General features: G+C 66.1%; 94 protein-coding genes and 3 tRNA genes (2 of these 97 cut by a window edge). 47 read left to right on the top strand and 50 right to left on the bottom strand.

The window, feature by feature from the left end:
- The 3 genes in view from AC3QLZ_RS00750 to AC3QLZ_RS00740 are tightly spaced (each overlapping or abutting the next) and all read right to left on the bottom strand, a layout consistent with a single transcriptional unit that may run on beyond the window.
- Positions 1-1,073 carry the 5' portion of a T6SS immunity protein Tli4 family protein gene (locus AC3QLZ_RS00750; protein WP_014237336.1) on the bottom strand. It extends 28 nt beyond the left edge of the window, so only the first 1,073 of its 1,101 coding nucleotides appear in the window; the start codon lies at positions 1,071-1,073; its stop codon lies beyond the left edge, outside the window.
- A complete protein-coding gene (locus AC3QLZ_RS00745; RefSeq protein WP_014237335.1) occupies positions 1,074-2,702 on the bottom strand; it encodes an esterase/lipase family protein in 1,629 nt (542 codons plus the stop codon). It abuts the gene before it with no gap.
- The gene (locus tag AC3QLZ_RS00740) at positions 2,699-5,524 is read right to left on the bottom strand and encodes a type VI secretion system Vgr family protein (RefSeq protein WP_014237334.1); all 2,826 of its coding nucleotides are present in this window, start codon (positions 5,522-5,524) and stop codon (positions 2,699-2,701) included. The genes AC3QLZ_RS00745 and AC3QLZ_RS00740 overlap by 4 nt, the downstream gene beginning before the upstream one ends.
- 210 nt (positions 5,525-5,734) lie before the next feature.
- Between AC3QLZ_RS00740 and AC3QLZ_RS00735 the strand changes: the two genes are divergently transcribed.
- The 6 genes from AC3QLZ_RS00735 to AC3QLZ_RS00710 all read left to right on the top strand — a co-directional run bounded on the left by AC3QLZ_RS00735 (position 5,735) and on the right by AC3QLZ_RS00710 (position 11,979).
- On the top strand, positions 5,735-6,286 hold the full coding sequence (locus AC3QLZ_RS00735) for a DUF2975 domain-containing protein (RefSeq protein ID WP_014237333.1): 552 nt from the start codon (positions 5,735-5,737) through the stop codon (positions 6,284-6,286).
- A gap of 6 nt (positions 6,287-6,292) precedes the next feature.
- Positions 6,293-6,520, top strand: a complete 228-nt coding sequence (locus AC3QLZ_RS00730) for a helix-turn-helix domain-containing protein (RefSeq protein WP_014237332.1) — start codon at positions 6,293-6,295, stop codon at positions 6,518-6,520.
- Positions 6,504-6,833 carry a hypothetical protein gene (locus tag AC3QLZ_RS00725; protein ID WP_014237331.1) on the top strand — a complete coding sequence of 110 codons (330 nt, stop codon included), beginning with the start codon at positions 6,504-6,506 and terminating at the stop codon, positions 6,831-6,833. The genes AC3QLZ_RS00730 and AC3QLZ_RS00725 overlap by 17 nt, the downstream gene beginning before the upstream one ends.
- Positions 6,834-7,034: 201 nt before the next feature.
- Positions 7,035-9,239 (top strand): TonB-dependent receptor, encoded by a 2,205-nt coding sequence (locus tag AC3QLZ_RS00720; RefSeq protein WP_014237330.1) that lies wholly within the window; start codon positions 7,035-7,037, stop codon positions 9,237-9,239.
- Positions 9,240-9,294: 55 nt separating this feature from the next.
- On the top strand, positions 9,295-10,779 hold the full coding sequence (locus tag AC3QLZ_RS00715) for a PepSY domain-containing protein (protein ID WP_492783293.1): 1,485 nt from the start codon (positions 9,295-9,297) through the stop codon (positions 10,777-10,779).
- A gap of 216 nt (positions 10,780-10,995) precedes the next feature.
- Positions 10,996-11,979, top strand: a complete 984-nt coding sequence (locus AC3QLZ_RS00710; RefSeq protein ID WP_130458369.1) for a hypothetical protein — start codon at positions 10,996-10,998, stop codon at positions 11,977-11,979.
- Between the two features lie 64 nt (positions 11,980-12,043).
- Here the strand turns inward: AC3QLZ_RS00710 and AC3QLZ_RS00705 are convergent, their stop codons facing one another.
- Positions 12,044-12,247: a hypothetical protein gene (locus AC3QLZ_RS00705; protein ID WP_014237327.1), complete on the bottom strand. Its 204-nt coding sequence runs from the start codon at positions 12,245-12,247 to the stop codon at positions 12,044-12,046.
- Positions 12,248-12,527: 280 nt separating this feature from the next.
- Between AC3QLZ_RS00705 and lexA the strand changes: the two genes are divergently transcribed.
- The 7 genes from lexA to AC3QLZ_RS00670 all read left to right on the top strand — a co-directional run bounded on the left by lexA (position 12,528) and on the right by AC3QLZ_RS00670 (position 22,125).
- Positions 12,528-13,139, top strand: coding sequence for a transcriptional repressor LexA (lexA, locus tag AC3QLZ_RS00700; protein WP_014237326.1), 612 nt, complete (start codon positions 12,528-12,530; stop codon positions 13,137-13,139).
- Positions 13,140-13,184: 45 nt separating this feature from the next.
- The gene (locus tag AC3QLZ_RS00695) at positions 13,185-13,622 is read left to right on the top strand and encodes a VOC family protein (protein WP_492783292.1); all 438 of its coding nucleotides are present in this window, start codon (positions 13,185-13,187) and stop codon (positions 13,620-13,622) included.
- Between the two features lie 473 nt (positions 13,623-14,095).
- A complete protein-coding gene (gene imuA, locus AC3QLZ_RS00690) occupies positions 14,096-14,830 on the top strand; it encodes a translesion DNA synthesis-associated protein ImuA (protein WP_014237324.1) in 735 nt (244 codons plus the stop codon).
- Complete coding sequence (locus AC3QLZ_RS00685; RefSeq protein ID WP_492783291.1) at positions 14,751-16,349, top strand: Y-family DNA polymerase; 1,599 nt, start codon at positions 14,751-14,753, stop codon at positions 16,347-16,349. Before imuA ends, AC3QLZ_RS00685 begins: the two co-directional genes overlap by 80 nt.
- A gap of 236 nt (positions 16,350-16,585) precedes the next feature.
- The gene (locus AC3QLZ_RS00680) at positions 16,586-19,924 is read left to right on the top strand and encodes an error-prone DNA polymerase (RefSeq protein WP_492783290.1); all 3,339 of its coding nucleotides are present in this window, start codon (positions 16,586-16,588) and stop codon (positions 19,922-19,924) included.
- Between the two features lie 134 nt (positions 19,925-20,058).
- Positions 20,059-21,363, top strand: coding sequence for an SIR2 family protein (locus AC3QLZ_RS00675; protein ID WP_492783289.1), 1,305 nt, complete (start codon positions 20,059-20,061; stop codon positions 21,361-21,363).
- A gap of 156 nt (positions 21,364-21,519) precedes the next feature.
- Positions 21,520-22,125, top strand: a complete 606-nt coding sequence (locus AC3QLZ_RS00670) for an HD domain-containing protein (RefSeq protein WP_492783288.1) — start codon at positions 21,520-21,522, stop codon at positions 22,123-22,125.
- Positions 22,126-22,194: 69 nt separating this feature from the next.
- Here AC3QLZ_RS00670 and AC3QLZ_RS00665 read toward each other — a convergent pair whose 3' ends face one another.
- On the bottom strand, positions 22,195-22,908 hold the full coding sequence (locus AC3QLZ_RS00665) for a pyridoxamine 5'-phosphate oxidase family protein (RefSeq protein ID WP_492783287.1): 714 nt from the start codon (positions 22,906-22,908) through the stop codon (positions 22,195-22,197).
- A gap of 93 nt (positions 22,909-23,001) precedes the next feature.
- Between AC3QLZ_RS00665 and pdxR (AC3QLZ_RS00660) the strand changes: the two genes are divergently transcribed.
- The 3 genes from pdxR (AC3QLZ_RS00660) to AC3QLZ_RS00650 all read left to right on the top strand — a co-directional run bounded on the left by pdxR (AC3QLZ_RS00660) (position 23,002) and on the right by AC3QLZ_RS00650 (position 25,428).
- On the top strand, positions 23,002-24,468 hold the full coding sequence (gene pdxR / locus AC3QLZ_RS00660) for a MocR-like pyridoxine biosynthesis transcription factor PdxR (RefSeq protein WP_492783286.1): 1,467 nt from the start codon (positions 23,002-23,004) through the stop codon (positions 24,466-24,468).
- Between the two features lie 336 nt (positions 24,469-24,804).
- The gene (locus AC3QLZ_RS00655; protein ID WP_014237316.1) at positions 24,805-24,996 is read left to right on the top strand and encodes a hypothetical protein; all 192 of its coding nucleotides are present in this window, start codon (positions 24,805-24,807) and stop codon (positions 24,994-24,996) included.
- A 96-nt stretch (positions 24,997-25,092) separates the two neighbouring features.
- Positions 25,093-25,428, top strand: coding sequence for a cupin domain-containing protein (locus AC3QLZ_RS00650; RefSeq protein WP_014237315.1), 336 nt, complete (start codon positions 25,093-25,095; stop codon positions 25,426-25,428).
- A gap of 135 nt (positions 25,429-25,563) precedes the next feature.
- Here AC3QLZ_RS00650 and AC3QLZ_RS00645 read toward each other — a convergent pair whose 3' ends face one another.
- A complete protein-coding gene (locus AC3QLZ_RS00645) occupies positions 25,564-26,520 on the bottom strand; it encodes a LysR family transcriptional regulator (protein ID WP_014237314.1) in 957 nt (318 codons plus the stop codon).
- 134 nt (positions 26,521-26,654) lie between these two features.
- Between AC3QLZ_RS00645 and AC3QLZ_RS00640 the strand changes: the two genes are divergently transcribed.
- A complete protein-coding gene (locus tag AC3QLZ_RS00640) occupies positions 26,655-27,431 on the top strand; it encodes a ferredoxin--NADP reductase (protein WP_014237313.1) in 777 nt (258 codons plus the stop codon).
- 281 nt (positions 27,432-27,712) lie between these two features.
- Positions 27,713-28,429 (top strand): Crp/Fnr family transcriptional regulator, encoded by a 717-nt coding sequence (locus AC3QLZ_RS00635; RefSeq protein WP_492783285.1) that lies wholly within the window; start codon positions 27,713-27,715, stop codon positions 28,427-28,429.
- Between the two features lie 53 nt (positions 28,430-28,482).
- Here the strand turns inward: AC3QLZ_RS00635 and glyA are convergent, their stop codons facing one another.
- Both glyA and AC3QLZ_RS00625 read right to left on the bottom strand, forming a co-directional pair.
- Complete coding sequence (glyA, locus tag AC3QLZ_RS00630) at positions 28,483-29,784, bottom strand: serine hydroxymethyltransferase (RefSeq protein ID WP_492783284.1); 1,302 nt, start codon at positions 29,782-29,784, stop codon at positions 28,483-28,485.
- Between the two features lie 75 nt (positions 29,785-29,859).
- The gene (locus tag AC3QLZ_RS00625) at positions 29,860-31,086 is read right to left on the bottom strand and encodes a benzoate/H(+) symporter BenE family transporter (RefSeq protein WP_492783283.1); all 1,227 of its coding nucleotides are present in this window, start codon (positions 31,084-31,086) and stop codon (positions 29,860-29,862) included.
- A gap of 220 nt (positions 31,087-31,306) precedes the next feature.
- Between AC3QLZ_RS00625 and pdxR (AC3QLZ_RS00620) the strand changes: the two genes are divergently transcribed.
- The gene (pdxR, locus tag AC3QLZ_RS00620) at positions 31,307-32,848 is read left to right on the top strand and encodes a MocR-like pyridoxine biosynthesis transcription factor PdxR (protein ID WP_014237309.1); all 1,542 of its coding nucleotides are present in this window, start codon (positions 31,307-31,309) and stop codon (positions 32,846-32,848) included.
- Between the two features lie 18 nt (positions 32,849-32,866).
- On the opposite strand, the gene AC3QLZ_RS00615 is transcribed toward pdxR (AC3QLZ_RS00620), so the two are convergent.
- From AC3QLZ_RS00615 to AC3QLZ_RS00585, 7 genes are all read right to left on the bottom strand, one after another.
- Positions 32,867-34,345, bottom strand: coding sequence for a hybrid sensor histidine kinase/response regulator (locus AC3QLZ_RS00615; RefSeq protein WP_157870618.1), 1,479 nt, complete (start codon positions 34,343-34,345; stop codon positions 32,867-32,869).
- 86 nt (positions 34,346-34,431) lie between these two features.
- Complete coding sequence (locus AC3QLZ_RS00610; RefSeq protein ID WP_014237307.1) at positions 34,432-35,694, bottom strand: HD-GYP domain-containing protein; 1,263 nt, start codon at positions 35,692-35,694, stop codon at positions 34,432-34,434.
- 60 nt (positions 35,695-35,754) lie between these two features.
- The gene (locus AC3QLZ_RS00605; protein ID WP_014237306.1) at positions 35,755-37,122 is read right to left on the bottom strand and encodes an ATP-binding protein; all 1,368 of its coding nucleotides are present in this window, start codon (positions 37,120-37,122) and stop codon (positions 35,755-35,757) included.
- Positions 37,119-37,796 carry a response regulator transcription factor gene (locus tag AC3QLZ_RS00600; RefSeq protein WP_014237305.1) on the bottom strand — a complete coding sequence of 226 codons (678 nt, stop codon included), beginning with the start codon at positions 37,794-37,796 and terminating at the stop codon, positions 37,119-37,121. The genes AC3QLZ_RS00605 and AC3QLZ_RS00600 overlap by 4 nt, the downstream gene beginning before the upstream one ends.
- Before the next feature lie 40 nt (positions 37,797-37,836).
- Positions 37,837-38,496, bottom strand: coding sequence for a cytochrome b/b6 domain-containing protein (locus AC3QLZ_RS00595; protein WP_014237304.1), 660 nt, complete (start codon positions 38,494-38,496; stop codon positions 37,837-37,839).
- A gap of 9 nt (positions 38,497-38,505) precedes the next feature.
- Entirely contained in the window at positions 38,506-38,985 is a 480-nt protein-coding gene (locus AC3QLZ_RS00590) for a Diheme cytochrome c (protein ID WP_014237303.1), read from the bottom strand.
- Positions 38,986-38,996: 11 nt separating this feature from the next.
- A complete protein-coding gene (locus tag AC3QLZ_RS00585) occupies positions 38,997-39,419 on the bottom strand; it encodes a DUF1924 domain-containing protein (protein ID WP_014237302.1) in 423 nt (140 codons plus the stop codon).
- A gap of 187 nt (positions 39,420-39,606) precedes the next feature.
- On the opposite strand from AC3QLZ_RS00585, the gene mutS reads away from it, so the two are divergent.
- Both mutS and AC3QLZ_RS00575 read left to right on the top strand, forming a co-directional pair.
- The gene (mutS, locus tag AC3QLZ_RS00580; RefSeq protein WP_014237301.1) at positions 39,607-42,210 is read left to right on the top strand and encodes a DNA mismatch repair protein MutS; all 2,604 of its coding nucleotides are present in this window, start codon (positions 39,607-39,609) and stop codon (positions 42,208-42,210) included.
- Positions 42,211-42,219: 9 nt separating this feature from the next.
- The gene (locus AC3QLZ_RS00575; RefSeq protein ID WP_043798088.1) at positions 42,220-42,498 is read left to right on the top strand and encodes a hypothetical protein; all 279 of its coding nucleotides are present in this window, start codon (positions 42,220-42,222) and stop codon (positions 42,496-42,498) included.
- Here AC3QLZ_RS00575 and AC3QLZ_RS00570 read toward each other — a convergent pair.
- Positions 42,468-42,962, bottom strand: coding sequence for a CZB domain-containing protein (locus AC3QLZ_RS00570; protein ID WP_014237299.1), 495 nt, complete (start codon positions 42,960-42,962; stop codon positions 42,468-42,470). The two genes, AC3QLZ_RS00575 and AC3QLZ_RS00570, sit on opposite strands and share 31 nt — an antisense overlap.
- Before the next feature lie 250 nt (positions 42,963-43,212).
- Between AC3QLZ_RS00570 and AC3QLZ_RS00565 the strand changes: the two genes are divergently transcribed.
- The 11 genes from AC3QLZ_RS00565 to AC3QLZ_RS00515 all read left to right on the top strand — a co-directional run bounded on the left by AC3QLZ_RS00565 (position 43,213) and on the right by AC3QLZ_RS00515 (position 61,178).
- The gene (locus AC3QLZ_RS00565) at positions 43,213-44,487 is read left to right on the top strand and encodes an O-acetylhomoserine aminocarboxypropyltransferase/cysteine synthase family protein (protein WP_014237298.1); all 1,275 of its coding nucleotides are present in this window, start codon (positions 43,213-43,215) and stop codon (positions 44,485-44,487) included.
- Positions 44,488-44,746: 259 nt separating this feature from the next.
- Positions 44,747-48,565, top strand: a complete 3,819-nt coding sequence (locus AC3QLZ_RS00560) for a response regulator (RefSeq protein ID WP_050804299.1) — start codon at positions 44,747-44,749, stop codon at positions 48,563-48,565.
- 161 nt (positions 48,566-48,726) lie between these two features.
- A complete protein-coding gene (gene trmA, locus AC3QLZ_RS00555) occupies positions 48,727-49,815 on the top strand; it encodes a tRNA (uridine(54)-C5)-methyltransferase TrmA (RefSeq protein WP_014237296.1) in 1,089 nt (362 codons plus the stop codon).
- 459 nt (positions 49,816-50,274) lie between these two features.
- On the top strand, positions 50,275-51,837 hold the full coding sequence (locus AC3QLZ_RS00550; protein ID WP_014237295.1) for an ABC transporter substrate-binding protein: 1,563 nt from the start codon (positions 50,275-50,277) through the stop codon (positions 51,835-51,837).
- Between the two features lie 47 nt (positions 51,838-51,884).
- Positions 51,885-52,853, top strand: a complete 969-nt coding sequence (locus AC3QLZ_RS00545; protein WP_014237294.1) for an ABC transporter permease — start codon at positions 51,885-51,887, stop codon at positions 52,851-52,853.
- The gene (locus tag AC3QLZ_RS00540) at positions 52,850-53,830 is read left to right on the top strand and encodes an ABC transporter permease (protein ID WP_492783282.1); all 981 of its coding nucleotides are present in this window, start codon (positions 52,850-52,852) and stop codon (positions 53,828-53,830) included. Before AC3QLZ_RS00545 ends, AC3QLZ_RS00540 begins: the two co-directional genes overlap by 4 nt.
- Positions 53,831-53,887: 57 nt before the next feature.
- Positions 53,888-54,772, top strand: a complete 885-nt coding sequence (locus AC3QLZ_RS00535; RefSeq protein ID WP_014237292.1) for a hypothetical protein — start codon at positions 53,888-53,890, stop codon at positions 54,770-54,772.
- 73 nt (positions 54,773-54,845) lie between these two features.
- Positions 54,846-55,229, top strand: coding sequence for a cupin domain-containing protein (locus AC3QLZ_RS00530; protein ID WP_014237291.1), 384 nt, complete (start codon positions 54,846-54,848; stop codon positions 55,227-55,229).
- A 260-nt stretch (positions 55,230-55,489) separates the two neighbouring features.
- A complete protein-coding gene (gene katG, locus AC3QLZ_RS00525) occupies positions 55,490-57,670 on the top strand; it encodes a catalase/peroxidase HPI (protein WP_014237290.1) in 2,181 nt (726 codons plus the stop codon).
- An 897-nt stretch (positions 57,671-58,567) separates the two neighbouring features.
- Positions 58,568-59,707 carry a hypothetical protein gene (locus AC3QLZ_RS00520; protein ID WP_157870617.1) on the top strand — a complete coding sequence of 380 codons (1,140 nt, stop codon included), beginning with the start codon at positions 58,568-58,570 and terminating at the stop codon, positions 59,705-59,707.
- 196 nt (positions 59,708-59,903) lie between these two features.
- Positions 59,904-61,178: an MFS transporter gene (locus tag AC3QLZ_RS00515; RefSeq protein ID WP_014237288.1), complete on the top strand. Its 1,275-nt coding sequence runs from the start codon at positions 59,904-59,906 to the stop codon at positions 61,176-61,178.
- Here the strand turns inward: AC3QLZ_RS00515 and AC3QLZ_RS00510 are convergent.
- Positions 61,098-62,132: a YeiH family protein gene (locus AC3QLZ_RS00510; RefSeq protein ID WP_014237287.1), complete on the bottom strand. Its 1,035-nt coding sequence runs from the start codon at positions 62,130-62,132 to the stop codon at positions 61,098-61,100. The genes AC3QLZ_RS00515 and AC3QLZ_RS00510 overlap by 81 nt on opposite strands.
- Positions 62,133-62,227: 95 nt before the next feature.
- On the opposite strand from AC3QLZ_RS00510, the gene AC3QLZ_RS00505 reads away from it, so the two are divergent.
- Both AC3QLZ_RS00505 and adhP read left to right on the top strand, forming a co-directional pair.
- On the top strand, positions 62,228-63,103 hold the full coding sequence (locus AC3QLZ_RS00505; RefSeq protein WP_014237286.1) for a LysR substrate-binding domain-containing protein: 876 nt from the start codon (positions 62,228-62,230) through the stop codon (positions 63,101-63,103).
- Positions 63,104-63,173: 70 nt separating this feature from the next.
- Positions 63,174-64,196 carry an alcohol dehydrogenase AdhP gene (gene adhP, locus AC3QLZ_RS00500; protein WP_014237285.1) on the top strand — a complete coding sequence of 341 codons (1,023 nt, stop codon included), beginning with the start codon at positions 63,174-63,176 and terminating at the stop codon, positions 64,194-64,196.
- Between the two features lie 75 nt (positions 64,197-64,271).
- Here the strand turns inward: adhP and AC3QLZ_RS00495 are convergent, their stop codons facing one another.
- The 7 genes from AC3QLZ_RS00495 to zapE all read right to left on the bottom strand — a co-directional run bounded on the left by AC3QLZ_RS00495 (position 64,272) and on the right by zapE (position 71,415).
- Positions 64,272-64,775 (bottom strand): NuoB/complex I 20 kDa subunit family protein, encoded by a 504-nt coding sequence (locus AC3QLZ_RS00495; RefSeq protein ID WP_235832431.1) that lies wholly within the window; start codon positions 64,773-64,775, stop codon positions 64,272-64,274.
- A gap of 51 nt (positions 64,776-64,826) precedes the next feature.
- Entirely contained in the window at positions 64,827-65,711 is an 885-nt protein-coding gene (locus tag AC3QLZ_RS00490; RefSeq protein WP_014237283.1) for an AraC family transcriptional regulator, read from the bottom strand.
- A 229-nt stretch (positions 65,712-65,940) separates the two neighbouring features.
- A complete protein-coding gene (locus tag AC3QLZ_RS00485) occupies positions 65,941-66,090 on the bottom strand; it encodes a hypothetical protein (RefSeq protein ID WP_014237282.1) in 150 nt (49 codons plus the stop codon).
- Positions 66,091-66,260: 170 nt separating this feature from the next.
- Complete coding sequence (locus AC3QLZ_RS00480; RefSeq protein WP_014237281.1) at positions 66,261-66,737, bottom strand: YbaN family protein; 477 nt, start codon at positions 66,735-66,737, stop codon at positions 66,261-66,263.
- 4 nt (positions 66,738-66,741) lie between these two features.
- On the bottom strand, positions 66,742-69,267 hold the full coding sequence (locus AC3QLZ_RS00475) for a Lon protease family protein (RefSeq protein WP_014237280.1): 2,526 nt from the start codon (positions 69,265-69,267) through the stop codon (positions 66,742-66,744).
- 58 nt (positions 69,268-69,325) lie between these two features.
- The gene (locus AC3QLZ_RS00470; protein ID WP_014237279.1) at positions 69,326-70,231 is read right to left on the bottom strand and encodes a secretin N-terminal domain-containing protein; all 906 of its coding nucleotides are present in this window, start codon (positions 70,229-70,231) and stop codon (positions 69,326-69,328) included.
- Between the two features lie 68 nt (positions 70,232-70,299).
- On the bottom strand, positions 70,300-71,415 hold the full coding sequence (zapE, locus tag AC3QLZ_RS00465; RefSeq protein ID WP_014237278.1) for a cell division protein ZapE: 1,116 nt from the start codon (positions 71,413-71,415) through the stop codon (positions 70,300-70,302).
- A 271-nt stretch (positions 71,416-71,686) separates the two neighbouring features.
- On the opposite strand from zapE, the gene AC3QLZ_RS00460 reads away from it, so the two are divergent.
- Positions 71,687-72,007 carry a hypothetical protein gene (locus AC3QLZ_RS00460; RefSeq protein ID WP_014237277.1) on the top strand — a complete coding sequence of 107 codons (321 nt, stop codon included), beginning with the start codon at positions 71,687-71,689 and terminating at the stop codon, positions 72,005-72,007.
- Positions 72,008-72,206: 199 nt separating this feature from the next.
- Here AC3QLZ_RS00460 and lpdA read toward each other — a convergent pair whose 3' ends face one another.
- The 10 genes from lpdA to AC3QLZ_RS00410 all read right to left on the bottom strand — a co-directional run bounded on the left by lpdA (position 72,207) and on the right by AC3QLZ_RS00410 (position 83,656).
- A complete protein-coding gene (gene lpdA / locus AC3QLZ_RS00455; RefSeq protein WP_014237276.1) occupies positions 72,207-73,631 on the bottom strand; it encodes a dihydrolipoyl dehydrogenase in 1,425 nt (474 codons plus the stop codon).
- Between the two features lie 92 nt (positions 73,632-73,723).
- The gene (gene odhB, locus AC3QLZ_RS00450) at positions 73,724-74,932 is read right to left on the bottom strand and encodes a 2-oxoglutarate dehydrogenase complex dihydrolipoyllysine-residue succinyltransferase (RefSeq protein ID WP_014237275.1); all 1,209 of its coding nucleotides are present in this window, start codon (positions 74,930-74,932) and stop codon (positions 73,724-73,726) included.
- A 27-nt stretch (positions 74,933-74,959) separates the two neighbouring features.
- Positions 74,960-77,782, bottom strand: coding sequence for a 2-oxoglutarate dehydrogenase E1 component (locus AC3QLZ_RS00445; protein WP_014237274.1), 2,823 nt, complete (start codon positions 77,780-77,782; stop codon positions 74,960-74,962).
- Positions 77,783-77,895: 113 nt separating this feature from the next.
- A complete protein-coding gene (gene gltA, locus AC3QLZ_RS00440) occupies positions 77,896-79,191 on the bottom strand; it encodes a citrate synthase (protein ID WP_014237273.1) in 1,296 nt (431 codons plus the stop codon).
- Between the two features lie 80 nt (positions 79,192-79,271).
- The gene (locus AC3QLZ_RS00435) at positions 79,272-79,514 is read right to left on the bottom strand and encodes an FAD assembly factor SdhE (RefSeq protein WP_014237272.1); all 243 of its coding nucleotides are present in this window, start codon (positions 79,512-79,514) and stop codon (positions 79,272-79,274) included.
- Positions 79,514-80,233 carry a succinate dehydrogenase iron-sulfur subunit gene (locus tag AC3QLZ_RS00430; protein WP_014237271.1) on the bottom strand — a complete coding sequence of 240 codons (720 nt, stop codon included), beginning with the start codon at positions 80,231-80,233 and terminating at the stop codon, positions 79,514-79,516. The genes AC3QLZ_RS00435 and AC3QLZ_RS00430 overlap by 1 nt, the downstream gene beginning before the upstream one ends.
- A 21-nt stretch (positions 80,234-80,254) precedes the next feature.
- The gene (gene sdhA, locus AC3QLZ_RS00425; RefSeq protein ID WP_014237270.1) at positions 80,255-82,048 is read right to left on the bottom strand and encodes a succinate dehydrogenase flavoprotein subunit; all 1,794 of its coding nucleotides are present in this window, start codon (positions 82,046-82,048) and stop codon (positions 80,255-80,257) included.
- 3 nt (positions 82,049-82,051) lie between these two features.
- The gene (gene sdhD / locus AC3QLZ_RS00420; protein WP_014237269.1) at positions 82,052-82,399 is read right to left on the bottom strand and encodes a succinate dehydrogenase, hydrophobic membrane anchor protein; all 348 of its coding nucleotides are present in this window, start codon (positions 82,397-82,399) and stop codon (positions 82,052-82,054) included.
- Positions 82,393-82,785, bottom strand: a complete 393-nt coding sequence (sdhC, locus tag AC3QLZ_RS00415; protein WP_014237268.1) for a succinate dehydrogenase, cytochrome b556 subunit — start codon at positions 82,783-82,785, stop codon at positions 82,393-82,395. The genes sdhD and sdhC overlap by 7 nt, the downstream gene beginning before the upstream one ends.
- 130 nt (positions 82,786-82,915) lie before the next feature.
- Entirely contained in the window at positions 82,916-83,656 is a 741-nt protein-coding gene (locus AC3QLZ_RS00410; RefSeq protein ID WP_014237267.1) for a GntR family transcriptional regulator, read from the bottom strand.
- Between the two features lie 188 nt (positions 83,657-83,844).
- On the opposite strand from AC3QLZ_RS00410, the gene AC3QLZ_RS00405 reads away from it, so the two are divergent.
- The 3 genes from AC3QLZ_RS00405 (at position 83,845) to AC3QLZ_RS00395 (ending at position 87,170) form a co-directional block, all read left to right on the top strand.
- Positions 83,845-84,831, top strand: coding sequence for a malate dehydrogenase (locus AC3QLZ_RS00405; protein ID WP_014237266.1), 987 nt, complete (start codon positions 83,845-83,847; stop codon positions 84,829-84,831).
- 69 nt (positions 84,832-84,900) lie between these two features.
- Complete coding sequence (locus tag AC3QLZ_RS00400; protein ID WP_014237265.1) at positions 84,901-85,908, top strand: HpcH/HpaI aldolase/citrate lyase family protein; 1,008 nt, start codon at positions 84,901-84,903, stop codon at positions 85,906-85,908.
- Positions 85,909-86,009: 101 nt separating this feature from the next.
- Positions 86,010-87,170, top strand: coding sequence for an NnrS family protein (locus AC3QLZ_RS00395; RefSeq protein ID WP_014237264.1), 1,161 nt, complete (start codon positions 86,010-86,012; stop codon positions 87,168-87,170).
- A gap of 37 nt (positions 87,171-87,207) precedes the next feature.
- On the opposite strand, the gene AC3QLZ_RS00390 is transcribed toward AC3QLZ_RS00395, so the two are convergent.
- From AC3QLZ_RS00390 to AC3QLZ_RS00380, 3 genes are all read right to left on the bottom strand, one after another.
- Positions 87,208-87,693: an RNA methyltransferase gene (locus AC3QLZ_RS00390; RefSeq protein ID WP_050804298.1), complete on the bottom strand. Its 486-nt coding sequence runs from the start codon at positions 87,691-87,693 to the stop codon at positions 87,208-87,210.
- 240 nt (positions 87,694-87,933) lie between these two features.
- Positions 87,934-90,531, bottom strand: a complete 2,598-nt coding sequence (gene acnB / locus AC3QLZ_RS00385; protein ID WP_014237262.1) for a bifunctional aconitate hydratase 2/2-methylisocitrate dehydratase — start codon at positions 90,529-90,531, stop codon at positions 87,934-87,936.
- 190 nt (positions 90,532-90,721) lie between these two features.
- Positions 90,722-92,893 carry an ABC transporter substrate-binding protein gene (locus tag AC3QLZ_RS00380; protein WP_014237261.1) on the bottom strand — a complete coding sequence of 724 codons (2,172 nt, stop codon included), beginning with the start codon at positions 92,891-92,893 and terminating at the stop codon, positions 90,722-90,724.
- A gap of 132 nt (positions 92,894-93,025) precedes the next feature.
- Here AC3QLZ_RS00380 and fabI point away from each other — a divergent pair, with 132 nt between their 5' ends.
- Entirely contained in the window at positions 93,026-93,823 is a 798-nt protein-coding gene (gene fabI / locus AC3QLZ_RS00375; protein ID WP_014237260.1) for an enoyl-ACP reductase FabI, read from the top strand.
- Between the two features lie 94 nt (positions 93,824-93,917).
- On the opposite strand, the gene AC3QLZ_RS00370 is transcribed toward fabI, so the two are convergent.
- The 9 genes from AC3QLZ_RS00370 to AC3QLZ_RS00330 form a co-directional block, all read right to left on the bottom strand.
- Positions 93,918-95,810 (bottom strand): SurA N-terminal domain-containing protein, encoded by a 1,893-nt coding sequence (locus AC3QLZ_RS00370; RefSeq protein WP_014237259.1) that lies wholly within the window; start codon positions 95,808-95,810, stop codon positions 93,918-93,920.
- A 68-nt stretch (positions 95,811-95,878) separates the two neighbouring features.
- Positions 95,879-95,955 (bottom strand) — tRNA-Asp (locus AC3QLZ_RS00365).
- A 25-nt stretch (positions 95,956-95,980) separates the two neighbouring features.
- Positions 95,981-96,056, bottom strand: a tRNA-Val gene (locus AC3QLZ_RS00360).
- Positions 96,057-96,084: 28 nt separating this feature from the next.
- Complete coding sequence (locus AC3QLZ_RS00355; protein WP_014237258.1) at positions 96,085-96,357, bottom strand: HU family DNA-binding protein; 273 nt, start codon at positions 96,355-96,357, stop codon at positions 96,085-96,087.
- Positions 96,358-96,518: 161 nt separating this feature from the next.
- Positions 96,519-98,936 carry an endopeptidase La gene (gene lon, locus AC3QLZ_RS00350; RefSeq protein ID WP_014237257.1) on the bottom strand — a complete coding sequence of 806 codons (2,418 nt, stop codon included), beginning with the start codon at positions 98,934-98,936 and terminating at the stop codon, positions 96,519-96,521.
- Between the two features lie 114 nt (positions 98,937-99,050).
- Complete coding sequence (gene clpX, locus AC3QLZ_RS00345) at positions 99,051-100,325, bottom strand: ATP-dependent Clp protease ATP-binding subunit ClpX (protein ID WP_014237256.1); 1,275 nt, start codon at positions 100,323-100,325, stop codon at positions 99,051-99,053.
- Positions 100,326-100,340: 15 nt separating this feature from the next.
- Positions 100,341-100,982: an ATP-dependent Clp endopeptidase proteolytic subunit ClpP gene (gene clpP / locus AC3QLZ_RS00340; protein WP_014237255.1), complete on the bottom strand. Its 642-nt coding sequence runs from the start codon at positions 100,980-100,982 to the stop codon at positions 100,341-100,343.
- A 125-nt stretch (positions 100,983-101,107) separates the two neighbouring features.
- Positions 101,108-102,412 (bottom strand): trigger factor, encoded by a 1,305-nt coding sequence (gene tig, locus AC3QLZ_RS00335; protein ID WP_014237254.1) that lies wholly within the window; start codon positions 102,410-102,412, stop codon positions 101,108-101,110.
- A gap of 46 nt (positions 102,413-102,458) precedes the next feature.
- Positions 102,459-102,543 (bottom strand) — tRNA-Leu (locus tag AC3QLZ_RS00330).
- A gap of 131 nt (positions 102,544-102,674) precedes the next feature.
- On the opposite strand from AC3QLZ_RS00330, the gene hpnC reads away from it, so the two are divergent.
- The 3 genes from hpnC to hpnE are packed head-to-tail and all read left to right on the top strand — an operon-like array spanning position 102,675 to position 105,665.
- A complete protein-coding gene (gene hpnC, locus AC3QLZ_RS00325) occupies positions 102,675-103,499 on the top strand; it encodes a squalene synthase HpnC (RefSeq protein WP_014237253.1) in 825 nt (274 codons plus the stop codon).
- Between the two features lie 10 nt (positions 103,500-103,509).
- Positions 103,510-104,343, top strand: coding sequence for a presqualene diphosphate synthase HpnD (gene hpnD / locus AC3QLZ_RS00320; RefSeq protein WP_014237252.1), 834 nt, complete (start codon positions 103,510-103,512; stop codon positions 104,341-104,343).
- Positions 104,328-105,665, top strand: a complete 1,338-nt coding sequence (gene hpnE / locus AC3QLZ_RS00315; RefSeq protein WP_014237251.1) for a hydroxysqualene dehydroxylase HpnE — start codon at positions 104,328-104,330, stop codon at positions 105,663-105,665. Before hpnD ends, hpnE begins: the two co-directional genes overlap by 16 nt.
- A 10-nt stretch (positions 105,666-105,675) precedes the next feature.
- On the opposite strand, the gene AC3QLZ_RS00310 is transcribed toward hpnE, so the two are convergent.
- A complete protein-coding gene (locus tag AC3QLZ_RS00310) occupies positions 105,676-106,230 on the bottom strand; it encodes a class I SAM-dependent methyltransferase (RefSeq protein WP_014237250.1) in 555 nt (184 codons plus the stop codon).
- Between the two features lie 316 nt (positions 106,231-106,546).
- Here AC3QLZ_RS00310 and AC3QLZ_RS00305 point away from each other — a divergent pair, with 316 nt between their 5' ends.
- Positions 106,547-109,237 (top strand): bifunctional acetate--CoA ligase family protein/GNAT family N-acetyltransferase, encoded by a 2,691-nt coding sequence (locus tag AC3QLZ_RS00305; protein WP_014237249.1) that lies wholly within the window; start codon positions 106,547-106,549, stop codon positions 109,235-109,237.
- Positions 109,238-109,382: 145 nt separating this feature from the next.
- Here AC3QLZ_RS00305 and AC3QLZ_RS00300 read toward each other — a convergent pair whose 3' ends face one another.
- A complete protein-coding gene (locus AC3QLZ_RS00300) occupies positions 109,383-109,574 on the bottom strand; it encodes a DUF3460 family protein (RefSeq protein WP_014237248.1) in 192 nt (63 codons plus the stop codon).
- Positions 109,575-109,894: 320 nt separating this feature from the next.
- Between AC3QLZ_RS00300 and AC3QLZ_RS00295 the strand changes: the two genes are divergently transcribed.
- Positions 109,895-111,592: an AMP-binding protein gene (locus tag AC3QLZ_RS00295; protein WP_014237247.1), complete on the top strand. Its 1,698-nt coding sequence runs from the start codon at positions 109,895-109,897 to the stop codon at positions 111,590-111,592.
- 70 nt (positions 111,593-111,662) lie between these two features.
- Here AC3QLZ_RS00295 and AC3QLZ_RS00290 read toward each other — a convergent pair whose 3' ends face one another.
- Positions 111,663-111,896 carry a DUF3567 family protein gene (locus tag AC3QLZ_RS00290; protein WP_014237246.1) on the bottom strand — a complete coding sequence of 78 codons (234 nt, stop codon included), beginning with the start codon at positions 111,894-111,896 and terminating at the stop codon, positions 111,663-111,665.
- A gap of 185 nt (positions 111,897-112,081) precedes the next feature.
- Here AC3QLZ_RS00290 and AC3QLZ_RS00285 point away from each other — a divergent pair, with 185 nt between their 5' ends.
- The 3 genes from AC3QLZ_RS00285 to AC3QLZ_RS00275 all read left to right on the top strand — a co-directional run bounded on the left by AC3QLZ_RS00285 (position 112,082) and on the right by AC3QLZ_RS00275 (position 114,261).
- A complete protein-coding gene (locus AC3QLZ_RS00285; RefSeq protein ID WP_014237245.1) occupies positions 112,082-112,654 on the top strand; it encodes a DNA-3-methyladenine glycosylase I in 573 nt (190 codons plus the stop codon).
- 71 nt (positions 112,655-112,725) lie between these two features.
- A complete protein-coding gene (locus AC3QLZ_RS00280) occupies positions 112,726-113,274 on the top strand; it encodes a hypothetical protein (protein WP_014237244.1) in 549 nt (182 codons plus the stop codon).
- A 114-nt stretch (positions 113,275-113,388) separates the two neighbouring features.
- Positions 113,389-114,261: a D-hexose-6-phosphate mutarotase gene (locus AC3QLZ_RS00275; protein ID WP_014237243.1), complete on the top strand. Its 873-nt coding sequence runs from the start codon at positions 113,389-113,391 to the stop codon at positions 114,259-114,261.
- A gap of 240 nt (positions 114,262-114,501) precedes the next feature.
- Here AC3QLZ_RS00275 and AC3QLZ_RS00270 read toward each other — a convergent pair whose 3' ends face one another.
- On the bottom strand, positions 114,502-115,343 hold the 3' portion of the coding sequence (locus AC3QLZ_RS00270) for an MFS transporter (protein ID WP_014237242.1). It continues 463 nt past the right edge of the window; only the last 842 of its 1,305 coding nucleotides appear in the window; the start codon falls outside the window, past its right edge; the stop codon is at positions 114,502-114,504.

The raw sequence follows: 115,343 nt of genomic DNA, 5'->3' as shown, positions 1-115,343 counted from the left end.
GAGGCCAGCACCGAATCCCAGATCGCCATCACTTCTTCCTGGGTCAAGCGTTTGGGCGGCGGCGGAAGTTCTTTGCCGGCGCTCATTGCCGCTTCTCGGGCCAGGCGGGCTGCGCCGGTCCCAAAGTCATAATTGAAGTCAATTGTGACTTCTGGTTGGCCCAGTGATTTTGCTTGCCCCGGATATTCCCATTGACCTGTAATACCTGTCTCAGGAGAGAGCCCCTTTCGCTCGGCCACCATTTCCGTGACGAGTTCTTCCCCTTCCATTCCGACCAGCGTTCGTTTTGCCTTGCGCGTGGTGGAAAGCGTTGCACTAGGGTAGGCCGAACTGAACATCTGTAACGGCCCAGAAGTGCGCTCGAACAGCCCCCGTTCCGTTGGCGAGTTGGTGCTGTTGATATCTACGCTGAGTTCAAATCCCGGATAGTCCGACAGGATGAATTTGACCGAAGTGCTTTCTAGGCGGAATCCTGAAGAATCGCTGACCAGGCCGTTATCTATGCACAGACCTTTGCCAGAGGGGATGCTGTCATTGCTACGACTGTGGATACTCGAAATCGCTTCTTTGACATCGTTCTTCGCCGCTTCCAGGCGCGCATTGCTTGCCCCATACATGAGCTTGAACAAGCGCCCCTCTTTCAGGAGATAGGTTTCAAACTCAAAGCTTCGTGTACTAACACCATTCCCACGAAAGATAAGTAAGCGAACAGTATCCGCGAGGGAAATCGCCTCCCGGAAAACACTGCCTTCCTTAGTATGTGGGGTGGCGCGTAACTCTGTTTCTCGGCGGGTTACCTGTGTTCGCATGTTAGTGAGGGTTTGACCTTCAGAAGCGACTAAAGTGATCTCACCCATTCCTCCAATGCTTTGCCAATATTGCTGAGTTACCAACTGAGTAGGGACGTCGACAAGAAAACGGCCAATGCAGACTGAGCGGGTATGGCGGGTAAAGTCGTTCATGGCATGCTCGTAATTGGGAAATGCGGCACGAAGGGCTGGATAAATCCAGAACACGAAGACGGCGACAAGAAGGACGGCGACGGCCCTGGTGCGTTTAGGGAAACGGGGCATTCAGGCACTCCCCCCGGCAATCTTGGCGATACAGTAAAGGGTCAGCGCCTGCACCTGGGCATACTGATAGCTGCCCTGATGATCGAAGCCCCGCATCTTCGCGATGAATTTCACCTTACCCTGGGGAGCTCGGCCGGACTCTTCCGGCACTGTGCCGTCACCAGAGGAGTGAGGGGATTCCATTTCCTGGTTCCACCAGGGCGTCAGGGTGTTGTGCCGAATCTCCGACGACTCCAGCACCAGCCTTCCCAGACTGTTGTCGGCCTTGAGACGGGCGTTCTCAATTTCCCCATCCCTGACATAGCGAATTTCGCCGATCGGATACCAACGTACGTGCCCCCAGGCCCGGTGATCTTCATCGGCACCGTAATGAACCCAGGAACTGGGATGGTAATAATCACCTAGGGTGTCGTGGAATTGTTCTGCTTTATCAAGATTATCTAAGTATCGTTCCCATGGGTCTTTGCTTTCGTTCACAAGTTTCCCCGAAGGATCAATCCATTCAGGCTGAATCAACCGCCACCATTTGTCCTTTTCCCGATAAATCTCCTGATAGGGATCGGCTTTGGGTAAGGAAAGAATGTCCTGCGCCTTGGTGCCAGTACCGGTGCGGGAGACCTTCAGCCAACCAGCGGGGTAAAGCTTGTTGGGCAGCAATTGCAAGGCGCCGGGGGCGTTGGCAAAAACTGCAGTAACATCCGCCCCTGTCCAGCCCAGGACTTTGGCGACGAGGGTATCCTTACCCAGGCCGGCCTCGAAACCGGCATGGACCCGCTTATACGCCGTTGCGGCACCGGTGGCCGGTTGCACGCCATGGACGACGCCCAGCACCTTGCTAGCCGCATTGCCGATTTTGGGATGGCACGCCGCCCGGGCGACCAACCCTCCCATGGAGTGAGTCACCAGGATGGCCTTGTCGCAGGGGTAACCCTGCTTGCGGTAATGAGCGATGAACTGCTCGATCTTGCCCGCAAGATACTTGCCTGCCTGGTCATTGCTCTCCAGCCAGTTGTAGCCGACGGCATGCACCGGAAACCAGTGGTCGGAAGCGTCGAGCAGTTCCTTTTCAATCAATGCGGCAAAGCCTTTCAGTTCTCCCCAGCCTTTGCCCTGATCCTTCATCAATGCCTGCCAGGGTTCGGCAACCTTGCCGTTCTGGTACATGCGGTTCAGGTGGTATTCCAGGTGATAGAGCAATGGGCCGTAGCTGGAAAGCATAACCGTCCCCCAGCCCCGCCGCTTGAATTCGGCTTTCCAGTTGGCTTGCACGTCAGCACCCATATCACTGAACCAGGAAACCTCAGCGTTGGGAATTTCGCTGCTATCGTCGATACTGGCTAGTGAGGGATTAAGCAATATCTGTCGTTTCGCGGGCTTATAAAACATGAACTTACGGGCCCAGGTAAAACTATCTGGAGCCCAAGCTAGCCCTTCGATGTTCTCCTTAGCCGTACTTTTTAGGTTGGACCCCATGATGCCCGGCACGAAGATCACCGGAATGACATGATCGGGGGGAATAGTGCATTTGGCCCGAACCGTGTTCTCGGTGCGGCTCATGATGGATTTGCAGTACGGGCGCCCCTTGTCGTCATAGAGGGTTGGCACGATACGCGTCTTGACGGCGCTCATTGAGAATTCTCCGGCAGGATGCGAACAGTGACGTTTTCCAGGAAAAGGCTCTTCTGAAGACCGGTTTGTCCCTGCGCATCGGTCTGGCCCCGGAGCTTTGTTCCGTTTTCCCGAATGATTTCGAATCTGCGGTTCACCACGGGTTTTCCGTTTTCCTGCTGGAGGACAAAACCTTCGTCAAATTTGCCGTCCGGCCAGGAGTTCATCTCCTGCGCCAGGCTCGTCGGCCCCTCGATCTTGTAATCCCCCGCTTTGAAACTGGCCGTGGCCGGGCAGTGGATGTCGATGTTGCCGCCGGCGATCTTGATGTAGGCGCCGCCGCAGGCGAAGGTGATGTGTTCCTTGGCGTTGGCGAAGATGCGGTCGTCGCTGGAGATGACCGTCAGGCTGTCGTCGCCGGTGATCTCGATGCTGTCGCTCTGAGCCTGCACGTCCACCTTCCCCCTAGCGGCATAGAGCTTGATAGCGGTCTTGTCCTTGATGCCCTGGACGAAGAGGGAGATGGACTGGCCGACGTTGTGGATCCAGCGTCGGGCTGTGCTCTGGTTGGTGTCCCGGGCGGAGACCTGGTCGAAGTTCTGCCCCGTGGCAAAGGTGGCGGACTGGGGCGTGGTGATGCCGATCCCGGCCACGGCGCTGGCGACGAGGATGGGCTGCTGCCCGGCTTCGTCCGGCTGTTCCTTGGCGCCGCCCTTGTGTTCCGGATCGGTGTTGCTGCCCTTCTCCCAGGCCGCCAGGGCCTGCTTCAGATGCCATTGGGTGCCCTTGGCCTTGGCCTTGCCTTCGGCATCCTGGCGCCCTTTTCCGGTCTCGGTCTTGTCGGCGTTCTGCTGGGCGGCGCTGTCGGCCAGGCTCTGGGCCAGGGCGAAGGCGGCGTCGAGCTGGCCCTGGGCGCCTTCCCGGTCCAGCTGTTTGCCGCTGGCCCCGGCCTTGGCTTCGGTGGACAGGAGCAGCCCCTGGGCAGCCCGGATGGCCCCGGCCTTGTCGGTGCGCTGTTCGAAGCCTTCGCCCCGGGGCTGGCCTTTGCCTTCGCTCCGGGGGTGGATCAGGTAGCCCTGGTTGTGCTGGGTCTTGCCGTGTTCGCTGGAGAGCTTGGCTCGCAGTTCGCCGGTGCTGTCGTCAAAGAGCAGTTCGTTGTAGCCGTTGCCTTTGTATTCCTTGCTCTTGATCCCGGCGAGCGTCCGGTTGGCGGGCAGGCTGCCGGCCCCGGAGTAGGTGGGGGGGCGGTGGCTGCCGTTGTAGAGCCCAGCCATGACCACGGGCCGGTCGATGTCGCCTTCGAGGAATTCCACCAGGACTTCCTGGCCGATCCGGGGCAGGTACTGGTGGCCCCAGTTGGCGCCGCCCCAGGGCACGGCGACCCGGATCCAGCAGGAGGAGCGGTCGTCCAGGGCGGCACCGCCGTCGGGGTGGTCCTGTTCCCGGGCCCAGTGGAACTGGATCTTGATGCGCCCCAGGTCGTCGGTATGGATCTCTTCGCCCTGGGGGCCGACCACGGTGGCGGTCTGGGGACCTTTGGCGGTGGGCTTCTGGTAGGGGGCGTAGTCGGGGGCGATGGGGGTGTCCCGGCGGACGGCGGTGAAGGTGTTGCGGTAGGGCTGGTCACCGGTGGCGCCGGCAGCATCGCTGGCTGTGCCGTGCTGGCCGGCGGCGCTGGCCAGGAGGCCGGGCAGGCCATCCGTCAGGTCGCCGGGCAGGTTGTTCCTGGCGTGCCAGTTCAGGTGGCGGACGAGGAAGCGGCGGCTGTCGTCGTCTTCGCCTTCGTGGCGGGGGTGGTCTTCGAGCTGGAACCATTGGCCGGCGGTGAGGCCCCGGACGCTGCTCTGGCCCTGGTAGTCCTTGGCGGCCCGGTCCCGGCTGTCCTGCCGCAGCTGGGTGTAGCGGGAGAGGTCGTCGTTGTCGGCGCCGTAGTAGTGGGCCTGGGGATCGTAGGCTTCGAGCCGGCTTTCGACCTGGCCCCCTTGTTCGCCCTGGTCGGTGGTGCCGGGGGCGTCGGCCTGCAGGGGGGTGACGGGTTTGTAGTCCCAGGCGAGGAGCTGGCTCTTGCCTGAGCGCAGGCGCCGGGCGGTGTCCCAGGCGGTGAGGCTGTCGGCCTCTTCGCTCGCGTCGGCCCGGTGGAAGCGGATCTTCTCCTGCTGGGCCGGGGTGGGCTCGTAGGGGTCGTCGAAGAGGACCAGGGTGTGCAGGGGGGTGGCGTCGTCCTGGCGCTGGCCGCTGCTGTCCTCTTCCTGGAATTCGTAGCGGGTGGCGATGCCTTCTTCGGCCAGGAGGCGGCGGATGAAGTCGCGGTCGGATTCCCGGTATTGCAGGCAGTAGGAGCGCTGGGGGTAGTCCTTGGCCAGGCGGTTCTGCCAGCGGCAGGCGGCAGCCCAGGGGCCACCGGCGTCCCGGTGTTCGGACAGGAGGGTGTGCACGATCTCGGGGACGCTCTTGTCCTGGAAGACCCGGCTGTTGGTGCGGTGGGTGAGGAGGGAAAGGCCGGGGACGATGACCAGGGCGAAGCGGGAGAAGCCGCCGTCGGCGCCTTCATGGCGGGCTTCGGCGATGAGGCCGGAGATGGTCTTGTGGCCGCCGTCGGCCAGCAGCAGGTTGAGTTCGGCGATGCGGCCGATCAGTTGCTTGAGTTCCAGATGGGTATCGGGGGACAGGCACCCCACTTCCACCCGGTAGTCGCCGGAGACGGATTCTTCTCCCCTCGCTTCCACCGGCAGCAACTCCTCCGAACCAACTCCCAGTACCCGGAGCTCCAGCAGCCTCGACTCTTGTACAAAGGCGCTGGCGTAGCTGGAAAGAAGGTCGGAGAGATTGTCCCGGGCGCTCATGGCGCAGCCCTCACTTGGAAAAGTGGGGGATGTTACGCCGCCATCAATGACAAAGAAATATTACAAAGGGCTATAAAAAGCCGATCCACCCCCAAGGTCATAGGTACAAGGGAATATGCTCCACTCGTCTTGCACGTTCGCTGACTTTCTACTAAAGTCGAAATTACTTAATATAAAACATTAAATTTTTACTGCACAACAGGATAGCTCATGGACACACCACAACATCGCATTCGCCGCGCCTCCCGTCTGCTGCGGGTGGCTTCCCTGGCTGCCGCCCTGCTTCTGCCGGTGCTGGTGGCCTATCTCTGGGCCCATGTGGAACGCTGGGCCGACTGGGGCGTGACCTGGTCCGACGCCTTCCGCATCGCCGGGGTGGCGGCTGCCGATCTCAGCATGTCGCAGCGGCTGCTGGGCTATCTCACCGATCTGCCGGCCCTGGCGGCGGGCAGCTACGTCTTTTTCACCCTGGCCGGCATCTGCCGGCGCTACGGCAACGGCGAGCTGTTTTCCACCGCCGTGGCCCGCGCCTATCGCCGCTTCGCCCTGGGCATGCTGGCCTGGGCCGGCCTCAAGGTGCTGTCCCAGACCCTGCTGGTGCTGGCCCTGACCCTGGACCATCCGCCCGGCCAGCGCCTGCTTTCCATCGGCATCGGCAGCGACAGCCTGGCCATGGTCCTGGTGGGGCTGGCGGTGCATCTCCTGGGGCAGGTGATGGAGGAAGGTCGCCGCCTGCAGGAAGACAACGCCCTGATCCTGTGAGCGGCCATGGCGATCATTCTCAATCTGGACGTGATGCTGGCCCGGCGCAAGATGCGCTCCCGGGAGCTGGCCGAGGCCATCGGCATGACCGAGCAGAACCTGTCCCTGCTCAAGAGCGGCAAGGTCAAGGGGGTGCGCTTTTCCACCCTGGAGGCCATCTGCCGCCACCTGGCGTGCCAGCCGGGTGACCTGCTGGAATACCGGGCGGACGAGGGCGATGAGAGCCTCGGCTGAGTCCTGCCGCCGCCTCGGGGCCGGCCTCTGCCTGGGCCTGCTGCTGGGCGCCCTGTGGCCGGGCTCCAGCCGGGCCGGGGACGGGCCGCCGCGCCAGGTGCTGCTGGAGGATGGGGAGCCGGTGCGCATCGAGGCCCGTCCCCGCCAGACGGAAACCACCTACGGCCATCCCGGCGGCGAATCCCGGGTCGAGGTGCGCAGCGCCGGCGGCCGCTACTGCCTCACCAGCTACCGGGATAATCCCATCCTGGCCAATGTTTACGCCACTCCCGGGGGCGGCCAGCTGGCCGTGCCCACCAATTGCCCGCCTTGAGGCATGCCCTCTGGCAATGGCCGTCCCGCCTGCCTCGGCGGGAATGGGGAAAGCACCTGTGACACTGTGTCACATTCCTTTAGTGATAGTCCTCCCCTAGCATCCGCCTCCGCTGACTGACCCATCAACGCCGCTCCGCGCCCCGGGGAAACGGCGTCCGGCCATCCCGGCCCGATGGGCACTTTCCCGGATAGGTGTTCCATGCTCCCTGCCCCCGTCGCCTGCTGCGGCCGTCCCTTGCCCCACCGCCTCGCGCCCGTCTCCCTCGCCGTGCTGATGATCTTTTCACCCCTGGCCCGGGCCCAGAGCGCCGACACTCCCCGGGTGCTGGACGAGGTGGTGGTGCGGGACCAGGGCCTGCAGGACGACCTGGCCTTCGGCAAGAAGGTGGTCACCGGCAGCCGCCTCGGCCTCAGCGTCAAGGAGACGCCGGCCGCCGTCACCGTCATCGACCGGGAAGCCATCGAGCGCCGCGGCGCCGACAATACCCAGGAAATCCTCAAGGGCGTGGCCGGCATGACCGCCTCCTCGGCCCCCGGCTCCCCCGGCGCCGTGTTCTATCGGGGCTTTTCCGGCGGCAGCGTGACCCAGCTGTTCAACGGCATCACGGTGCAGTACGACACCATCGCCGCCCGCCCGGTGGATAGCTGGATCTATGACCGGGTGGAGGCCATCGGCGGCCCCTCCAGCTTCCTCTACGGTGCCGGCGCCATCGGCGGCTCCATCAACTACGTCACCAAGCTGGCCAACCGGGACGGCGACTTCACCGAGGCCAAGGCCCGCTACGGCAGCTACGACGCCACCCAGGTGGCCATCGGCACCAACCGCCGCCTCAACGACCGCAACGTCATCCGCCTGGACGTGAACCGGGATTCGGCCCGGGGCTGGAGCAAGGGCACCAAGCGGGAAGCCTGGCAGATGGCCGCCTCCCTGCTAACCGACCTGACCCCCGACCTGAGCCACACCCTGGCCGTGGAATACCAGAAGGAAACAGTGGACCGGCCCTACTGGGGCACGCCCCTGACGAAACCTTTTGACGGCAAGGTCCACATCGACGATGGCACCCGCTTCAAGAACTACAACGTCAGCGACGGCCTCTATGAGCAGACCGTCAAATGGTTCCGCTCCATCCTCGACTACAAGGTCAATGACCAGCTCAAGCTGCGCAACACTCTCTACCACTACGACGCCCTGCGGGACTACCGCAACGTGGAGACCTACGCCTTCAACGCCAGCAACACCCGGGTCAACCGCAGCGGCGGCCTGCTGCAGCGCCACGACCAGGATGTGAACGGCAACCGCTTCGAGTTCAACTGGGACAGCACCCTGGGCAGCCTGCCCACGGCCTGGGCCGGCGGCCTGGACTACAGCCTCAACAAGCAGACCCGCTACCCGGCCTCCACCGGCAACACCGCCCTGGGCAACGTCGATCCCCTCGCCTACGATCCGGGCACCTTCAACGGCGTCACCGGCCTGGCCAGCGACGTCTACCGGCCGGACCGCTCCAACCGGGTCACCACCCTGGCCCTGTTCCTGGAAAACCGCACCTTCCTGAGCAAGGACCTGTCCCTGCTGACCGGCCTGCGCCAGGACCACATCGACCTGGAAGTGACCAACTACCGCACCGTCACCGCCACCGACCCGGCCTACTTCAAGCGCACCTACACGCCCCTCACCGGCCGCGCCGCCCTCACCTACGACCTGACGCCCAACGCCAACGTCTATGTGCAGTACAGCACCGCCGCCGATCCCCCCGCCGGCATCCTGGCCACGGCCAGCTTCGCCCAGGTACGCAACTTCGACCTGACCACCGGCAAGCAGCACGAGATCGGCAGCAAGTTCGCCTTCGCCGAAGGCCGGGGCCACGGCAGCGTCGCCTACTACGAGATCACCCGCAGGAACATCGCCGTGGCCGACCCCAACAACCCGGGCACCACCATCCCCGTGGGCCAACAGTCCTCCCGGGGCATCGAGGTCAACGCCGCCTACCAGCTCACGCCCCGGCTCCAGGCCTCCGGCAATTTCTCGGTGGTGGATGCCCAGTACGACGACTTCACCGAAAAGGTGGGCAGCGTCGCCGTCTCCCGCCAGGGCAACCGGCCCAGCGGCATCCCGGCCCGGGTCACCAATCTCTGGCTGAGCTACAGCCCCAGCGCCGACTGGCGCGTCGGCGGCGACCTACGCTACGTCTCGGACCGCTACGCCGATGCCGCCAACACCCTGAAGGCCGAGAGCTACGGCCTGCTGGGGGCCTTCGTGCAGTACAAGCTGGACCGCAAGACTACCCTGACGGCCCGCATCAAGAACCTGACCGACAAGGTCTACGCCGAAAACGTCTCCGGCACCAACATGGTCTATCTGGGCGCCCCGCGCACCCTGGACCTGTCGGTCCAGACCAGCTTCTGAGGCCCCACCGGCCCCCGCCCGGGGGCCGGCCCTTCCACCCAGCCGCCTGCCCTCCATGAAACGTCTGCTCTTCCTCGGCCACCGCTGGCTCGGCATCGCCCTCTGCCTGTTCATGGCCCTGTGGTTCCTCTCCGGCGTGGTCATGATGTACGTCGGCTACCCCAAACTGGGCACCGCCGAACGCCTGCAGACCCTGCCGCCCCTGGCCTCCGCCGGCTGCTGCGTCAATCTGGAGCAGGCCCTGGCCGCCCTCCCCGCCGGCGCCCGGCCCCGCAGCCTGCGCCTGACCAGCATCGGCGGCCGCCCCGTGTTCATCGCCGGGCTGGAGAAAAACCGCTTTGCCGCCATATCCGGCCATGACGGCAAGGCGGTCGGCAACATCGGCGCCGAGGCCGCCCTGGCGGCGGCCCGGGCCTTTCTGCCCGGCCAGCCGGCCCGCTACCTGGAAGCCCTGCAGGAAGACGCCTGGACCCACTCCCGGGCCCTGGACGGCCACCGCCCCCTGCACGTGGTGGAAATGGACGGCAGCGACGACGGCCAAGGCCGCACCCTGCTCTATGTCTCCGCCAGCACCGGCGAGGTGGTGCGCGACGCCAGCGCCACCGAGCGCACCTGGAACTGGCTCGGCGCCTGGCTGCACTGGCTCTACCCCCTGCGCGGCGGCGCGCTGGACGGCTGGTGGACCGAGATCATCATCTACACCTCCCTCGCCGCCACCCTGCTGGCCCTGAGCGGCCTCGTGGTGGGCCTCCTGCGCTGGCGGAGGCGACCCTACGCCAACGGCAGCCGCAGCCCCTACCGCAAGGCCATGCTGCGCTGGCACCACTGGCTGGGCCTCATCTTCGGCCTGCTCACCTTCACCTGGATCCTCAGCGGCCTGCTCTCGGTCAATCCGTGGAAGGTCTTCGACGCCGGCACCCCCAAGCCGGCCCCGGCCCGCCTGGAACTGGCCGCCGGCACGGACGCTCCCGGCATCGGCGAGGTGCTGCAACGCTTCCGCGCCGACGGGCTGGATGCCCGGGAGCTGGAATGGCTGACCTTCGCCGGCACCACCTACGTCCAGGCCCGGGACGGCCAGGGCCACAGCCGGCTGCTGCCCTGGCAGCGGCAGGGCGTGGTGCAGGCCGCCCTGGAGCCGGGCGTCCTCGAGGCAGGCGGGCGCCAGCTGCTGCCCCAGGCCGGGCTGGCGGCGACCCACCTGCAGACGGAATACGACTGGCACTACTACCAGCGCACCTACCACTCCATGACCGGCCACATGGAAAAGGCCCTGCCGGTGCTGCGCCTGGAATTCGAAGACCCGGCCCATACCTGGCTCTACCTGGACCCGCGCAACGGCGCCCTGGTGCAGCGCCTGGACGACCGCCTGCGCCTCAAGCGCTGGCTCTTCGCCCTCTTCCACAGCTGGGACTGGCTGCCCCTGCTGCAGCACCGGCCCCTGTGGGACATCCTGCTCATCGTCGCCAGTCTGGGGGGCTTCCTGGTCAGCCTCAGCGGCCTGGTGATCGGCCTGCGCCGCCTGGCCCGGCCCCGGGGCTGAGCCGCCGACATCCCCTCCCCCGGGCCGGGAATGCCCCAGAAATGGGCATCTCCGGCCCGGTGTTGTATTCCTGCACCGGAAATGTGCCCGGCCCCGCCGGGGCGCCCCTCCTTTTCCGGGAAAAATTCCCATAAATCAGCGACAATCCGCTCCCCCGGATGGAAAGCACGGCTCTTGCTTCCATCCCCATCATCGCCCCCTAGGGAGTCTGGGACCATGACCACCGTCCGTCATCTGGAAATCGCCGCAGCCGCCGAGCCGCCGGCTGAAGGCACGCGCCGCCTCATCGACGGCCAGGAGCGGGTGTACTACGACGGCTACTGGATCAAGACCTACCCGGTCCCCGCCGACTCCCTGGACGCCAAGAAGCGCCTGATCGAGGCCCTCACCCGGCGCCTCTTCAACCACACCGAATACGGCCTCAACATTCCCGGCCACCGCCTGGCCGAAGCCCGGGCCGCCTACGCCGCCGAGCAGGACCCGGGCAAGAGCCGGGTCAAGGCCGCCATGCTGGCCGGCGCCCTCTTCAACCGGGCCACGGACATTTTCCGCAAGCTGGTGGAGCTGCAGGCCGAGGGCATCGAAGTGGGCTGCGACGACGCCCTGATGCGGGAATGCGGCCAGTACCTGATGGAAGCCATGGAGCTGGGCCGCTTCGTCCTGCACCGCAGCGGCGAGGAAGGCATCGACGAGCTGTGGGGCGAGCCCTTCCGCGCCTTCTCCATTCCCGTGGAAGATTTCTACGAAGGCCGCTACATCAAGATCGGCCAGACCCTGCGCGACATCGACCGCATCGCCGCGGCCATGATCGACACCATCGGCCAGGTGCCCCTCTTCGCCGGCGTCGCCGGCCCCATCCGGGACCTGGCCGCCGCCGCCAAGGTGAAGACCGAGACCCTGCGCACCGATCCGGAAATTTTCGACATCTGGTCCTCCCTGGTCACCGCCGGCGAGCGCCTGGCCAACTTCACCCCGGGGCCGCCCACCGGCACCCCCAGCCGCTGTCCGCCCCCTGCCGGCTCCCCGGTGCACAGCGTCTCCGACGGCCTGCACCTGCTGCGGGCCGGGCGGGACCTGGTGTTCTACATCACCCGGGCCCGCACCCCCATGCCCAAAAGCACCCGGGAATACATCGAGCGCTGCCAGACATACCTGGCCATCGGCAGCGTGCCCTTCGCCCCGGTGCCGCTACCCGCCTGATCCCGCCTGATCCGGGCAGGCGCCGCCGGCCTAGCGGCCCACCGCCCCGGGGCCGGGTCTGCCCTCAGGGCTCGCCGTCCCCGTCGGAACCGGGGCCCTCTTCGGCCTCGCGCATGATCTGCTCCCAGGCCACGGCCATCAGCAGCACCAGCAGCATCACCAGCTCGGTGACGGCAAAACTCACCATCGAATCCGTGCCCAGGCCCAGCAGGGGCGGCATGACCAGGGCCCCGGTCCCAAAGAAATTGCTCCAGCGTGAGGTGTCCATGGTGCTACTCCCGACAAAGATCACTCCCTGATTGCTGCAGAGCACAAAACAGGCCACAGTCCCGCCCTGCCACCCCGAGACGCCCTATCCGCAGTCATCCCCGGGCAGGCACCGCCACCTGGCCCGGTCCCTGGACCTTCCCGGCCACCCCGTTTTCCCCCTTCCTTCGCCCCACATCGGTGCCATCCCTCCCCGCCCCGGCGGGCCGTTGCAAATGAAACCTTGCCATTTGCCCGGTTACTGTATAAAAATACAGTCAACCGATTAGGAGACCGCCACCATGGTCAAGCTCACCCCGCGCCAGCAGGAAATCCTCGACTTCATCCGCAACCATGTGGAAACCCTGGGCGCCCCGCCGACCCGGGCCGAAATCGCCCGGGCCTTCGACTTCGCCTCCGCCAACGCCGCCGAAGACCACCTCAAGGCCCTGGCCAAGAAGGGCTCCATCGTCCTGGAACCGGGCTCGGCCCGGGGCATCCGCCTGGTGGAGCAGCTGGGCCTGCCCCTGGTAGGCAGCGTCGCCGCCGGCTCCCCCATCCTGGCCGTGGAAAACGTTCAGGGCCGCTACTCCGTGGCGCCGGACATGTTCAATCCCCGGGCCGACTTCCTGCTCAAGGTGCGGGGCCTCTCCATGCTCGGCGCCGGCATTCTCGACGGCGACCTGCTGGCGGTGCACCGGACCACCCAGGTGCGGGACGGCCAGATCGTGGTCGCCCGCATCGCCGACGAAGTCACGGTCAAGCGCTTCAAGCGCAACCTGGGGCGCATCGAACTGCTGGCGGAAAACCCGGATTACGGCCCCATCCTGGTGGACCCGAACCGGGACGATTTCGCCATCGAAGGCGTGGCCGTGGGCCTCATCCGCGGCGGTTTTTCCGGCAGCCTCAGTTGATCCCGACTGATCCCCGCTGACCAGCCACTTGCGAAGGAGCCGTCCATGACCATTCCCCGCCTCACCACCCTGACCCTGGGCGTGGACGACCTCTCCCGGGCCACCGCCTTCTACCGCCACGTCTTCGGCCTGCTGCCCCGGGACGACTACGAAGGCATCGCCTTCTTCCAGCTGCCCGGCACCTGGCTCATCGTCTATCCCAAGGACAAGCTGGCCGAAGACATCAGTCCCGACACGGCCCTGGCAGGCTCTGGCTTCAACGGCATCACCCTGGGCTACAACGCCCGCAGCCGGGACGAAGTGGATACCGTATTCGCCCAGGCCAAGGCCGCCGGCGCCCGCATCGCCAAAATGCCCCAGGAAACCTTCTGGGGCGGCTACAGCGGCTACTTCCAGGACCCGGACGGCTACTACTGGGAAGTGGTGTGGGGCCCCATGTTCGACCACGCCCCCGACGGCAGCCTGCTGTTCCGGGAGGGTTGAGCCGGGCAATCCGCCACTGCGGAAGCGCAGCCGAGTCTGCCGGCAGGCCCACGGCGTTCCCGCCCGGTCTTCCCCCGCCTGCCGCTGCGCCGCCCGCGATGCCATCCGCTCCACCCTGACGCCCTAACCCGCCTTCGTTTCAGGCATGCACAGGCCGCCCTGCCGGGCACGGCCCCGCCCCGGCTGTCGCCATTTTTTGCCGACAAGCCGACTGCCGCCAGAGACGAAGGCCCGTCACAAAGCGATTTGCCGCCCCAGACCCGCCGCACCGACAGAGCCGTTGCCCCCGATCCGGCAAACGCCCCAGCCACACGATCAAGCAACCCAACCAAGCCGCCCGACAACAGCAGACGCCAGCCAACGACAACCTCGCTGCACCCCAGCCGCCGATCGCTCAAGCCCGCCACCACGCCCGCGACTACATCCGCAACCAACCCCTACCAACCCCTACCAAACCACCTCCTGCGCCGACCATGTCCGCCCTGCCTTCTTCCCCCGCCCCCGTCACCCTGGCCGATCTCCTGGCCCGGCCCGACGTCTGGCGCGGCGACGCCCTGGCCCGGGTGAAGGCCCCCGGTCTGGCCACGGGCTACCCGGAGCTGGACCGGGAACTGCCCGGCGGCGGCTGGCCGCGCCAGGCCCTGAGCGAATTCCTGGCGCCGCCGGAGGCAGGCGTCGCCGGCCTGCTGGCCCCGGCCCTGGCCGCTCTGGCCGGCCCCCTGCTGCTGGTGGCGCCGCCCTGGCCCCTGCACGCCGCCGGCTGGGCCGCCGCCGGCCTGCCCGGCCAGCGCCTGCTGGTGGTGGAGGCCCGGGGCCAGGATGCCGCCTGGGCCTGCGAGACGGCCCTGGAAGAAGGCGGTTTTGCCGCCATCCTGGCCTGGCTGCCGGACATCGACGCCCGGGGCCTGCGCCGCCTGCAGCTGGCCGCCGAAAGCTTCAGCGGCCCCGCCTGTCTGGTACGCCCCCCGGCCCGGCTGCGGGAATCCTCCCCCGCCCCCCTGCGCCTGACCGTGGAATGCCGGCCCCAGGGCCTGCAGGTGCAGATCGTCAAACGCCGGGGCGGCGGCCTGCCCCCGCCCCTCACCCTGGTGCCGCGCCTGGCCGTGGCCCGCCTTCAGGAACGCGACCGTGCTCTGGCTCGCCCTGCGCTTTCCCCTGCTGCCCCTGGACGCCCTGGCGCCCCCGCCCGACGCCCCGTCCACGCCTAGGGCCGCCGCCAGCCAGGGACGGGTGGTGGCCGCCAACGGCGCCGCCCGGCAACTGGGGGTGGCGCCGGGCATGGGCCTGGCCTCGGCCTGGGGCCTGGCGCCCGAGCTCAAGGTGACGGAGCGGGACGGCGCCGCCGAAACCCGGGCCCTGGCCGGCCTGGCCTGCTGGGGCGGCAACTTCACCCCCCAGGTCAGCCTGGACCCGCCCGCCGGCCTGCTGCTGGAAATCGGCGGCTGCCTGCGCCTCTTCGGCGGTCTCCCGGCCCTGCTGCAACAGGCCGTGGACGGCGCCCTGGCCCAGGGCTACAGCCTCGCCGCCGCCTGCGCCCCGACGCCCCTGGCTGCCCGCTGGCTGGCCAACGGCGCCCCCTGGGTGGAGCCCGCTGCCGACGGCCCCCGGCCGGCGGCCGCGCCCCTCCTGGCCGAAAACGGCGGCCCTCTGCCGGTGTGCGCCGACCCGACCCGCCTGGGCGCCGCCCTGGCCCCCCTGCCCCTGGACTGCCTGGAACTGCCCCGGCAGCAGCGGCAGCGCCTGGAAAACTTCGGCGCCCACCGTCTCGGCGACCTGCTGGCCCTGCCCCGGGCCGGCCTCAACCGGCGCCTGGGCCTGCAACTGGCCGCCGACCTGGCCCGGGCCCTGGGCGAAGTGCCCGACCCCCGGCCCCGCTTCCCCTTTCCCGACACCTTCCGCCAAGGCCTGGAACTGCCGGCCCGTGTGGACGACGCCCCCGCCCTCAACTTCGCCGCCCGCCGCCTGCTGCAACAGTTGCAGGGCTGGCTCGCCAGCCGGGGCGCCGGCGTCGGCCGCTGCACCCTGGAACTGCAGCACGAAAAATACGCCGGCAGCACCCGCCGCGGCCTGCCGCCGACCCGGCTGGTGCTGGGCTTCGCCGGCCTCACCCGGGACGGGGAGCGGCTGCAGCGGGTCCTCAGCGAACGCCTGGGCCGCCTCGCCCTGGCGGCGCCGGTGGACGCCCTGACCCTGATCGCCGACCAGGTGGAGGAACTGCCGGGCAGCGACCGCCAGCTCCCCGGCCAGGCGCCGCCGGAAGAAGAAGGCACCGACCCGGCCCGCACCGCCGTGGCCCTGGAACGCATCAAGGCCCGCCTGGGGGAGGACAAGGTCTACAGCCTGGCCGCCGTGCCGGACCACCGCCCCGAGCAAGCCACCCGGCGCTGCGCCCCGAATCTCGATCTCCAGGGCATCATGGCCAGGGCCCAGGACCCGGGCCACTCCCAGGCCATGGCAGGCCAGGGTCCGCGCCCCCTCTGGCTCCTGGCCCACCCCCAGGCCCTGGGCGAGACCCAGGGCCGCCCCCGGCACGGCGGCCCCCTGCAACTCCTGGCCGGCCCCGAGCGCATTGAAAGCGGCTGGTGGGACGAAGGCGAAAGCCAAGACGGCCTTCCTGCCCCCGGCGACCTGCGCCGCGACTACTTCGTCGCCCGCAACCCGGCCGGCGAATGGCTGTGGGTGTTCCGGGACGAGAGCGGCTGGTTCCTCCACGGCAGGTTCGCATGAGCCGGCACCATCACGGGCGGCTCCCGGCCCAGGACGACGCAAGCCGTACCGCCGGCGGCCTTCCAGCCAGCCTGTCTCCGGCAACCGCCCGAGGGAACGACAGCCCCCGGCGCCCCAGCCGCCTGCCGCCTTCCAGCTGGCCTCTTTCCAACCGGGCACTTCCTCCCCCGGCCCGCCTTGCCGCACGCCGGCCAAGGCATCGCACCACCGCTCCCGCCAGCAGAAGCCGCTGAACCATGCCGCTCCCGGAAACCACCCTGCCGCCGACCCTGCCCGACTACGCCGAGCTGCACTGCCTCTCCAACTTCTCCTTCCTGCGGGGTGCCTCCCACCCGGAGGAACTGGTGCAGCGGGCCGTGGAGCTGGGCTACGGCGCCCTCGCCGTCACCGACGAATGCTCCTTCGCCGGTTCGGTGCGGGCCCACGTGGCGGCCAAAGCCGTGGGCCTCAAGCTCATCCACGGCACCGAGATCGTCCTCGCCGACGGCCTCAAGCTGGTGCTGCTGGCGCAAAACCGGGAGGGCTACGGCAACCTCTCGGCCCTGATCACCCTGGCCCGGCGCCGGGCCGAGAAAGGCGCCTACCGCCTGACCCGGGGCGACCTGGAAGGCTTCGGCCCCAGCGGCGCCCTGCCCGACTGCCTGGCCCTGTGGATTCCGGGGCCGCAGTTCGACTCGCCGCCCGACCCCGCCGATGGCCGCTGGCTGGCCCAGCGCTTTCCGGGCCGGGCCTGGCTGGCCGTGGAACTCCACGCCGGGCCGGACGACCGGGGCCGCCTGGAACAACTGCAGCAACTGGCCGCCGACTGCGGCCTGCCGCTGCTTGCGGCGGGCGACGTGCACATGCACAGCCGCGCCCGCCGGCCCCTGCAGGACGTGCTCACCGCCCTGCGCCTCAACACCACGGTCTTCGCCGCCGGCCACGCCCTCCACCCCAACGGCGAACGCCACCTGCGCCCCCGCCTGCGCCTGGCCCGGCTCTACCCGCCCGAGCTGCTGGCCGAAACCCTGGCCGTGGCCGCCCGCTGCACCTTCTCCCTGGACGAGCTGCGCTACGAATACCCGGAAGAAGTGGTGCCCCACGGCCTCACCCCCGCCGCCTACCTGCGCCAGGAGGTGGAAGCGGGCCTTATGGTGCGCTACCCGGATGGCGTGCCGGAAAAGGCCCGGGCCCAGGTGGAATACGAACTGGGCCTCATCGCCCGGCTGCAATACGAGGCCTACTTCCTCACCGTGTACGACATCGTGCGCTTTGCCCGCAGCCGGGAAATCCTCTGCCAGGGCCGGGGCTCCGCCGCCAACTCGGCGGTGTGCTACGCCCTGGGCATCACCGAGGTGGACCCGGCCAAATCCGAACTGCTTTTCGAGCGCTTCATCTCCGCCGAACGGGGCGAGCCGCCGGATATCGATGTGGATTTCGAGCACCAGCGGCGGGAGGAAGTGATCCAGTACCTCTACGCCAAATACGGCCGGGAGCGGGCCGCCCTCACCGGTGCCCTCATCACCTACCGCACCCGGGGCGCCCTGCGGGACGCAGGCCGGGCCCTGGGCTTCGGCCGGGAGCAGATCGACGCCCTGGCCAACACCCTGGCCTGGTGGGACAGGCAGGACGAACTGCCCGAGCACCTGCGCGCCGTGGGCCTGGACCCGGAAAGCCCCCGGGTGGCCAAGTGGCTGGCGGTGAGCCGTGCCCTGCGGGGCTTTCCCCAGCACCTGTCGCAGCACGTGGGCGGCTTCGTCATCTCCCGCGGGCCCCTGTCGCGCCTGGTGCCCATCGAGAACGCCGCCATGGCCGAGCGCAGCGTCATCCAGTGGGACAAGGACGACATCGACGCCCTGGGCCTGATGAAGGTGGATGTGCTGGCCTTAGGCATGCTCTCCGCCATCCGCCGCGCCCTCGACATGCTCGGCGCCCGGGACGGCAGGCCGGTGCGCCTGCAGGACATTCCCCGGGAATCGAAAGCGGTGTACGACATGCTCTGCCGGGGCGACAGCCTGGGCATCTTCCAGGTCGAATCCCGGGCCCAGATGGCCATGCTGCCGCGCCTCAAGCCGCGCCAGTTCTACGATCTGGTGGTGCAGGTGGCCATCGTGCGGCCCGGTCCCATCCAGGGCGACATGGTCCATCCCTACCTGAAGCGGCGCCACGGCGAAGAGAAGATCGAGAAAATCTCCCCGGCGGTGGACAAGGTGCTGGAGCGCACCTACGGCGTGCCCATCTTCCAGGAACAGGTGATGCAGCTGGCCGTGGTGGCCGCCGGCTTCACCCCCGGCGAGGCGGACCAGCTGCGCCGGGCCATGGCCGCCTGGAAGCGCAAGGGCGGCCTGGAACCCTTCGAGCAGAAACTCATCCACGGCATGCAGGAGCGGGGCCTGCCCGAATCCTTCGCCCGGCGCATCTTCGAGCAGATCAAGGGCTTCGGCGACTACGGCTTCCCCGAATCCCACGCCGCCAGCTTCGCCATCCTCGTCTATTTCTCCGCCTGGCTGAAACGCTTCGAGCCCGCCGCCTTCCTCTGCGGTCTGCTCAACGCCCACCCCATGGGCTTCTACGCCCCCGCCCAACTGGTACAGGACGCCCAGCGCCACGGCGTCACCGTGCTGCCGCCGGACGTCACCCACAGCGCCTGGGAATCCCTGCTGGTGGAACTGCTGCCCGGCCATCCCCCCGCCCGCCCCCGCACCGTGCGCCTGGGCCTGCGGGAAATCGCCGGTTTCAACCAGGCCGCCGCCGAGCGCATCGTCGCCGCCCGGCAGGCTGGCCCCTTCCAATCGGTCGCCGACCTGGCCGCCCGGGCCGGGCTGCAACGCCCGGAGCTGGAACGCCTCGCCGCCGCCAACGCCCTGCAAGCCCTGGCCGGCCACCGCCGCGCCGCCGCCTGGGAAAGCGCCGCCGTGGAAAACACCGGCCAGCCCCGCCACCATGGCAGCCGCAGCGGCCATGGCCAGGAAGCGGAACAGAGAAAGGAAAAAGGAAGAGGAAACGCCAAAGCCCGGAGCAGACACAGCAGCGCCAGCGACGCCGCCAACGCAACAGGCCGCAGCAAAAACGGGATGGACGAAAGAGACGAGAGGGGCCACGTCCTCCCCATCCAGGGCGACCTCTTCGCCGCCCTGCCCCCGCCCGCGGAAGCCCCGCCGCCCCTGCCTACCCCCACGGAAGGCGAAGACCTGGTGGCCGACTACGCCACCCTGGGCCTCACCCTGGGCCGCCACCCCCTGGCCCTGCTGCGGGATCGCTTAACGGCGGGCCGCTTCATCACCGCCGCCGAACTGCGGGCCGCGCCGGACAAAAAACTGGCCCGGGCCGCCGGCATCGTCACCCACCGCCAGCGCCCCGGCACCGCCAGCGGCATCGTCTTCGTCACCATGGAAGACGAAACCGGCCCCATCAACGTCATCCTGCGCCCCGAACTGGTGGAAAAGCAGCGCCGCGAAACCCTGGCCGCCCGCCTCCTGGGCGTCTACGGCCAACTAGAATCCCGCCACGGTGTCACCCATCTGGTAGCCAAGCGGCTGGTGGATCTGACGCCGTTACTGGGGAGGCTGGCGACTAGGAGTCGGGATTTTCATTAGGAGGTAGTTATCGGCCCAAAGCGGCCGATTGCCTTACCGACTAAAAGCGGCCGTACAATGACACTGGCACTATCTGAGAAACCCTCCAAAATTGACATCTACTTCACGTTGTACCGTTACAGGTTAATAAGTGTATGAGCGCTTTTTTTGAGATTGCTTACGCGGCTGCTTCGAATCGTCTTTGTCTCTTTACGGGAACAGGCTTCTCGAAGGCAGTAACAGAAAACAAAGCACCTAGTTGGCAGGGACTGCTAGAAGCGCTCTGCGACCAGCTTCCAGAATCACCCACGATTAAGTCCGTACTCTTTCCTGTCTCTGGGAAAAATCCGCTCAGCCTTGAAGAGGCTGCCCAAGTTATAGGCATTGAATTATCAAAGTACGGGAAAGAAATTCACAACGAAATAGCCAAAATTGTGCTTAGTCTAAAAGCATCTGGTAACAATGCGGTTATCAGTGATTTTCTGAAGAACAACTCCCTGCGAATAGTAACGACTAACTACGACAAACTAGCCGAAGAACTAGCAGGTGGTGATAGCTGCCACTCTATCGCACCAGGCTTCCCGGTTCCTCGCTCTCAAGCAAGAGTTAAGGTCTACCACGTTCACGGTTCGGTAGATTCACCGTTGAATATGGTCGTCACGTCGGATGACTACTTTCGCTTCATAAATGGGGAGTCATATTTTTCACGCAAACTGAGTACCGTGCTTCACGAAAATACCGTAGTCATTATTGGATATTCATTGGGTGACACGAATCTCAAAGCGATCGTTAGCGACTACAAGGGGTTCTCTAGAAATCAGGTCATCGGAACAAACCTCTTCTTGATTTCGCGAAGTAAAGTCGACCAGTACGTCAAGGATTACTATGCACACTGCTATGGAATTCGCGTTCTCGACCAACTTGAAGTTCACGACTTCTTCACAAAACTCAACACCACGATGGACGAAGCCAAGAAGTGTGCTTTGTCATCAGTCGAAAACTTGAAGAAAGTCCTATTTCAGAATCACAAGTACAGCGATGACTACCTGAAGGTCGAGTCATCTTTCTTTGAGATCATTTCCTCTGTTGCAGCACTTGGAAGAAGCATTAATGACCCGTTGGTAGTAGCTGCCCTAGGAAAGATCATCCAAAAGAAGATCGATCTAACCCAGAACTATGGAGCTTGGGAGCAATATGAGCATCTGGCCCGCTGGCTTATCTACTTGGGAAGTATTTTGGAACTGCCGGGCACCTCAATTGAGGCAACGTATCTGTCCGCTGTCCTTCGATCAATGACCACGATGCGCAAAGATCTTTACATCGGCTACTCATGGCATGCATACACGTCTTGGAGCAATCGTTGGGCAGAGATAATTCCCAGCAACCGAGGAATTATTCGAATTCACATTGAGGCAAATACCACGTGGGCCGATGCCCGTGAGTTGGTTAAGCGTGGCTAGGTACAACCGGGCGCTGCGCAATAAAGCCGCGCAGCGCCACGTTAAACGTCCGCTTTCCCAAACAGCCAACATCCGCTTTTCGTAATTAGAGGTCATATAAAGCAGAAAGCCTAGCTCTGGTAGACTCATCCGCCCTTCGCTTTTCCACTGCGCACCATGCCCCCCACCCTCCCCCAACAACTCACCTTCCTCCGCGAAATCGATCGGCTGAAAAGCGTCGTCCGGCTGACGCCACTGCTTGACCGCTCGCGGCGGGAGAACAGTGCGGAGCATTCCTGGCATCTGGCGCTCTATGCCCTGGTGCTGGCGGAGCATGCGGCGGGAACTGTGGATGTGCTGCGGGTGGTGAAGATGCTGCTGATCCACGACATCGTGGAGATCGACGCGGGGGACGTGCCCTTCCATGTGCCGGAAACCCATGCGGGGCAGGCGGAGCGGGAGCGGCTGGCGGCGGAGCGTCTTTTCGGCCTGCTGCCGGAGGCCCAGGCGGCGGAGTTTCGGGAGCTGTGGTTCGAGTTCGAGGCGGCGGAGAGCGACGACGCCAAATTCGCCAAGGCCCTGGACCGCTTTCAGCCCATGCTGCACAACGCCGCCACCGACGGCGGCACCTGGGTGGAATGCGCCGTCACCCTGGAGCAGGTGAAACAGCGCTGCCGCCCGCCCATCGAAAAGGGCTCCCCCGCCCTGTGGGCCGTGGCCGAGCAGATGGCCGAGGCCCACCTGGGCCCGGCCGACGGCGAAACGCCGGACCAGGCCGCCTGAGGCCCGCTTCCGGGCCTCGGCCATTGTTCCTGCCGCCCGCCGGGCCCCGCCCGGGGGCGGGCTTGCCGCCTAATCCACACCCGCCACGCTCGCCCCATCCTGCCCCGGCCTGCCGAAGCGGGTCGGGGGCGCTTCCGCCAGGGGGCTGTCGGCTTCCATCTCCGGCTCGCCCTGGCGGCGTTGCAGGGGAATGACGCCGGCCCAGGCGAGCCAGGTCAGATCCTCCGCATCGTCCTTGGGGCCGCCCTGGCGCACCTTGGCCGAGGCTTCGGCCAGGGAGAGGCGCAGCACGGCGGTGGCGTTCACCTCCTTGGCCGTCATGGGCCGCAGTTCCTCCCAGCGCCCCGGGTAGAGGCCTTCGATGAAGGCCCGCAGGGCCCGGTGCTTTTCCTCCGGCTCGGTCACCGCCTCGAAGCGACCGTAGATCACCACGGAGCGGTAGTTGAGGGAGTGGTGCATGGCGGAGCGGGCCAGCACCAGGCCGTCGGCCAGGGCGATGCTGACGCAGGCTTCCCCGGCCAGCAGGGCCTGGCCCAGGCGCGAGGCCTTGGCGGCGTGCAGATAGAGGTGGTCGCCCTCGCGCCAGTGCAGGGTGGGAATGGCGTGCACGCTGCCCTCCCACTGGAAGGCCACGGTGCACAGCAGGCCCGCATCCACGATGGCGGCGACGCTGGCCAGGTCGTAGGCGGCCCGCTGGGGCCGGCGCAGGACCCGGGTGCGGGCGGAAGGGCCGGAAGAGGCGGAAGGGCCGGAAGTGTTTGGGGAAGGCTGGGATTCGTTCATGGCGGCAAGCTCCGGTGAATGGAAACAGAGCCAGCCTAAGGCTTGCGTGGTACCTTCTGTAGCGCCACCAAACACCTCATTCATGGAGCCACGATGGAACTGGACTGGCTGCTGGCCCCGCCCCTGCCCGAGGCCATGCCCCGGCAGCGCCTGCTCTACCACCGCCTGCGGGATGCCATTCTCTGCGGCCGCCTAGCCCCGGCCACGCGCCTGCCGGCCAGCCGCGCCCTGGCCGATTCCCTGGGTATCGCCCGCAACACGGTGCTCTTCGCCTACGAGCAGCTGACGGCCGAAGGCTGCCTGGTGGCGGACCGCCAGGGCACCCGGGTGGCGCCCCTGGCCGCCCTGGGCGCCGCCGCCGATGCCCATGCCCAACGCGGCCCGGCCCCGCCTTCGCCGGGGCTGTCGGCCCGGGCCGAGATCGCCCGCCAGCCCGCCGTCGTGCCCCATGCGCCGCCCCTGCCCTTCAGCCCGGGCATTCCGGATTACGGCCCCTTTCCCTTCCGCGCCTGGCGGGGCTGCCTGGAGCGGGCCTGGCAGGAGGTGAGCTGGCGGGAACTGGGCTACACCGCCCACGGCGGCGACCCGGCCCTACGCCGGGAGCTGGCGGGCCACCTGACCACGGTGCGAGGCCTGCCGGTGGCGGCGGAACAGATCGTCATCACCAGCGGCACCCAGAGCGGCCTGGACCTGTGCGCCCGCTTTCTGGCCGACGCCGGCCACACCGCCTGGCTGGAAAACCCGGGCTACCAGGCGGCCCGCATCGCCTGGAGCCTGGCCGGCCTGGCCCTGCACGACGTGGCGGTGGACGAGGGCGGCATGGCGCCGACGGCGGCGGACTGGGCGGAACGGCCGCCCCGGCTGATCCTCCTCACCCCCTCCCACCAGTACCCCACGGGCCGGGTCATGCCCCTGGGGCGCCGGCTGGACCTCATCGAGCAGGCCCGGCAGGCCGGCGCCTGGATCGTCGAGGACGACTACGAAAGCGAATTCCGCCGCGCCGGCCCGGCGCCCCCGGCCCTCTTCGGCCTGCAGGAGGAGGCGCCGGTGGTCTATGTGGGCACCTTCAGCAAGACCCTCTACCCGGGCCTGCGTCTGGGCTATCTGGTGCTGCCCCGGGGCATCGCCGCCGACTTCGCCCTGGCCGCGGCCCAGACCACCCGGGCCGGCCAGGGCATCGAGCAGCGGGCCCTGGCGGACTTCATCCGGCGCGGCCACTACACCGCCCACCTGCGCCGCATGCGCGCCCGCTACGCGGCCCGCCAGACGGCCCTGCGCCAGGCCCTCAGCGCCGCCCTGGGGCCGGACCTGCAACTTACCGGCGGCGAGGCCGGCCTGCACCTGGTGCTGGAACTGCCGCCCCAGCAGGACGACCGGGCCGTGGCCGCCCGGGCCGCCGCCCTGGGCCTGGGCCCGCGCCCCCTCAGCCACTACGCCCGGCCCCCGGTGCGCTGCAACGGCCTGGTGCTGGGCTACGGCAATCTGGAAACGGGCATGGTGGGCGATGCGGTGCAACGGCTTAAACTGGCCCTGGCCCTCGGGGAACCGCTGCCGGGCTGAGACAGGGGCGGGCGCAGGGAAGCGGGGCACGGCCGCTTTTTCGCGAACGCCCGGAACAGGTCCGGGCGGGCAGGACCGACCCCAGCCGGGAACGGGCCCGGCGCCGCCCACCGCTCATCCCGTCAGCATGAAGCCAGAACCTGCCGCAGCCAAGGCCTGCCGCCCGGGCCGGGGCGGAAAATCGTCCTTAAACGACGCTGCCGCCTCGCCTAGAATGAAGACGGCGACGGCGGTCCGGCAGCGGCAAAGATGGCGCCGTTGTGAGAGAATCCGGGCCCAGAAACCAATCGGGGCGCCCGCCGGCGCTTTCCCCACCTGCAAATCCATAGGCACACCATGAGCACCCAAGGCACGCAGCGCCGCAGCACCTTCGACAAGATCGAGATCGGCCAGAAGTTTTTCGACCCCATCAGCGCCGAATACTTCGTCAAGCTGACCGACACCACCGCCGCCATGGTCACCGGCATCGGCGACGGCACCATCCCCGACGAATTCGAACCGGAAGACGTGGTCCGCATCGACGGCTAAGGGGCTTCCCAGCCCCTCCGCCCCGACCCGCCCCGGCCGGCCGCTCCAGGCCGGGGGCAGCCAAGGGGCAGCCAAGGGGCAGAAAGCACAGGCGCCATGGACGCACCCGCCCCCTGGGGCAATCTGCTGGCCGTTCCCGACGGCCCCCTCGACGGAGAGCGCTTCGACGCGCTGCTGGCGGGCGGTGCCTTTCGCCTCGAGCGCATCGTTTCCACCGGCCAGTCCAGCCCGCCCGGTTTCTGGTACGACCAGGAGGACGGCGAATGGGTGGCCCTGCTCAGCGGCGCCGCCGAACTGCAGTTCGAGGACGAGGCCGAGCCGCGCCGCCTGGCCCCCGGCGACTGGCTGCACATCGCCCCCCACCGCCGCCACCGGGTGCACTGGACCGCCCAGGACCAGACCACCGTCTGGCTGGCCATCCACTACCGTTAGCCGTTCCTGCCGGCTGCCCGCCGGGCGGCCCGCATGCCCGCAGCGGCGACTGCCGGCGCCCTTCCCTGCCTTGCTTCACACCCCGTCTTGCGCCAAGCCCCGCCGCTGCTGCGCCCGGGGTCGCGCCGCCCTGCCCTAGCGGTAATCGATGACCGAGCCGTCGGCCCGGCGCAGCACGATCTGGTCGCTGCGCTGGATGCCGTCCACGGCCCGGCGGCAGAGGTCGAGGAAATGCTGGATGCCCCGGGTGCGGAATTTCTGGCGGTGGATGATGAAGTGGAACTGGCGCCGCAGATTGAGCCCGGGGGCCGGCAGTTCCGCCAGGCTGCCGCGGCGGAAGGCCTCCTTCAGGGCCAGGCGGGAAATGCAGCCGATGCCCAGGCCCGCTTCCACGGCCCGCTTGATGGCCTCCGTGTGTTCCAGTTCCAGCGCCACTTTCAGCCGGGGCAGCCGTGAACCCAGCGCCCCTTCAAGAGTCTGGCGGGTGCCCGAGCCGGGCTCCCGCAGAATCCAGGGCTCGGCCAGGAGGTCTTCGAGCGTGGCGTCCTGCCTGCCCGCCAGGGCATGGTCCGGAGCGGCGAAGACCGCCAGTTCGTCCTCGATCCAGGGCGACACTTCCAGATCCGGGTGCTGGCAGACGCCTTCGATGAGGCCGAAATCCAGCTCGAAATTGGCCACCTGGCGGATCACCGTGGCGGTGTTGTGCACCTCCAGATGGACCCGGCCCCGGGATTCCTCCGGCCGCCCGCCCATGAACTCTCCCAGCAGCAGGGGCGCCAGGTAGTTGCCGATGGTCAGGGTCGCCCCCAGGCGCAGGGGGCCGCCCTCACCCTCGCCCTGCAGCAGGGCCTCCACGTCCCGCCCCTGGTCGAGCAGGGCCTGCACCCGTGGCAGCAGCTGGCGCCCCAGTTCGTTGAGCTGCAGGCGCTTGCCGTGGCGGTCGAAGAGGCGGGTGTCGAACTGCTTTTCCAGTTCGTTGAGGCTCATGCTCACCGCCGACTGGGACAGGGACAGGCTCTCCGCCGCCCGGGAGACGCTCTCCTGGCGGGCCACGGCGACGAAGGATTCCAACTGGCGCAGGGTGAATTTCATGGCGAGGGGCCTTGCTTATCAATTTGTCTGACGGATTATATAAATTTAATTCGATTCATCTATATGAACCCGGCCCCTAGAATCCGTTCCAACTTCCCGTCACCTTTGTCCCCACGATCCGCGAAAGTCCTGCCATGTCCTCGTTCATCCACGAAGAAGTCACCAGCGTGCATCACTGGAACGACAGCCTGTTCAGCTTCAAGACCACCCGGGACCCGGGTCTGCGCTTTCGCACCGGCCAGTTCGTCATGATCGGCCTGGAAGTGGAGGGCCGCCCCCTGATGCGCGCCTACAGCATCGCCAGCGCCCACTACGAGGACCATCTGGAATTCTTCAGCATCAAGGTGCCGGACGGCCCCCTCACCTCCCGCCTGCAGCACCTCAACCCGGGCGACAAGATGCTGGTCAGCCGCAAGCCCACCGGCACCCTGGTGCTGGACGACCTGAAACCCGGCAAGCACCTCTACCTGCTGGGCACCGGCACCGGCCTGGCCCCCTTCATGAGCGTGATCCGGGACCCGGAGGCCTACGAGCAGTTCGACAAGATCGTGCTGATCCACGGCGTGCGCACGGTGAGCGAACTGGCCTACTCCGACTTCATCGAGAACGAGTTGCCCAACAATGAGTTCTTCGGCGAGCTGGTGCGGGAAAAGCTGATCTACTACCCCACCGTGACCCGGGAGCCCTTCCGTAATCAGGGCCGCCTCACCGACCTGCTGGAAAGCGGCAAGCTGTGCGCCCAGATCGGCCTGCCCCAGCTCAACCCGGAAACCGACCGGGCCATGCTCTGCGGCAGCCCGGCCATGCTGGCCGACACCAGCGCCATGCTGGACCGCCTCGGCTTCCAGGTTTCCCCCCACATCGGCACCCCCGGCGACTACGTCATCGAGCGGGCCTTCGTGGAAAAATAAGGCGCTTCGTGCGCTACCAAAAACCGGGCCCAGCGCCCGGTTTTTTTTTCGCCGGCGGCAACCCCGGTCCGCCATGCCGGCAGTCGGCTCACGGCACTGCGGCGGCATCCTGCCGGCATGAATTTGTGAAACTTGATTCACATCAAGTTTTCGACTTTCCAAGGTACTGGATTGCAAGGAGAAAATCCGCCCCCCACACCACCCCCGCGCCATCGCTTGCCAGACGCCATCTTTCGCCCGTTGCACAAAAAAAACCAAGACGACATCAACGGGGGTTGGACATGGAAATCACGACAGGTGAGAGCATCGCCTCGCCAACGCTCATGGAAGTTCTGCAGGAAGTGCTGCAGGACGCCCGGATCGCCCATCGGGTCAGCTGGGAACGCTGGGCCCCGGGCACCCTGTGGCAGTCCTGCCACAACCGCAGGCAAAGTCTGTTCGTCGTCCGCCACGGCCGCCTGGAACTGGCGGTGACGGATGCGGAAGGCCGGGAACGCTCCCTGCGCCTGCTGGCCGAATCGGAACTGTTCGGCACCGAGGCCCTGGCCGCCGGCCCCGCCGCCGAGGGCGAGGCCGCCCGGCAGGATTACGGCATCCGCGCCATTACCTATTCCGAAGTGCTGCAGATTCCCCTGGACATCGTGGACCAGCTGATCGCCCAGTTGCCCCTCTTCCGCAAGGCCCTCACCAGCAGCATCGCCAACCACATCTGGGCCCTGGAACGGGAGCGGGAACACGGCCGCTCCATGCCCACCAACAACCGTCTGCTGTGCTATCTGCGCTGCGGGGAGAACGGCATCCGGAGCGGGCAGAAGCCCAGCGGCAAAGCCACCCTGCCCATGCACCTGCTGGCCCGGCGCATCGGTTGCAGCGCCGGCCACCTCTCCCGCTCGGTCAGCACCATGGTGCGCCAGGGCATGCTGCTGCGCCAGGACGGGCGCCTGCAATTGCAGGGCGACGGCGAACGGCCCTACGCTTTCTGCGAAGGCTGCGCCTAGGCGCTAGGCCAGCTCACCGTCACGGCAGGAAGGCCCGGGTACGTGAGTCAGCCTCAGTAAGGCAAGGGAAAGCGGCGGCACAGTTCCGCCACCTGGGCCCGGACCGCGGCGGCGACCGCCGGGTCCGGTGCTTCCGGATTGGCGGCCAGGGCTTCGAGCAGATGCACGATGAGACCGCCGATCAGGCGGAACTCGGCGGTGCGAAAGCCCCGGCTGGTGCCGGCCGGGCTGCCGACGCGGATGCCGGAAGTGACCATGGGCTTTTGCGGATCGTGGGGAATGGCGTTCTTGTTGAGGGTGATGCCGACCCGCTCCAGGGCCTTCTCCGCCACATTGCCGGTCAGATTCAGGGGCCGCAGGTCGGCCACCGCCAGATGGGTGTCGGTGCCGCCGGAGACGATGCGCAGGCCGCCGGCTGCCAGGGTCTGGGCCAGGGCCTGGGCGTTTTCCACCACCCGGGCCGCATAGCTGCGGAACTCCGGTTGCAGGGCCTCGCCGAAGGCCACCGCCTTGGCGCCGATCACGTGCATCAGGGGGCCGCCCTGCAGGCCGGGAAAAACGGCGGAATCGATGGCCTTGCCAAGGGCCGCGTCGTTGCTCAGGATGAGGCCGCCCCGGGGCCCGCGCAGGGTCTTGTGGGTGGTGGAGGTCACCACGTCGGCGTAAGGCAGGGGCGACGGATGGGCGCCGCCGGCGACGAGGCCGGCGAAGTGGGCCATGTCCACCAGCAGCCGGGCCCCGACCCGGTCGGCGATGCGGCGGAACTCGGCGAAATCGAGAATGCGGGAATAGGCGGAACCACCGGCGATGATCAGCTTGGGCCGGTGTTCATAGGCCAGGTGTTCCACCTCCGCCATGTCGATGCGGTGGTCGTCCGCCCGCACGCCGTAGGCGACGCCGCGGAACCACTTGCCCGACTGGTTCATCGGCGCCCCGTGGGTCAGGTGGCCGCCGGCGGCCAGGCCCAGGCCGAGAATGGTGTCCCCCGGTTGCAGCAGGGCCAGATAAACGGCCTGGTTGGCCTGGCTGCCGGAATGGGGCTGCACGTTGGCGTAGGCGCAGCCGAAGAGACCCTTGGCCCGCTCGATGGCCAGGGCTTCCACACCATCCACCGGGCCGCAGCCGCCGTAATAGCGCCGACCCGGGTAGCCTTCCGCGTACTTGTTGGTGAGCACCGAGCCCTGCATTTGCAGCACGGCGGGGCTGACGATGTTCTCCGAGGCGATCAGCTCAATCGAATTCCGCTGCCGCGAATATTCGGCAGCCACGTAGCGGGCCGCTTCGGGGTCGATATGGCCCAGCGCTCCGGAGGCCTGGTCGCATGGCGGCCGGGGCAGATCGTTTGGGTTGTTCATCTCGCGTTGCCTTTCTCTGTTGCTGATGGACGAGGCGCCGGCAGACCCGGCGCCCATTGCTGGTTCCCGCCCGGCCTAGCGCCCTTCCCCGGCCGCGGACTGGCCCAGGCGGGGCATGCCGCGCAGGAGACGCAGGTCGCCGTGGATCAGGGCGTGGGCCGCCAGGCCGGCGAGCAGGCCCCAGAAGGCGCCCCCCAGGCCGAACAGGGTGACGTTGGCGGCAGTGGCGAGAAAGGTGATCAGGGCCGTTTCCCGGCCCCGCAGATCCACCAGGGCCGTGGCCAGGCTGCCGCCGATGGCGCCGAGCAGGGCCAGGCCGGCCAGGGTGATGATGAAGGCGGGTGGCAGCACCACGAAGAGGGTCGCCAGGGTGGTGCCGAAAATGCCCACCAGGGTGTAGAACACGCCGCAGGCCAGGCCGGCGATGTAGCGCTTGCCCGGCTCCTCGTGGGATTCCCTGCCGGTGCAGATGGCGGCGGTGATGGCGGCGACGTTGAAGGCATGGGAACCGAAGGGCGCCATCAGCAGGGAGCCCAGCCCGGTCACCGCCAGGATGGGGCTGGCGCTGGTCTTGAAGCCGTCGTTGCGCAGCACCAGCATGCCCGGCATGTACTGGCCGGTAAGGGTGATGACGAAGAGCGGCAGGGCCACGCTGAGCAGGGCGTTCACCGAGAAGGCGGGCGTGGTGAACACCGGCAGGGCCAGCTTCAGCGAGACCCCGGCGAAGCTGGCCTGGCCGAGCCCGAGCAGCAGCAGGATGCCGGCCACCAGCACGCCGACGATGGCATAGCGGGCGGTGAAGCGGCGCAGCAGGGCATAGGTCAGCACCAGTACCCCCACCAGCAGCGGGTCCATGCCGGCGCCGCCGAAGGCGCCGATGCCGAAGCGCAGCAGGATGCCGGCCAGCAGCCCGGCGGCGATGCCGGGAGGAATCATCTTCACCACCCGCTCGAAATAGCCGGAGACGCCCAGCACCATGAAGCCGACGGCGGAGAGCATGTAGGCGCCGATCATTTCCGCATAGGGCGTGGTGGGCAGCACGGCGATGAGGAAAGCGGCGCCGGGGGTGGACCAGGCGGTGATGATGGGCTCCCGGTAGCGGTAGCTCAGCCAGGCGCCGGTCAGGCCGACGCCCACGGAAATGGACCAGATCCAGGAGGCGGTCTGCTCCGGGCTCAGGCCGGCCGCCTTGGCGCCCTGGAAAACCAGGATGAAGGTGCCGCCGTAATTGACGATGACCGAGATCAGGGCCGCCACGGTGGGATGCAGCAGGTCGGCAGGCTTGAGGGATTGGGTGTTCACGGGCGGTCTCCTGGGGCGTCGGTTGGCCTTGTCAGCCCCGCCAGTGTGGCGGCAAAATGGCCTTGTATAAATTGCCACTTTTGATAATTAATAAGACCACTTTGCCATAGCCCGGACTGTGCCGGATGTCGCCTGCCGCGCTTCTCCGGCCGCTGCCGGCGCGGCTTTTCCCGATTCCCGTGCACCGAACTGCGCTTCCCACCAAGCTGAGAAACTCCCCATGAGAACCCGTGCCACCGCCTATCCGATCTGGAACCGCTTCACCCCGGAAGCGGGCAGCCGGCTGTCCATGCGCGAGCAGCTGGTGCGCTTCTTCCGCCAGGGGGTGGCGGACGGCACCCTGCAGGCCGGCATCCGCCTGCCCGCCTCCCGGGTGCTGGCGGCGGAACTGAAGCTGTCCCGGATCACCGTCTCCGGCGCCTACGAGCAGCTGATCGCCGAAGGCTTTCTCGAGGCGCGCCAGGGATCGGGGACCTATGTGGCAGCCCACGCCGCCGGCCCGGTCCGGGCACCGGCTCCTGGGGGCAGCGCTTCGATCGCGTCTGCCGCTTCCGCCAGGAACACTGCCCCACGGCGGCCGGCGGCAGGACCTGCAAGCACGCCGGGCTCCCAGCGCGCCCGTTGCCTGCGCGGCCCCGACTCCATGTCCATGGCCCAGGCCGCCTGGCCCCTGACGCCGGGCCTGCCGGCCCTGGATGCCTTTCCCTACGCCCTCTGGGGCCGCCTCGACGGCCGCTTCTGGCGCCGCCATCCGGCCCCCGACCTGTCCTACGGCGAGCCCCAGGGGCTGCTGGCCCTGCGGGTGGCCCTGGCCGAATACCTGGGCGCCGCCCGGGGCGTAGTCTGCCGCCCGCACAACATCATCATCGCCCCCGGCGCCCAGGCGGCCATCGCCATCGCCGCCCTGGCCCTGACCGACGCGGGGGATTCGGTGTGGGTGGAAAACCCCGGCTACGACGCCGCCTACCGCAGCCTGGTCCTCTCCGGCGTGACGGCGGTGGGCATCCGGGTGGATGACGCGGGCCTGGACGTGGAGGACGGCCGCCGGCGGGCGCCAGAGGCACGGCTGGCCCTGGTCTCGCCCTCCCACCAGTATCCCCTGGGCGTCACCATGAGCCTGGAGCGACGTCTGGCCCTGCTGCAATGGGCCGACGAGGCCAACGCCTTCATCCTGGAAGACGATTACGACAGCGAGTTCCGCCACGAAGGGGCGCCGACCCCGGCACTGAAGGCCCTGGATGCGCGCAACGGCCGCGTCATCTATATCGGCACCCTGAGCAAGCTGCTCGCCCCGGGCCTGCGGCTGGGCTATCTGGTGGTGCCCGACGAACTGGTGGAGGTGCTGCAGACGGTGCGCAACGGCACCGACCACCGGGTACCCGCCTCGATCCAGGCCACGGCGGCCGAATTCATCGGCAACGGCCACTTGGGCGCCCACATCCGCCGCACCCGGGCCCTTTACGGGGAGCGGCGGGCCGCCCTGCTCGAGGCCCTCAGGGAAGCCAGAGAAGCGCGGTTTTCCGTCACCCATGCGGCCACCGGGCTGCACCTGCTGGCCCATCTGCCCGGGCGGGTGGACGACCTGGCCCTGGCCGCCGCCGCCCGCGCCCACCGCATCGGCGTCACGCCCCTGTCGGCCTACCGGGTCGGCCCCGGGGCCGGCGCCTCACGGGGATTGCTGATGGGCTTCGGCAACACCCGGCCGGAAGCGATCCGGGCCGCCGTACGCACCCTGTGCGGGCTCTATCCGGACGCCGGCTGAAACGGTGGCGGTGCCGCCCTAGGCCTCGCCCCGGGCCAGCACCACGGTGAACCAGAAGGTGGCGCCCTGGCCGGCCTGGCTGTTGATGCCGATGCAGCCGCCCATCATTTCCACCAGGTGCTTGCTGATGGAAAGCCCCAGGCCGGTGCCGCCGAACTTGCGGGCGATGGAACCGTCCACCTGGGTGAAGGGGGCGAACAGCTGGGGAATCTTTTCCGCCGGGATGCCGATGCCCGTGTCGCTGACGGCAAAGCGCAGGATGACGTTGCCGCCGCTCTCCCCTTCCCGCCACACCGAGAGGGTGATCTCGCCCCGGGCGGTGAACTTGACCGCGTTGGCCACCAGATTGACCAGGATCTGGCGCAATCGCCCCGGATCGCCGCGCAGCTTGAGGGGCACGTCCGGCTCCACATGCAGATGCATCTCCAGGCGCTTGCTCCGCACCTGGGGCGCGAACAGTTCCATCACCTGGGCCAGCTGCTGCCCCAGGTCGAAGTCCCGGCTCTCCAGGTCGAGCCGGCCGGCCTCGATCTTCGACAGGTCCAGGATGTCGTTGATGATGGCCAGCAGGGATTCGCCGCTGCTGTTGATGACCTCCACGTATTCCCGCTGCTCCTCGTCCAGGGGCGTTTCCCGCAGCACCTGGGCCATGCCGAGGACGCCGTTCATGGGGGTGCGCAGCTCGTGGCTCATGTTGGCGACGAACTCGGACTTGGCCCGGCTCGCCTGCTCCGCCGACGCCAGGGCATCCTGCAGCCGCTGCAGGCTCTCCAGCTGGAATATCTTCAGCAGGCCCATCACCGCCAGGGCCACCAGCACGGCGCAGGCCGCCCGCAGCAGTTGCACCGGGACGTGGAACAGTTCGAGGAAGGTCTGCTGGTTGATGAGGGATGGCGGGAACCAGTCGGCCCGGGGCACCACGATGCCCCCCAGCACGGCATGGAGGATGAAGGCCCCGGCCGCCACATTGCTGGCCAGGCGGATCGAGCGCTGCTCCGCCGCCGGCATGGTCTCCAGCAGGACCTGCCGGCAGTAGAGGTAGAAGCCGATGCCGGTCAGCAGGCTGGCGGGAAAGCCGCCCAGGTAGCGGGACCAGATGGTCATGCCCAGCAGCGGCGCGGCGCTGAGGCCGGCGCCGAGAGCGACGCCCAGGAGCATGGGGAAATACAGCCAGGGCCCCAGGAGCCAGCGTACACGGGCTTGCCAGGGCGATGGGGCGAGGGAGGCCAGCACCAGGTTGCGGCCGAACTCGAACAGGAAAAGGTAGGAAAGCAGCAGCAGGAAGGGGCGCGTCGCGGCCAGCCAGGGCACGTCGCCCCGCACTTCGCGCCACAGGTCGGTCCATTCGAGGAAGCCGTGAACGAAACCGAAGGCCGCCAGCATCCACAGGATGCGGGACAGCTGCAGATGGCTGCGGTGGTCGTAGCGGACGACGATGACCACGCCCATGAGGAGGAAGGCCAGGCCGTAGACCAGATAGACCACATCCATCGTCATTCACCTTTTCTAACGGCGTCGCAATGGCGCCATGGTCGCATTCCCAGCCCCTTCGGGCCAAGCACCGCAGCCGCTCTCCGACGGCATCAGGCGGCGGCAGGCCGGGCCGCCCGCATGGCGGCCGCCATGTCCCGGGCCGCCACCGCCACCACCTCGGCGTCGATGCGGCCCTGGTGCGCCAGTTCCTGGAGGAACTGCAGCACGGCATCGGCCGAGAGTCCGGCCCGGTAGGGACGGTCCTGGGCCATGGCCTGGAAAATGTCCGCCACCCGCAGGATGCGGGCCTCCCGGGACATGGCGTCCACGGTCAGGTGGAAGGGGTAGCCGCTGCCGTCCGGCTCCTCGTGGTGGTAGGAGGCCCAGGCGGCAATTTCCTCGAAGCCCCGGATGCGGTGCAGGATCTGGTAGGTCTCGAAGCTGTGGGCGTTGATCATCTTGCGTTCCCGCTCGTCGAGCTGGCCCGGCTTGTCCAGCACCTCGTCGGGCACCCGCAGCTTGCCCAGGTCGTGCAGCAGGCCGGCGATTTCCAGGCGCTCGCAGTTGGCCTGGGGCACCCCCATGGCTTCGGCCAGGTGCCGGGCCAGACGGGCGACGCCGAGGGAATGTTCGGCAGTGAAGGGGCTCTTGGCATCGACGATGCGGGAGAAGATGCCGGCCAGCTGCTTCAGCTGGGCCAGGGAGGCGCGGCAGGGCTGGCCCTGGGCCAGCATGTCCTCCAGGGCGGACTGGATGCCCCGGGGCTCCAGGCGCAGCCAGAAGGCCTCGGCGGCAGAGGCCTGGAGAAAGGCTTCCACCAGCTCCGGGGCGAAGAAGGTGCCGGCGCTGTCGCGAATTTTCTGGCGGATGGCCGGCGCCTGCATGAGCACGTTGCCGCTGCTGTAGTAGGGCGCGGTCAGGGCATCCACCCGGTCCACCAGGAAGATCAGGTTGGCCTGCTCGGCCACCTGGCGGGAGACGTCGGCCCGCCCCTGCAGGTCCTGCCAGTGGGTGTGGTGGTAATGCACCGGCTCGGCCATGGCGGCCAGGGGCCCGAAGTCCCGCAGCAGCTCGCAGCCGACGTTGCAGTGTTCCTGGGACATCTGCCAGTCGAATTCGCTGACCAGGTGATTGTGGGTGCGGGTGGAGGAAACGCCGATGTCGTGCAGCAGCCCCAGGTCGAAGAGAAAGGTGGTGTCGCCCCGGTCCAGCCCCATGACCCGGGCGCAGGCCGCCGCCATGATGCCCACCCGCTTGCCGTGGGCCACGTCGTCGATGCCCACCAGGTCGAGGGCGTCGGAAAGGGCGTAGATGACCTGGCGCAGGTCCACATCGATATAGGAGGCAGCAATGGGCGAGGTATTCACAGTCATCCTTGCGGGAATGGGACGGGATCACTCAGTGTGCATGACGCACTGGTTCAAGTCAGCTAGTCAATCACCCAGGGGAGGAGACGGCTGCCGGGCGCGGACCGGGAAAGCAATCGCCACGTCCAGTCCCCCCAGATCGGCGGCGGCTCCCAGGCTGAGGCGGGCGCCATGCAGTTCGGCGATACGCGTGACAATGGAAAGGCCCAGGCCGTGGCCGTCACCGGCGCCCGGATCGAGCCGGCGGAAGCGGGCCAGGGCCTCCTGGCGCTGCTCCGCGGGAATGCCCGGGCCGCTGTCGCGCACATGCAGGACGGCATCAGCACCGCCGTCCCCCTGCGCCTGGCAGCAGACCAGCACCCGGCCACCGGCGGGCGTATGGCGGATGGCGTTGTCCAGCAGGTTGCGCAGCAGCACCTGCAGCAGCAGGGGCGAACCGGTGACGCTGATTTCCGGCCCCTCTTCCACCTCCAGCTCCACCCCCTTGTCGAAGCCGGCCGGGGCCAGGGAGGCCACGGTTTCCACCGCCAGGCGGCGCAGGGGGCAGGCTTCCTGGTCCGGCAATTCGGCCTGGGCGTCCAGCCGCGCCAGGGTCAGCAGCTGATCCACCAGCCGCGCCGCCCGGCGACTGCCGCTGACCAGATGGTCCAGGGCCCGCTGCCGGGTTGCGTCGTCGCCGGCGGCCTGGGCCACTTCCGCATGGGTCTGCAGCACGGCCAGGGGCGTGCGCAATTCGTGGGCCGCATCGGCGGTAAAACGGCGCTCATCGTCCTGGGCACGCCGGACCTGTTCGAACAAACGGTTGAGACGTTCCAGAATCGGCACCACTTCCCGCGGGGCCTCGGCCAGGGATATGGGCTGGAGCCGCTGGGGCGCCTGGGCGCCGATGGAATCGGCGAGACGGGACAGGGGGCGGAATGCCAGCAGGACGAAAATGCCGAGCACCAGGCCCAGCACCGGCAGGCCGACGCCCATGGTCTGCAGCAGATGGCTGGCCACCTCGTTGCTGATCTCCGCCCGGCTTTCGGCCGCATCGGCAACCTGGATCAGGTAGTGGCGGCGGGCATCGCGCACGCTGAAGACGCGCCACGCCTTGCCGTCGATATGCACATCGGAAAAGCCCTCCTCCCGCGGCGACAGACGGCTGTCGGGCGCCCGGGGGGAGCGGGTCAGCAGGCGCTCGCCCTCCCACACCTGGAAGGCCACCTTCTTGTCGTAACGATGCCGGGGCAGGCGCTCGCCGATGTCGTCGGCCTCGTCGCCGAGAAAGGCGAACAGCAGGGTGGCCGATTGGGCCAGGTGGGCATCGAGCAGTTCTTCGGCCTCGTGCCGGGCCTCCCGGTAGGCGATGACCCCGACCACGCTCCACACCAGGGCGACGGCGGCCAGGATGCCGAAGAGAATGCGCAGGCGCAGGGAATAGGTGCGCATCATGGCGCCGGACTCCGGCCGGCTTCGGGGATCAGGTAGCCGACGCCGCGCACGGTGCGGATCAGGTCGGCCCCCAGCTTGCGCCGCAGGTGATGGATGTGCACCTCGATGGCATTGGATTCCAGCTCGCTGCCCCAGGCATAGAGATGGGATTCGATCTGGGCCTTGGTCAGCACCCGGCCGGCCTGGGCCAGCAGTTCGTGCAGCAGGTCGAATTCCCGGGCCGACAGTTCCACCGCCTGCCCCGCCAGGGTCACCCGCCGCCCGGCCGGGTCCAGGCGCAGATTGCCATGGACGATTTCCGGCACGGCACGGCCGCCGCGGCGGCGGGTCAGGGCCCGCAGGCGGGCGCCCAGTTCCTGCAGGTTGAAGGGCTTGATCATGTAGTCGTCGGCCCCGGCATCGAGGCCGGCCACCACGTCATCCGGCGCATCCCGGGCGGTGAGGATCAGCACCGGCATGGCATCGCCCCGGGCCCGCAGCTGGCGCAGCACCTCCAGGCCGGACACCTTGGGCAGCCCCAGGTCGAGCACCAGGGCGGCAAAGGGCTCGCTGGCCAGGGCGTGGCCGGCAGCCTCGCCATCCTGCACCCAGTCGGCCTGCCAGCCGCCCTGGCGCAGGCCCATCTGGATGCCTTCCCCCAGGGCCTGGTCGTCTTCCACGATGAGAATTCGCATGATCGCTGCCGGACCTCTCTATTGTGTGCGCCCTATCCAATCACGCCAGCGCCAGGGCAATGGCGCCGCCGATCAGGGCCAGCAGCCCCACGGCCACCGGCAGGTGACGGCGGGCAATGCCGTCTTCCGGCCGGCCCTGCTTGTAACCGTGCCACATGGCAGCCACCAGATTTTCCCGGTGCAGCAGACTACTCCACAGCACGGCTGCCACATGAACGAAGACCAGCCCCAGCATGGCGGAGGCCACGCCTTCATGGATCTCTTCCAGCCAGTCCCCGGCCACCTCGTTGAAGGTCATCCAGCCGGTGGCGGCCGTCAGCAGGCCCAGGCCCAGGAGGGCCAGCACGGCCAGGGCGCCGGCGGGATTGTGGCCGGTGTAGTGCGGCGGGCGCAAGCGCAGCATGCCGAGCAAATACTCGCGGATCGCCGTCTGGCCCCGGACGAACTGGCTGAAGCGGGCGTAACGGCTGCCCACCAGCCCCCACAGAAGGCGGAAGACAATCAGGGCCGCCACCACGTAGCCGCTGGCGATGTGAATCAGCTGCCAGCGCTCCGACTCGCTGGTGATGAAGGCAGTAGTGAAGGCCAGGGCCAGGCTCCAATGGAACAGGCGCACCGGCACGTCCCACACCAGGATTTTGCCGGGGCCGGCATCCGTCGCCTTGGCGGCGGTGCAGCGTTGTTGGTCATGGATAGTCATGGCGGTTCCTCATCGACGGCCATCGGCCGGCTGCAGGGAGCCTTCGCCGAAATCACCCTGTTCGGCCCGGCGATGGCATTGCTGGCACTGGGCCATGGGCGTGGCCCTGGCGCCGGCCGGCACCTTGGGCAGCGGGTAGCCGCGCAGCTCCTCGGGCCGATGCTTGCGCTGGAACCAGGCGGTGGTGGTGAGGCGCGGCGCCGCCCCCTTGCCTTCATGGGCGCTGCGGGTACTGGCCTGGGCTTGCAGCAGGCTGGCGATCTCCCGCTGGGCCTGGGGCTCCAGGCTGGCGTCGCTGCCGAAATGGCGCTCCAGCTGCTGCAGGGTCACCTTCCAGCCGGCAGCATCCATCAATGCCGGCGGATAGGCGACGTGGCAACTGCCGCACTCCGCCGCGTAGGTAGGGGACAGGGCATAACGATGGTCGCCGGCCCAGGCGCCGCCGGCCAGCAGCAGGGTTGCCAGGGACAGGCTCTGTAGTGTTTTCATGGCATGGCTCCTCAGGGCTTCACGGTCAGCAGATAGGCCAGCAGGTCGCCCTTCTCTTCGGGCGTGCAGGCCCGGCCCAGAACATCCTTGCAGTTGCGGCCGAACCATTTGTCCACCTTGGCGGCATCGCTGAAACGACGGGGATTGGCGGCCGGGGCCAGGGGCTCGATCAGCTTGCGGGTCACCGCATGGGCGCCGCCCTGGCCCGGGTTGTTGGTATGGCAGGAAGCGCAACTCCAGTCGCTGCCATGGGTAGTGCTGAAGAAGCTGCGGCCCCGCTCGGCGGAAAAGGCGCGCAAGGCGGGATTGGACTGCCGGGCCTCCGCCAGCCAGGCGGCCTGCAGTTCGGCAGGCGAGGTGGGCGACGCGGCCAGGGTACTGCCGGCCAGGAGCGCCAGGGCGACGCCCATGGCCAGGGGTCTGGGGAAATACATTTGGGTCTCCCAAAGTGAATACGGGAGCCAGTATTGGCAGCCAGGATTAAGCCAACCTTAAGTCCCCCTCCCGCCCCAAGGGAAATTCGGCCAGACTTCTCCCCCCGACCTTCCCCCCCGCCGCCAGACACGGGATAATCCGCCCCTTCGGCGGCCCCTGCCGCGCCCATCCATTTTTTCGAAGCCCATGGCAACCAAGAAGAACAGCGATCCCTCCGGCCACACCCCGATGATGCAGCAGTATTTGGCGCTGAAGAGCCAGCATCCGGGCACCCTGCTCTTCTACCGCATGGGGGATTTCTACGAGCTGTTCTTCGAGGATGCGGAAAAGGCCGCCCGCCTGCTGGACATCACCCTCACCACCCGGGGCCAGTCCGCCGGCCTGCCCATCAAGATGGCCGGGGTGCCCTACCACGCCGTGGAACAGTACCTGGCCAAGCTGGTGAAGATGGGCGAATCCGTGGTCATCTGCGAACAGGTGGGGGACCCGGCCACCAGCAAGGGCCCGGTGGAGCGGGCCGTCTCCCGCATCGTCACTCCCGGCACCCTGACCGACGCCGCCCTGCTGGACGAGAAGCGGGACACCCTGCTCATGGCCCTGACCGGCGGCCGCGGCGTCTGGGGCCTGGCCTGGCTCAACCTGGCCAGCGGCGAATTCCGCGTCAGCGAAGTGGCCACGGAAAAGCTGGCCGCCACCCTGGAACGCATCCGCCCGGCCGAAGTGCTGCTGCCCGATTCCCTGGTGCCGGAAGTGAACATCAGCGCCGCCACCACCCGCCGCCCCGACTGGCATTTCGACGCCGAAGCGGCCAAGCGCCTGCTGCTGGAACACTTCAAGGTGCAGAGCCTCACCGCCTTCGCCGCCGAGGACCTGCGCCCCGCCCTGGGGGCCGCCGGGGCCCTGCTGCAGTACGCCCAGGCCACCCAGACCCAGGCCCTGCCCCATGTCCAGGGCCTCATGGTGGAGCGGGAGTCCGCCTATCTGGGGCTGGACGCCGCCACCCGCCGCAATCTGGAGCTGACCGAGACCCTGCGGGGCGAAGCCTCCCCCACCCTGTTTTCCCTGCTGGATTCCTGCATCACCGCCATGGGCGCCCGCTACCTGCGCCACGCCCTGCACCACCCCCGGCGCGACCGGGCGGTGCCGGCGGCCCGCATCGATGCCATCGGCGCCCTCATGGCGGACCATCTGGCCCTGGCCCAGTACCTGCGTAGCGGCCTGAAGGGCTTTGCCGACGTGGAACGCATCGCCGGCCGCATCGCCCTGCGCAACGCCCGCCCCCGGGACCTCTCCAGCCTGCGCGACTCCCTCGCCTGCCTGGAGGAACTGCGCCGCCCCCTGGCCGGCCATCCCTCGCCCCTGCTGGGTGAGCTGTGGGGCCAGCTGGAAGCGCCGGTGGAGGCCATTGAGCTTTTGCTGCGCGCCATCGCCCAGGAACCGGCGGCCATGGTGCGGGACGGCGGCGTCATGGCCACCGGCTTCGATGCCGAGCTGGACGAGCTGCGGGCCCTCAACGACAACTGCGGCGCCTTCCTGGTGGACCTGGAAGCCCGGGAGAAGGAACGCACCGGCATCGCCACCCTCAAGGTGGAATACAACCGGGTGCACGGCTTCTACATCGAAGTCACCCACGCCAATGCCGACAAGGTGCCGGACGACTATCGCCGGCGCCAGACCCTGAAGAACGCCGAACGCTACATCACCCCGGAACTGAAGGCTTTCGAGGACAAGGCCCTCTCCGCCCAGGACCGCGCCCTGGCCCGGGAAAAGTGGCTCTACGAGCAGGTGCTGGATCAGTTGCAGCCGGTGGTGCCGCAGCTGCAGGCGGTGGCCCGGGCCCTGGCCCAGCTGGACATGCTGGCCTCCTTCGCCGACACCGCCGTGGCCCGCAACTGGTGCCGCCCCGAATTCACCGACCGGCCCGGCCTGTGGCTGGAAGCGGGCCGCCACCCGGTGGTGGAAAACGAACTGCAGGCCCAGGGCGACACCTTCATCCCCAACGACCTGGACCTGGGGGAAAGCGAAGACGCGGAACGCCGCCTGCTGCTCATCACCGGCCCCAACATGGGCGGTAAATCCACCTACATGCGGCAGACGGCACTGATCGCCCTGCTCGCCCACGTCGGCTGCTACGTGCCGGCCAAGGCGGCCCGGCTGGGCCCCATGGACCAGATCTTCACCCGCATCGGCGCCTCCGACGATCTGGCTTCGGGCCGCTCCACCTTCATGGTGGAAATGACCGAGTCCGCCGCCATCCTGCACAACGCCACGGAACAAAGTCTTGTCTTGATGGACGAGGTGGGCCGGGGCACCTCCACCTTCGACGGCATGGCCCTGGCCATGGCCATCCTGCGCCACCTGCTGGAGAAGAACCGCAGCCTGACCCTGTTCGCCACCCACTATTTCGAGCTGACCCGCCTGGCCCACGAATACCCGGCCCTGGTCAATGTGCATCTGGACGCGGTGGAGCACGGCGACCGCATCGTCTTCCTCCACGCTGTGGAAGAAGGCCCGGCCAACCAGAGCTACGGGATTCAGGTGGCGGCCCTGGCCGGCATTCCCAGTGCGGTGGTGCGGGCCGCCAAGAAGGAACTGCGGCAGCTGGAAACCCGGGCCGCAGTGGACCCGCTGCAGCCGGATCTCTTCGCCGCCGTCCCGGCGCCCGACGAGGGGCCGGAAGCTCCGGCCCACCCGGCCCTGGAGCGGCTGGGGGAGATCGATCCGGACAGCCTCTCGCCGCGAGAGGCCCTGGACCTGCTTTACGAACTGAAGACCTTGCAACGGGGCTAGGCGCGGGTGTTGCAGAGCCTCATCCCCTGGGTGGACCATCCCTGGCTGCTGCTGGCCTGCCTGGCCCTGTCGGTGCCGCCCCTGCGGGACATCTGGCGCATGATGTTCGGCGACGCTGCCGACTTTGCCGAAGACCTGAGACTGGCCGCCCTCCCCGACTGGTGGGCCTGGTTCCAGGGCCGCTATTGGGACGGCCAGTGGGCCGAACTGAAACTGACCGTCTTCGCCCTGCTCTGCGTCGGCCTGCCCGCCGCCCTCTACCGCATCATCGCCGGCTGGGTGAACTGAAACTCTTCCTCCATGCCCTGGGCGCAGCCGGCGTCGAACAGGTCGGCCAGATGCACCAGCCAGCTGCGCAACTCCCGGTAGTGAGGCTCGAAGTCGTGGTGGAAGCTGCGGCTGGCCTCCTGCTCGTCACCCTGGGCCTGGGCCCGGGCGATGGTCCGCACATCCTCGCACACCTGGCGGTGGATGCGGGCGAAATCGGAGAAGGAACCCAGATCGCCGAAGTTGCGCCGGGCGCCGCTGGCGATCCAGCGGCCCAGGGGCCGTTCTTCCAGCCGGGGCAGGCGCTCGCACCACATGGGCCCGGGCGTACGCCCGTCCACCACCCAGGCGGTAACTTCGCGGCGCACCGCCGTCCACTCAGCCGCCACGCGGCAGAAGTTGATCTGGCTGCGCACTTCCTCCCGTTCCCGCCGGGAGAAGGGACTACCGCTGAAAAAGGCTCGGATAAGGTCGAGGGGACGCATGGCACACCTCTTTTCTTATAGTGGTTGGCTTGATTTAATTTTATGCCTTTGCGCATAAAACGAAAGTAATATTCAGCGCCCCCAGGGTTCGTCCTAGGTACTTCCCGGGAAAGTCCCTAGGAACCAACTCGTAGTTTGCATATACCCAATCGATCTAGAAAACCGCTTTTTTAGTGCTAGACTCTCATCCACTGTCATGGCGGCCACCGAGGGGCCGCCCCACCGATCATCCAAACAAGGGAGACTCCTGATGCCGAAGCTCGAAACCCTGGCCGTACATGCCGGTTATTCCCCCGATCCCACCACCAAGGCGGCGGCGGTACCCATCTACCAGACCACCTCCTACGCCTTCGACAACACCCAGCACGGGGCTGACCTGTTCGACCTGAAGGTGGCGGGCAACATCTACACCCGCATCATGAACCCCACCCAGGACGTGCTGGAAAAGCGCGTCGCCGCCCTGGAAGGCGGCATCGCCGGCCTGGCCCTGGCTTCCGGCCAGGCTGCCATCACCTACGCCATCCAGACCATCGCCGAAGCCGGCGACAACATCGTCTCCACCGCCACCCTCTACGGCGGCACCTACAACCTGTTCGCCCACACCTTCCCCCAGCTGGGCATCCAGGTGCGCTTCGCCGACTACCGGGACCCGGCCTCCTTCGAGAAGCTGATCGACGGCAAGACCAAGGCCATCTACGCCGAAACCATCGGCAACCCCCTGGGCAACATCACCGACATCGAGAAGCTGGCCGAGATCGCCCACCGCAACGGCATCCCGCTGATCGTGGACAACACCGTGGCCAGCCCCTTCCTGCTGCGCCCCATCGAGTTCGGCGCCGACATCGTGGTGCATTCCCTGACCAAGTACCTGGGCGGCCACGGCAATTCCATCGGCGGCATCATCGTCGATAGCGGCAAGTTCCCCTGGGCCGAGCACAAGACCCGCTTCAAGCGCCTCAACGAGCCCGATGTTTCCTACCACGGCGTGGTGTACACCGAAGCCCTGGGCCCCGCCGCCTACATCGGCCGCGCCCGGGTCGTGCCCCTGCGCAACACCGGCGCCGCCATCAGCCCCTTCAACGCCTTCCTCATCCTGCAGGGCATCGAAACCGCCGCCCTGCGCATGGAGCGCATCACCGACAACACCATCGCCGTGGCCAAGTACCTGCAGAGCCACAAGAAGGTGAAGTGGGTGAACTACGCCGGCCTGGAAAACCACCCGGACCACGCCCTGGCCAAGAAGTATCTGGGCGGCAAGCCCTCCGGCATCCTCACCTTCGGCGTCGAGGGCGGCATCGAGGGCGGCACCCGCTTCCAGGACGCGCTGCAATTGTTCACCCGCCTGGTGAACATCGGCGACGCCAAGTCCCTGGCCTGCCACCCGGCCTCCACCACCCACCGCCAGCTCAACCCGGAAGAACTGGCCAAGGCCGGCGTCACGGTGGATACGGTGCGTCTGTCCATCGGCATCGAGCACATCGACGATCTCATCGCCGACCTGGAACAGGCCCTGGCCGCCGTCTGAGCCAAACCTGCCGCAACCACGAAACGGGGCCCCAGGCCCCGTTTTTTTTTGCTCCCGGCGCCCCCCGGGTCAATCGCCGCCTCGCATTCGGCATATGCGGATTGACAAGACGCCCCCGAATTTTTGACACTGGAACCATGGGCGGCAAGCCCGCCCGGCCATGCCGGGTGAATCAAAACCCTCCGCCGCTGTCCCAGCAGTGGAGGGAAGCGGGGATCGAGCCTGAGCGGGAGTGCGGATGGGCAATTTAGCAACGCGGATGCGCCGAAAAATCGAAAGCCTGCCCCTGAAGATCAAGGCAGCCCTCTTCTGCGCCCTCATTTTCGCCCTGGGCATGGGTTCCCTCGCCTACTACGTGGCCGACGCCCTGCGCCGGGATTCGGTGGTTCTCATCGGCCAGGAGCAGAAGACCGGCGCCGACTTCCTCGCCCGCACCCTGGAAGCGGAACTGCGGCTGCGCCTGGACGTCATCGACGGCCTGGCCCGCCACCTGGTTGTCCAGTCCCTCAACTCGCCCCGGCAGATCCAGACCTTCCTCAATGAGCAGACGGTGGCCAGCCGCATCTTTTCCCGGGACATCTACTTCATCGCCGCCAACGGCATCCGCACCGCCGAGTATCCGCAACGGGGCCACGTCGGCACGCCCTACAACGACAGCAGCTATTTCATCAGCATCCGGGACACCCGCAAGCCGGCCATCCGGGTCTGGTTCGGCCGCTTCGCCAAGAAGCCGGTGCTGCTGGTGGCGGTACCCGTCATCGCCGCCGACGGCACCTTCCTCGGCGCCCTCTGCGGTGCCGACGTGATCGCCCCGGGCAGCCCCCTGCACCTCACCGACGAAGTGCATAACGGCCAGAGCGGCGGCTTCCACGTCTACGCCCTGGACCAGGGCATCTTCGCCGCCAGCACCGACCCCACCCGGGTCCTGGAAAAGCTGCCGGCTCCCGGCATCAACCCCCTGCTGGACCGGCGCCTCAAGGGCTATACCGGCCCGGGCCAGACCGTGGATTCCAAGGGCCTGGAAGTCGTCAGCGCCGCCGCCATGGTGCCCACCGCCAACTGGATGGTGGTGTCCTACCTGCCCACCCGGGAAGCCTTCGCTCCCCAGGAACGGGCCACCATGCGCATCTACAGCGGCGCCGCCCTCATCACCCTGCTGGTGGCCCTGCTGGTGTGGCTGGGAGTGCGCCGCTCCCTGGCGCCCCTGGAACGGGCCGCCCGCCAGATCGGCGAAACCGGGGCCGGCCACATTCCCCTGGAGCCGGTGGAGGTCCAGGGCAGCGGCGAGATCCGCATGCTGCTGCAGAACTTCAACCTGCTGCAGCAGCACATCGCCGCCCAGAACGAGACCATCCGGCAGGAGCGGGACCACCTGGAGGTGCTGGTGGAGGAGCGCACCGCCGAGCTGGTGGGGCTGGCCAAATCCCTGCGGGACGCCAACCAGGAGCAGCAGGCGGTGTTCGACGCCGCCCGCATCGGCATCATCCTCACCCGGGACCGCATCATCCGCCGCTGCAACCGCACCATCGAGGAAATTCTCGGCTACGAGCCGGGGGAAATCCTGGAGCAGAGCACCCGCATCTGGTACCCGGACGAGGCCACCTTCCTCGCCGTGGGCGAGCGGGTGCGGGAGGGCCTGACCCGCCACGGCTATTTCCGCGAGGAACTGGAGCTGGTACGCAAGGACGGCAGCCGCTTCTGGGGCCGCATCATGGCCCAGGTGATCGACCGCAACGCCCCGGAAAAGGGCATGGCCGGCACCGTGGAAGACATCGGCGAGGAGCGCCGCATCCTGGCCGAGATGGCCCAGGCCAAAGCCCTGGCCGAAGCGGCGGCCCAGGCCAAGGCCGACTTCCTGGCCAACATGAGCCACGAAATCCGCACCCCCATGAATGCCGTCATCGGCATGACCCACCTGGCCCTGAAGACCGACCTGGACGAACGCCAGCGCGAATACCTGCGCAAGATCCAGCATTCCAGCCAGCACCTGCTGGGCATCATCAACGACATCCTGGACTTCTCGAAAAGCGAGGCCGGCAAGCTGCACATCGAGCAGATCGACTTCGACCTGGAGAAGGTGCTGGAGGACGTCTCCAGCCTGATGTCGGAGCGGGCCACCAGCAAGGGACTGGAGTTCGTCATCGAAATGGCCGACGAGGTGCCGCGCCACCTGGTGGGCGACCCCCTGCGCATCGGCCAGGTGCTGATCAACTACGCCAGCAACGCGGTGAAATTCACCGAACGGGGCGAGGTGGCCATCCACGTCGGCCTGGAGGAAGACCAGGGCCAGGAGGTGCTGCTGCGCTTTGCCGTGCACGACACGGGCATCGGCATCAAGGCCGGGGAACTGCCCACCCTCTTCAACAGTTTCCAGCAGGCCGACAGCTCCACCACCCGCAAGTACGGCGGCACCGGCCTCGGCCTGGTCATCGCCAAGCGCCTGGCCGAACTGATGGGCGGCCAGGTGGGGGCCGAGAGCGAGCCGGGCCGGGGCTCCACCTTCTGGTTCACCGCCCGCCTGGGCCGGAGCAGCAACGCCCGCCATCGGGCCCCGCCCCGGCCCGACCTGCGGACCCGCCGCCTGCTGGTGGTGGACGACCACGACCATGCCCGGGACGTGGTCTGCGACATGCTGCGCAGCATGAGCTTCCAGGTCAGCGACACCGATTCGGGCAACCGCTGCCTGGCCGAACTGCAGCGGGCCAGCGCCGCCGGGGAGCCCTACGACATTGTCTTCCTCGACTGGCAGATGCCGGAAATGGACGGCCTCGCCACGGCCCGGGAAATCCGCCGCCTGGAACTGCCCCAGCCGCCCCTGGTACTGATGATCACTGCCTACGGCCGCGATGAGCTGGCCCGCAGCGCCGGCGAGAGCGGCCTCCAGGGCATCGAGGAAATCCTCATCAAGCCGGTCAGTCCTTCCCAGCTGTTCAACACCGTGATGCGCATCCTCGACCATGAGGACGGCCCCCACAGCGCGGCCGACCCGGAGGCCCTGCCCGACCTGGCGCCCCTGGCCGGCCTGCGGGTGCTGCTGGTGGAGGACAACCAGCTGAACCAGGAAGTGGCCAGCGAATTCCTGGCCGGCGCCAACATGGTGGTGGATGTGGCGGACGACGGCGCCAGCGCCCTGGAAAAGGTGCGCCAGCAGCGTTACGACGTGATCCTGATGGACATGCAGATGCCGGTCATGGACGGCATCGCCGCCACCCGGGAAATCCGCCGACAGTTCCCCGCCGCCGTCCTGCCCATCCTGGCCATGACCGCCAACGCCATGGAGCAGGACCGGGAACGCTGCCTGGCGGCGGGCATGAACGACCACATCGCCAAGCCGGTGGACCCGAGGGACCTGCTGGGCAAGCTGCTCAAGTGGCTGGCCCCCGGCGCGCCCCTCGTGGCCCCGCAGGCCGCCGCGCCGCTGCCCGGCACCGTCACGCCGACGCCGCCGGTCGCGGCCCCAGCCAAGGCCGACCGCCAGCCCTTCGCCGGCATCCCCGGGCTGGATGCGACCCTGGGCCTGCACCAGGCCCTGGACCGGGAAGGCCTCTACCTGCGCCTCATGGACAAGTTCGTCAGCGGCCAGCGCGACGCCCCGCAACGGCTGGCCCGGGCCATCGATGCCGGGGACTGGGTCGGGGCCGAACGGGAGGCCCACACCCTCAAGGGCGTCAGCGCCCAGATCGGCGCCATGCCCCTGCGCGACCTGGCCGAAGGGCTGGAGCACGCCATCCGCCAGCGGGACCCCCCGGACCTGCTGCAGGACCTGCTGGGCAAGATCGCCGACAGCCTGCCCCCGCTGGTGGACGCCATCGCCGCCGTCCTGGCCACCCAGGAAGTGCCGGCGGCCAAGGCCACGGTGAACTGGATGCAGGTGGAGGAAGTCTGCGCCCGCCTGGCCCAGCAGCTGGCAAACGACGATTTCGCCTGCGAAAAGCTCCTGGACGAACACGAGGCCCTGCTCCACGGCGCCCTGGGCGAGGACTTCCCGCCCCTGGCCCGGGCCGTGCGCGACTTCGACTTCACCCAGGCCCAGGCCCGGCTGCAGGCCCTGGCGGCAAGCCACCGGCTCAAGCTCTAGGGCAGCCCCGGGGCCGCCCCCGCCGCCCCGGCACAAAATCCTGAAAGGCCCCGGCGAGTTGTGTATATTGCGGCTGCGCCGGCCCGCCCGACCCGAACACCCACCCGGTCACGCCCCCTGTCATGCCGCCGGCGCACCGTGACTGCCGCCCTGCCAAGACCATGCCGCTACGCAAAATCAACCCCGCCGCCTACGACGCCCTGCTGGCCGAAAAGCTCGCCCGCTACCGGGCCGACTTCGCCCCCTTCGACCTGCCCGAGCCCCACATCGCCCGCTCCGCCCCCCTGCACTACCGGCTGCGGGCCGAGTTCCAGATCGTCCGCCGCGAGGGCCAGGTGGCCTACGCCATGTTCAACCCGGACAATCCCCGGGAAGCGGTGCCCCTGGAAACCTTCCCCGTGGCCTCCGCCACCATCTGCGAGATGATGCCGCGGCTGCGGGACGAACTGCAGGCCAGCGAACTGCTCAAGGACTACCTGTTCCGCGTGGACTTCCTCTCCACCCTGAGCGGCGAGCTGCTGGTGACCCTGGTGTATAAGCGGCCCCTGCGCCCCCTGTGGGAAGCGGCCGCCCGGGACCTGGCGCAACGGCTCAACATCCAGCTCATCGGCCGCAGCCGCGGGCAGAAGCTGGTCCTGGGCCGGGACTGGGTCGAGGAAAGCTTCGAACTGGAAGGCCGCCAGCTGCGCTACCAGCAGATCGAGGGCGCCTTCTCCCAGCCCAACGGCGAGGTGAACCGGCAGATGCTGGCCTGGGCCTGCGCCCAGGCCGCCACCCTGGGCGGCGACCTGCTGGAGCTGTATTGCGGCAACGGCAATTTCACCATAGCCCTGGCGCCCCACTACGAGCGGGTGCTGGCCACGGAAATGAGCAAGACCTCGGTCCATGCCGCCCAGTACAACCTGGAAGCCAACCGGGTGGACAACGTCAAGGTGGTGCGCATTTCCGCCGAGGAATTCAGCGAAGCCTACAGCGGCACCAAGGAATTCACCCGCCTGGCCGGCATCGACCTGAAGGGCTACCGCTTCTCCACCGTCTTCGTGGACCCGCCCCGGGCCGGCCTGGACGACGGCACCCTGGCACTGGTGCGGGGTTTCGACCACATCCTCTACATCTCCTGCAACCCGGAGACCCTCAAGGCCAACGTGGCGGCCCTGCACGACACCCACCGCATCGCCGCGGCCGCCGCCTTCGACCAGTTCCCCTACACCGACCACCTGGAGTGCGGTCTGCTGCTGAGCCGCCGCTGACACCCGGCCTGCCGGCACCCCTGCCGGCAGCCGGCCCCGGGCGGAAGAGGAACGCTGTCATGGCATGGCCCGGGAGGCAGGCAGGACGCCATTCTTCAGCCACGGCAGGCTGGAATGTCCGTCCTTCCTTGCTCCCAGGCCGATAGTCTGGAAGCAGCAACCCCGGGACTGGCGCCCGTCTTGTTTTCCCATCTTTCTCGCCCGCTTTGCTGCCGTCTTCCCCGCCAGCCGGCCGGTCCCTTTCATCCGCCGCACCTTGCACCTGCTCCCGGCAGCGCCCGGAGACTGGTGCCTTCCACCACTTACCACCGCCGGCTGAAGCCGCAGCAACGCCGCTCCGCGATGGCCGCCGTCCTTTCCCCCGGCCGCCGGCCTCGGTAGACTGGCGCCTCCATGGCCCCATCATTCCGTTGTCGGCCTCACTCAACGCGCTTCATTCCTACGCCCCGAAGAAACCCCATGGCCCGTCGTCTGCTGCTGTCCTTCCTGCTCCCCCTGCTGCTCCTCGCCAGCCCGGCCCTGCGGGCGGCCGGACTTAGCGTGGGCCTGGCCGCCGACGTTTCCTCCCTGGACCCCCACTATCTCAACGCCGCTCCCAACATCGCCGTGGCCAGCCACTTCTTCGAGACCCTGGTGGCGGTGGACAAGGACGGCCAGCTGGTGCCCGGCCTGGCCCAATCCTGGCAGGCCATCAATCCCACCACCTGGGAATTCAAGCTGCGCCCCGGGGTGAAGTTCCACGACGGCAGCCCCCTCACGGCGGAGGACGTGGTTTTCTCCCTGGACCGCCCCGCCAGCCTCACCCAGAGCCCGGGGCCCTTCACCGGCTTCACCAGGGCCATCAGCGGCAAGAAGGTGGTGGACGCCCACACCCTGCGCCTGACCACGGCCCAGCCCTACGGCCCGCTGCCCCTGGACCTGGCCTCCATTTTCATCGTCTCGAAGAAAGCCGCGGCCAAGGCAACGACGGAAGACTTCAACAGCGGCAAGGCCCTGGTGGGCACCGGCCCCTTCCGCCTGGTCAAGTTCCGCCGCGGCGAGGCGGTGGAGCTGGCCCGTTTCGACGGCTACTGGGGCGAGAAGCCCGCGTGGGATACGCTCACCCTGCGCATCCTGCCGGCGGATGCCGCCCGCCTCGCCGCCCTGCTGGCGGGCCAGGTGGACATGATCGAAGGCGTGCCCGGCGCCGACGTGGCCAGGCTGAAAAAGGACGCACGCTTCCGTCTCGAACAGCGCGTCTCCTGGCGCACCCTGTTCCTGCAACTCGATCTCTTCCGCGACGCCTCGCCTTTCGTCACCGACCTGGCCGGCAAGCCCCTGGCAAAGAATCCCCTGAAAGACCTCAAGGTGCGCCAGGCCCTCTCCCGCTCCATCAACCGGGAGGCCCTCGCCGCCCGCACCCTGGACGGCCTCGGGGTGCCCGCCAGCCGCCTGGTGGCGCCGGGCATTCCCGGCCACGGCCAGCAGCCGGCGGCGGAGCCCTACGATCCCGAAGGGGCCAAGCGCCTGCTGGCCGAAGCGGGCTACCCCCAGGGCTTCGCCCTGACCCTGCACGGCCCCAACAACCGCTACCTCAACGACGAGCAGATCCTGCAGACCCTGGCCCAGTTCTTCGGCCGCATCGGGGTCAAGACCAAGGTGGAAACCCTGCCCCTGGCCGCCTATTTCGGCCGCCTGCGCCATGCCGATTTCAGCGCCGCCCTGCTCGGCTGGGGCTCCCTCTCCGGCGACTTCGCCCTGCGCACCCTGCTCGGCACCCCGGACGAAAAATCCGGCTGGGGCGCCTGGAACTGGGGCCGCTTCAGCGACACCAGGGTGGATGCGGACATCCGCAGCGCCCTGGCCAGCACCGACCCGGCCCGCCGCAGCCGTGCCGCCGAGGCGGCCATGGACCAGGCCATGCAGCAATTGCCGGTGATCCCCCTGCACCACCAGGTCGCCACCTGGGCCCTGCGCGCCGGCCTCACCTACCCGGCCCGCATCGACGAATTCACCTTCGCCGCCCAGGTGCGGCCCCGCTAGGCCGGCAGGCACGCCGAGCTGCCCCAACCCCGGACGAGACCCGCACCGTGACCTTCATCCTCCGCCGTCTGCTGCACGGGGCCTGGGTCCTGCTGGCGGTCTCCGCCCTGGTCTTCGCCGCCCTCTACGTGGTGGGCAACCCGGTGGAACTGCTGGTGGATCCCCAGGCCGACCCGGCGGACACGGCCCGCACCATCGCCGCCCTGGGCCTGGACCAGCCCCTCTGGCGCCAGTACCTGACCTTCCTCGGCAACGCCGCCCGGGGCGACCTGGGCACCTCCTTCATCCACGGCGTGCCGGCCCTCTCGCTAATTTTGGAGCGCCTGCCGGCCACCCTGGAACTGGCCGCGAGCGCCCTCTTCCTGGCCCTGCTGCTGGGCATTCCCCTGGGCCTGTGGGCCGGCCTCCGGCCGACCTCCCTCGCCGGCCGCCTCATCGGTGCCGCCTCCACCCTGGGCTTCGCCCTGCCCGCCTTCTGGGTCGGGCTGATGCTGATCCTGGTCTTCGCCGTGCAACTGCAATGGCTGCCGCCGGGGGGCCGGGGCGAGACCCGGGAAGTGCTGGGCCTGTCCCTGTCGGTTTTCACCCTGGACGGCTGGCGGCACCTGCTGCTGCCGGCCCTCAACCTGGCCCTCTACAAGGCCGCCCTGGTGGTGCGCCTGGTGCGGGCCGGCAGCAGGGAAGCCCTGGCCCAGGACTACGTGCGCTTCGCCCGGGCCAAGGGCCTGACGGAAAGCCGGGTGGTGACGGGCCATGTGCTGCCCAACACCCTCATTCCCGTGGTCACCGTGCTGGGCATGGAGCTGGGTGCCCTGATCGCCTTCGCCGTGGTCACCGAGACGGTGTTCGGCTGGCCCGGCATGGGCAAGCTGCTGATGGACGCCATCAACGCTCTGGACCGGCCGGTGGTGGTGGCCTACCTGCTCTTCGCCGCCGCCCTTTTCGTGGTTCTCAACCTGCTGGTGGAACTGCTCTACGGCTGGCTCGACCCCCGGGTGCGGGAGGGGCGGCAATGAGCGAGTCCCGTCCCGATTCCACTCCCACTCCCACTCCCACTCCCACTTCCGTTTCCACTTCCGCTGGCGGCGGCATTGCGGTCCGCACTCTGGCCCGCCTCGCGGGGTGCCGCTCTAGCACTTTCCTCGCCCGCTTCGCCGCCAACCCCGCCGGCAAGCTGGCCCTGCTCCTGCTCGCCCTGACCCTGCTGACGGCCTTCGCCGGCCCCTTCCTGGCGCCCCAGAACCCCTACGACCCGGCGGCCCTGGACATCCTGGATGCCCGCCTGCCCCCCGGCAGCGCCGCCGCAGCCGGCGGCACCTATCTCCTGGGCAGCGACGAACAGGGTCGGGATCTGCTCTCGGCCATGGTCTACGGCCTGCGCCTGAGCCTCTTGGTGGCGGGCGCCGGCACCGGCCTGGCCTGCCTCCTGGGGGCCGCCCTGGGCCTGACCGCCGGCTACTTCGGCGGCCGCTGGGAGCGGCTGGTGCTGGCCCTGGCCGACCTGCAGCTGTCCTTCCCCGCCCTGCTCATCGCCCTGGCCCTGCTGGCCCTCTCCGGCCCGGGCCTGCCCAAGGTGGCCCTGGCCCTGGCTGCCTCCCAGTGGGCCTATTTCGCCCGCAGCGCCCGGGTCGCCGCCCTGGTGGAATCGGGCAAGGACTACATTGCCGCCGCCCGCCTGCAGGGCCTTTCCCACGCCCGCCTGCTGTGGCGCCACCTGCTGCCCAACTGCCTGCCGCCCCTGCTGGTGATCCTGCCCCTGCAGCTGGCCGCCGCCATTTCCCTGGAGGCGACCCTTTCCTTCCTCGGCCTCGGCGCCCCGGCCACCGAGCCCTCCCTCGGCCGCCTCATCGCCAACGGCTTTGCCTACCTGCTCTCGGGCCAGTACTGGATCAGCCTCTATCCGGGCCTGCTACTGACCCTGGCGGTCACCGCCATCACCCTGGCCGCCGACCGGCTGGCCGCGGTGCTGGACCCGCGCCGGCAGGAGGGCTGACAATCGCCCCCTTGCTCCAGGCCCCGCACACCAACTGCCTTCCAACCGATATCCGCCATGCGACTGATCGACCAACTGCAACGCCTCTACTGCCTGCCCCAACAGAGCGGCCACGTCCTGCCTCCGGGCGCCGCCGTCACCGCCCCGGCCCGCCGCCTCGCCGCCGCCGACCTGGAACGGGGCCCGGCCGGCGAGGCCGCCATCGCCCTGCACCTGACCAGCCCGGAAGGCTACGCCCGGGCCCTGGTCGTCGAATTTTCCCGCAGCGCCCACTGGCCCCAGGCCGCCGCCCTCTGCCAGGCCCTCACCGGGGAACTGGAACTGCCGGCCCCGGCCGTGGCCGTCGGCGGTCCGGCGGGCTACCAGCTGTGGCTGTCCCTGGCCGAGCCCCAACCCGTCGCCACGCTGCAAGCCTTCCTCCAGGCCCTGGTACACAAGTATCTGGCCGACGTGCCCGCCGCCGCCCGGCGCTGCTACCCGGTCGACGGTGGCGAGGGCAACGACTGCCCCCACCTGCCTCCGGCCCGGCTGGCCAACGAGGGCTGGAGCGCCTTCATCGACCCCACCATGGGCGTCATGTTCGCCGACGAGACCTGGCTGCCCATGGCCCCCAACGCCGACAAGCAGGCGGACATGCTGGCCGCCCTGAAAAGCATCAGCACCACGGATTTCCAGCGGGCCCTGGCGCAACTGCAGGCGGAGTCCGCCGCGGCTGTGGCTAACGAGCCGCTGGCCGAACCGCCCGCACAGCCAATAGCCAAGCCATTCTCCGTGGCACCTGCCGCGACAGCCGCATCCCTGGCCGCTCCCAGCCTGGGCAGCCAGTTCAGCGATCCCCGGGACTTTCTCCTGGCGGTGATGAACGACGCCGGCGCCAGCACCGAGCAGCGCATCGAGGCGGCCAAGGCCCTGCTGCCCTATTTCCACGGACCCAAGCGCTGAACGGTGCCGCCGCGCCGGACGGCGCCCGCTTCTACCACCACTTTCCATTCCCTCCACTCCGCCGGAGCCAGCCATGAGCACCTTCACCAAAGTCACCCTGTATACCGATCACGACGGCTACGCCCGCTTCCGCGAGGAAGAAGTGCCCCTCAGCGAAGGCACGCCCCAGGCCATGCTCTCCGCCCTCACCCCGGCCAAGGCCTGCCAGTTCCGCCAGAGCCCGGTGGGTTTCCGCAGCCAGTTCCACTGCACCACCGAAGAACAATGGCTGTTCGTCCTCGGCGGCGAAATGAAGATCGGCCTGCAGGACGGCAGCAGCCGCAACTTCAAGGCCGGCCAGCACTTCTATTCCGCCGACACCCTGCCCGCCGGCGCCACCTTCGATCCCAAGGTGCACGGCCACTGGAGCTGCCAGGTGGGCGACGAGCCCCTGGTGACCCTGTTCGTCAAGGTGTAAGGCCGGTTCCCGGCAATCCCGTGGCGGCCCTGATGCCGCCGGTTGCAGACGCCAAAACGACCGCAGCGATGCGGCCGTTTTCTTTTTGGGGGGCGGACTATACTGCCCGGACAGGTCGGCCCGGGCAGTCGCTTTTTCCGCCCTCCTTCGCCATAGCCATTGGCTATTTCGAATATTCAATTAATCAATTTTAATAATTACAACCGATTCACTAGACTGCCTCATATCCGATCATCAACGGTTCACCCAAGGAGGAAAAAATGGCAAACGACACGAATCAAACCAAGCCCGCCGGCCAATGCCCGGTCATGCACGGTGCCCAGACCACCGCCGGCAGCCAGACCATGCAATGGTGGCCCAAGGCCCTGAACCTGGACATCCTGCACCAGCACGATGCCAAGACCAATCCCATGGGTGCCGGCTTCAACTACCGCGAAGAACTGAAGAAGCTGGATGTGGCCGCCCTGAAGAACGACCTCAAGGCCCTCATGACCGACAGCCAGCCCTGGTGGCCCGCCGACTGGGGCCACTACGGCGGCCTCATGATCCGCATGGCCTGGCACTCCGCCGGCACCTACCGCATCGCCGACGGCCGGGGCGGCGCCGGCACCGGCAACCAGCGCTTCGCCCCGCTCAATTCCTGGCCCGACAACGCCAACCTGGACAAGGCCCGCCGCCTGCTCTGGCCGATCAAGAAAAAGTACGGCAACAAGATCAGCTGGGCCGACCTGATGATCCTGGCCGGCAACATGGCCTATGAATCCATGGGTCTCAAGACCTTCGGCTTCGCCTTCGGCCGGGAAGACATCTGGCATCCGGAAAAGGACATCTACTGGGGTTCCGAGAAGGAATGGCTGGCCCCCACCGGCGCCGAAGGCAGCCGCTATTCCGGCGAGCGGGACCTGGAAAACCCCCTGGCCGCCGTGATGATGGGCCTCATCTATGTGAATCCCGAAGGCGTGGACGGCAAGCCCGATCCCTTGAAGACCGCCCGGGACATGCGCACCACCTTTGCCCGCATGGCCATGAACGATGAAGAAACCGTGGCCCTCACCGCCGGCGGCCACACCGTCGGCAAGGCCCACGGCAACGGCAGCGCCGCCAACCTGGGCCCCGCCCCGGAAGCGGCGGAGCTGGATGAACAGGGCCTCGGCTGGAACAACCACGGCAGCCGCGGCATCGGCCGCGACACCGTGACCAGCGGCATCGAAGGCGCCTGGACCACCAACCCCACCCAGTGGGACAACGGCTACTTCAAGCTGCTGCTCGGCTACGACTGGTGGCTGCAGAAGTCCCCCGCCGGCGCCCACCAGTGGGAGCCCATCAACATCAAGGAAGAGGACATGCCGGTGGATGTGGAAGACCCCACCATCCGCTGCAAGCCCATCATGACCGACGCCGACATGGCCCTGAAATTCGACCCGGAATACCGCAAGATCGCCGAGCGCTTCCGCGACGACCAGGCCTATTTCTCGGAGACCTTCGCCCGGGCCTGGTTCAAGCTGACCCACCGGGACATGGGCCCCAAGGCCCGCTACTTCGGCCCGGACGTGCCCCAGGAAGACCTGATCTGGCAGGACCCCATCCCCGCTGGTCGTAAGGACTACGACGTGGCCGCGGTGAAGGCCAAGATCGCCGCCGCCGGCCTCTCCGTCGGCGAGATGGTGGCCACCGCCTGGGACAGCGCCCGCACCTACCGGGGCTCCGACAAGCGGGGCGGCGCCAACGGCGCCCGCATCCGCCTGGCGCCGCAGAAGGACTGGGAAGGCAACGAACCGGCCCGCCTGGCCAAGGTACTGGCGGTCTATGAAAAGATCGCCACTGAGACCGGCGCCAGCGTCGCCGACGTCATCGTCCTGGCCGGCAATGTGGGCGTGGAGCAGGCCGCCAAGGCCGCCGGCTTCCCGGTCGAAGTGCCCTTCGCCCCGGGCCGTGGCGATGCCACCCAGGCCATGACCGACGTGGAATCCTTCGAAGTGCTCGAACCCCTGGCCGACGGCTTCCGCAACTGGCAGAAGGCCCACTACGTGGTGACGCCGGAAGAAATGATGCTCGACAAGGCCCAACTGCTGCGCCTCACCGCCAGCGAGATGACCGTGTTGGTCGGCGGCCTGCGCGTTCTCGGCGCCAACCACGGCGGCAGCCAGCACGGCGTGTTCACCGAGCGGGTCGGCGTGCTCTCCAACGACTTCTTCGTCAATCTGACCGACATGGCCTACACCTGGAAACCCACGGGCCGCAACAGCTACGCCATCGTCGATCGCCAGAGTGGCGCCACCAAGTTCACCGCCACCCGGGCCGACCTGGTCTTCGGCTCCAACTCGGTCCTGCGCGCCTACGCCGAGATCTACGCCCAGGACGACAACCAGGAGAAGTTCGTGCGCGACTTCATCGCCGCCTGGACCAAGGTGATGAACGCCGACCGCTTCGATCTCAACTAAGGCACCAACCCCGCCGCCGCCCGCCAGGGCGGCCGGTGGGGCACTCAACTACAAGGCCCGGCGGCGTTGCCCCGGGCCTTTTTCATGTGCAAGCAGTCGCAAGGATTGCCCGCATGACATTTGGCTGAACGACTGGCAAAATCAACCCGACTTTGAACGAATGCCGCGTATGACTGCCATCTATCCCCTCGAATATTGCTGCCGATCTGGCGGAAGCCTCTGTTGGCAAGCATCCCAGGCTGCTGCGTTTTCTGACTTATACGGCGTTTCGCCGGCTTATATGCAGTTTTGCCGTCTACTTCACTTAGGCATTACTCATGGCCGGTGACTTTAACCAAGAGCGTCTAACTGAGACATACAAGTCTCTCATCACTCTCTCCACAGAAGGCTTCCGATATCTAGCGTTAATCAACGGAGGCGCAGTAGTTGCTCTTCTTGCGTACCTAGGTAACGTGACAAAAAACGGCTCTTGTCCTCCCGACTTATCAGCTCCGTTACTTTGGTTTCTTGGCGGCCTTGTATCTTGTGGTGTCGCAATGGCATTTGCTTACGTCACACAATTGCGCCTTCTTAATGAGCTTATTAACACCGAAATACTCCCAACCCGCCATCCCCTTTTCTTATGGGCGGCAATGGGGGCGTACACCATCAGTCTCGCTTGCTTTAGCTATGGTGCTTGGGTAGCAGTTGGGGTATTTAATAATGCCTAACAATTCCGTCGAGAGGGACCGCCCACAAGCTGCGCTTGTGGGTACCCTTCGCGGCTTCGCCGCTACGGCGGCCCCTCACGTCAAACGTTAGACATCATCCCCAAGTCCTTGAGCTATGAATAACGCATCTAGTGAACGCATCAGAATGAAGGTTGGCGGGATGGGTGACGATGAGTTCGAACGGTTCATGAGCGATCTACTGCCACGAATTTATCCTGGTTTTAATTCCCTTGAACCCTCATTTAACTTCATGGGAAAGACTACAAAAGGGAAATGCGATGCCCATGTCTACCATTCGCAGGACGATACATATACGGCGATCATCTGCACAACTCAGCAATCCGAAATTCACAAGAAAGTCCTTGGCGACATCGCGAAACTTTCTTCCACGAAGTTTTCTTCAAAGATTCGGCGCGTCCTGCTCTGCGTAAATACGCCGATTAAAGATGAAGTAGAAGACTATCGAACGGCATGTGGGCTCCACGGCTGGGAACTTGATCCACTTTCACTCGAACGCATCACACGACATACTTTAGGAGAAGCGGATTTACTACTTAACTACTTCGGCGAATTATCTCCCCGTGATCCTGCTTCGCCTCTATTGCTACGTCGCTTCGACTGTGGAAACCGGATAAAGGAAGCTCGACAGGATATTTCACTCCAGATTTCTCGATTGATTGAGCAAATAGACTTTCCGAGTGAGAGGGAGTGGAAGGCGATTGAATCTGGTGAGGTAGAAATCGCGGAACTCTATATAAACGCACTATCCGCACTCACGGGAGTTTCGGGCGCTTGGCTCAAACATGGTGCCGGTGCCAAATATCCTTCTGAGGTCATCTATGACCATCAAGTTTCGAAGGTCGAGGCCATCGCTGCTGAAGCTCCCCTGGCATCGTATATTGCTATTGAGCCGTCATCCATGGATGCAGTGCTTATTGTTCAATTCTCCGAACTTCGTTGGCGTGTCTTCCCGTTTGGGTTCTCCTTGGATTTTTGGGACTGGATAGGCGATCAACATCACATACCGACAATTTTTAAACTGCTGAAGAGCGCAGATCGACTGCTCAAACATCCGTATGGCCGAGTCATCTCTCCAAGCTTGATGAAAGAATTTCGGGCTGAAGAGAAGCATCCGTCAATTTCATTCAAGAAGAGCGGGTATAACAATTATTGGTTCGATGATCTCTTCGACCTGTACCATCGCTACCCCATCGCCAAGGACAAATACCGACATCATGGCGAATGGTTTGTTAAATTGCAGAATGAATTCCGCAACTATCAAATCGATTCGTCCGCCCCAGAGATACGCGATGCCGATGATGTCTAACCTCTCAATCCACCGGACCTGCGCGAAACGCCGCACAAGCCGTTGATTTCAAACGTTAGCTTTACATTCCAAACCACCCTCTATTCCAAAGCCATAAGTTCTGCCACGATTCAGATAGCCCCCGCTTTACCATTCGTCACAACCTCCCCCGCCCCTTTTCGTTAGCATGTCGGGCACGCTCTCCTGACGCTCCGCCATGCCTGCCTTTCTCCGCGCCCTCAATTCCCGCAATTACCGGCTCTATTTCGTCGGCCAGCTGATCTCCCTGGCGGGGACGTGGATGCAGCAGATCGCCATGGCCTGGTTGGCCTACCGGCTTTCCAATTCGGCTTTCGTGCTGGGCAGCGTGGGCTTTGCCAGCCAGATTCCCATCCTCTTTTTTTCTGCCTTCGCCGGGGTGTGGAGCGACCGGGTGGACCGGCGGCGCCTGCTTCTGCTGAGCCAGAGCCTTTCCATGGTGCAGGCCCTGGTGCTGGCGGTGCTGGCCTGGCTGGAGTGGATCACGCCGGGGCTGCTGATTTTCATGGCCCTCTGCCTGGGTTGCATCAATGCCCTGGACGTACCGGCGCGGCAGGCCATCGCGGTACAGCTGGTGGACGACAAGGAGGATCTGCCCAACGCCATCGCCCTCAATTCCTTCCTCATGAACGCGGCCCGCTTCGTCGGCCCGGCCCTGGCGGGGTATCTGGTGGTGCTGATGGGGGAGGCGGTGTGCTTCCTGCTCAATGCCCTCTCCTACCTGGCAGTGCTGCTGGCTCTCTCGGCCATCCGCCTGCCGGCCCAGGGCCCCAGTCGGCCGGCGCCGGCCCTGGATGCGCTGAAGGAGGGCATCCGCTATGTGCGCGGGCATGGCCCGATCCGGCGCTCCCTGCTGCTGGTCTCCTGCATCAGCTTCCTGGCCACGCCCTATGCGGTGATGATGCCCCTCTTCGCCAGGGAGATTTTCGGCGGCGACGCGGGCACCTTCGGCCTGCTCATGGGCTGCGCCGGCGCCGGCTCCCTGGTGGCCAGCTTCTTCCTCGCCAGCCGGCGCGACACGGGCGGCCTGGAAGGCAAGGTGGCCCTGGCCGCCCCGGCAGTGGGTGCCGCCCTCACCTGCTTCGCCCTCAGCCCCTCCCAGCAGGTGGCCTACCCCATCATCATGAGCATCGGCTTTTGCGTCATCATCACCATCGCCGGCAGCAACACCCTGATCCAGACCCGGGTGAACAACGCCTACCGGGGCCGGGTCATGGCCATCTTCTCCATGGCCTTTCTCGGCATCGCGCCCCTGGGCAGCTTCATCGTCGGCAGCGTCGCCCATCAGGTGGGCATCCGCCCCACCCTGGCGGCCTGCGGCCTGCTGACCCTGGCGGCGGGGCTGGTTTACCGCCGCCTGACCCGGGCCGTCTCAGCCCAGGAGCCAGTTGAGCAGGCCGCCGCCGAGCACCAGATGGACAAAGAGGGCGGCGCCCAGCAGCAGCGGCCGTAGGCCGGCCCGGCCCATGCGGGCCAGGGTGGTCTCCAGGCCCAGGGCGGCCATGGCGGCCGTCAGCAGCACCATGCCGCACTGGCGCAGGGCCGCCACCGCCCCTTCGGGCAGCAGTTGCAGGGAATTGACCCCGGCCAGCAGGATGAAGGCCACGGCAAACCAGGGCACCGCAACCGGGCTGCGGCGGGACGCCCCCTCCGCCTCGGCCCCGCCCCGCCGCGCCAGATAGGCGCCGAGCAGGAGCAGGAAGGGCACCAGCAGCAGCACCCGGATCATTTTCACCACCACCGCACCACGGGCCACCTCCGGCCCCAGGGCATCGCCGATGGCCACCACCTGGGCCACTTCATGCACGGTGGAGCCGACGTAGCGGCCGAAGTCCAGATGCTGGGGGCCGATCCAGGCATACAGCAGGGGATAGAGGCCCATGGCCAGGGTGCCGAAGAGCACCACCGTGCCCACCGCCACCGCCGTCTTTTCCGCCGTGCGGGCTTCGTCCAGGCGCAGCACGGGCACCGTCGCCACCACCGCCGCGGCGCCGCAGATGGCGCTGCCGGCGGCGGTGAGCAGGGCCGTCTCCCGGTCCAGACCGAGCAGGCGGATGCCGATGAAACAGCCCAGGGCCAGGGTGGAAGCCACCAGCAGCACGTCCGCCAGCAGGCCGGCACTGCCCACGGCGACGATCTGCTGCCAGGAAAGGTTGAAGCCGTAGAGGGCCACCCCGGCCCGCAGCAGGTTGCGCTGGGCCAGCCCCAGGCCGGCGCGGCGGGCACCCTGGGCCAGGGCCGGCCAGCCGTTGCCAAGCACGGCACCGATGAGGATGGCCAGGGTCAGGGAACTGGCGCCGTAGCGCACCAGGCCGGCGCCCTGGGCCAGCCCCAGGGCCGCCACGCTGATGGCGGCCGCCAGGGCCAGGCCGGGAATCCACTGTCTCCACTGCCGCAGGTTTGCCATGGGTTTCTTTCACGAAAACGAACCTGGCGAACATTAGCCTCCGCTCATACAATAGGTAAAACCGATAATTCTTATTCAACACATCAGCCAAGCCGATGAAAATCACCCTGCGCCAACTGGAAGTCTTCGCCGCCGTGGCCAGCCACGGTCACGTCACCCGGGCCGCCGAGGCGGTGGCCCTGACCCAGTCCGCCGCCAGCATGGCCCTGGCGGACCTGGAGCGGCAGCTCTCGGTGCAGCTCTTCGACCGGGTGGGACGCCAGCTGCTGCTCAACGAGGCGGGCCGGCAGCTGCTGCCCCGGGCCCAGCAGGTGCTGGATCAGGTGCGGGAGATCGAGGCCGGTGCCGCCGGGTCCGCCGCCTTCGACCTGCACCTGGGGGCCAGCCTGACCATCGGCAACCACCTGCTGCCGCCCCTGGTGGCGGAACTGCAGCGGCGCCATCCCCAGGGCCGGGTGCGCCTCTCCCTGCACAACACGGAACAGGTGCGGGCCGACCTGCTGGCCTTCCGCATCGACCTGGGCTTCGTCGAAGGGCCGGTGCAGGAGCCCCGCCTGCGGCGCTTTTCCTGGCGCCCGGACCGGCTCCAGGTCTTTGCCCCGGCGGGCCATCCCCTGGCCGGCGGCACCGCCACGCCGGCGGACCTGGCCGGGGCCGGCTGGGTGCTGCGGGAGCGGGGCTCGGGCACCCGGGAGGTGTTCGACCGGGCCCTGGCCAACGCCACCCTGACGCCCCGGGTGGCCCTGGAACTGGAACAGCCGGAGGCCATCCGCCAGTGCGTGCGGGCCGGCCTGGGCCTGGGCTGCCTTTCCCGCCTGGAGCTGGAGGATGCCTTCCAGGCCGGCTGGCTGGCCCCGGTGGCGGCCCCCTTCCTCAACCTGGAGCGGGACCTGCAGGTGCTGGTCCATGCCGACCGGCACCTGAGCCCCGGGCTCCTGGCGGTGCTGGCCCTGTGCGGCATCGAGATTTGACCCGCATCAGAAAACGGGCGGCGCCAAGGCCTATGATGGAGACATCGTCCATCCATTGAGGAGAAGCGTCATGGCCCAGATGATGAAAGCCGCCGTCGTCCACGAATTCGGCAAGCCCCTGGTGATCGAGGAAGTGCCCGTGCCCGAGGTGCCGCCCGGGCAGGTGCTGGTCAAGGTGGTGGCCTCCGGGGTCTGCCACACCGACCTCCACGCCGCCGACGGCGACTGGCCGGTAAAGCCTTCCCTGCCCTTCATCCCCGGCCATGAGGGGGTCGGCTACGTGGCCGCCGTCGGCGCCGGCGTCACCCACGTCAAGGAAGGGGACCGGGTCGGCGTCCCCTGGCTGCACACTGCCTGCGGCCATTGCGAACACTGCATAACCGGCTGGGAAACCCTCTGCGATTCCCAGCAGATGACCGGCTACACGGTGAACGGCGGCTATGCCGAATACGTGCTGGCCGATCCGGGCTATGTCGGCAAGCTGCCCGACACCCTGGAATTCGCCCCCGCCGCCCCGGTGCTGTGCGCCGGCGTCACGGTGTACAAGGGGCTCAAGGTGCTCGAATGCAAGCCCGGCGATTGGGTCGCCATCTCCGGCATCGGCGGCCTCGGCCACATGGCGGTGCAGTACGCCAAGGCCATGGGCTTCCACGTCATCGCCGTCGATGTGGCGGACGAAAAGCTGGCCCTGGCCAAGACCCTGGGCGCCGACGTCACCCTCAACGCGGCCCGGGTGGATCCGGTGGCGGAGATTCAAAAGCAGATCAAGGGTGCCCACGGCATCCTGGTCACCGCCGTCTCCCGCAGCGCCTTCGGCCAGGCCCTGGGCATGCTGCACAAGCGCGGCACCATGTCCCTGGTGGGCCTGCCCCCCGGCGACTTCGGCCTGCCCATCTTCGACGTGGTGCTCAACGCCAAGACCGTGCGCGGCTCCATCGTCGGCACCCGCAAGGACCTGGAAGAAGCCCTGGCCTTTGCCGGCGAGGGCAAGGTGAAGACCCACTACAGCACCGACCGGATCGAGAACATCAACGACATCTTCGGCCGCATGAAGGCCGGCCACATCGACGGCCGCATCGTGCTCAACATCTAGCCGCGCCAGTACCAGGGCAACGGCTGCCAGGCCGGCTCCTCCGAGCCGGCCTTTTTCATGGCCGCCCGGGCGGCCCTAGGCGCCTTTCGTTGCCTCCGCCGCCCGCGCCTCCTCGGCCCGGTGGATGAGGCGCTTGCGCCGCTGCACCAGGTTCTGCAGCTGGGTCAGGCCGTAGAGCAGGGCCTCGGCGGTGGGCGGGCAGCCGGGAATGTAGATGTCCACCGGGATGATGCGGTCGCAGCCCCGCACCACGGAGTAGGAGTAGTGGTAGAAGCCGCCGCCGTTGGCGCAGGAGCCCATGGAGATGACGTAGCGGGGCTCGGCCATCTGGTCGTAGAGCTTGCGCAGGGCCGGGGCCATCTTGTTGGTGACGGTGCCGGCGACGATCATCAGGTCCGCCTGGCGCGGGCTGGCCCGGGGCATCATGCCGAAGCGGTCCATGTCGTAGCGGGAGGCGGCGGCGTGGATCATTTCCACGGCACAGCAGGCCAGGCCGAAACTGAGATACCAGAGGCTGTTGCTGCGCACCGCTTCGGTCAGGGTGTCGACCTGGGTCAGCAGATAGCCGTCGCCGTACAGGGTGGGAGCGTGTTGCACCGTTTTCTCCAGACAAGGGAAACGGTGGGCAGTCTAGGCAGGGGCGAACAGCCTGGCTTGTACGGAGTCGACATCGTCGGGCAGGAAGAGATCGCGGAAGTCCCGCTGCCCGAAGCGGTACAGCCAGTAGCCTGGATCGCCGGCGGCCACGGCCCGCAGCAATTCCCCCGGGGAGGCGCCAGCCATCTCACGGTAGTCCCGGTCCATGTGGGCCTGGTCGTAGTAGCCGAAGTCCTGGGCGATGCGGGTCAGTTCGCCCCGTGCCGGCGGCCGGGTCTGGAGGCGAGTCAGGGAGAAGCCGAAGCGGGCCATGCGCCGCAGTTCCCGCAGGTTGGCGCCGTAGCTGTAGGCCACCCGGCGCTCCAGCTGGCGCAGGCCGATACCCATGCGGGCGGCGATATGGCGGGCCGGCTGGAAGATTTCGGGGGAAGCGGCGAGCAGGTCCGCCAGCCGGCCGGGATCACGCCCGGGCCGCAGGCTGAGGCGCAGCAAGTCTTGCACCGCCGCCGCCCACACTGCCGGGTCGTCGCTGTCATCAAAGATCTCCAGCAGACGGGCCACCCGGGTCGGGGGCAGGACCTCGTCCAGCGGGATGATGCGGTCCCGTACCTCCCCCACCCCCGGGCCCAGGGCCTCGGCCATGAAGCCCTGGCGGAACATGATGGAGAGAAAAACGGAACCGGGCCGGGCCTGGGTATCCCGGGCCTCCAGGTAGGGTCCCACCAGGCTGGCCCGGGGCACCGGCTGCAGGCTACCGTCGGACAGGCGTAGGGCGCTGCCGCCCCGGGCAAAGAGCAGAATATTGGGACTGAGGGTGGAAGGCAGATGAGAGAGACAGCCGTCCAGGGGCATCACCAGGATGTGGTAGATCCAGGGAGCCAGTTCCGGATGGGGCGCCACCACCAGGGGCATAACCATGGGCCGAACCTTCATGCAAAGGGAATTGCCCGCCAGTCTAGCGCAGCCGCCGGCCGATGAAAAAAGTGGCACCGGGAATAGCCGGCCGGGACCGGCCCCGGCCGTGCCTGTCAGCGGCACCGCCACCAGGCATGGCCACCTTGCCGGCCACCCCACGGCACCACCTGGAGAGGCTTATCTGGTGCGGCTTCTGGCGGCGCAATGGGGCCGCAGGGCCGCGGGGGCGGCCTCAGGGGGCCGGCTGGGGGTGGGGCATGGGCCGCGCAGCGTGGCGCGGCCTGGCGGGGCGGAACGAGAGGGCGGCCGGCCGGTTCCCCCACACCGCATCGGCCCACAGCCGGGTGAAGATGCAACGGGCTTCTTCGATCATCCGGGTCATGGCTGGCTCCTTCACGGTGGTGGCATCAAACGTGAATCCACCTTAGCAAGGGGCGGCGGCGCAAGCCAATTGAATCGGGAAATAGTCCTTATAGCCGGCCTGCATCGCCGGCCTGTGGCACCTGCCCACGCGCCCTGAAGGAGGGAGCCGGCCCTGGCGGCCCACGGCGCTCAGGCCCCCGGCCGGTCCCGGGAGGGAAGGCGCCACAGCCACAGGCACATGAAAAGGCCGAACGCGGCCAGGCCGGCCTGGGCCCAGGGATTTTTCACCACCAGCAGGATGGAGGTGGAAAAGGTCAGGGCCATCAGCAGCACCCCGGCCCGCTTGGCCCGGTAGGGAATGGCCCGGTGCCGCCGCCATTCCAGGATGGGCGGGCCGAACAGGCGATGGCCGGTGAGCCAGCGGTAGAAACGCAGGGACGCCCGGGCATAGCAGGCGGCGGCCAGCAGCATGAAGGGTGTGGTCGGCAGCAGGGGCAGGAACAGGCCCACCACCCCCAGCACGACGCACAGGCTGCCGGCGGCGATGAGCAGGCCCCGCACCAGGGGCGAGGCATGTTCCACCACCTCGGCGGCGGCCTGCAGTTCCGCCGGGGTGACCGCGCCCTCTGCCGCCAGGGGCTCCATCCCCTGCCCCGGATCGCCCATGGGCTCAGGCCTCCCCTGCCCCGCGCTCCCCGTGGCCGGCCACGTCTTCCACCGGCTCCTTGCCCGGCTTGGGCTTGGCCGGGCTTTCCTTGGCCTTGCTCCTGCGCGGCGCCTTGGGCTTTTCCGGCGGGCCGTGGCGCTGCTGGGCCAGTTCCATGAGCTGGGTGGCCACCTTGCCGCTGACGCTGTCCGGGGCCACCTCGCCCTTGGCATCTGGAGTGCCCGCCGGCAGGCCGGTGAGCAGGGCCATGGCCTCATCCACATGGCGCACGGCGAAGACGTGGAAGTCGCCGCGGCGCACCGCCGCCACCACGTCGGCCCGCAGCATCAGGTGGGAAACGTTGGCAGCGGGAATGATCACCCCCTGCTTGCCGGTCAGGCCCCGGGCCTGGCAGATGTCGAAGAAGCCTTCGATCTTTTCATTGACGGCGCCGATGGGCTGGACCTGGCCCAGCTGGTTGAGGGAGCCGGTCATGGCCAGGGACTGGTGCAGGGGCAGCATGCCGATGGCCGACAGCAGGGCGCACAGCTCGGCCAGGGAGGCGCTGTCCCCGTCCACCTCGCCGTAGGACTGCTCGAAGACCAGGCTGGCATTGACCGAGAGGGGCACCAGGCGGCCGAAGCGGTTGGAGAGGAAGCCGGAGAGGATGAGCATGCCCTTGCTGTGCAGGGGGCCGCCCAGTTCCGTTTCCCGTTCGATGTCCATGACGTCGCCGTCGCCCATGCGCACCGCGGCGGTGACCCGCATGGGGTGGGCAAAGGTCAGCTCGCCCATGTCGATGGCGGCAAGGCCGTTGATCTGCCCGATTTCCATGCCCTCGGTGGCGATCATGAATTCGCCGTTGAGGATGGCCTCCTGCTGCCGCTCCCGTACCCGGTCGGCGCGCCGCACCTGGGCCGCCAGGGCCCGCTCCAGATGCTGGCGGTCGATGTCGGGAGCGCCGTCCTTCTCCGCCATCCAGTCCGCCTCCCGCAGCAGGTCGGCCAGCACCCGGGTACGGGTAGTGAGCTTGCGCGAATCCTCGGCCAGGCGGGCCGCCCGTTCGATGGTCCAGGCCGTGGCGGCCCGGGTCAGAGCCCGCAGCTGATCGCGGCGGGCCAGGGTGGCCAGCAGGCGGGCGTAGAGCAGCGCATTCTCCGGGCCCCGCACCACGTCGTTTTCCAGGTCCGCCGCCACCTTGAACAGGGCGCCGAATTCCGGGTCCATTTCCGAGAGCAGGTAGTAGGTGTTGCGATCGCCCACCAGCACCACCTTCACGTCCAGGGGCATGGGCTCCGGCTCGAGCTGCTGGGTGCTCTGCAGGCCGAAGAGGTCCTCCGGCGATTCCAGGCGCAGGCGCTCGGCCTGCAGGGCCCGCTTGAGTCCTTCCCAGGCGTAGGGCTGGGTCAGCAGCTTGCCCGCATCCAGCACCAGGGCGCCGCCGTTGGCCCGGTGCAGGGCGCCGGCCCGGATCAGGGTGAAGTTGGAAACCCACATGCCCATGTGGGCGGTGTGTTCCACCCGGCCCAGCAAGTTCTGGAAGGTGGGCAGACTCTCGCACACCACCGGCCGGCCGCTGGTGCCGCTGTTGTCCACCAGCAGATTGACCAGGTAGCGCTGCAGGGAAATGCTGCCGGAGAAGAGCAGGGTTTCCATCTCCCCCTCGCCCTTCTGGGATTCCCGCAGGTTGTCGCCGGTTTCCACCACGTCGTGCAGCACCGCGTCGAGGAAGGCGCTCACTTCCGCGAGGTCGGCATAGGCGGGCTTGAGTTCTTCGATCTCGTGGCCCACAGCCAGGCGCAGGGCCTCCCGGGAGATGTCCTTGACCTTGGCCTGCAGCTCCCGCTGCCAGCGGGGGAACTGGCTGACCAGGTCCTGCAGGCGCGGCTCGTAGGATTCGATGATGGCGTCCAGCTCCTCCTGGCGCTCCTTGGGCAGGGCGTCGTACTCCTCCTCGCTCATGGTCTCGTCCTCGCTCTTGGCGGGAACGAAAGTGAAGCCTTCCTCGGTGGACAGCAGGGCCACGCCCTTGCTCATGGCCTCCCGGCCAAGAGTACGCAGGGCCGTGTCCTCCCGCTTCTTGGCCTCGCTTTCCAGGGCATTGAGGCGGCGCCGGTAGTCGTCGCTCTCGAAGGCGGCGGTGAGGGCCGGGGCCAGGCCCGAGACGAAGTTCTGCATGTCCTCCCGCAGCTTGCTGCCGCGGCCAGCGGGCAGCCTCAGCAGGCGCGGCCGGGTCGGCTCCTGGAAGTTGTGCACATAGCACCAGTCCCAGGCGGCATCGCCGTTGCCGCGATGGCGGAACTGGGTGTCCAGCACCCGGTGCACCAGGGCGTGGCGGCCGCTGCCCGGCTCGCCGAGGACGAACAGGTTGTAGCCGTGGCGGGGAATGTCGAGACCGAAGCTCAAGGCCTCCACCGCCCGGGGGTGGGCGAATTCCTCGGCCAGATCGTCCAGTTCGGCGGTGGTGGCGAATTCCAGCAGGCTCTCGGAACAGGGCGTGAACAGGCGCTCCGGAGGCAGGCGGCAGGGATGTTGGCGAAAATCGGTCATGTTCTTCTTGGTTGTTGTGTTCCGCCGCCGGGGCTGCGGAAAAAAAGGAAAGCCGGGACTACTTGATCTCTTCCACCAGCAGCCAGACGGTCCGGTTGTCGCGCACGTCCTGGGTGGACAGGGTGCTGTTGGCCCGGTCGCGTCCGCTCGATTCCTGGCCCAGGCCGCCGAGGGCGATCCACTCGCCCAGGCGGCCGGAGACGGAGGTGCTGAGGCGCTGGATATTGGCGCTGCCGGGGCCGTAGCTGCCCGGGGTGTCGTTCTGGGGGCTGATTTCCAGGGTCACCCGATCCCCCGCCAGATGGGGCTCGGCATAGAAGCCCTGGCCCAGGTCCCGGTACACCGTGCTCTCGGTCACCACCACGCCATTGGGACCGAGCACGGCCTGGCGCAGGGGCACCGGCACGGACTGGCCCATCTGGATGAAGGCCCGCCCCCCTTCCATCACCTGCACCATCTGCCCGGCGGAACTGCTGCGGGTGCTGCGGGTGTCCACGATCTCCGTGGTCACGCTGGAGCCGCCCCGCTGGATCTGCACGCTGCCGCCGCCGCTACGGCCGAGGCTGCCGCTGCCGTTGAGGGTGCCGGCGGCCCCGGGGGACTGGATGATGCGCACATTGCCGCCCAGGCCCACGTTGCCGGAGACGCCCACGTCCCGGCCCCGGCTGTCCAGGTCCCGGTTCTGTGTGACCCGGATGCGCAGCATGCGCGGCGGCGTGTCGATGGAGGCCAGCACCTGCTTCAGCTGCTCCCGGTTGCGCCGGCTGCCCTTGATGATGAGCTGGTTGTTCATGCCCGACACCGCGCCGCCCGGCTCCACCAGGGGCTGCAGTACCGGCAGCACCTGGTCCACGGTGCGGCTCTTGAGGGGCACGATCTCCACTTCCTGCTGGGCCCAGGCCATGGAAAACATCCCCAGGAACAGGCCCAGGGCGAGCAACGGAACCAGCAGCAGACGCTTCACGGCAGACCTCCAATGATCGGCACGGCAGGAAAGGGGCGGCACCAGTGTCGCCCCGCCCTCCCGAAAACTCAAGCCAGATGGGGCAAGGCCAGGTAGTCCCGGGAACGCATTTCCACCAGGCGGCTGACGGTGCGGAAAAACTCGCCGGCGTGGGTGCCCTCGGTGTACAGCCCTTCCGGCTCGCACTCGGCGGTGGCAATGAATTTGACCTTGGCGTCGTAGAAGATATCCACCAGCCAGGTGAAGCGCCGGGCCATGTCGCGCTGGGTGGAATTCATGCGGGGCAGACGGGAGACCAGCACCGTGTGGTAGGCCCGGGCCAACTCCAGGTAATCGTTCTGGGAACGGGGGCCGTCGCACAGGGCCTGGAAGTCGAACCACACCACCCCGGCGGAGCGGCGCAGCACGGGAATCTCCCGGCCCAGCACCTCGATGCTGCCGCCGGCCTGCCCTTCCCCGCCGGCCAGCTCCCGGAAGTAGTCGGCCATCTTGGCCTCCGCCGCGTCGTCGGCCGGATAGTGGTAAATCTCCACCTGCTCCAGGGTACGCAGGCGGTAGTCGATGCCCGCCTCCACCTGCACCACGTCCAGCTGCTGCTTGAGCAAGGCGATGGTGGGCAGGAAGTTCTGCCGCTGCAGGCCGTTGGGGTAGAGGTTCTCCGGCGGGTAGTTGGAGGTCATCACCAGCACCACCCCCTTGGCAAAGAGCTTCTCCAGCAGGCGGCCCAGGATCATGGCGTCGGCGATGTCGGAGACGTGGAACTCGTCGAAGCACAGTACCCGGGTCTCGGCAGCAATGCGCCCGGCCAGGATGGCCAGGGGATCGGTCTCGCCCTTGAGGCTTTCCAGGTCCTTGTGCACCTGCTGCATGAAGCCGTGGAAGTGGATGCGCTTCTTGCGCTTGTAGGGCACGGAGTCGTAGAAGCAGTCCATGAGGAAGCTCTTGCCCCGCCCCACCCCGCCCCAGAAATAGACGCCCCGGGGCACTTCCAGGCGGGAATTGAACATCTTGTAGAGCTTGTTGCGCCGCGCCGCCTTGAAGGCCACCAGCTCGTAATAGAGCTTCTGCAGCCGCTCGGCCGCCGCCTTCTGGGCCGCATCGGCAGTGAATCCGCGGGAGGCCAGCAGGGCCTCATAGGCATCGAGCATGCCGCGCTCGGGAACGTTGAGGGTACGGTGGGGCATGGGGAATCCGTCGGGAGCACCTCGGGGGGTGCGATGTTGTTGTGGCGCCTGGCAGCCTGAAAGGATCGGCGCGGAAAGGCGTCTATTTTAAAACATCGGCCGGGCACGGCCCAGCCTTGGCTTAAGTTGGTCAGCGAACGACCAGAATTCAAGCCACCTGAAAGCAGTCATATAATGCCATTGGCACACTATGCGAGTGCTTGGAAGGCCTCCCACCAATCCGCCTCACGCGGCGCCCCTCACCACTACATTCGATACAACGGAGCACCAGATGAAGCTCAAAATCCACTTATGTATTGTTTCAGCAGTAGCAGCGCTCCTGTTTGGATGCGGGATGGCTTCGGACGTCATGGAAACACAGAAAAAGTCAGATGCCATCGCATCGGCACTTGAAAAGGAGATCGGTGTTAAGCCTCAGATTGCCTGGGAAATCCAGAATGGAACGCTCGCTCATATCAACGTGCAGTTTCCGGTGGATGGCGTCGCAAATCTCCCCATAGGCGAGCTTGTCAGCAAGGTACGTACTGCGGTGACCACGAGCTTCGACAAGCCCCCCCAGCAACTGGTGGTATCCACCTTCTCACAACCATGAGACTGAAAGTCGAGCCAATCCTTCCTCCGGCCCCGTGCAGCAAGCTGAGCTGGCCCGCTGAATTCAAACCTATATGACCATCCACTTTCCGCTGTTGGCTGCTTTCATTTGAGAGCGGAAGGAGACCAAAAAGAAAAAGGCGAGGAGCAATCCTCGCCTTTTTTTGTCTGCACCGGGTCGCAGCCCGGATGCTTTCCGCTTAGAAGTGCAGCGGGCGCTTGTCGCAGGCCAGGGCGGCTTCGTGCACTGCTTCCGACAGGGTCGGGTGGGCGTGGCAGATGCGGGCCAGGTCTTCGGAGGCGCCGCCGAACTCCATGGTCACCACGGCTTCGGCGATCAGTTCGGAGGCATTGGGGCCGATGATGTGCACGCCCAGGATGCGGTCGGTCTTGGCGCAGGCCAGCATCTTGACGAAGCCGGTGGGGTCGCCCATGCCCAGGGCCCGGCCGTTGGCCAGGAAGGGGATCTTGCCGGCCTTGTAGGCCACGCCGTCAGCCTTGAGCTGCTGTTCGGTCTTGCCGACCCAGGCGATCTCGGGGCTGGTGTAGATGACCCAGGGGATGGTGTCGAAGTTGCAGTGACCGGCCTGGCCGGCCATCAGTTCGGCAACCATGACGGCCTCTTCCATGGCCTTGTGGGCCAGCATGGGGCCGGACACCACGTCGCCCACGGCCCAGACGCCGGGCAGGTTGGTGCGGCAGTGGCCGTCCACTTCGATCTGGCCGCGCTCGTTGAGCTTGAGGCCGATCTTTTCGGCGTTGAGGCCGTCGGTGTTGGGCACGCGGCCGACGGAGACGATCAGGCGCTCCGCATCCAGCTTCTGTTCCTTGCCATCCTTGTCGGTGTAGGCGATGGAAACGCCCTTCTTGCTGACCTTGGTCTCGCCCAGCTTGACGCCCATCTGGATGTTGAGGCCCTGCTTGGTGAACAGCTTGAGGGCTTCCTTGGCCACGTCCTGGTCGGCGGCGGCGAGGAAGTCGGGAGAGGCTTCCAGGATGGTCACTTCGGAACCCAGACGACGCCACACGGAACCCATTTCCAGGCCGATGACGCCGGCGCCGATGATGGCCAGCTTCTTGGGCACGGACTGTTGTTCCAGGGCGCCTTCGTTATCCAGCACGATCTTCTGGTCCACGGCGATGCCGGGCAGATGACGGGCCTTGGAGCCGGTGGCGACGATGACCTGCTTGGCCTCGACGACTTCGTCGCCGACCTTGACCTGCCAACCGGCGCCGCCCTGACCGACGAAGGAACCGTGGCCATTGAGCTGGGTGACCTTGTTCTTCTTGAACAGGCCCTTGATGCCGGAGGTAAGCTGGGTCACCACGGCGGTCTTGCGGCCGATCATGGTGGGCACGTCGATCTTGGGTGCGCTCACCTGGATGCCCTGGGCGGCGAAGGCGTGGCCGGCTTCCTCGAACAGGTGGGAGGTGTGCAGCAGGGCCTTGGAGGGAATGCAACCCACGTTCAGGCAGGTGCCGCCGAGGCGGGGTTCGCCCTTGGGATCGGCGTAGGGATTGGATTCGCAGCAGGCGACGGAGAAGCCCAGCTGGGCGGCGCGGATGGCAGCCACATAGCCGCCGGGGCCGCCGCCGATGACGAGAACGTCGAATTGTTTGGACATGGTCAGAACCTTTCGTTCATGAAAAGAACGCAGAGGGCGAAGGCTGGTGGCCCCGCGGCTCTGCGTTCCTTGGATCAGTCAGTCAATGCGCATTAAACGCCGAGCAGCAGGCGGGCGGGATCTTCCAGGGCTTCCTTCATGGTCACCAGACCCAGCACGGCTTCGCGGCCGTCGATGATACGGTGGTCGTAGGACATGGCCAGGTAGTTGATGGGGCGCACCACCACTTGACCGTTCTCGACCACGGCGCGGTCCTTGGTGGCATGGATGCCGAGGATCGCGGACTGGGGCGGGTTGATGATGGGGGTGGAGAGCATGGAGCCGAACACGCCGCCGTTGGAGATGGAGAAGGTGCCACCGGTCAGTTCTTCGATGGAGATCTTGCCGTCCTTGGCCTTCTGGCCGTATTCGGCAATCTTCTTCTCGATGTCGGCGATGGACATCTGGTCGGCATCACGCAGGATGGGCACCACCAGCCCGCGGGGGGAGCCCACGGCGATACCGATGTCGATGTAGCCGTGATAGACGATGTCGTTGCCATCGACGGAGGCGTTCAGGATCGGGTACTTCTTCAGGGCAGCCACGGCTGCCTTGACGAAGAAGCCCATGAAGCCCAGACGCACGCCATGTTCCTTCTCGAACTTGTCGCCGTACTGCTTGCGCAGGGCCATGACCGGGGCCATGTTCACTTCGTTGAAGGTGGTGAGGATGGCGTTTTCGTTCTTGGACTGCAGCAGGCGCTCGGCAATGCGGGCGCGCAGGCGGGTCATGGGAACGCGCTGCTCGGGACGGTCACCCAGGGGGATGGACACGGCAGGGGCAGCCACGGCGGGCGCGGCGGCCTTGGCCTGGGCGCCCACGGCGTCTTCCTTGGTGACACGGCCACCACGGCCGGTGCCGGAGACGTCGGCGGCAGCGATGCCCTTCTCGTCCAGGATCTTGCGGGCGGCGGGGCTGGCGGTGCCGGCAGCAGCAGCCGGAGCAGCGGCAGCAGCCACCGGGGCCGGCGCGGCAGCGGCGGGAGCAGCGGCGGCAGCCGGAGCGGCGCCGGCGGCGGCCTTGGCCTCGGTGTCGATCTGGGCGATGACTTCGCCGGAAACCACGGTGTCGCCGTCGCCCTTGATGATCTTGACGATCACGCCGGCATCGGGAGCGGGCAGTTCCAGGACCACCTTGTCGGTTTCGATATCGATGAGGTTCTCATCGCGGCTGACAGCTTCGCCTGCCTTCTTGTGCCAGGACACCAGGGTGGCTTCGGCAACGGATTCGGACAGTTGCGGGACTTTGACGTCGATAATCATGATCTACGTTTCCTTTGTCTCTCGGTTTTAGTTCAGTTTGCCCAGTGCTTCTTCCAGCAGGGCTTTTTGTTGCTCCACGTGCTTGGCCAGGTAACCCACGGCCGGCGCAGCAGCAGCAGGACGGGCCACCACGTGCAGGGTCTGACCCTTCTTCAGGGCGACTTGCAGGCGGTGAGCCTTGGCGTACCAGGCACCCTGGTTCAGGGGCTCTTCCTGGCACCACACCAGTTCCTTGGCGTTGGGGAACTTGGACAGTTCCTCATCGAAGCGCTTGTCGTCGAACGGATACAGCTGCTCGACGCGCAGGATGGCGATGTTCTCCAGCTTGCGTTCCTTGCGGGCGGCCACCAGGTCGTAATAGACCTTGCCGGCGCAGGCGATGACACGGGTGACCTTCTTCGCTTCCAGCTTCTCGGTTTCGCCGATGATGGTCTGGAAGGTGCCGTTGGCCAGCTCGTCCAGGGAGCAGGAAGCGCTGGGGTTACGCAGCAGGGACTTGGGCGTCATCACCACCAGGGGCTTGCGCTGCTTGCGCACCATCTGGCGACGCAGCAGGTGGAAGATCTGGGCGGCGTTGGAGGGGTAGCAGACTTCCCAGTTGAACTCGGCAGAGAGCTGCATGTAGCGTTCCAGGCGGGCGGAGGAGTGCTCCGGACCCTGGCCTTCGTAGCCGTGGGGCAGCAGCAGGGTCAGACCGCAGGCACGACCCCACTTGGCCTCGCCGGAGCAGAGGAACTGGTCGATCACCACCTGGGCGCCGTTGGCGAAGTCGCCGAACTGGCCTTCCCACACCACCAGCTCATTGGGCTCGGCGGTGGCGTAGCCGTATTCGAAGGCCAGCACGGCCTCTTCGGACAGCACGGAGTCGAAGCTCTGGAAATTGCCCTGGTCTTCCTGCAGGTTGGCCAGCGGGATGTAGGAACCGGCGTCCCACTTTTCCCGGTTCTGGTCGTGCAGCACGCCGTGGCGGTGGAAGAAGGTGCCGCGACCCACGTCCTCGCCGGAGATACGCACGCCGTAGCCCTGGGCCAGCAGGGTGGCGTAGGCTAGGTTCTCGGCCATGCCCCAGTCCACCGGCAGCTTGCCCTCACCCATCTGGGCCCGGTCTTCGATGATCTTCTTGACGCGGGAGTGCATGGTGAAGTTTTCGGGAATGGCGGTCAGGCGCTTGGCCAGACGCTGCAGTTCCTTCTTCGGCACCTTGGTGTTGCCGAGCTCGGTGTACTTCTTGTTGGTGTAGGGCGCCCAGTCGTTGGCGTGCTGGCGCTTGTAGTTGGACAGCACGGGGTCGGACAGCAGCTTGCCCTGGTCCAGGGCGGCGCGGAAGTCCTTGATGATCTGGTCGGGACCGTCGGCAGAGAGCACGCCCTGGGCCACCAGCTTGTCCGCGTACAGCTTGCGGGTGCCGGGGTGGGCCTGGATCTTCTTGTACATCAGGGGCTGGGTGACCATCGGCTCGTCCTGCTCGTTGTGGCCGAGCTTGCGGAAACAGATGATGTCGATGACCACGTCCTTCTTGAAGGTCTGACGGAATTCCAGGGCCAGCTGGGTGACCAGGGCCACGGCTTCCGGATCGTCGCCATTGACGTGGAAGATCGGGGCTTCGACCATCTTGAAGATGTCGGAGCAGTACAGGGAGGAACGGTAGTCCCGGGGATCGGAGGTGGTGAAGCCGATCTGGTTGTTCACCACGACGTGCACCGTACCGCCGGTGCCGTAGCCGCGGGTCTGGGAGAAGTTCAGCATTTCCTGGTTCACGCCCTGGCCGGCAACGGCGGCATCGCCGTGGATCAGGACGGGCAGGATCTGGGCCTTGGCCGCATCGTCACCGCCGCGACGACGCTGGCGGGCATAGACGGAGCCTTCCACCACCGGGTTCACGATTTCCAGGTGGGAGGGGTTGAAGGCCAGGGTCAGGTGCACCGGACCGTGGTCGGTGGACACATCGGAGGAGAAGCCCATGTGGTACTTCACGTCGCCGGAGGACAGGTCCTGGGCCTTCTTGCCTTCGAACTCGTCGAACAGCATCTTGGGCGCCTTGCCCAGGGTGTTCACCAGCACGTTGAGGCGGCCGCGGTGGGCCATGCCGATGACGATTTCCTGGACGCCGGTGGCGGCACCGGTGCGGATCACTTCGTCCATGGCGACGATGAGGGACTCGCCGCCTTCCAGGGAGAAGCGCTTCTGACCCACGTAGCGGGTGTGCAGGTAGCGTTCCAGGGTCTCGGCCACGGTGAGGCGGTCGAGCAGGCGCTTCTTGCGCTCGGGCGTGTAGTTGCCATTGCCGCGGCTGGGTTCCAGGCGTTCCTGCAGCCAGCGCTTCTGGGCAATGTCGCTCATGTACATGTATTCGACGCCGATGGAACCGCAGTAGGTTTCCTTCAGCGCCTCAATGATCTGGCCCAGGGGAGCGCGATCGGCGCCGAACTGGAAGGAGCCGGTATTGAAGGGCTCGTTCAGGTCGGCGGGCGTGAAGCCGTAGAAGGACGGCTCCAGTTCCTGGATTTCGGGGCGTTCCTGGCGCTTGAGCGGGTCCAGATTGGCCCAGCGGTTGCCCAGGAAGCGGTAGGCATTGATCAGCTGCAGGACGGCAACCTGCTTCTTGTCGTCACCGGCGGCCACCACGGTACGCACCGGACCCCGCTTGCCCTGTTCGGCAAAGGCGGCGATCACGGGGAAGTGGGGAACATCGCGGGCAGCGGCACCCGGCTGCTGGGCCAGCTTGTCGAAGTATTCGCGCCATTCGTCGGGAACGGACGCGGGATTGTCGAGGTAGTTCTCGTACAGCTCCTCCACGAACGGGGCATTGCCGCCGAAGAGGTAGGAGGTGCCGAAGTTTTGCATCATCATGGCAATCACCTGTGGTGTGGTTTTATTGTTGGAACGTCTGTCTCTCACTGCAATCGGCGAATTTTCCGCCGACCATTGAAAAAAAGGGCGGCCACGCCGCCCCTTTTCTCGTCTTACTTACGGCTGGCCAGCGGCGCGACGTCGCGCTTGGCGGCGCCGATGTACAGCTGACGCGGACGACCGATCTTGTATTCCGGATCGGTGATCATCTCTTCCCACTGGGTCATCCAGCCCACGGTACGAGCCAGGGCGAAGATGCAGGTGAACATGGAGGTGGGGATGCCGAGGGCCTTCTGCACGATGCCGGAGTAGAAGTCCACGTTCGGGTAGAGCTTCTTCTCGACGAAGTAGGGATCTTCCAGGGCGATCTTTTCCAGTTCCATGGCCAGCTTGAACAGGCGATCGTTTTCCAGGCCCAGTTCCTTCAGAACGTCGTTGCACACCTGGCGCATCAGCTTGGCGCGGGGGTCGAAATTCTTGTAGACGCGGTGACCGAAGCCCATCAGCTTGAAGGAGTCGTTCTTGTCCTTGGCGCGGGCGATGTATTCGCCGACGCGGGAGACGTCGCCGATCTCTTCCAGCATCTGCAGGCAGGCTTCATTGGCGCCGCCGTGGGCAGGGCCCCACAGGCAGGCGATACCGGCGGAGATGCAGGCGAAGGGGTTGGCACCGGAGGAGCCGGCCAGACGCACGGTGGAGGTGGAGGCGTTCTGCTCGTGGTCGGCGTGCAGGGTGAAGATGATGTCCAGGGCACGGACCAGCACGGGGTTCGGCTTGTAGGTCTCGCAGGGGGTGCCGAACATCATGTGCATGAAGTTGGCGGTGTAGTCCAGGTCGTTGCGCGGGTACATGAACGGCTGACCGGTCGTGTACTTGTAGGCCATGGCAACGATGGTGGGCATCTTGGCGATGATGCGGTTGAAGCTGATGCTGCGATGCTCGGCATCGGAGAAGTCCATGGCTTCATGGTAGAAGGCGGACAGGGCACCGACCACACCGACCATCACGGCCATGGGGTGGGCGTCGCGGCGGAAGCCGCTGAAGAACTTGGCCAGCTGTTCGTGCACCATGGTGTGGTTCTTGATGGTGTCTTCGAAAGCGGTCTTCTGGGAAGCGTTCGGCAGTTCGCCGTTCTTCAGCAGGTAGGCGACTTCCAGGAAGTTGCAGTTTTCGGCCAGTTGCTCGATGGGATAGCCGCGGTACAGCAGCTCGCCCTTGTCGCCATCGATGAAGGTAATCTTGGATTTGCAGCTGGCAGTGGACAGGAAGCCGGAATCGTAGGTGAAGAGACCGGTTTTGCCGCCCAGGGTACGAATGTCGATACAGTCGTTGCCGTGGGTGGGAGACATGATCGGGAAATCGACCGGCCCTTGGCCTTCGATATTGAGAGTAGCCTTGCGTTCGCTCATTTTGCAGCCCCTGTGGTGGTGGTTGTCATCACTACTTTTTTAGCGAAGGACGAGGCGCCATGGTGGCGCCCCTTCCTTACTCAGCACTTACGCAATTTGGCCAGTACGGCAGCCTCATGCGGGTCGGAAAGTTCCTTGCCCCCAACAATCAGGCCAAGGAAATCCCAATCTTCTAATTCCGCCAGCTTTTTGAAGGCTTCGACCTCCGGTTCCGTCAGCTTGTCGAATTCCTGGTCGAGGAATTTGGTCAGCGTCAGGTCCAGCTCCAGGAGGCCGCGGCGGATGCAGCGCCAGCGAAGGCGCTCGTATTCAGCACGATCCATTAAACAGCACGCCGAACCATCATTTCCTTGATCTTGCCGATGGCCTTGGTGGGGTTCAGGCCCTTCGGACAGACATCAACGCAATTCATGATGGTGTGGCAACGGAACAGGCGATACGGGTCTTCCAGGTTGTCCAGACGTTCATTGGTGGCCTGGTCGCGGGTATCGGCGATGAAGCGGTAAGCAGCCAGCAGGCCGGCCGGACCGACGAACTTGTCGGGGTTCCACCAGAAGGACGGGCAGGAGGTGGAGCAGCAGGCGCAGAGGATGCACTCGTACAGGCCGTTCAGCTCTTCACGCTCTTCCGGAGACTGCAGACGCTCGCGCTCAGGAGGAGGATCGTTGTTGATCAGGTACGGCTTGATGGAGTGGTACTGCTTGAAGAACTGGGTCATGTCCACGATCAGGTCGCGCACCACGGGCAGACCGGGCAGGGGCCGCAGCACGATGGGCTGGGGCAGCTCGTCCACGTCGGTGAGGCAGGCCAGACGGTTCTTGCCATTGACGTTCATGGCGTCGGAACCGCACACGCCTTCGCGGCAGGAGCGGCGGAAAGCCAGGGAATCGTCCTTGACCTTCAGGCGCACCAGGGCATCCAGCAGCTTCTTGTCGGACTGTTCCAGTTCGACGGTGATGTCCTGCATGTAAGGTGCGTTGTCCTTATCCGGATCGTAGCGATAGATCTTGAATTGAACGGTACGTTTGGTATTGGCGCTCATTTGCGTAATTCCTTCCTGGCCTTAGTAGGTCCGCTTGGCGAGAGCGATGGACTCGACGTCGGCAGACATCGGCTGCAGGTTCACCGGCTTGTAGTCGAGGCGGTTGCCTTCGGAGTACCACAGGGTGTGCTTGAGCCAGTTCTTGTCGTCGCGGCCGGCCGGGGTCTCGGCGGTATCCAGGGCATCGTCCCGCACGTGGGCGCCGCGGGATTCCTTGCGGGCTTCGGCGGAGATCATGGTGGCCTTGGCCACTTCGATCAGGTTGTCCAGTTCAAGGGCTTCGGTACGGGCGGTGTTCCAGACCTTGGACTTATCCTTGATCTCGGTGGTCTTGGCCCGTTCGGCGACCTTCTTGATTTCCTCGACGCCAGCCTTGAGCAGGTCGTTGAAGCGGAACACGCCGGCATGCTTTTGCATGGTGCGCTGCATGGCCAGACGAACCTCGTGCACGCTCTCGCCGTTCTTCTGGTTGTCCAGACGGGCGATACGGGCCAGGGAAACGTCGGCGGCGTTGGCCGGCAGGGGCTTGTGGGCGCGGGGATTGCCCTTCAGGTCTTCCACCACGGACTCGCCGGAGGACTTGCCGAAGACCAGCAGGTCCAGCAGGGAGTTGGTGCCCAGGCGGTTAGCGCCATGCACGGAAGCGCAGGCGCACTCGCCGGCAGCGTAGAAACCGCCCACGGGAACGGACTTCTCGTCGCCCTTCGGCACAATGACCTGGCCCTTATAGTTGGTCGGAATACCGCCCATCTGGTAGTGGCAGGTCGGCACCACGGGGATCGGGGCCTTGATGGGATCCACACCGGCAAACTGGATGGAGATTTCACGAATGCCGGGCAGGCGCTTCATGATGGTCTCGGGGGACAGGTGGGTAATGTCCAGCAGCACGTGATCCTTGTCGGGACCGCAGCCGCGGCCTTCATTGATCTCGGTCACCATGGAACGGGACACCACGTCGCGGGAGGCCAGATCCTTCAGGTTGGGGGCATAGCGTTCCATGAAGCGCTCGCCGGAAGCGTTGCGCAGAATGCCGCCTTCGCCGCGCACGCCTTCGGTGATCAGCACACCGGCACCGGCCACGCCGGTAGGGTGGAACTGCCAGAATTCCATGTCTTCCAGGGGGATGCCGGCACGGGCAGCCATACCGACGCCGTCACCGGTGTTGATGAAGGCATTGGTGGAAGAGTAGTAGATGCGACCGGCACCGCCGGTGGCAAAAATGGTGGCCTTGGCGTGGAAGATGTGAACTTCGCCGGTTTCCATTTCCATGGCGGTCACGCCCAGCACGTCGCCATCTTCGTCACGGATCAGGTCCAGGGCCATCCATTCCACGAAGAACTGGGTGTTGGCCTTGACGTTACGCTGGTACATGGCGTGCAGCATGGCATGACCGGTACGGTCGGCAGCGGCACAGGAGCGGTTCACCGGCTTCTCGCCATAGTTCTGGGAGTGGCCGCCGAAGGGGCGCTGGTAGATCTTGCCGCTGTCCAGACGGTCGAAGGGCATGCCGAAGTGTTCCAGTTCCACGACCACTTCGTTGGCCTTCTTTACCATGAATTCGATGGCGTCCTGGTCACCGAGCCAGTCGGAACCCTTGACGGTGTCGTACATGTGCCAGTGCCAGTTGTCCTCGGTCACATTGCCGAGGGAGGCGGCCACGCCACCCTGGGCGGCAACCGTATGGGAACGGGTGGGGAACACCTTGGACAGCACGGCGGTCTTGAGGCCGGCTTCGGAAACTTGCAGAGCGGCGCGCAGACCGGCACCGCCGGCACCCACGATCACCACATCATACTTATGCACGGGGATAGTCATTACTTACAGTCTCCACAGAATCTGAGTGGCCCAGCCGGCGTAGCCGAGCAGGGCGAAAATGGTCAGGACATGCAGCACCAGGCGGATGCCGGTGGGCTTGACGTAGTCCATCCAGATGTCACGCACGCCGATCCAGGCGTGGTAGAACAGGGAGAGGAAAAACAGGAAGGTAATGAACTTCATGAAGCCGTTGGCGAACAGGCCGCGCCAGGCTTCGTAGGTGTTGGGGCCGATAGCGCCGACGGCGGCCAACAGGATGACGGAATAGACGGCCATGATGACGGCCGTGGCGCGCTGGGCAATCCAGTCCTTCAGGCCGTAATGGGCGCCAACAACAATGCGATTTACCATAGCAGGGCAACTCCCAGGATGACGGTCAGCGCGATGCTGACGGCGAAGACGATCTTGCTGGTCAGACGGGCGGATTCGAGATCAACACCCATGTGCACATCCAGGAACAGGTAGCGGATACCGGCACAGAAGTGGTGACAGAAGGCCCACAGCAGGCCCAGCAGGATGATCTTGACCAGGGGATGGGCTGCGACGGCCTTGAAGGTGGCAAACGACTCGGGCGTCGCCAGGCTGCTTTGGAACAGCCACAGCAGCAGGGGCAGACACAGGAACAGGCCGGCGCCGCTGACGCGGTGGAGAATGGAAAGAATACCCGGTAGGGGCAGGCGGATCGTTGTCAGGTCCAGATTTTTCGGACGCTTCTTTTTGATACTGAGTTCTGCCATGAACGTCATCCCTCTTGCTTGTTGCGAAACGGCGACTGAACTGCCACCGCACCCTTATGAAAGTTATAAATTATAGTGTTTTTCGACTTCCCTTTGTTTCCGAATTTCCGTTGCCGCCGACCTCCTTGCCTCAGCCTAGTTCATTCAGATAATGGTGTTTCTGGGTCGAGTAAAAGCCGCGACGCCACTCGACCGGCTTGTTGCCGTAGGTAAATGCCACTCGCTCCACTAGCAGCAGGGGACTACCTTCCGGCACCCGCAGCAAATCCGCATTGCTCTTGTCCGCAGCCACGGCACGAATGCGCTCTTCGGCGCGGATCATGCGCACGCCGTAACGGGACTCGTACATGCTGTAGAGGGATTGATCGCTGCCCTTGAGGATTTCCAGGGAGAGATCGGGAAAGAGATCGCTGGGCACATAGATTTCGTCCAGCACCACCGGCTCGGCATCAAAGCTCAACAACCGGCGGACGATGGTGATGGGCTTGCCGACTTCGAGACCGAGAACCCGCGCCACATCCTGACCGGCCTTGGCACGCCAGCATTCGATGGGTTCGCTGTGGGATTGCTGCAGGCCGCCTTCGTTGGGAACGAGGCGCAAAAAACGGAAGAAGGAACGGGGGTCGTTGTGGGTGGCGACGAAAGTGCCCTTGCCCTGACGGCGCACCAGGAGATTTTCGGCAGCCATCTCGTCGATGGCCTTGCGCACCGTTCCCTGACTCACACCAAAGCGCAACGCCAGCTCGGATTCGCTGGGAATGGCATCGCCGGGACCCCATTCCCCCGCTTCCAGGCTACTCATCATCAACTCCTTGATCTGACGATACAAAGGGCTGAAGGTGGGCGACAGTGACGTAACTTGGCGGGTCATAATCTGGTTATTTCAGCACAAAAAACGTCAATAGTCTATTCTAATACTTACATCTTATATAAGACATAAGTTGCAACATTGACACCCCGGAAACGAGGGCATACTATTTCAAAGCTTGGCGCGGAGAGCCTGCGCCGGCGACGAATTCACGAATTTTGTTCAACGACTGTACTCACAGGAGTCGCACCATGTCCAAAGCCCCCATGCGCGTAGCCGTTACCGGCGCCGCCGGCCAGATCGGCTACAGCCTGCTCTTCCGCATCGCCTCCGGCGAAATGCTCGGCAAAGACCAGCCCGTCATTCTGCAGCTGCTCGATCTGCCGCAAGCCCAGCAGGCCGTCAAGGGCGTGATGATGGAACTGGAAGACTGTGCTTTCCCGCTGCTGGCCGGCATGGTTGCCACCGACGACCCCAACGTCGCCTTCAAGGACGCCGACGTCTGTCTGCTGGTGGGCGCCCGTCCCCGCAGCAAGGGCATGGAGCGTGCCGACCTGCTGACCGCCAACGGTGCCATCTTCACCGTTCAGGGCAAGGCCATCGCTGAAAACGCCAAGGAAGACGTGAAGGTCCTGGTGGTGGGCAACCCCTGCAACACCAACGCCTACATCGCCGCTTCCGCCGCCAAGAAGGTTGGCCGCACCAACCCCCGCAACTACCACGGCATGCTGCGCCTGGACCACAACCGCGCCCTGTCCCAACTGGCTGCCAAGACCGGCCGCGCCGTTTCCTCCTTCAAGCAGATGGTCGTCTGGGGCAACCACTCCCCCACCATGTACGCCGACTACCGTTTCGCCACCTCCAACGGCGACAACGTCAAGGACCTGGTGAACGATGCCGTGTGGAACAACGACGTCTTCCTGCCCACCGTGGGCAAGCGCGGCGCCGCCATCATCGAAGCCCGGGGCCTCTCCTCCGCCGCTTCCGCTGCCAATGCCGCCATCGACCACGTGCGTGACTGGGTCCTGGGCTCCGACGAATGGGTCACCATGGGCGTGCCCTCCGACGGTTCCTACGGCATTCCCGAAGGCGTCGTGTACGGCTTCCCCTGCGAGTGCAAGAACGGCGACTACAAGATCATCCAGGGCCTGGAGATCGACGAGTACAGCCGCGGCAAGATGAACGCCACCCTGGCCGAGCTCGAAGAAGAGCGCGCTGCCGTGGCTTCCATGCTGTAAGCAACAGCAAGCCACTTGCTGCAAAGGCCGCGGTAAAATGCCGCGGCCTTTTTCTTTGGAGCTTTGCCCATGACCCTGCGTCATCCCAACGACGTTCTCTTCGCCGGTGAAAAGCCCTTCCCCGTCCTGCCTGTGGTGGACCACTACGCCGGATCGGAAAAGCTCATGAAGAAGGCCCTGCAGCTGCAGCAGGAACTGGCCCATAACAACCAACCCGTTTTCGACATCACCTGCGACTGCGAAGACGGTGCCCACGCCGGTGCCGAAGCCGAACATGCGGAAATGGCCGCCGGCCTCATCAGCGGCAGCGACAACCGCTTCGGCCGGGTCGGTGCGCGCATCCACGACATCACCCACCCCCACTGGCGCCAGGATCTGGAAATCCTGGTCTACCACGCCGGCCAGCACCTCGCTTTCCTGACCATTCCCAAGGTTCGCTCCGTCGACGATGCGCGGACCCAGATCGATGCCCTGCGCAGCATCGAGGCCCAGTGCCGGATCAGCCGCCCCATTCCGGTCCACGTGCTGATCGAAACCCACGGCGCCCTCAAGGACGCCTGGGAAATTGCCGCCCTGCCCGGCGTCGAAAGCCTGGACTTCGGCCTCATGGACTTCGTCTCCGGCCACCACGGCGCCATTCCCGGCAGTGCCATGAAGAGCCCCGGCCAGTTCGACCACCCCCTGGTGGCCCGGGCCAAGGCCGACATCGCCGCCGCCGCCCTGGCCAACGGCGTGGTGCCTTCCCACAATGTCACCACCGAAATCAAGGACTCGACCGTGGCGGCCGACGACGCCCGCCGTGCCCGCCGGGAGTTCGGCTATCTGCGCATGTGGAGCATTCACCCCAACCAGATCATGCCCATCGTCGAAGCCATGCGCCCCGACTTTTCCGAAGTGCAGGAAGCCACGGAAATCCTGGAAGCTGCCCAGGACAAGGACTGGGGCCCCATCCAGCACGCCGGCCGACTGCACGACCGGGCTTCCTACCGCTACTACTGGGAACTGCTGCAGCGGGCCCAGGCCACGGGCATGGACATCCCCGCCGGTACCGTCCGGCGGTTTTTCAGCCAAAGCTGACAGGCATCAAAGCGCATCGACCATCGGGGCTCCTATTCTGGAGCCCCTTTTCATGTCGGGCCGGCCAATTGCCGCTGCCCGGCCCAAGCGGACACACCATCGTGAAATTTACCGAACACCCGCTGTGGCTGGTGGGCTTTCGCCCCTTCTTCGCCCTCGCCTGCCTGGCCGGCCTGAGCCTGCCCCTGCTGTGGGCCGCCATCTTTTCCGGCGCCCTCGCCCTGCCCGCCGCCCCCATTACCCCGCTGCAATGGCACGCCCACGAAATGTTCTTCGGCTTCGGCTGGGCCGTCCTCGGCGGCTTCCTGCTCACGGCCACGAAAAACTGGGTCTCGGTGCGAGGCCATCACGGCGCTTCCCTGGCCTACCTGGCTGCCGCCTGGCTGCTGGAACGGGTCGTCATGGCCAACGCCGGGTCATGGCCCGGCTGGCTGTTCCACCTGGGCAGCAACCTCTTCATGGGCAGCATCATCGTCATGCTGCTGCATACGCTGATCCGCTACCGGACCCAGGACAGCTACCGGGACAACTACTATTTCCTGCTGGTGCTGCCGGCCTTTCTCATGGCCAAGCAATTGCTGCTGCAGCCGGAGACCTTCGCCATCGGCGTCGGCATCACCCTGGGCCTGTTCCGCATGGCCTTCCTGGTGATGTTCGAACGGACCCTGACCCAGTTCATGAAAGGCGTGTTTCAGGTCGCCATCCTCCGCCATCCGCGCCTGGATGGCGCCATCAAGGGGCTGGGTCTGCTGCTGGTGCTGCAACCCCTGCTGCCGCCACCGGCCGGCGCCGTCCTGGCCCTGCTGCTGGCCGCCCTGCTCCTGCTGCGCCTGGCATTCTGGAAGCCCCTGCTGGGTCTCAGCCGCATCGACATCGGCGTCATGTACCTGGGCTATCTGGCCATCACCGCCCAACTGCTGCTGGAGAGCCTGCATTACTTCAGCCCGGTGCCCTGGATCGGTTCCCTGTCGCTCCACGTATTCACCTTCGGTGCCATGGGCCTGGTGATTCCGGCCATGCTGATCCGCATCGCCAAGGGACATACCGGCCGCAAGGTGATCTTCGAGACCCTGGACAAGCTGGCCCTGGGGCTGATGCTGCTGGGTTTTGTCCTGCGCATCGTCATGCCCCAGTTTTTCCCGGCAGCCTATGTACAGTGGATCTATCTGGCCGCCGCCTGCTGGCTGGGCTGTTTCGGCCTGCTCGGCTGGCGCCTGATCCCCTTCCTGCTCGCTCCCCGGGTGGACGGCAAGGTGCATTAGCCTGGAAGGGCGCCATGACGGCCTTCCAGGGTGCCTGCTAGCCGCGGTAGCCGCCGGCCTTCAGCATCCGGTCGTACAGCACCACATTGACCGTCGCCGCCAGGTTCATGCAGCCGTGGGTCGGGATGTAGACGATATCCTGGCACCAGGAGGTGACGTTCTTCCTCAGACTCCCATCCTCCGGGCCGAAGATGTAGAAAGCCCGCTCCGGGTGGCGGTACTCGGTCAGGGGCTTGGCCTCCGGCACCAGTTCGATGGCCACCGGCACACAGCCCAGGGGGATCACCTGCTGCAGATCGTCCACGCCGATCAGGGGCAGCTGCTGGTGCACCTGCTTGGTGTCGGTGCAGAATTCCTTGGCCGTGTCATAGCGCTTGCCGGTGTAGAAAACCGTATTGACGCCATAGCAGCCGGCAGCCCGCATGATCGAGCCCACGTTGCCCGGGCTTTTGGGGTTGTACAGGCCGATGCAGGAATAGCCGCTGCAGGTTTTGATGGCCTGCTTTTTGGTGATGATTTCCATTGTTTCCCTTAACACGGCAAAGCCGGCGACCGCCCATGGCGCCGTTGCCCGGGGCCGGAGCATAACCGATCCTGGCCGGCATTCCATAGCCGCCAGCCGTGCCACCGTACCACCGGGGCTGCCAACAGCGGGACCGGCACGCTAAAGGAAAGGTGTCGCTGCAAAAAAAAAACGGCCCCGCCGAAGCGGGGCCGCATCTCCTCGTGTTGCTTCCTTTGGTTTTGTCTTGCGCCGTTCCGCTCAGACGGTAACGGTTTCCGCCACTTCCACGAACTCGGGGATCTGGTCGAAGTTCATGTAGCGGTAGATGTCGGCAGCCTTGGCGTTAACCACCTGGATGTATTCCATGTACTCGGCCACAGTCGGGATCTTGCCCAGCAGGGAGCACATGGCGGCCAGTTCGGCGGAGCCCAGGTACACCCGGGTGTCGATGCCCAGACGGTTGGGGAAGTTTCGGGTGGAAGTGGACATGGCGGTGGAACCCTTGCGGATCTGGGCCTGGTTGCCCATGCACAGGGAGCAGCCCGGCATTTCCATGCGGGCGCCGGCCTTGCCGAGGACGCTGTAGTAACCTTCTTCGGTCAGGATCAGGGCGTCCATCTTGGTGGGTGGAGCAATCCACAGGCGGGTCGGGATGTCGGACTTGCCATCCAGCACCTTGCCGGCAGCGCGGAAGTGACCGATGTTGGTCATGCAGGAGCCGATGAACACTTCGTCGATCTTGTCGCCGGCGACTTCGGAGAGGACCTTCACGTCATCCGGGTCGTTGGGGCAGGCGACGATGGGTTCCTTGACGTCGGCCAGATCGATCTCGATCACGGCGGCGTACTGGGCATCGGTGTCGGCCTTGAGCAGGGTGCCGTTGGCGATCCACTCTTCCATGGCCTTGATGCGGCGCTTCAGGGTACGGGCGTCCTGGTAGCCTTCGGCGATCATCCACTTCATCAGGGTGATGTTGGAGCGCAGGTACTCGACGATCGGCTCCTTGTTCAGGGCGATGGCGCAAGCAGCAGCGGAACGCTCGGCAGCGGCGTCGGAGAGCTCAAAGGCTTGTTCCACCTTCAGATCGGGCAGACCTTCGATTTCCAGGATGCGGCCGGAGAAGACGTTCTTCTTGCCCTTCTTCTCCACGGTCAGCAGGCCCTGCTTGATGGCGTACAGGGGGATGGCGTTGACCAGATCGCGCAGGGTGATGCCGGGCTGCATCTTGCCCTTGAAGCGCACCAGCACGGATTCGGGCATGTCCAGGGGCATCACGCCGGTGGCGGCAGCGAAGGCCACCAGACCGGAACCGGCCGGGAAGGAGATACCGATGGGGAAACGGGTGTGGGAGTCACCGCCGGTACCCACGGTATCGGGCAGCAGCAGACGGTTCAGCCAGGAGTGGATGACGCCGTCACCAGGACGCAGGGCGACGCCGCCACGGGTGCTGATGAAGGAAGGCAGTTCGCGGTGCATGCGCACGTCCACCAGCTTGGGATAAGCGGCGGTGTGGCAGAAGGACTGCATCACCAGATCGGCGGAGAAGCCCAGGCAAGCCAGGTCCTTCAGCTCGTCGCGGGTCATGGGGCCGGTGGTGTCCTGGGAACCCACGGTGGTCATCTTCGGTTCGCAGTAGGTGCCGGGCAGAATGCCCTTGCCTTCCGGCAGACCGCAGGCACGGCCCACCATCTTCTGGGCCAGGGAGTAGCCCTTGCCTGGATCGTTGGGCTGCTGGGGCAGGCGGAACAGGGTGGAAGGAGCCAGACCCAGAGCTTCGCGGGCCTTGGTGGTCAGGCCGCGACCGATGATCAGGGGAATGCGGCCGCCGGCACGCACTTCGTCCAGGATCACGGGGGTCTTCAGCTGGGATTCAGCGATAACGGCACCGTTCTTCAGGGCGGTGACCTTGGCGGTGGCCTGGTCGATCTTCAGCTCGATCTCGTCGCCCATGTCCATCTGGCCAACGTCCAGCTCGATGGGCAGAGCGCCGGCATCTTCCATGGTGTTGAAGAAGATGGGGGCAATCTTGGAGCCCAGGCAGACGCCGCCGAAGCGCTTGTTCGGCACGAAGGGGATGTCTTCGCCGGTGAACCACAGCACGGAGTTGGTGGCGGACTTGCGGGAAGAACCGGTACCCACCACGTCGCCCACGTAGGCGATCAGGTTGCCCTTCTTGGCCAGGGCTTCCAGTTGCTTGACGGGGCCGCGCTCGCCAGCCTTGTCGGCTTCGATACCCGGACGGGGGTTCTTCAGCATGGCCAGGGCATGTAGGGGGATGTCGGGACGGGACCAGGCATCCGGAGCGGGAGACAGGTCGTCGGTGTTGGTTTCGCCGGTGACCTTGAACACGGTCAGCTTCTGGGAAGCGGGGACTTCGGGACGGGAGGTGAACCACTCGGCATCGGCCCAGGACTGCATCACGGCCTTGGCGTTGGCGTTGCCACCCTTGGCCAGCTCGGCCACGTCGTGGAAGAAGTCGAACACCAGCAGGGTCTTCTTCAGGCCTTCGGCGGCCACGGCGCCGACTTCGGCGTCGCCCAGCAGGTCGATCATGGGCTTGACGTTGTAGCCGCCGAGCATGGTGCCCAGCAGTTCGGTGGCCTTGGCGCGGGAAATCAGGGCACAGGAAAGCTCGCCCTTGGCCACCTTGGCCAGGAACTCGGCCTTGACCTTGGCGGCATCATCAACACCGGCGGGAACACGGTAGGTAATCAGCTCCACCAGGGCCTGCTCCTCGCCCTTGGGCGGGTTTTGCAGCAGGGCGACCAGATCCTTGGTCTGGGCGGCGGACAGAGGCAGGGGGGGGATACCGAGTGCGGCACGCTCGGCGACGTGTTGGCGGTAGGCTTCAAGCACGGCTGGTTCCTCTCGACAGGTGGAATTCAGTGATCTGGGGACAGGGGAGCTGCCCGAAATACGCAACTGCATTCGCAGCCGCCGGAAGCTCCTTAAGTCTTATATATGATATCAGACATCACAGCGGATTTGTGCGACGCCAGAACGCAAAAAAATAGCGCAATACGGGACAAAGGAACAGGGGCGCCGATCAGCGGGCGGACTGCTGCTCCCGGCGACGATGGGCCCGCACCGCCGGCACCAGCAGGCCCGCCAGCGCCAGGAGCAGGAGGGCCAGGGGCCAGCGCACGGGCTGGTTCCATTCCCGCTGCCGGGCCGCCCGGTCGGCGCCATCGACGCGCTGGTACTTGAGGGTGTTGTTGCCCACATCCGTGGGCTTGCGGTTGTAGAGCCAGCGGTGGCCGAGGGTGTAGTTCTTGGGGTGGAAGCCGAAGACCCAGGGGGCATCCTGCTGCACCAGATGCACCATCTGGCGGATGATCTGTTGCCGCTCAGGCCCGTTCTCCATGTTCTTCATGCGCTCGAAGAGGCGGTCGAACTCCGGGTTCATGTAATTGGCGGAGTTCTCTCCCCCGTGCTTGACCCGGGTTTCGCTGCCGTGCAGCAGGAAGAAAAAGTTCTCCGGATCCGGATAGTCCGCATTCCAGCCCAGATAGAACATCTGCACCGCGCCCTTGCGCAGCTTCTCCTGAAAACGGTTCCAGTCGGTGGAACGGACCACCAGCTGGATATCCAGCTTGGCGAACTGGCGGGTCAGCCAGTCCAGCCGCGACTTGTCGCCCATGCCGCCGCCGGTAGTGTCCAGATTCAGCACCAGGGGTTCACCGGTGCGGGCGTTGCGCCCGTTGGGCCAGCCGGCCTCGGCCATGAGGCGGCGGGCGCTCTCGATGGACTTGCGCCTGGGAGCGCCGTCCCGCCAGTCGTAGACCACCGGATTGATACCCCCCTGCCCTTCCTCGAAGCCGAAGATGCCGGGCGCCAGGGGGCTCATGGCGGGAATGCCGCGGCCATTCATGAAAATGGAAATGAACTCTTCCTGGTCGATGCCGATGGAAATGGCCTGGCGCAGCTTGCGCCCCCCATCGCCCAGGCCGCCGACCAGGCTGTCCTGCATGTTGAAGCCCATGTAGAAAATGGAAGCCCGGACGCTGGTGAGGAGGCGGATGCCCTTTTCCTGCATTTCCTCGGTGAGCTGCACATCGCCCCCCACATTGAGGCGCACCGCCTGATCGAAACTGTCGGAGGAAATCCCCGAAGCGTCGTAATAGCCCTGGAGGAACTTGTTCCAGTAGGGAATGCTTTCCTTCTCCCGGGTGAACACCACCTTGTCGATGAAAGGCAGCGCCTTGCCGCAATCCGCCAGCAGGCCCTTCTCCCGGTCACCCGGATCGCCTTCACAAGGATAGGTTTCCCCGTGGAAATTGGGATTGCGCTCCAGCACCATGCGGCTGTTGGGATTGTTCTCCGTCAGCATGTAGGGACCGGTGCCGACCGGGTACCAGTCCAGGCTCAGGTTCTTTTCCGCCATGCCGGGCTGGCTGTAAAAGCGGTCCGCCTCCCTCGGCACCGGGGCGAAGAAGGGCATGGCCAGCCAGTAGAGGAACTGGGGATACTTGCCCTTGAGGCGAACCCGCCAGGTATAGCGATCCACCTTCTCCACCCCGGCAAGGGGATAGCGGTCCAGGTCCAGCCAGCCGCCTGCCGGCGCCTTGGCCGCTTCGGCCTGCAGGATCTTGCCCAGCGCGGCCAGGCCTTCGATGCGTTCGGCCATCATGCCGAAGATGGGGGAATGGAGACGGGGATGGGCCAGGCGCTTGATCTGGTAGATGTAATCGTCGGCCGTCAGCTCGCGGCTGCCGGTCTCGGCAAAGTCGGCCAGGCGCCGCACATCCTTCAGCTTGAGGGGATCGAGATCGCCATAAACGGGGGTGCCGTCGGCCTTCAGGGCAAAGGCCGGATGGGGCTGGTAGCGGATGCCGGGTTTGATGCGGATTTCGTACACGCTACTGGCGATCAGGCTCTCGTCGGCTGTGGCCGGCAATTGACGGCCAGCGGCATCGTAATAGCGGGGCACCGGCACGCTCTCGGCCGTGGCGGGAATGAGGGTGTAGGGACGCTTCAGATAGTGGTACTGGAGCGGCGGCTCGTAGATCTGGCCGGTAAAGACGCTCTCGTCCTCGGCGTAGGACTGGACCGGGTCCAGGTGTTTGGGGCGCTCGGTAAAGGCCGAATAGAGCACGTTGCGACCGGCTTCCGCCACAGGATAGGGGTCGTTCCAGGGACCTTCACCGCATCCGGCCAGAAGCAGGGGAAGCAGGGAAACAACGAGGGAGACGATCCCGGAAAGAGAGCCTTTGCGCATGGCCCGGAGTTTAGCGGAAGCGCCTGCGAGCGTCATTAAGGAGCCCCCGGCCCTTAACCTCCCGTGACGCACTGCGGTAAAATGCGCCCCGTTTCCGCTATAATCCCGCGGACTTTCAACTTAGGGGCATGTATGGGCTTTCTTGCCGAAAAACGCATCCTGATCACCGGGCTGCTCTCCAAGCATTCCATCGCCTATGGCATCGCCAAGGCTTGCCATCGTGAAGGCGCCCAGCTGGCTTTCACCTACCAGAACGAACGCTTCCAGGAGCGGGTCGCCAAATTTGCCGCCGAGTTCGACAGCACCCTGGTGCTGCCCTGCGACGTCGCCAGCGACGAGGAAATCACCAACCTGTTCGTCGAACTTGGCAAGCACTGGGACAGCCTCGACGGCCTGGTCCACTCCGTTGCCTACGCGCCGTCCGAATCCCTGGAAGGCGACTTTCTCGATGCCATTTCCCGCGATGCCTTCCGCATCGCCCATGACATTTCCTCCTACAGCTTCCCGGCCCTGACCAAGGCCGCCCGCCCCATGCTGAAGAAGGCCAACGGCTCCGTGCTGGCCCTCTCCTACCTGGGCGCCGAACGCACCATGCCCAACTACAACGTGATGGGTCTGGCCAAGGCCAGCCTGGAAGCGGCCGTGCGCTACATGGCCACCAGCCTGGGCCCCGAAGGCATGCGCGCCAACATCATCTCTGCCGGCCCGATCAAAACCCTGGCCGCCTCCGGCATCGGCAGCTTCGGCAAGCTGCTCTCCTACAACTCCCACCACGCCCCCCTGCGCCGCAACGTGACCATCGAGGAAGTGGGTAACGCCGCCGCTTTCCTGCTGTCCGACCTGGCCAGCGGCATCACCGGCGAAGTGCTGTACGTGGACGGCGGTTTCAACACCACCGCCCTGGGCAACGCCGAACCGATGGGCGCCTGACGAGAAAGCCCTTCTCCGGCGGCCCGTCAGCCGCCGCAATAAAAAAAGCCGACCGTTTTCACGGTCGGCTTTTTTGTGCCTCGGATAATGCGAATCAACGATCCTTGTTGTCCTCCAGGGCGGCCTTGTTCACTTCGACCTTGTAGCGGGCACGCAGGCCAGCCAGGTAGGCGGCGAAATCTTCCTGGGCCACCAGGGAGGTGTATTCCTTCTGCAGCACCTTGCGCTTGCCTTCATCGAGGGACGAGGGCTGGCTGACCTTCATGATCTTGTACAGCACATAGCCCCCGTTGTTGGGGAACTCCACCCCGGTATAGGCAGGCAGCTTGCCGGCGTCGGTCTTGAAGATGGCCTGCAGGGCGGCGGGCGGCACCTGGCGGCTGCCTTCCATGCGCGACACATTCTTCACCAGGGCCCAGCCCAGCTTGTCCTCGCCGGCCTTCAACTGGGCCAGCTTCTCTTCGCCGGCCTTCTTGGCCAGGGCGTTGCTTTCCTGAATCTTGAGGATTTCCTCGATCTGGCCCTTGACCGTATCGAACGGTTTCAGGCTGGCCGGCTTGTGCTCGACGATACGGGCAGCCACCAGGGTGTTGGGGGCGATTTCGACGGCTTCGGTATTGCGCTTGTTCTTCAGCACATCTTCGCTGAAGAGGACGGCCAGCGCCTTCTCGTTGCCCAGGACTCCGGCGTTCTGACCGCCGCGACGGGAGAACCAACCGGTCTGCTGCAGCGGCAGCTTGAAACGGTCCGCCGCCGGCTTGAGGCTGTCGGACTGTTCATAAACCGTGTTGCTGAAGGCCTCAGCCGCTTCGGCAAACTTGCGGGAGGCTGCCTGACGCTTCAGTTCCGCTTCGATCTCCGGCTTCACCTCGTCCAGGGTCTTCAGCTTGCCGCCCTTGATGCCGGTGACCTTGATGATGTGGAAACCGAAATCGGATTGAACCAGGCCGGACAGCTCGCCTTCCTTCTGGCTGAAGACCGCATCCTCGAAAGGCTTGACCATGCTGCCCTTGCCGAAGAAGCCCAGATCGCCGCCCTTGCTGGCAGAACCGGGATCCTTGGATTCGCGCTTGGCGATATCGGCGAACTTGGCAGGATTCTGCTGCACTTCCTTGAGCACGGCTTCGGCCTTGCTCTTGGCCTGGGCCACGTCGCTGCCGCTGGGAATGAGGATGTGGCTGGCGCGGCGCTCTTCGGACTGCTGGTAGCGATCCTTGTGGCCTTCGTACCAGGACTTGATCTCTTCCGGCGTCACGACCAGTTGGGCCAGCAGAGCATCGACCGACAGCTGCACGAACTCGGCCCGCACCTGCTCCGGAATTTCGAAGCTGGCCCGGTTTTCCTCATAGAACTTCTGCATGGCCTCGGCACTGGGCTTGGCCTGGGCCGCAAACTGCTCGGGCACGATACGCAGCTCTGCCACTTGCCGCTCTTCCGCCTGAATGCGCAGCATGGCTTCCGCGGCTGCAGCCGCCACCATGCCCGTATCGCTGACGGAGCCGACCAGCTGCTGCAGCGTCAGATCCTGACGCAACTGGGCTTCGAAACCCGTCTGGGTCAGCCCCTGGGCCTTGAGGGCGGTTTCGTAACGTGCGGCGGAAAACTTGCCGTCTTCCTGCAGGGCGGGAATCTTGCTGATCACATCGCGCAGCAGGTCGTCGCTGGCCATGAGGCGGCGCTTGTTCGCCTCCAGCAGCAGCACCCGCTGATCCACCAGGGAATTAACCACCGCCAGGCGAGCCTCGGGAGACTCCATCAGCGCCGGATTGTAGTTGGGTCCCAGGGCGCCCCGGAGCCGCTCCTGCTGGTTGCGCCAGGCCTGCTGATACTGCTGCAGGGTGATGGGCGTGCCACCGACAGTCGCCACATCGCGACTGTCGCCCGCATTGCGGATGTAGGATTCAACCCCCCAGAAAGCGAACGGCAGGGTGATCAATCCGAGAAATACCTGAACGATGCGTTTGTTGTTGCGGACGGCGTCAAACATAAGAAGGCTTCCGTTGTTTGGCTCACTGAAATAAAAAAAGGCGAACTTTCGTTCGCCTTTTTGCTTACTGGCGGAGTGGACGGGACTCGAACCCGCGACCCCCGGCGTGACAGGCCGGTATTCTAACCGACTGAACTACCACTCCTGACTAACTCTGTACGCTCTTTTTCTGGTGGGTGCTGACGGGATCGAACCGCCGACATCCAGCTTGTAAGGCTAGCGCTCTACCAACTGAGCTAAGCACCCGTGCCGTTTGGCTAAGCGCGAAAGACCGTTAGTTTACCGCATCCTTGAGCGCTTTACCAGCGCGGAACTTCGGCACCTTGGCTGCCTTGATCTTGATGGTGGCGCCGGTGCGCGGGTTGCGGCCGGAACGGGCAGCACGCTTGCCAACATAGAAGGTGCCAAAACCCACCAGGGTCACCATGCCGCCCTTCTTCAGGGAAGTCTTGACGGCACCGATGGTGGCATCAAGCGCACGGCCGGCTGCAGCCTTGGAGATATCTGCAGACTTGGCGATTTGATCGATCAGTTCAGATTTGTTCACGTAAGCCCCCTTACATAAAGGTTGTTAACAGGAAAGTCCTGCACGCACTTTTATAACAAGCCGGAAAACCTTGTGTCAAGCGGTTTCTAGCCGATTCGGGGGATATTCTGAGGGGGTGTTGCCATGCCGGAAGAATTGCATCCGGCATGGCAAAAATGGCATCAGTGGGTGATGACGCCGGAATTGGCGGAATCATCCGCCTGGGCGGCGACCGGCGCCGCTGCTTGATCTACAGCCGGTAGGGGCTCGGGCATGTGCTCCAGGGCGTGCTGCAGCACCTGGTCGATCCAGCGCACGGGAACGATCTCGATCTTGCCCTTGATGCTGTCGGGAATCTCGGCCAGATCCTTGACGTTCTCTTCCGGGATCAAAGCCTTCTGCAGGCCGCCGCGCACCGCGGCCAGCAGCTTTTCCTTGAGACCGCCGATGGCCAGCACCTCACCCCGCAGGGTGATTTCGCCGGTCATGGCCACGTCGCAACGCACCGGAATTCCGGTCAACACGGACACCATCGCCGTGCAGATGCCGATACCGGCGGAAGGACCGTCCTTGGGAATGGCGCCTTCGGGCAGGTGGATGTGGATGTCGGTCTTCTGGTAGAAGTCGTCCTTGATGCCGAGGGACTGGGCCCGCTGGCGCACCACGGAAACGGCCGCCTGGATGGACTCCTGCATTACCTCGCCCAGCTTGCCGGTCTTGATGGTATTGCCCTTGCCTGGCAGGGCGGCGGTTTCGATGGTGAGCAGTTCGCCACCCACTTCGGTCCAGGCCAGACCGGTCACCTGACCCACCTGGTTTTCCTTTTCCGCCATGCCGAAGGTGTAACGGCGCACGCCGAGGAACTTGTCCAGATTGCGTGCCGTGACGGCCACCTTGGTCTGGCTCTTCTTCAGCAGCAGGGTCTTCACCACCTTGCGGCAGATCTTGGAGATTTCACGCTCCAGGCTGCGCACGCCGGCTTCCCGGGTGTAGTAGCGGATGATGTCGCGCAGGGCGCTTTCGGCCACGGCGATCTCGGTCTTCTTCAGACCGTTGTTCTTCATCTGCTTGGGCAACAGGTAGCGCAGGGCGATGCTGACCTTCTCGTCTTCCGTGTAGCCGGAGAGGCGGATCAGCTCCATCCGGTCCAGCAGCGGGCCGGGGATGTTGAGGGTGTTGGCCGTCGCCACGAACATGACCTCGGACAGGTCATATTCCACTTCGACATAGTGATCCACGAAGGTGGAGTTCTGCTCCGGATCCAGCACCTCCAGCAGGGCGGAGGAAGGATCGCCGCGGAAGTCCATGCCCATCTTGTCCACCTCGTCGAGGAGGAACAGGGGGTTCTTCACCGCCACCTTGGTCATGTTCTGCAGGATTTTGCCCGGCATGGAACCGATGTAGGTACGGCGGTGGCCACGAATCTCGGCCTCGTCCCGCACGCCGCCAAGACTCATGCGCACGAACTTGCGGTTGGTGGCCTGGGCGATGGACTGGCCGAGGGAGGTCTTGCCCACCCCGGGAGGTCCGACCAGGCACAGGATCGGCGCCTTGAGCTTGTCCACCCGCTGCTGCACGGCGAGATACTCGAGAATACGTTCCTTGACCTTCTCCAGGCCCCAGTGATCCTTGTCCAGAATCTTCTGGGCTTCGGCCAGATCCTTGGAGACCCGGGTCTTCTTCTTCCAGGGCAGACCCACCAGGGTCTCGATGTAGTTGCGCACCACAGTGGCTTCGGCCGACATGGGCGACATCAGCTTGAGCTTCTTCAGTTCGGACTGGGCCTTGGCGACGGCTTCCTTGGTCATGCCGGCGGCCTTGACCTTCTTTTCCATCTCTTCCAGGTCAGCCCACTCTTCGCCTTCGCCCAGCTCCTTCTGGATGGCCTTGACCTGTTCGTTCAGGTAGTACTCGCGCTGGCTCTTTTCCATCTGGCGCTTGACGCGGCCGCGGATGCGCTTCTCCACCTGCAGGATGTCGATCTCGGACTCGAGCTGGGTCAGCAGACGCTCGATGCGCCCCTTGATGTCGAACAGCTCGAGGATTTCCTGCTTCTGTTCGAGCTTGAGCGGCAGATGGGCAGCGATGGTGTCGGCCAGTCGGCCGGCTTCTTCGATGCCGGCAATGGAGGTGAGGATTTCCGGCGGAATCTTCTTGTTCAGTTTGACGTACTGGTCGAACTGGGCAATCACGGCCCGACGCATGGCCTCCACTTCATGGTTGGGGCCGTCTTCGCCGGCGATGGGCGTGGCGGTGGCGAAGAACATGGTCTGCTGGTTGTCCACCGCAGTGATGCGGGCGCGCTGGGTGCCTTCCACCAGCACCTTCACGGTACCGTCGGGCAGCTTCAGCATCTGCAGGATGTTGGCGACGCAACCGATCTCGTAGAGATCCTCGGGAGCGGGATCATCCTTGGCAGCGGACTTCTGGGCCACCAGCAGGATACTCTTGCCGGCCTCCATGGCGGTTTCCAGGGCCTTGATGGACTTCGGGCGCCCCACGAACAGGGGAATGACCATGTGGGGGAAGACCACCACGTCCCGCAGGGGCAGCAAGGGCAGATCCACGGGCTCGGAAGGTAATAGGGTAATGCTGGACATGGTGAGTCCTTATGAAAAGCAATCACCCCTGAAGATAGGGGCGATGGAAGGATTCTTCAAGCCCGGGGAGTCACCAAATTTGGCGACTCCCCGGCTTGCAGGCAATGCGCGGGATCAGTTGGAGCCGGAAACCTTGGGCTGCTCGGCGTAGATGAGGATGGGCTTGGCTTCGCCGGAGATCATGCCTTCGTCGATCACCACCTTGGAGACATTGTCCATGCCCGGAAGTTCATACATGGTTTCCAGGAGCACGCCTTCCAGGATGGAACGCAGGCCCCGGGCGCCGGTCTTGCGCTCCAGCGCGCGACGGGCGATGGCAGTGAGGGCCGCGGGACGCACTTCCAGTTCGGCACCTTCCATGGCGAAGAGCTTCTGGTACTGCTTGATCAGGGCGTTCTTCGGCTCGATCAGGATTTCCACCAGGGCAGCTTCGGACAATTCGTCCAGGGTGGCGATCACCGGCAGGCGGCCGACAAACTCGGGGATCAGGCCGAACTTGATCAGGTCCTCGGGCTCCACGGTACGCAGCACTTCGCCGACGGCCTTCTTGTCTTCCTTGCTCTTCACTTCGGCGCCGAAACCGATACCGCCGCGGGTGGAGCGGTTGCGGATGACCTTTTCCAGGCCATCGAAAGCGCCGCCGCAGATGAAGAGGATGTTGGCCGTATCCACCTGGACGAAGTCCTGGTTGGGATGCTTGCGCCCGCCCTGGGGCGGCACGCTGGCCACGGTACCTTCGATCAGCTTGAGCAGGGCCTGCTGCACGCCCTCGCCGGAAACGTCCCGGGTAATAGAGGGGTTGTCGGACTTGCGGGAAATCTTGTCGATTTCGTCGATGTAGACGATGCCCTGCTGGGCCTTCTCGACTTCGTAGTCGCACTTCTGCAGCAGCTTCTGGATGATGTTTTCCACGTCCTCGCCGACGTAACCGGCTTCGGTCAGGGTGGTGGCATCGGCCATGACGAAGGGCACGTTGAGCAGGCGGGCCAGGGTCTGGGCCAGCAAGGTCTTGCCGGAGCCGGTGGGACCGATCAGCAGGATGTTGCTCTTGGCCAGTTCCACGTCATCAGCGCTCTTGCCCTGATGGCGCAGGCGCTTGTAGTGGTTGTACACGGCCACGGAGAGGATTTTCTTCGCCACTTCCTGGCCGATCACGTACTGGTCCAGGATGCTGCAGATTTCCTTCGGCGTCGGCAGGTCGTCCTTGCCGCCCTTGCCGCCGACGTCACCGGCGATCTCGTCGCGAATGATGTCGTTGCACAGCTCGATGCACTCGTCGCAAATGAACACGGACGGTCCGGCGATGAGCTTCTTCACCTCATGCTGGCTCTTGCCGCAGAAGGAGCAATAAAGCAGCTTTTCGGCGCTGCCGCTTTTCTTTTCCGTCATATGTCGTCCCCTGCCTTATTTTGCTTCCTGGGCGTCGGCACGGCTGCTCAGAACCTTGTCGATCAGGCCGTATTCCATGGCTTCGGCTGCAGAAAGGAAGTTGTCGCGATCCGTATCCTTCTCGATACGATCCACGGGCTGGCCGCTGTGCTTGGCCATGATCTCGTTCAACTTGGCACGCAGGGAGAGAATTTCCTTGGCGTGGATTTCGATGTCGGAGGCCTGGCCCTGGAAACCGCCCATGGGCTGGTGAATCATGACACGGGAATTGGGCAGCGCAAAACGCTTGCCTTTGGCCCCGGCGTTGAGCAGGAAAGCGCCCATGGACGCAGCCTGGCCCATGCACAGGGTGGAGACGTCGGGCTTGATGAACTGCATGGTGTCGTAGATGGACAGGCCAGCGGTCACGGAACCACCCGGGGAATTGATGTAGAAGAAGATGTCCTTGTCGGGATTATCTGCTTCCAGGAACAGCAACTGGGCCACCACCAGGTTGGCGGAGGCGTCGTTCACCGGCCCGACCAGGAACACGATGCGTTCCTTGAGCAGGCGGGAATAAATGTCAAAAGCCCGTTCACCGCGGCCGCTTTGCTCAACCACCATGGGGACCAGCCCCAGGGCTTGGGGATCCCACTGGCTGCCGTTATCGATCTTCATGCGCATCCTCTGTTTTTTGGTTGGGGGAGTCGAAGGTTTGGGACGTTGCGGTGACTTATTATGACGCAGGGGCCGCAAAAACTTGCAGCCCCTACGTTACTTCTTCTGCGGATGCAAAGCGCGTCTTAGGCGCGGCGACCCATCAGTTCGTCGAAGTCGGCGGTCTTGTCGGTAACCTTGGCCCGTTCCAGGACCCAGCTTACCACGTTATCTTCGACCACGACGGCCTCGACCTCGGCCAGACGCTGGGGCTGGGCGTAGTACCACTTCACCACTTCGTCCGGGTTCTCGTAGGACTGGGCAGCCTCTTCCACCATGGCCTTGATCTGCTCGGGCTTGGCGTACAGGTTTTCCACCTTCACCAGCTCGGCCAGCACCAGACCCAGGGTGACGCGGCGCTTGGCCTGCTCGCCGAACCACTCGGGCTTGACCGGCAGGTCCTTGCCCTTGAAGCCGCGGGCTTCCATGTCAGCCTTGGCGGCCTGCATCAGACGCTCCACTTCGCCTTCGATGAGGGCATTGGGCACGTCGATGGGGTTGGCCTTGAGCAGGGCTTCCATGACCTGGTCCTTGGTCTGGGCCTGGATGCGCTTCTTCACTTCGCGACCCAGATTGGTCTGGATCTCGGCGCGCATCTTTTCCACGTCGCCGTCGGCAATGCCCATCAGCTTGGCGAATTCGGCATCGACCTCGGGCAGCTTGGCGCCCTGGACTTCCTTGACGGTGATCTCGAACTGCACGGACTGGCCGGCCAGGTCCTTGGAGAAGTAGTCAGCGGGGAAGGTCATGTCGAAGGTCTTGGACTCGCCAGCCTTGAGGCCTTCCACGTTGTTCTCGAAATCGGCCAGCATCATGCCTTCGCCCAGGACGAAGGGGTAATCGGTGGCCTGGCCGCCTTGGAAGGCAACGCCGTCCTTCTTACCCAGGAAATCGATGACCACGCGGTCGCCCTTGGCGGCGGCGCGATCGGCCTTATCGAAGGTGACGCGCTGCTTGCGCAGGATGTCCAGGGTCTTGTCCACTTCGGCAGCGCCGACTTCGAAGGACAGGCGCTCCACGTCGGTGGTGGAAACGTCGCCCAGGGTGATTTCGGGATAAACCTCGAAAATGGCGGAGAATTCCAGCTGGGTGTCGCTCTCGGTCTTCTTGGCCTCGATGCGGGGATAGCCGGCCACACGCAGCTTCTGGGCGGTCACGGCTTCGCCGAAGGCCTTGTCCACAGCGTCGGCCAGGGCTTCGTGGCGGGCCTGGGCACCGTACTGCTGCTTGACCATGTTGAACGGCACCTTGCCGGGACGGAAGCCGGGCAGCTTGACGCTCTTGCCCATGCGCTTCAGACGCTCGTCCACGTCCTTATCCAGATCGGCGATGGCAACGGCGATATCCAGGCGACGTTCCAGGGCGCTGGAGACTTGGGAATTCTCTTGCATGCGTTTTCCTTAGTGACAACAAGGGCAGCCTAGGCCGCCCGATCCGTGGTGCGAGAGAAGGGACTCGAACCCCCACGCCTTGCGGCGCTGGAACCTAAATCCAGTGCGTCTACCAATTCCGCCACTCTCGCGCAAACGAGCTATTTTACCCGAGTTGCCTCTATACTGTAAGCCTTGCCCCACGCCGCGAATCCGCGGGGGCCGCAACCGCCAGAGACGACGCCGGCCTGGCCCGGCAAGCGTCCGCCACGACCGCATGCCCATGCCCGTCGACCACTACGAAAATTTCCCTGTCGCCTCCATCCTCCTGCCCCGGCACCTGCGCCGCCCGGTGGAAGTCATCTACCGTTTCGCCCGCAGCGCCGACGACATCGCCGACGAGGGCGAGGCCGGCGATGCCGAGCGCCTGCAGGCCCTGGCAACCTACGGCGCCGAGCTGGAGCGCATCGAGGCCGGCATCACCCCGGAAACGCCCCTGTTCCAGGACCTGGCCCCCATCCTGGTGGCCCACGACCTGCCCCTGCAGCCGTTCCACGACCTGCTCTCGGCCTTCGCCCAGGACATCACGGTCAAGCGCTACGCCGATTACCCCGCCCTGCTCGACTACTGCCGCCGCTCCGCCAACCCGGTGGGGCGCATCATGCTGCACCTGTTCGAAGCCGCCACGCCGGAAAACCTGGCCCGCTCGGACGCCATCTGCACCGCCCTGCAGCTGATCAACTTCTGGCAGGACGTAGCCGTAGACTGGGAAAAGCAGCGGGTCTACCTGCCCCAGGAGGACCTGCTGCGCTTCGGCCTCGACGAAAAAGCCATCGCCGCCGGACAGGTCGATGAGGCCTGGTGCGCCCTCATGGATTTCCAGGTGCAGCGGGCCCGCCAGCTGATGCTGGACGGCGCCCCCCTGGCCCTGGACCTGCCCGGCCGTTTCGGCTGGGAAATCCGCCTGACGGTGGAAGGGGGCCTGCGCATCCTGGAAAAAATCGGGCAGGTAGGGGGCGACGTTTTCCGCCGGCGCCCCCGCCTCGGCGGCGGCGACTGGTTGCTCCTGGCCTGCCGTGCCGCCCTCTTCCGCCACGGATGCCGCTAGAATCCCGCCCATGAATCCCCACGACTACTGCCAGCAGAAGGCAGCCGCCAGCGGCTCCTCCTTCACCATCAGCTTCACCCTCCTGCCCCGGGAGAAGAAGCAGGCCATGACCGCCCTCTACGCCTTCTGCCGGGAGGTGGACGACGTAGTGGACGAAGTCGAGGACCCCCAGGTGGCGGCCATCAAGCTGGCCTGGTGGCGTCAGGAGGTGGAGCGGCTCTACGACGGCACGCCCCAGCACCCGGTGGCCCAGGCCCTGGCCGAGGTGATCAAGACCATTCCCCTGGACAAGGAACTGCTGCTGGAAATCATCGACGGCATGGAAATGGACCTGACCCAGGCCCGCTACGCCGACTTCAAATCCCTGCAGCTCTACTGCTACCGGGTGGCCAGCGTGGTGGGCCTGCTCTCCGCCGAAATCTTCGGCATGACGCAAAGGGCCACGCGCAAGTACGCCCACGACCTGGGCATGGCCTTCCAGCTCACCAACATCATCCGCGACGTGGGCGAGGATGCCCGCCGCGGCCGCATCTACCTGCCCATGGACGAACTGCAGCGCTTCAACGTGCCGGCGGCGGACATCCTCAACAGCCGCCCGACGGAAGCCTTCGCCGCCCTCATGCAGTTCCAGATCGAACGGGCCCGCGGCTTCTACGAGCAGGCCTTCGCCGCACTGCCGGCGGCGGACCGCCGCCAGCAGAAGCCGGGGCTGGTGATGGCCGCCATCTACCGCAGCCTGCTGGAAGAAATCGCCGCCGAGCCCGAGCTGGTCCTCACCCACCGCATTTCCATTCCGCCCGGACGCAAGGCCTGGCTGGCTCTCAAGGCGTGGATCAAGGGCTGACGCCGTCCGGCACCGGGGCACCGGCCCGGGTCGCCATTGTCGGCGCCGGCTGGGCCGGCCTGGCCTGCGCCGTGGCCCTGGTCCGCCAGGGCATCCCCGTCAGCATCTTCGAATCGGCGCGCCAGCCGGGCGGTCGCGCCCGCCTGGTCCAGGTCGAAGGCCTGGCCCTGGACAACGGCCCCCACCTGCTCATCGGCGCCTACGGCGCCACCCTGGAACTGATGGACCAGATCGGCAGCACCGGGCACCTGCGCCGGGCGCCCCTGGCCCTGCTGACGCCGCCCCACTTCAGCCTGCGCCTGCCGCGCCTGCCCGCCCCCCTGCACCTGGCCTGGGGCCTGCTCACGGCCAAAGGCGCCGGCCTGGGCGAGAAGGTCGCCGCCGCCCGCTTCATGCAAGCCCTCCAGGCCGGCGATTACCGGCTGCCCGCCGACTGCAGCGTCAGTGAACTGCTGCAACGGTACCGCCAGGGCCCCCGGTTGACCCGTTTCCTGTGGGAGCCCCTGTGCCTGGCCGCCCTCAACACCCCGGCCGCCGCCGCCTCGGCCCAGGTCTTCGCCAACGTCCTGCGCGACAGCCTGGGTGGCCCGGGAGGCGCGACGGACATGCTTTTGCCGACCACCCACCTGGGGGGCCTCGTCCCTGAACCCGCTGCGGCCTGGCTGGCTGAAAAAGGCCAGCCGGTGCGCCTCTCCAGCCGGGTACGCCGCATTTCGGCCAGCGGCGCGGGTTGGCGACTGGAGTGGGAAAACGAAGGACAGACGGGCAGCGCCGAATTCAGCCAGGTGGTGCTGGCCACCGCCCCCCAGCACGGCGCCGCCCTGCTGCCGCCGGCACCGGCCCTGTACGCCCTGCGCCGGCAACTGGCCGCCTTCGCCTACGAGCCCATCGCCACGGTGTATCTGCAGTACGACGCAGACGTAACCCTGCCCTTCCCCCTGCTGGGCCTGGCCGGGCCCATCGGCCAATGGGTCTTCGACCGGGCCCCCCTCGACGGCCACCGGGGCCTGCTGGCCTGCGTCCTCAGCGCCCACGGTCCCTGGGAAGCGCTGGCCCCCGAGGCCCTGGCCCAGGCCCTGCACCGGGAGCTGGAAAGCGCCCTCGGCCGCCCCCTGGCGCCACCCCGCTGGCAGCGCACCATCCGGGAGGCCCGGGCCACCTTCGCCTGCCGGCCCGATATGGACCGCCCCGCCAACGCCACCCCCCTGCCCGGCCTGTGGCTGGCCGGCGACTACACCGCCGGCGACTATCCGGCCACCCTGGAAGGGGCCGTGCGCAGCGGCCATACGGCCGCCCGTCTGATCGCCGCCAACCTGGCTTAAGTGCCCCGCCTCAGGGCCGGCCGGGAAGCCGGGGCAAGTCGCCCCGCACCGCGCACAGGCGCTGCACCATGGCCGCTTTCGGCGCCTCCACCTCTCCCGCCTCGTAGGCAACCACCTGCAGCCCCTGCTGCCGGCAGACCTCCAGCAATTCCCCCGGCTGCAGCAGGAAATCCGGCCGGCTCGGCTTGCCGAAACGCTCGTTGCCCGCCATGAAGGTCTCGTAGAGCAGCACACCCCGGGGCGCCAGGGCTACCGTCAGCAGGGGCCACAGGGGCCGGTGCAGATAGTTGGTGACGACGATGCCGTCAAAGCGGCGTGCGGCCAGGGGCCAGGGAGCACCTTCCAGGTCCGCCGCCAGGGCTTCGATGCCCGGCAGCCCCGCCAGGGCGGCAATGGCTCCGGCTTCCCGATCCACGGCCGTCACCGCCAGGCCCCGGGCCGCCAGCCAGCGGGCATGGCGGCCGCTGCCGCAGGCCAGGTCCAGCACGCTGCCGCCGCCGGGCAGGAGGTGGGCAAAACGGGTGATCCAGGAGGATGGCGGCAGGACGGAAACAGGGGCGGACATGGGAGCTCCGAACGAAGGCTGGGCAAAAGCTGGGAGCAAGGGCTCCGGCCGAATATGGTGCAATGCAACATGGCGTACGGGTGAAACAGGGCACGGCCGAATCAACCCCGGCAAGCGGCCGGAAATCGGCCCGACAGGCAGACTATAGGTTTAATTGTCACTTTCCTGACCTGGATCAAACGGCAACCGGGGGCTGCGGTTTTCCCCATGAGACACCTTCTGACTTTTGTGCTAGATTTTTGCGTCGCACAATATCAAACTGGAACTCGAATCAGCACCGGCCAAGCCGGGCTGGTCCAAAGCTCGGGGACAAGTCATGCACGAAGAAGAACACTACCTTACCAGCCTGTTCGAACCCAAGTCCGTCGCCGTCATCGGTGCCTCGGACCGGGAAAACTCCGTCGGCAACATCATCTACCGCAACATCGTGGCCGCCGGCTACAAGGGCCGCCTCTACCCGATCAACCCCAAGCACGACACCGTGCAGGGCGTGCAGGCCTACAAGTCCATCGAGGAGATCGGCGCCCGCGTGGACCTGGCCGTGATCGCCACCCAGGCCCGCACCGTGCCGGCCATCATCGAGCAATGCGGCCGCAGCGGCGTCAAGAACGTGGTGGTCATCACCGCCGGCTTCGCCGAGGCCGGCCACTCCGGCGCCGCCCTCGAACGCAAGATGGTGGAAATCGCCCGCAGCTACGGCGTGCGCATCCTGGGCCCCAACTGTCTCGGCCTGATCCGCCCGGTGCAGGGCCTCAACGCCACCTTCGCCAACATCTCCGCCAACCCGGGCAACCTGGCCCTGGTCTCCCAGTCCGGCGCCCTGTGCACCGCCATTCTCGACTGGGCCAAGGTCAATGACGTGGGCTTCTCCTCCGTCATTTCCACCGGCGGCTCCGCCGACATCGATTTCGGCGAGATTCTCGACTACCTGGTTTACGACAACCGCACCCACTACATCCTCATGTACGTGGAAGGCATCCGCAACGCCCGCCGCTTCATGAGCGCCATGCGTTCGGCCGCCCGCATCAAGCCCATCCTGCTGCTCAAGGCCGGCCGTTACGAATCCGGTTCCGTCGCCGCCCAGGTGCACTCGGGCATGGCCCTGGGCTCCGACGCGGTGTTCGACGCCGCCCTGAAGCGGGCCGGTGTGGTGCGGGTGCGCAACATCGGACAGCTGTTCTACGCCGCCAAGGGCCTGGCCTCCAAGTTCCGCCCCGACGGCAACAAGCTGCTGATCATCACCAACGGCGGCGGCCCCGGCGCCATGGCCGCCGACCGGGCCGCCGAGCTGGGCATTCCCCTGGCCGACCTGTCCCAGTCCACCATCGCCTCCCTCAATGCGGTGCTGCCGCCCACCTGGTCCCACGCCAACCCCATCGACATCGTCGGCGATGCCACCCCGGAACGCTACCGGGACGCCATCCTGGCCGGCACCCAGGACCCGGAGGTGGACGGCATCCTGGTGATGCTGACGCCCCAGGCCATGACCCAGCCCGAGGAAGTGGCCAAGGCCGTGATCACCGCCAGCGAGACCTGTACCAAGCCCATCGTCGGCTGCTGGATGGGCGAACAGCAGACCTACCCGGCGCGCAAGATGCTGACCGAGGCTGGCATCCCCGCCTTCCGTATGCCGGAAACGGCGGTGGACCTGTTCTCCCACCTGTCCACCTACTATCGCAACCAGAAGCTGCTGCTGCAGACGCCGGAACCCATCTCCCGCCAGGCCAAGACCGCCACCGAAGGCGCCAAGATGCTGATCGAGGCGGTGCTGTCGGAACGGCGCAAGGTGCTCTCCGAAATGGAGTCCAAGTCCGTGCTGCGGGCCTTCAAGATTCCCGTGGCCCAGACCATGGTGGCCCGCACTCCCACCGAGGCCCTGCTGCTGGCCGAGCAGATCGGCTTCCCGGTGGTGATGAAGGTGGATTCCCCCGACCTGCCGCGCAAGTCCGAAGTGGGCGGCGTGCGCCTCAACATCATCTCCGCCGCTGCCGTGCGCAATGCTTACCACGACATTCTCGACACCGTGGGCCGCAACGCCCCCAGCGCCCGCATCAACGGCGTTTCCATCGAGCCTTTCGTGGCCCGTCCCAACGGCCGGGAACTGAAGGTGGGCGTGATCCGGGACCGGGTCTTCGGCCCCGTCATCACCTTCGGTGTCGGCGGTGCCGAGTGCGAGGTCTTCAACGACACCGCCGTGGCCCTGCCGCCCATGAACAGCTACCTGGTGGAAGACCTGATCCGCTCCACCCGGGCCGCCAAGATCCTGGGCGACTACCGCAACATGCCCGCCGCCAACATGGAAGCCCTGGAGGACGTGCTGCTGCGCATCTCCCAGATGGTGTGCGAACTGCCCTGGCTGCAGGAGCTGGACCTCAACCCCCTGATCGTCGATGAAAACGGCGCCATCGCCGCCGATGCCCGCATCGTCATCGACTTCGCCCCCTCATCCGGTGACCGCTATTCCCACATGGCCATCCACCCCTACCCGGCCCACCTGGTGGAGGACTGGGTCCTGCCCGACGGCCAGGTGGTGGTGATCCGCCCCATCCGTCCGGAAGATGCGGAAATGGAGAAGGAATTCGTCGCCCACCTGTCCGACGAATCCAAGTACTTCCGTTTCATGGACACCCTGCGGGAGCTGACCCAGTCCATGCTGGTGCGCTTCACCCAGATCGACTACGACCGGGAAATGGCCTTTGTCGCCGTCACCGAGGAGGACGGCAAGGAAGTCCAGGTGGGCGTCTCCCGCTTCGTCTCCAACCCGGACGGCGAGACGGTGGAATTCGCCCTGGCGGTGGCCGACGGCTGGCAGAAGCGCGGCGTCGGCCGCAAGCTGATGAGCGCCATCATCGAGTGCGCCCGGGCCAAGGGCTACCGGGCCGTGGTGGGCGACGTGCTGGCCCTCAACTCCAAGATGTTCAAGCTGATGACCAGCCTGGGCTTCACCATCCACCCCCACCCCGAAGATCCGGCCGTGAAGCGCGTCATCAAGCCCCTCACCGACTGATCCGCGCGGCGCCCCTCAAAAGGGGGCGGGGTCCGGGCCGGACCGCCACCAGGGACGGCCCCGGAAATCCCTGCCCTCGCCAACAAAGCAAAAGGGCCAGGCATCATGCCTGGCCCTTTTGCTTGGTATGGTTGCCGTAACCGGCTTACTTGCTGTTCACATCGTAGGGGTAGGACTTCTGGGCCACCTTGGCGGCCTTGAAGCCTTCCTGCTCTTCCTGGGGCAGTTCCTTGTCCCACCAGATGGCCCGGCCCTTGCGCTGGTCTTCCACCCACTCCGGGTTCTTAGCCAGCATTTCGCGCATGAATTTGGTGTGATCGGATTCGTACAGGGCCATGCCAGGGACTCCCAATGATTGGAGGGTTGAACGCAAGGCCCGGATTATAGCCCAACTCCCCGGAAATTCTGCTGCCGCCCCCGTGGGCCCGCCCCGCCTTGACACTGGCGATTTCATTACGTTAACGTCAACGTCAATAAACAATATAAAACGCGTTACGCGATCCGGGCAGGGGGGAGTCGGGCCGTCGTCGGCCGCTTCTCGATCTCAGGACCACCTGACCACACAGGCCGGTCCGTTCTCCCTGTTCTGTCGCGGGTTGTACCGGAGCAATCCGGCGTTGCCTTTTCACACTGAACGACAAAACAGAGGAGAACAAGTTGTCTGCTACTGAAGCCTTTCTCAAGGCCCGCGACTTCCTGCTGGCCCACCGCACCGACTACACCACCGCCTACAACGGCTTCCAGTGGCCCCAGCTGACCGAGTTCAACTGGGCCCTGGACCACTTCGACGTCATGGCCAAGGGTAACGACAAGCCCGCCCTGTGGATCGTCGAGGAAGACGGCACCGAGCACAAGATTTCCTTCGCCCAGATGTCCGCCCGTTCCAACCAGGTGGCCAACTGGCTCAAGGCCCAGGGCGTCAAGCGAGGCGACCGCATCCTGATGATGCTGGGCAATGAAGTGCCCCTGTGGGAAACCATGCTCGGCTGTATCAAGCTGGGCGCCGTGCTGATTCCCGCCACCACCCTGCTCACCCCCGAAGACCTGCGCGACCGCCTGGACCGGGGCCAGGTCAAGCACGTCATCATCGGCGCGGCCCACACCGACAAGTTCACCGACCTGGCCGGCGACTACACCCGCATCTGCGTCGGCGGCGAACCCGCCGGCTGGAAGGCCTTCAAGGACAGCCACACTGCTTCTGCCGAGTACACCCCGGATGCCGCCACCAAGGTTTCCGACCCCCTGCTGCTGTATTTCACCTCCGGCACCACCTCCAAGCCCAAGCTGGTGCTGCACACCCACCAGAGCTACCCGGTGGGCCACCTGTCCACCATGTACTGGATCGGCCTGCAGCCCGGCGACATCCACCTCAACATTTCCTCGCCGGGCTGGGCCAAGCATGCCTGGAGCTGCTTCTTCGCCCCCTGGAATGCCGGCGCCTGCATCTTCCTCTACAACTACAGCCGCTTCTCCGCCAAGTCCATGCTCAATGTGCTGGAGAAGTACCAGGTCACCACCATGTGCGCTCCCCCCACCGTGTGGCGCATGATGATCCAGGAAGACCTGGCCGCCTATAAGGGCCGCCTGAAGATCCGCGAACTGATCGGTGCCGGCGAACCCCTCAACCCGGAAATCATCGAGCAGCTGCAGAACGCCTGGAACATCACCATCCGCGACGGCTTCGGCCAGACCGAAACCACCGCCGAGATCGGCAACACCCCGGGCCAGCCTCTCAAGCCCGGTTCCATGGGCCGCCCCCTGCCGGGCTACCAGGTGGTGCTGGTGGATAGCGAAGGCAACGAGGCCGCCGAGGGCGAGATTTCCCTCAAGCTCAACCCGCGCCCCCTGGGCCTGATGGTGGGCTACTCCGGCGACGCCGAGAAGACCGCCGAAGTGATGCGCGACGGCGTCTATCACACCGGCGACGTGGCCACCAAGGACGAGGACGGCTACATCACCTACGTGGGCCGGGCGGACGATGTGTTCAAGGCCTCCGACTACCGCATCTCCCCCTTCGAGCTGGAATCCGTGCTGATCGAGCACCCGGCCGTGGCCGAGGCGGCGGTGGTGCCCTCCCCCGATCCGGTGCGCCTGGCCGTGCCCAAGGCCTACGTCATCCTGCGCAACGGCGAGAAGCCGTCCAAGGAACTGGCCAAGGACATCTTCGCCTTCCTGCGCGCCAACCTGGCTCCCTACAAGCGCATCCGCCGCCTGGAGTTCTCCGACCTGCCCAAGACCATCTCCGGCAAGATCCGGCGCGTCGAGCTGCGGGCCAACGAGGCCAAGCGCCGCAATGCCAACGAAAAGGGCGAGTGGGAATTCTTCGAGGAAGACTTCCCCGACCTGAAGGGCTGAGCCCCCCGGCTACGGCAAAAAAAACGGCGGACCCGCGGGTCCGCCGTTTTTCATTCAGGACTGTTCCGGTCTACTGGAACACGATGGGCTGGGCGGCACCGGCACAATAGTCGGCGAGAAAGTCGTCCACGGTTTCCGTGTCCGTCCCTTCGCCCACCACTTCCCGGATGGCCCGGTGGAACTGCTCCGCCCGCACGCCCTGAATGAACAGGGAGCGGTTCCCGGTCTTGTCTACCAACTCGAAACCGTACTGGGCCGGGTAGGCCAGAACCGAATACTCGTCGCTGCTGTAGAACGTGTCCATGATCGGGTCCTCTCGTGTTAAAACGAAGGGCGGCCATTCATCCTTTCCGCATCTTCATCTCCCACATGGGAGTGCCACCCGCCGTTTTCAAGAGTATGAACCTTCCCGGGGCGAAAAAGTGCCCCGCCCCGGTGTTTTCCCCAGGTCGGGGCGTTACACTGCCGGCTCATCCCGAGGAGCCGACCATGCCCTGCCGCTGCGCCTGGGTCAGCGATGACCCGCTCTACCAGCATTACCACGACACCGAGTGGGGCGTGCCCCTGCGGGACCCCGCCCGGCTCTTCGAATTCCTCCTGCTGGAAGGGGCCCAGGCCGGTCTCTCCTGGATCACCGTCCTGAAAAAGCGGGAAACCTACCGCCTCGCCTTCGACCAGTTCGATCCCCGGCGCATGGTGGCCTACGACGAGGCCAAGGTGGCCAGCCTGCTGGCGGACCCGGGCATCGTGCGCAACCGGCTCAAGGTGGCCGCCTTCATCCAGAACGCCCGGGCCTGGCTGCAGCTGTGCGAGGAAGAAGGCGATGCCGCCGCCTACCTGTGGCAGTTCGTCGGTGGCGCGCCGCGGCAGAACCGCTGGGCCAGCATCGCCGAGGCGCCGACCCGCACCGCCGAATCGGACGCCATGAGCAAGGCCCTGGCCAAGCGTGGTTTCAAGTTCGTCGGCTCCACCATCTGCTACGCCTTCATGCAGGCCACGGGCATGGTGAACGACCACACCACCGACTGTTTCCGCCACGCCGAAGTGGCGGCCACGACCTAGATCCGGCGGTCACGCCGCTGTCATGTGGGGGTGCTACAAAAGGAAGCCCCCCCACCCAGGAGACAGCCGCCATGTACGACCTGCAACCCGCCACCGCCGCCCTGCACCAGGGCTCCCTCAATGCCTTCTCCAGCATCGCCGGCCTGCTGCTCGATTCCGGCCACCGCACCCTGGACATCTGCAGCGCCGCCCGCCAGGACCTGCTCGAATCCCTGCAGGCGGACGATGGCGCCCTGCCCCGCCTGGACACCGGCAAGACCGGCGACACCCTGCACCGCCACTCCCTGGCCCTGACCCAGGAAGGCCTGGGCGCCCTGATGGCCCTGCAGGAAGAGGCCATCCGCTTCTTCGAAGGCCACAGCCACGGCCTCAGCGCCTTCGTCGCCCACAGCATCGAAAAGGCCGGCAAGGGCCTGCCGGCGGAAATCCTGCCGGCGGTGAACCTGTTCCAGCAGAGCGTCACCCAGCTGGACCACACCCTGGGTCACCTGGCCGCCAATGCCTCCCACACCGCCGCCCAGGCGGCCACCCAGATCGAGGCCGGCCTGGCCGAGGAAAGTGCCGCGAACGAAGACAACGGCAGCAAGCCCCGCAGCGCCGCCCGCCGCAAGGGCGCCTGAAACACCGCACCGGGCGCCGCCAGCAGCCGCGCCCGGTGCCCCGCTACAGGCCGCCGGGCGGAGCCGCCGCCGCCCGGCTACAATAGCGCCCCGCCCTTTCTCCCAGCGCTCCCCATGTCGGCATCCCAGAAACTCGGCAACACCACCTTCCACGGCCTCGACGCCGTCCGCCTCACCCTGCCCGACGGCAGCACCGCCGTCATCAGCGCCTTCGGCGCCCAGGCCCTGTCCTGGGTCCCCGCCGGCGGCGGCGAGCGCCTCTATCTCAGCCCCCAGGCCGACTTCGGCGGCAGCGTCCCCATCCGTGGCGGCGTGCCGGTGATCTTTCCCCAGTTCGCCGAGCGCGGCCCCCTGCCCAAGCACGGTTTCGCCCGCACCGCCACCTGGACCCTGGAAGAGTGGCGCGAACAGCCGGAAGCGGAAGAAGGCGGCTTCGCCTGCGCCGTCTACAGCCTCACGGCCGACGACGCCAGCCGGGCCCTGTGGCCCCATGACTTCCGCGCCGAGCTGACCGTGGCCCTGACCCGCGACCGCCTGGACATCGAACTGGAAGTGGAGAATCCGGGCAGCGAACCCCTGGAATTCACCGGCGGCCTGCACACCTATCTGCGCGTCAAGGAAGTGGAGAACGTCACCCTCACCGGCCTCCACGGCAGCCGCCGCCAGCTTCCCGGCAGCCAGGAGACCAAGGTCGAGACCGGCCCGGAACTGATGGTGGATGACGAGGTGGATCAGGTCTATCTGGACGTGCCCCGCCCCCTGCTGCTGAAGGACGGACGCCAGGCCCTGGCCATCGCCAGCGAGGGCTTTCCCGACGTGGTGGTGTGGAACCCCTGGGAACACCTCTGCGCCGGCCTCAAGGACATGCCGGCCAACGGTTTCCGCCACATGCTGTGCGTCGAGGCCGTGGCCGTGGGCAAGCCGGTGGTGGTGGCCCCCGGCGCCTCCTGGTGGGGCCGCCAGACCCTGGTGACCCTGGACGCCTGATCCCGAAAAACAGGCAGGTCGGAGAGGCAATATCCACGGGCCTCTCCACCTGCACTACCTCGAAATAGCCGTCCCTCCTGCCTTTCCGGCCAGGTCCCTGAACCGGACCTGGCCAGCCACCCGGCAGCCCGCACCTCCCGCCACCTCCCGCCACCTCCCGCCACCTCCCGCCACCTCCCGCCACCTCCCGCCACCTCCTGCTGCTCTCTGTGCTCTCTGTGGCCTGGATTTTCGGCCTTTTCAAACCTGGCGCTGACCCACCCCCAGGGCCGTCAGCACGGCGATGGACTGAAGGATAGCCACCCCCACCAGCACGCTGGCGAAATGGCCCGCATCGAGCATGGGCCCGAACAGCAGGGGCGACAGGGCCAGCCCCGTATCCAGCCCCGAATAGACGAAACCGTAGACCCGGCCGAAAGCCTGCTGGCCGAAACGGGCCGCCGCCGCCCGGCGCACCAGCAGGTCCCGGGAAGGGCCGGCCAGGCCGTTGCAAAAGCCGATGCAGGCCATCAGCAGCGGCACCAGGGCACCAGGCACGACGCCGCTGGCCAGCAACAGGGCCAGCAGGGCCGCCGTGGACAGGATCAGGGCGATACGCCGGTCGTGGGCCATGGCCTTGCCGGCGAGAAAGCCGCCCAGGGCCATGCCGCCGGCTCCGCCCAGGAGGAAGGCGGTGATGGCGCTGGCCGCCAGGCCCACGGTGAGGCCATAGACCTGCTGCAGCACCGGCGAGCCGAAATTCTGGAAGGCGCCGAAGGCGGTGGTGGTGAACAGGAAGAAGCCAAAGCACAGCCACACCGGGCCGCAGCCAAGGAAGGCGAAGGGGGAGCCGGGAGCCCCGTCGTGCCGGCTTGCCCCATGGGGCGGATCGGCCAGCAGATGGCGGAAGCAGACCAGCAGGCCGAGGGCCAGCAGGGCCACCGCGCCGGCGCCCAGGGCGGCGCCGCGCCAGCCGGCCAGGGCCGCGATGCCGGTGAGGAAGGCCGGCGCCGCCGCCCAGCCCAGGTTGCCGGAGAGGCCGTGGATGGAGAAGGCATGGCCCAGGCGGGCCGCGGAAACATGGCGGTTGAGCAGGGTGAAGT

This window comes from Azospira sp. MPR-LB4, from assembly GCF_058809525.1.
This window is presented reverse-complemented; position numbering and strand designations above follow the sequence as displayed.

Bases quoted from the DNA above. Each gene is read 5' to 3' on its own strand.
- AC3QLZ_RS00745 (WP_014237335.1), bottom strand. From the start codon at position 2,702: ATGAGCGCCGTCAAGACGCGTATCGTGCCAACCCTCTATGACGACAAG.
- AC3QLZ_RS00740 (WP_014237334.1), bottom strand. From the start codon at position 5,524: ATGAGCGCCCGGGACAATCTCTCCGACCTTCTTTCCAGCTACGCCAGC.
- AC3QLZ_RS00735 (WP_014237333.1), top strand. From the start codon at position 5,735: ATGGACACACCACAACATCGCATTCGCCGCGCCTCCCGTCTGCTGCGG.
- AC3QLZ_RS00730 (WP_014237332.1), top strand. From the start codon at position 6,293: ATGGCGATCATTCTCAATCTGGACGTGATGCTGGCCCGGCGCAAGATG.
- AC3QLZ_RS00725 (WP_014237331.1), top strand. From the start codon at position 6,504: ATGAGAGCCTCGGCTGAGTCCTGCCGCCGCCTCGGGGCCGGCCTCTGC.
- AC3QLZ_RS00720 (WP_014237330.1), top strand. From the start codon at position 7,035: ATGCTCCCTGCCCCCGTCGCCTGCTGCGGCCGTCCCTTGCCCCACCGC.
- AC3QLZ_RS00715 (WP_492783293.1), top strand. From the start codon at position 9,295: ATGAAACGTCTGCTCTTCCTCGGCCACCGCTGGCTCGGCATCGCCCTC.
- AC3QLZ_RS00710 (WP_130458369.1), top strand. From the start codon at position 10,996: ATGACCACCGTCCGTCATCTGGAAATCGCCGCAGCCGCCGAGCCGCCG.
- AC3QLZ_RS00705 (WP_014237327.1), bottom strand. From the start codon at position 12,247: ATGGACACCTCACGCTGGAGCAATTTCTTTGGGACCGGGGCCCTGGTC.
- lexA (WP_014237326.1), top strand. From the start codon at position 12,528: ATGGTCAAGCTCACCCCGCGCCAGCAGGAAATCCTCGACTTCATCCGC.
- AC3QLZ_RS00695 (WP_492783292.1), top strand. From the start codon at position 13,185: ATGACCATTCCCCGCCTCACCACCCTGACCCTGGGCGTGGACGACCTC.
- imuA (WP_014237324.1), top strand. From the start codon at position 14,096: ATGTCCGCCCTGCCTTCTTCCCCCGCCCCCGTCACCCTGGCCGATCTC.
- AC3QLZ_RS00680 (WP_492783290.1), top strand. From the start codon at position 16,586: ATGCCGCTCCCGGAAACCACCCTGCCGCCGACCCTGCCCGACTACGCC.
- AC3QLZ_RS00675 (WP_492783289.1), top strand. From the start codon at position 20,059: ATGAGCGCTTTTTTTGAGATTGCTTACGCGGCTGCTTCGAATCGTCTT.
- AC3QLZ_RS00670 (WP_492783288.1), top strand. From the start codon at position 21,520: ATGCCCCCCACCCTCCCCCAACAACTCACCTTCCTCCGCGAAATCGAT.
- AC3QLZ_RS00665 (WP_492783287.1), bottom strand. From the start codon at position 22,908: ATGAACGAATCCCAGCCTTCCCCAAACACTTCCGGCCCTTCCGCCTCT.
- pdxR (WP_492783286.1), top strand. From the start codon at position 23,002: ATGGAACTGGACTGGCTGCTGGCCCCGCCCCTGCCCGAGGCCATGCCC.
- AC3QLZ_RS00655 (WP_014237316.1), top strand. From the start codon at position 24,805: ATGAGCACCCAAGGCACGCAGCGCCGCAGCACCTTCGACAAGATCGAG.
- AC3QLZ_RS00650 (WP_014237315.1), top strand. From the start codon at position 25,093: ATGGACGCACCCGCCCCCTGGGGCAATCTGCTGGCCGTTCCCGACGGC.
- AC3QLZ_RS00645 (WP_014237314.1), bottom strand. From the start codon at position 26,520: ATGAAATTCACCCTGCGCCAGTTGGAATCCTTCGTCGCCGTGGCCCGC.
- AC3QLZ_RS00640 (WP_014237313.1), top strand. From the start codon at position 26,655: ATGTCCTCGTTCATCCACGAAGAAGTCACCAGCGTGCATCACTGGAAC.
- AC3QLZ_RS00635 (WP_492783285.1), top strand. From the start codon at position 27,713: ATGGAAATCACGACAGGTGAGAGCATCGCCTCGCCAACGCTCATGGAA.
- glyA (WP_492783284.1), bottom strand. From the start codon at position 29,784: ATGAACAACCCAAACGATCTGCCCCGGCCGCCATGCGACCAGGCCTCC.
- pdxR (WP_014237309.1), top strand. From the start codon at position 31,307: ATGAGAACCCGTGCCACCGCCTATCCGATCTGGAACCGCTTCACCCCG.
- AC3QLZ_RS00615 (WP_157870618.1), bottom strand. From the start codon at position 34,345: ATGACGATGGATGTGGTCTATCTGGTCTACGGCCTGGCCTTCCTCCTC.
- AC3QLZ_RS00610 (WP_014237307.1), bottom strand. From the start codon at position 35,694: ATGACTGTGAATACCTCGCCCATTGCTGCCTCCTATATCGATGTGGAC.
- AC3QLZ_RS00605 (WP_014237306.1), bottom strand. From the start codon at position 37,122: ATGATGCGCACCTATTCCCTGCGCCTGCGCATTCTCTTCGGCATCCTG.
- AC3QLZ_RS00600 (WP_014237305.1), bottom strand. From the start codon at position 37,796: ATGCGAATTCTCATCGTGGAAGACGACCAGGCCCTGGGGGAAGGCATC.
- AC3QLZ_RS00595 (WP_014237304.1), bottom strand. From the start codon at position 38,496: ATGACTATCCATGACCAACAACGCTGCACCGCCGCCAAGGCGACGGAT.
- AC3QLZ_RS00590 (WP_014237303.1), bottom strand. From the start codon at position 38,985: ATGAAAACACTACAGAGCCTGTCCCTGGCAACCCTGCTGCTGGCCGGC.
- AC3QLZ_RS00585 (WP_014237302.1), bottom strand. From the start codon at position 39,419: ATGTATTTCCCCAGACCCCTGGCCATGGGCGTCGCCCTGGCGCTCCTG.
- mutS (WP_014237301.1), top strand. From the start codon at position 39,607: ATGGCAACCAAGAAGAACAGCGATCCCTCCGGCCACACCCCGATGATG.
- AC3QLZ_RS00570 (WP_014237299.1), bottom strand. From the start codon at position 42,962: ATGCGTCCCCTCGACCTTATCCGAGCCTTTTTCAGCGGTAGTCCCTTC.
- AC3QLZ_RS00565 (WP_014237298.1), top strand. From the start codon at position 43,213: ATGCCGAAGCTCGAAACCCTGGCCGTACATGCCGGTTATTCCCCCGAT.
- AC3QLZ_RS00560 (WP_050804299.1), top strand. From the start codon at position 44,747: ATGCGCCGAAAAATCGAAAGCCTGCCCCTGAAGATCAAGGCAGCCCTC.
- trmA (WP_014237296.1), top strand. From the start codon at position 48,727: ATGCCGCTACGCAAAATCAACCCCGCCGCCTACGACGCCCTGCTGGCC.
- AC3QLZ_RS00550 (WP_014237295.1), top strand. From the start codon at position 50,275: ATGGCCCGTCGTCTGCTGCTGTCCTTCCTGCTCCCCCTGCTGCTCCTC.
- AC3QLZ_RS00540 (WP_492783282.1), top strand. From the start codon at position 52,850: ATGAGCGAGTCCCGTCCCGATTCCACTCCCACTCCCACTCCCACTCCC.
- AC3QLZ_RS00535 (WP_014237292.1), top strand. From the start codon at position 53,888: ATGCGACTGATCGACCAACTGCAACGCCTCTACTGCCTGCCCCAACAG.
- AC3QLZ_RS00530 (WP_014237291.1), top strand. From the start codon at position 54,846: ATGAGCACCTTCACCAAAGTCACCCTGTATACCGATCACGACGGCTAC.
- katG (WP_014237290.1), top strand. From the start codon at position 55,490: ATGGCAAACGACACGAATCAAACCAAGCCCGCCGGCCAATGCCCGGTC.
- AC3QLZ_RS00520 (WP_157870617.1), top strand. From the start codon at position 58,568: ATGAGCGATCTACTGCCACGAATTTATCCTGGTTTTAATTCCCTTGAA.
- AC3QLZ_RS00515 (WP_014237288.1), top strand. From the start codon at position 59,904: ATGCCTGCCTTTCTCCGCGCCCTCAATTCCCGCAATTACCGGCTCTAT.
- AC3QLZ_RS00510 (WP_014237287.1), bottom strand. From the start codon at position 62,132: ATGGCAAACCTGCGGCAGTGGAGACAGTGGATTCCCGGCCTGGCCCTG.
- AC3QLZ_RS00505 (WP_014237286.1), top strand. From the start codon at position 62,228: ATGAAAATCACCCTGCGCCAACTGGAAGTCTTCGCCGCCGTGGCCAGC.
- adhP (WP_014237285.1), top strand. From the start codon at position 63,174: ATGGCCCAGATGATGAAAGCCGCCGTCGTCCACGAATTCGGCAAGCCC.
- AC3QLZ_RS00490 (WP_014237283.1), bottom strand. From the start codon at position 65,711: ATGGTTATGCCCCTGGTGGTGGCGCCCCATCCGGAACTGGCTCCCTGG.
- AC3QLZ_RS00485 (WP_014237282.1), bottom strand. From the start codon at position 66,090: ATGACCCGGATGATCGAAGAAGCCCGTTGCATCTTCACCCGGCTGTGG.
- AC3QLZ_RS00480 (WP_014237281.1), bottom strand. From the start codon at position 66,737: ATGGGCGATCCGGGGCAGGGGATGGAGCCCCTGGCGGCAGAGGGCGCG.
- AC3QLZ_RS00475 (WP_014237280.1), bottom strand. From the start codon at position 69,267: ATGACCGATTTTCGCCAACATCCCTGCCGCCTGCCTCCGGAGCGCCTG.
- zapE (WP_014237278.1), bottom strand. From the start codon at position 71,415: ATGCCCCACCGTACCCTCAACGTTCCCGAGCGCGGCATGCTCGATGCC.
- AC3QLZ_RS00460 (WP_014237277.1), top strand. From the start codon at position 71,687: ATGAAGCTCAAAATCCACTTATGTATTGTTTCAGCAGTAGCAGCGCTC.
- lpdA (WP_014237276.1), bottom strand. From the start codon at position 73,631: ATGTCCAAACAATTCGACGTTCTCGTCATCGGCGGCGGCCCCGGCGGC.
- odhB (WP_014237275.1), bottom strand. From the start codon at position 74,932: ATGATTATCGACGTCAAAGTCCCGCAACTGTCCGAATCCGTTGCCGAA.
- AC3QLZ_RS00445 (WP_014237274.1), bottom strand. From the start codon at position 77,782: ATGATGATGCAAAACTTCGGCACCTCCTACCTCTTCGGCGGCAATGCC.
- gltA (WP_014237273.1), bottom strand. From the start codon at position 79,191: ATGAGCGAACGCAAGGCTACTCTCAATATCGAAGGCCAAGGGCCGGTC.
- AC3QLZ_RS00435 (WP_014237272.1), bottom strand. From the start codon at position 79,514: ATGGATCGTGCTGAATACGAGCGCCTTCGCTGGCGCTGCATCCGCCGC.
- AC3QLZ_RS00430 (WP_014237271.1), bottom strand. From the start codon at position 80,233: ATGAGCGCCAATACCAAACGTACCGTTCAATTCAAGATCTATCGCTAC.
- sdhA (WP_014237270.1), bottom strand. From the start codon at position 82,048: ATGACTATCCCCGTGCATAAGTATGATGTGGTGATCGTGGGTGCCGGC.
- sdhD (WP_014237269.1), bottom strand. From the start codon at position 82,399: ATGGTAAATCGCATTGTTGTTGGCGCCCATTACGGCCTGAAGGACTGG.
- sdhC (WP_014237268.1), bottom strand. From the start codon at position 82,785: ATGGCAGAACTCAGTATCAAAAAGAAGCGTCCGAAAAATCTGGACCTG.
- AC3QLZ_RS00410 (WP_014237267.1), bottom strand. From the start codon at position 83,656: ATGACCCGCCAAGTTACGTCACTGTCGCCCACCTTCAGCCCTTTGTAT.
- AC3QLZ_RS00405 (WP_014237266.1), top strand. From the start codon at position 83,845: ATGTCCAAAGCCCCCATGCGCGTAGCCGTTACCGGCGCCGCCGGCCAG.
- AC3QLZ_RS00400 (WP_014237265.1), top strand. From the start codon at position 84,901: ATGACCCTGCGTCATCCCAACGACGTTCTCTTCGCCGGTGAAAAGCCC.
- AC3QLZ_RS00390 (WP_050804298.1), bottom strand. From the start codon at position 87,693: ATGGAAATCATCACCAAAAAGCAGGCCATCAAAACCTGCAGCGGCTAT.
- AC3QLZ_RS00380 (WP_014237261.1), bottom strand. From the start codon at position 92,893: ATGCGCAAAGGCTCTCTTTCCGGGATCGTCTCCCTCGTTGTTTCCCTG.
- fabI (WP_014237260.1), top strand. From the start codon at position 93,026: ATGGGCTTTCTTGCCGAAAAACGCATCCTGATCACCGGGCTGCTCTCC.
- AC3QLZ_RS00370 (WP_014237259.1), bottom strand. From the start codon at position 95,810: ATGTTTGACGCCGTCCGCAACAACAAACGCATCGTTCAGGTATTTCTC.
- lon (WP_014237257.1), bottom strand. From the start codon at position 98,936: ATGTCCAGCATTACCCTATTACCTTCCGAGCCCGTGGATCTGCCCTTG.
- clpX (WP_014237256.1), bottom strand. From the start codon at position 100,325: ATGACGGAAAAGAAAAGCGGCAGCGCCGAAAAGCTGCTTTATTGCTCC.
- clpP (WP_014237255.1), bottom strand. From the start codon at position 100,982: ATGAAGATCGATAACGGCAGCCAGTGGGATCCCCAAGCCCTGGGGCTG.
- tig (WP_014237254.1), bottom strand. From the start codon at position 102,412: ATGCAAGAGAATTCCCAAGTCTCCAGCGCCCTGGAACGTCGCCTGGAT.
- hpnC (WP_014237253.1), top strand. From the start codon at position 102,675: ATGCCCGTCGACCACTACGAAAATTTCCCTGTCGCCTCCATCCTCCTG.
- hpnD (WP_014237252.1), top strand. From the start codon at position 103,510: ATGAATCCCCACGACTACTGCCAGCAGAAGGCAGCCGCCAGCGGCTCC.
- AC3QLZ_RS00310 (WP_014237250.1), bottom strand. From the start codon at position 106,230: ATGTCCGCCCCTGTTTCCGTCCTGCCGCCATCCTCCTGGATCACCCGT.
- AC3QLZ_RS00305 (WP_014237249.1), top strand. From the start codon at position 106,547: ATGCACGAAGAAGAACACTACCTTACCAGCCTGTTCGAACCCAAGTCC.
- AC3QLZ_RS00300 (WP_014237248.1), bottom strand. From the start codon at position 109,574: ATGGCCCTGTACGAATCCGATCACACCAAATTCATGCGCGAAATGCTG.
- AC3QLZ_RS00290 (WP_014237246.1), bottom strand. From the start codon at position 111,896: ATGGACACGTTCTACAGCAGCGACGAGTATTCGGTTCTGGCCTACCCG.
- AC3QLZ_RS00285 (WP_014237245.1), top strand. From the start codon at position 112,082: ATGCCCTGCCGCTGCGCCTGGGTCAGCGATGACCCGCTCTACCAGCAT.
- AC3QLZ_RS00280 (WP_014237244.1), top strand. From the start codon at position 112,726: ATGTACGACCTGCAACCCGCCACCGCCGCCCTGCACCAGGGCTCCCTC.
- AC3QLZ_RS00275 (WP_014237243.1), top strand. From the start codon at position 113,389: ATGTCGGCATCCCAGAAACTCGGCAACACCACCTTCCACGGCCTCGAC.